The sequence below is a fragment of the Kibdelosporangium philippinense genome, from assembly GCF_021390435.2.
In the GTDB taxonomy this organism is placed as follows: domain Bacteria; phylum Actinomycetota; class Actinomycetes; order Mycobacteriales; family Pseudonocardiaceae; genus Kibdelosporangium; species Kibdelosporangium philippinense.
This window is the reverse complement of record NZ_JAJVCN010000005.1, coordinates 115344-228735: the sequence shown is the minus strand read 5'-3', so window position 1 is coordinate 228735 and position 113392 is coordinate 115344. Positions and strand designations below refer to the sequence as shown.

Genomic DNA, 113392 nt, shown 5'->3' with positions numbered 1-113392 from the left:
CTCGTAGCCGCCAAGTTCGACCGCGAGTGGGAGCATCGTGCTGGAGGAAGCAAAACAGTCCAAGGAGCTCACAGGAGAAACACGCGCTGCTGGTGAAGTGGCGGCACTCCGCCTTCATGGAGATACAGGATCCCGGTAGCAACGTTAGCCTCGTAGGCCCAGGTGACGCGCATTCTGTCGATCGATGAGAATCCCGACGCCGTGCCGATCGATGATGCCAAGGCTGTGATCAAAGATCGGCTCGGGGACCAGACGCATCGGGATGACACCTGATTGCATACCCGCCCGGTCCCTCGTGGGCCGGGTTTCTTACTTTGCGGCAGTGGAATCGTCCCTCACGTGACGGTCGAAATTTCCTGTCGTGGGCTGGCCACCGACTGGTGCGGATACCGCAAGCCGTAGACCGGTCTGCGGCCTCATACTGGCGGAATGGCGAGAACCGTCACAAAGGTTCCGATCACGAGGAACGGGCCGAGTGGCACGTCGCGACGACCGGTTCCGGTGCGTCGAACAGCCCGGAGCGCGATCACTGCGATGGCCGCTGCGAGCCAACCGAGCAGCGTTCCCGTCAGCACGGCGATCCAGCCGATCCAACCGAGGGCGAGGCCAAGGAGGCCACCAAGTCGAAGGTCCCCGCCGCCCAGTTCGCCTGGCCGAAGGAAGTAGATCGCGCCGTAGAACGCGAGCAGCGCGAGCATGCCGGCGAAGGAGCGGATGAGCGGGTACGTGTCGCGGTTGACCGCGGCGGCCATGCCAAAGATCGCGATCAGGACGAGGCCGCCAGGCCAGATCAGCCTGGTAGGGAGTTGGCGGGTGCGCCAGTCGATGGCGGCCAGGGGCACGCTGATCGCCGCGAGCCAGGAGTAGGCGAAGAGTTCTGCCTTGGCCCCGCTGCGCCAGGCTAGGGCTGCGAACAGGAGAGCCGTCACCACTTCCAGGACGGCGGGTGGAGCGACACGCTTCGTCAACGCCGGAAGGGCGACGACCCGCTCGACGAACATCCGTAGGCCACCCCCGATGAGCAGCCCGACGAGTCCCCAACCTGCGATGCTCGCCGCGTTCATGATCAGGAGGGCGCCGGTCCCGGACGGTTCGCGAGCGTAATCAAGTCGCGCATCGCGCACCCCCTGTAGCCGACTAACTACGTCTGTCCGGGTTATCGACGCTACTACGCACTGCGGTTTGGACAGGATGTCATTAGCCCATTTGGGTGAACTTTGGGCGATTTTCGCTGTTGAGACACCTGTGTCCCTCCGCAGGGACGTTGCGGTCCCCTGGGGGGCGGCAGGTAGACGTGAGGTGTACCACAGTAGATCGAAAGGACTACTTCACCGGATCCGAGGGGGTGCATGTGGTCGGAGGCAATGTACACGGCCGTGGCGGGCTGCGTGTAGCGCGACTGGTTCTGGTCGGACTCGCGACGGCGACCGTGGTGGCCTGCAGTTCGAACTCCACTTCGACTCCTGGGGGCACGACTGGGGTTCCTGGTTCCTCGTCGCCGACGAGCGCGCCACCCTCGCCGGTCTCTCCGGCGGACAGCGCGCGGCAACGGGCGACGGCTGCCTATGCCGGGATGTGGCAGGCGATGGTGAAGGCCGGCGAGACCTCGGATTGGCAGTCGCCCGAACTCGCGAAGTACGCGACAGGCGATGCGCTCGGGGTGATCACCCGCAGCCTCTACACGGATCACCTCAACGGTGTGGTGACCAAGGGTGCGCCGTTGATCAACCCTCAGGTGTCCAGTGTGGACCCCCAGGACAACCCAACCACGGTCATGATCTCTGACTGCGGCGACAGCACGAACTCGCTGAAGTACAAGAAGGATGGCCAGTTGCTCAATGACACACCAGGCGGAAAGCGTGCGATCACGGCGGAAGTCAAGAAGCAGCCCGACGGGTCGTGGCGAGTTACCCGCTTCGCGGTGGAGGGGCTGGGCTCATGTTGAAACGTCTAGGAATCGTTGCTGGCCTGACGACGGCCGCGTTGATTACCGCCGCGGCACCGGCACTGGCCGATGACATCTGGGGTTACACCGACTGTAGCCAGTTCCCGAACCCCGGCTGTGAACTCGGTGCGGGCAAGAGCCCCCGGCCCGGCAACGGCAATCAGGGCAACGGAAACAGCAAGCCCGGCACGCCGGGAAACCGCAACCCCGGCACCGGTCAGGCCGATGCCGGCGGCGACAAGATCATCGGTGGGAACACGAACCTGGCGCATTGCGAGTACGTCCGAAGTGACTACCAAGGGCCACCGCCCGGAGGTGTTCAGCCGGCGTCGTACACGGTTCCGCCTCGGTCCGGTGCGGTGACCGCGCAGCCCGCGGTGTACCGGCCGCAGTCGGAGCCGGCGACGGCGCGGTTCGCGGTCGCGGGCCCACGACTGGCGCAGGCGCAACCGCCGTCCGGCGCCTGGTACGTGTACAAGTGCACCGGTCCGGGCGCGGTGGACGCGCTGTATCGGCCTCCGGTCTGGATCGCCGATGGCCAGCAGCCCGGCGGGGTGCCGCTGCCGTCGCCGGCCGAGCTCGCGGCGCAGGCGAAGAACCAGTTGCGGTTGCCGGCGCCGAAGATCCAGGCGAACCCGGTCGGCGACCAGCTGGTGAATCTGCCGACCTGGTTGTGGCTGGACCGCAGTAGCTGGGGTGATGTCTCGGCGACCGCGTCCGTGCCGGGCGTGTCGGTGACCGCGGTGGCCAGGCCGACCTCGGTGACCTGGTCGATGGGTGACGGCCGTTCGGTGACGTGCACCGGCCCCGGCACCGCGTTTCCCGCCGGGGGCGACCCGAAAAGCGCCTCGCCGGACTGTGGCTACACCTACCGCACCTCGTCGGCCGGCCAACGCGCCGAAGCGTTCCCCGTGACGGCCACGGTGCATTGGACGGTGACCTGGTCGGGCGCCGGCCAAAGCGGGGTGTTCCCGAACATGACCACGACTGGCAGTGCGGCGTTCCGCGTCGCGGAGAGCCAGGGCATCGCGACCGGCTAAGCACGCCGCCGCGCCCGGTGCGGGCGGACGGCCACAACGAAACACCGTGTCAGCACAAGGCACGTCGAGAAACCCACAGATCGACGCGTCGCAATGGCGTTATGCCTGAAGGAGGTCGGTGGTGACAACTACCGCAGGTTCGGCCAGCACGGACACGACGACGAAGGACCGAACGTCGCCGAATGCGTGGGCTGGTCGTGACGGCAAGGCTCCTTCACGTCTGAGCGGCGGGGGTCGGCGGCGCAGCGTTCCCTACCTCCTGCTGGGTGTCCTGCTGGTCGTGGTGTGCGCGGCCGGTGGCGTGTTCGCCGGGATGCAGTTGGGCGACAGGCAAAGCGTGCTGGCGCTGGCTCGCCCTGTCGCGGTGGGACAAGTCCTCACCGCGCAGGACCTCAAAGAGGTCAGCATGGCGGCGGACTCCGGAATGGACGTGATGCCGGCGTCATCGGCGTCCACAGTGGTGGGACAGCCGGTCGCGTTCAGCCTGCCCGCGGGTTCGCTGGTGACGCGTTCGGTCCTCGGCGCCCCGCAGGTTCCGGTGCAGGGCAAGGCAATCGCCGCTGTCGGGTTGAAGCCAGGCCAGTTCCCGCCCGACCTGTCGCCGGGAACCACCGTCGCGGTGCTCACCACACCGGGCCAGGGCACGATGACCGGAACGTCGGCTGGGTCCGGGCAGACCTCGTCGTGGACCGCGGTGGTGACCGGCATCGCCACGCGCGAGACCGAGCAGACCACGGTGGTGTCGCTGCAGCTGTCCGAATCGGACGCTCGGGCGTTGGCTTCTGCTCCGGCGGGTCAGCTCAGCCTGGTGGCGATCGCGGGAGGTGGACGCTGATGCTCGTCGCAGTCTGTTCGCTCAAGGGTTCGCCCGGCGTCACCACGTTGGCGACTGCGCTCGGCGCTCGGTGGCCGGGGCAGGAGAACCCGATTGTGGTCGAGGCCGACCCAGCCGGCGGTGACTTGATGGCCCGCTTCCGGCTGCCGGAATCACCGGGTCTGGTCAGCCTGGCCGCCGCGGCACGGGGCCGCGGCGGCACCGACCCGACCCTGCTTGCCCAGCACACGCAGGTCCTGCCTGGTGGCTTGCGGGTGGTGCTCGGGCCGGTTGGTGCCGAGCAGGCCCGCGCCGCGTTGTCGGTGCTGGCTCCGGGCGCGTCGTCGCCGATGCGCCGGGCGGCCGACCAGCCGGGGACCACGGTCATCGTCGACTGCGGCCGGGTGGATCCCGGCTCGCCTGCGTTCCCGATCATCCGCGGCGCGGACGCGATGCTGTTGGTTGCCCGCCCGCACGACGATGAGCTCGCGCACGTCGCGCTCAAGCTGCAGGCCGCCCAGCGGTGGTCGGCGAAGCCGTGCTTCGTGCTCGTCGGCGACGGCTACCCGACCGCCGAGGTCTCTCAGGTCTTGGGGATCCCGGTGATGGGTCGGGTTCCCCGCGACGACAAGGGCGCCGCGGTGTTGTGTGGGCAGGGCAACGGTCGGCACAGCCCGTCGAAATCGGTGCTCGGGCGCGCCGCCGCCAAGATCGCGCTGAACGCCTTCGCGCACTGGCATGCCGCCAACAACGGTGCCACCCGCGCCCCGCACCTGCGGCTGGCGGTGCCCGGTGAGCCGGTCTCGGGCGCGGCCCTGCAACCGCTCGGGCCGCAAACACGAAACGGCACGACGTCATGACCCGGCCCGGACGCGGCGAGCCGCGCCTGACGACCACGTCGAATGGAGCTGGACCACAACCTGGCCCGGCGAACCTGCCCGGCCCAGCGGAGCTTCCGCATCTGCCTGCTGGGGAGACCGCAGTTGTGGATCGGCTGAGGCGGTACCTGCGGGAGCAGCTGTCCACGCAGCTGAGCCAACGCATCCGGGACGACGAAAGCAGCGGCCGTGCCCCGATGGGGACCGTGGCGCGCCGTCAGATGGCCGAGGCGATCCTGCAGGACGCCGCCGAGGCCCATGCCCAGGCCGAGATGAACCAAGCCCACGACCTGGTCAAGCCGGAGGTCGAGCAGCGGGTGATCACGGCCGTGCTCGACGAGGTCTTCGGGCTGGCCGGCCTGGAACCGCTGCTGGCCGACACCGACATCGAGAACATCAACATCAACGGCTACGACCGCGTCTTCGTGCGGTACGCCGACGGCCGCCGACGTCGGCTGCCACCGGTGGTGGCCTCGGACACCGAGCTGATCGAGCTCATCCGCGACCTGGCCACCCGGTCCGGGGTGGAGGAACGCCGTTTCGACCGCGGATCACCGATCGTCAACTTCCAATTGCCGGGCGGCGAACGGGTCTCAGCGGTCATGGCCGTGACCGCACGGCCCTGTGTCTCGATCCGGCGGCACCGCTACACCAAGGTCACCCTGGTCGAGCTGCGGGAGAACGGCACCATCGACCTGGCGCTGGAATCGTTCCTGACCGCGATGGTGCGCGCCCGGCGCAACGCCCTGATCACCGGTGGCACCGCGATCGGCAAGACCACCATGCTGCGCGGGCTGGCCTCGGCCATCCCCGCTTGGGAGCGGCTGATCACCATCGAGGACGTCTTCGAACTCGGCCTCGGCGAGGACGCCGACGCGCACCCGGACGTGATGGCGATGCAGGCCCGAGAACCCAACCTGGAAGGCGTCGGCGAGGTCTCGCTGTCGGAACTGGTGTGGCAATCCCTGCGCCAGAGCCCAGACCGGGTGATCGTCGGCGAGGTCCGCGGCCCCGAGGTCATCCCGCTGACCAACGCGATGTCCATGGGCAACGACGGCTCCATGGGCACCCTGCACTCCTCCAGCAGCCGGGGCGCATTCACCAAGCTCGCCGCCTACGCCGTGCAAGGCCCCGAACGGCTGCCGATGGAAGCGACCAACCTCCTGGTCGCCGCGGGCTTGCACTTCGTGGTGCACCTTGAAAAGCCACGCGACGATCCCAGCAGGCGGGTGGTGTCCTCCATCCGCGAAGTCGTCGGCGCCGACGACCGCCAAATCATCAGCAACGAAGTGTGGCGACCCGGCCCCGACCTGCGCGCCGTGCCGGGCGCCCCATTGCGCACCGACACCCTCGACCTGCTCATCGACGCCGGCTACGACCCCGACCTGGCCGAGCGGCGTGAAGGGTGGTGGCGGCCATGACCACCACCGCCGCCCTGTTCGGCCTGCTCGGCGCGGGCTTGGCCGTCGGTGTGCTGCTCATCGTGGCTGGGCTGCGCGGCCGGCCCGTCCGTTCGGCGGCGCCGTCGCGCCTGGGCACCTGGCTGGCCGCGCACCACGACCGTAAGCAGGTCGGCTGGCTCGTCGTGGCTGTGCTCGCCGGCCTGGCCGTCGGTGCGATCACCGGCTGGGTGGTCGGTGCCGTCCTCACCGTCGTGGCTGTGGTAAGTCTGCCGCGGATCCTCGGCTCGAACGTCGACCACAAGCGCCACCTCGAACGGATCGAGGCGATCGCCGGGTGGACGGAGATGCTGCGCGACACCCTGGTCGCCGCGGCCGGTCTGGAACAGGCCATCCTCGCCACCGCCCCGGCCTGCCCGGAAGCCATCCGGGAGGAGATCACCGAGCTGGCCATCCGGCTGGAACGCGGCGAACGCCTCGCACCCTCGCTGCGCCACCTCGCCGACCAACTGCGCGACCCGACCGCAGACCTGGTGATCTCCGCGCTCGTACTGGCCGCTGAACACCAGGCCCGCCAGTTGGCGGACCTGCTCGGCGAGCTGGCCAGCGAGGCCCGCGAGCAGGCGTCGATGCGGATGCGGGTCGAGGCCGGCCGTGCCCGCACCCGGACCAGCGTGCGGGTCATCGTGATCACCACGCTGTCCTTCGCCGCCGGGCTGGTGCTGCTCAACCGCGGCTACCTCGCCCCGTACGACACCGCGTTCGGCCAGATCATGCTCCTGCTCGTCGGAACGCTGTTCGCAGCAGCTTTTGCTTGGCTGGCAAAGATTGCGCGCCTGCGTGAACCCCAAAGGTTCCTGACCGAGCTGACCACCATCCGGCCGCACGACGCCAATGTCGATGACCTGCTCACCGGAAAGGGGGCGTCGTCATGATCAGCGCGTTGCTGTGGGGCGCCGGGCTCGGCGTCGGATTGTGGGCACTGGTGGTCTACCTGTTCCCGCCACGGCCACCGCTGCGGGCCCTGGTCGAGCGGCTGCACGCGACACCGGCACCGCCACCGATCCTCACCGCCGACTCCGACGGCTGGGCGCTGCGCGTCGGCAAGCCGTTCATCAAGCCACTGGCCGCACTCGGTCTGCCCAACCGCAAGCTCCGCAACGACCTCGCCGTCACCGGCAAGAGCATCGAACACCACCTCGCCGAAAAGGCCACCCTGGCGCTGACCGGGCTGCTGCTGCCGATCCTGATGGAGCTCCTGCTCGTAGTGGCCGATGTCAACCTGGGCTGGGAAGTCCCCGCCGTCGCCAGCCTCATCTTCGCCCTGGGCGGCTTCCTGCTCCCGGACATCAGCGTCCGGCAGGAAGCCGAACGTCGACGCTCCACCTTCCGGCACGCGCTGGCGGCCTACCTCAACCTGATCCGGGTCCTGCTGGCCGGCGGCGCCGGAGTCGACGGTGCCCTGTCCGACGCGGTCGGTATCGGCAAAGGCTGGGCCTTCCAACAGCTGCGCCGCGCGCTGCTCACGGCCAAGGTCACCCGGACTACGCCGTGGTCGACCCTGGGGCAGCTCGGCACCGAACTTGACGTGCACCAACTGTCCGAGCTGGCCGCCTCGGTCAGCCTGGCCGGCACCGAAGGCGCCCGCGTGCGCGCCAGCCTCGCCGCCAAGGCCGCCGCGCTGCGCACCCGCGAACTCACCGACGCCGAAGGCGACGCCCAAGCGGCCACCGAACGCATGAGCCTTCCCGTGGTGATGCTGTTCGGCGGGTTCCTTGTCTTCATCGGGTTTCCGGCACTCGCCCAGGTGTTGGGAGGTCTCTAGTAACTATCCATATCGGACTGTCCTAGTGGGAGAAGCTGATGTTCACCGAAGTCCAGATCCTCCTGGCCCGGTTCCGCGCCGAGTTGGAGCGGCTGCGCCGCGACGAGGGTGGCTACTCGACCGAGGCCGTGGTCGTCACCGCCCTGTTGGCGGCGCTCGCGATCGCCGTGATCGCGATCATCGTCATCAAGGTCACCCAGAAAGCCAACGGTATCAACCTGTAGACCGGTGACTGCCATGCCTCAACAGCCGCGCGAAGACGACGCCGCATCGACGGCGCGCGAGCGTCCACACAAGACGTTCGTGCGTTCTGTGGTGCGCCGGCTGCGGAACGATCAGCGTGGCGCCGGCACGGTCGAACTCGTCATCGCCACGCCCTTGTTGCTCCTGCTGATTCTGCTCATCGCCCAGTTCGCCTTGTACATGCACGCCACCCACATCGCCCAAGCCGCCGCGTCCGAAGCCCTGTCCGCAGCACGCGTCTCCGGTGGCAGCGCCACCGCAGGCAACACCGAAGGGCAGCGCATCCTCGCGCAGCTGGGAAGTGGCCCGCTGCAAGGAAGTGCGGTCAACGTCCAGCGGGGCGCTACCCGAGCGTCGGTCACGATCACGGGAACCGCGACCAGCGTGATCCCCTTCATGACGTTCACCGTCCACGCGGAAGCCGTTGGGCCCGTTGAGAAATTCACCCCGCCGACTGGCACCGGGGCTACACCATGACCGCGACATCTCCGCCTGGCAGGCTCGCCCGCTACGTGCGCGTCCGACTCAGCGTGCTGCGCCGTGACGAAGGTGGTTCCGCCGCGGCAGAGCTCACCCTGCTCACCCCGCTGCTGATCCTGCTGCTGTTGTTCGTGGTGTTGTGCGGCCGGCTGGCCGACACGAAGCTGCGGATCAACGACGTCGCGCACCAGGCCGCTCGCGCCGCCACCCTGGCCCGCACACCGTCGCAGGCCACCGCGAACGCCCAGTCCACCGCCAGCGCCGCACTGGCCTCGGCCGGGATCACCTGCCAGTCGCTCACCGTCTCCACCGACACCCAAGGGCTCAAACCCGGCTCGACGGTCACCGTCACGGTCTCGTGCAGCGTCGGCCTGGGCGACTTGACCATGCTCGGCGTCCCCGGTTCCCGCACGTTCGAATCCAGCTTCTCCTCCCCGGTTGACGTGTGGCGCGGCACCAGCTCGCTCACGCAGGCAGGAGGTGCCGGATGACGCGCACCGGACCGCCGCGACGCCAGGCGCTGCACCGGCTGCGCGAGGACCAGGACGGTCGGGTCACCGCGTTCGTCGTCATCATTGTCACCGCGATCCTGTTGTTCGCCGGCCTCGTGCTCGACGGCGGTCTCGCGCTCGCCGCCAAGGTCCGCGCCCTCGGCGAAGCCCAGGAAGCCGCTCGCGCAGGTGCCCAGGAGATCGACCTGGCCGCGTACCGCGCCGAGGGCACCCTGCGCCTGGTGCCACACCAGGCCAGCGCCGCCGCCCGCAACTATCTTGCCGCCGCGGGCCACACCGGCATCGTGTCCGTCGCCGGCAACACGGTCAACGTGACCGTCATGGTCAGCCAATCGACACAGCTGCTCGGCCTGGTTGGCATCGGCTCGATCACTGTCACCGCTACCGGCCAAGCCCAGCCGCAGCGCGGAATCTCCGGAGCGATCCCATGACAGCCGCCGCTCGAACCCGGTGCGGCGCCAACCATAAAGGAGGCCAGGATGGCCACGCCTGACGAGATCGAACGCCGCGTCGAAGAGAACGACTCCGCCCGCAGCGCGAAACGAGCCGCCGCGTCGAAGCGGGTCGGCGAACTCGCGCAACGCCGGGCCGACATCGCCGATCAACTCGCCGACATCGAGCGAGAACTCGGCGATGTCCTCGCCGAGGCCAGTGACGTGATCGGCACCGACGAACTGGCGAAGTTCACCGACGTCCCGCTGGCCGATCTCAACCAGTGGCTCAACGGCCGGAAGTCCACCCGCACCAAGCGCAAGAAGCCCACGGGTGGCGCTGCTGCCGCGAAGAGCGACACGAGCCGCGGATCACCCCCGGCGAAGACACCGACGGTGCCTGAGCCGGCCACGCCTCGATCTGATGCCGCAGACGCGCCCGCGCGTGTTCCGGCGGAAGTGACCTGACGTCAATTGGCCGTTTCGTGCCGGGCAGGCACGCATCGAGGCCATCAACCCCAGTACCGCCAACGAAGTGAGCGCGCCGTGACCGCACATTCACACCACACTCGCCGGAAGCTGACCCCCAGCACGAGCCGCCACCCCCTGTGGGCGTTGGCTAGCACGCTCCGGTTCGTCGGTCGAGTCCTGCGCGGCCTGCTCGCCGCCGTCGTCCTGCTCGCTCTCGTGGCCGGTCTGCCCTGGGCCCTGGTGCATTTCGTGGGCTGGCCGCTGCCCGACCACGTGCCGAGCTGGGACGAGATCCAGGCGACGCTGCTCAACCCGATGAGCGCGCAGTTCCTGCTCAACAGTTTGGCGGTGCTGTGCTGGATCGTCTGGTTCTTCTTCGCCATCGACGTGCTGCGCTGCACCGTCGACGCGGCGCGCGGGATTACCTGGCCGCAGGTCCGCCCACCCGGCCCGCTCCACGGGCTGGCCGCGGCGTTGATCGGCACCATCGTGCTGACCCTGCTCGGCAACCGGACCCCGTACACCGCGCCAACCCCCAGCACTGCCGCGCTGGCCAGCAATCTCGCGCCGGTCGCCGTGGTCGCGCCGCTGACGCCCGGCCCGGCCGTGCACACGGTGGCCCAGCACGCGGCCGTCACGCACCAGACCACCACAGTGGTGATCGATCGCGCAGCGCCCGCCCCCGCCGGCATGGTCCAGGTCACCGAGGAAGTCCGGCTCCCGCACGACGGGATCTACGACAGCCTGTGGCGGGTCGCCGAACGCATCTACGGCTCCGGCGGCGGCAGCCGCTGGCCCGAGCTGTACCAGCTCAACCGCGGCGTCGAGCAGCCCGACGGCCGGGCGCTGACCAACCCCAACCTGGTGCGCCCCGGCTGGAAGATCACCGCCTACATTCCCGCACCACCCGACACGCCTCCGCCCGACACACCACAGCAGCCGCCGGTCCCACCGCCTCAGCCGCCACCGACGACCACCGCGCCCACCGCGCCGCCGTCGACCCAGCCCGCACCGAACACCACACCGGCCCCGGCCGAGACCGACCAGTCCGGCAAGCAGTCCAGCGACCAGTCCGATCCAGGGTTGGATCTCCTGACTGGCGCGTTCGTGAGCCTCGGTCTGGCCGGAGCGATCACCGCGGCCATGGTGTCGGCCCGGATGTGGCGGCGCCGCCGCTACCGCATCGGCAGCGGCGACCGCGCCGACCTGCACCGCTCGATCGCCCCCGTGGTCCGTGCCCTGCGCACCGCACACGACGACCACGACGACGACCGGCGCTCTGCCGAGGACGTGGAGTTCGTCGACCTCGCGCCTGCTCCGCCACGGATCCACATCACCGCGGCCGGTGACCTCGAACCCGACGACGAACCGACGCCCGTTCCGGCGCGAGTCGGCGTGCGCGGTGGCCGCGAACTCGCGTTGAACCTCGCCAGCACCCGCGGACTCGGCCTGGCCGGTCCCGGAGCCACGCCCGCCGCCCGCGCGCTCCTGCTCCACCTGCTGGCCGAACAGCAGCCAGGCGACGGCATGTGCGTGCTCGTCCCCGCCGACGACCTGCACCTCGTCTTCGACGGCGCCGATGTCGCGAGCCTGCCTTCCACCGTCCGAGTGGTCGAAACCCTCGACGCCGCCCTCAACGAGATGGAGGCGGCGTTGCTCACCCGCACTCGCCACGCCATCGAGGAGACCGGCCCCCCGCCGACCGCCGTCTCGCTCGTGCTGCTCGGCAGCCCGGCGCCGCATGCCGAACGGCGACTGCAAGCCGTCCTCGACAACGGCTCCACCCTGGGACTGGCCGGCATCCTGCTCGGCCAGTGGCGACCCGGCGCGACCGTCCGCGTCCGCCACGACGGCACCGTCAGCGCCACCAGCCCCGGCCTCGGCGACGCGCTGGCCAGTACGCGACTGTTCACCCTGCCCGCCACCGACGCCACCGAGTTGCTCGCCGTGCTCCACGACGCCGAAGGCCCCGCCGACCTGCCGCCACTCGACCACCCGAGCACTGTCGGCGACGAGGAACCTGCGCCTTTCGTGGACCACCGCTCGGACGATCACGACGTCGTGCACCCCTCGTCCGTACCCGAGCAGCCCACGGTCGAGGAGATGACGCGACTCGAAACAACCCGACCGCCCGAACCGGAGGACAGCCAGCAAGCCCCGAGCCTGCAACTGCTCGACGTCCACCCCGCAACGGTCGACACCCCGCCTGCGACCGGGACACCGATCACGGCGGCCGACGTAGCCGAGGACGACAGGTCACCTACGGATGTGGCCGCGAACCCGGACGCTGTCGAGCCGGTCGACGACCCGTCACCGCATTCCCCGGAGCCACCGGATCGCGACGAAGCCGCCAAGGCCATGCCTCAGCGATCATTGGTCCTGCGGGTGCTGGGGCGTGTCGAACTGGTACTGCACCACGACGGCGATGCGCGGGAACTCGGTGGCGCACTGACACCGAAGCACCGCGAGATGCTCGCCTACCTCGCGCTGCATCCCCAGGGCGTGCGCCGCGAGGCCCTCAACGACGCCATCTGGCCCGACAGCCGGCCCCCGCGCCCGTTCAACAGCCTGCACAACGCGCTCTCGCTGCTGCGCCGCGCCCTGGACAACGCCACCGACGGCGCGATCAGCGACCTGATCCTCAACGACGACGGCCGCTACCACCTCGACACCGACCTGGTCACCACGGACTACCAGAGGCTCCAACACGCCCTGCAGACCCCACGATCAGCCGGTGGCGGCGATGCCCTGGCTTCGCTGCGCGAGGCCGTCGAGCTCTACCAGAGCGACCTCGCCGAGGACCTCACCGCGCCGTGGGTCGAACCCTTCCGCGAGTCCATCCGCCGCGACGTCCTCGACGCCATCGGCGTGCTGATCCGCGCCCACGGCGAGACCGACCCAGAAACCATGCTCGTGCTGCTGGAACGTACCCGGAAGCTCGACCGGTACAACGAAGGCGTCTACCGCGACATCATCCGCACCCAGGCCCGCCTGGGCCAGTACGACGCCATCCCACGGACCCTCGCGGTGCTCGCCACCGCCCTGGATGACATCGGTCAGGAACCCAGCGGCGAGACCCGCAATCTCGGCGAGTTCCTCCAACGGCGCGGCAGCACGCGGCGGCCCGCATCGCCGGACAACGCCGCGGCCAGCTAACCGAGCCTGTGGCGACTAGTCGACGAGCTCGTCATCTGGAGACTCGCGATCTGAAGACTCGCGCTTGCCGTCTAGTTGGCGTCGGCGGCGCTTCTTCGCGGCTTGCGCCTTCTGCAAGCGCTCGATCAGGTCGAGGTGTTCTTCCGCCCAGTCGATGAGCGGGCGTGCCCTGCTCAGCAAGTCCTCGGCCGCGGGCGTGAGCGAGTACACCACCGATCGAGGGAACACCGTCTCCACATGCTTCAGGACCAGCCCCGCCGTCTCCAGACGCCGCAGCGTCCGCCCCAAGGTCCTGCCCTGAATGGGGTGGTTCGAGCCCGTCCACGGATCAAACGTACTTGCCGCCTGGATGGCGGCGTGCAGATCCTTGTAATGCAACGGCCCTGCGCTCAACACCACCAAAATATGTGAAATCCAATCCCCGTCCAGCAGGTGTCGGAGATCCCTCGCCCGCTCCAGGTACCTAACGTCCCCCGTTACCATTGATACACTCCATGCTCAATTGGTGAGGGCTCGCCTACACCCCACCCCCGCGGCGTAGACAAGCCTTGACATTCAAAAATGCGAATCGCCTCCTTTCTGGCCAGAGTGCGCATACAATTCGGTCGTCCCCGGTGGTCGCTGCTGATCACCGGGGAGGATCATCAACGTTACGCCGAACGGGGTAGGCGACGCAGCGTATTTCTACTCAGGACGAGCGAGTACAACCACATTGGGTGACACCGTAGTAGATCAACATCACTCACAGTGATCATCTCGTAGTGTCCAGGTGACTTACTCGACGACGGTCCCGTCCAGTTACCTGTTAGAGCGGTAGCCCCCGGAGCCCCCGTAACGCCTGGTCAACCCGCCCGTAAGCCCTACCAATGCTGCGCCCGACTCGGCAGCCGGCAGGCACATGAACAGTCGATCTGAGTGGGGGTCACCTGCCGTTCCTCATGACTCCGTGGTCACCTTGACTACAACGGTCACCACCCCTGGTTCCCCCACTTCCCCGCCGGTGAACCTGACACTCGCCCCCACCTGCTCACTTCCACTGGCCGCGCCCACCCTTGCCCCCCTGTCGTCTCGTCATGATCGACTTTGCTCGAATTCGATGGTTTGTCTCAATTTGAACTCGATCGCCACAAATGCTTGACAAGTGCAATCTTACACACCTCGCAAGACGTCTCATTCCATAAAATATGTCAGATGAATTGCATTCGCCGGAATTAGGTTAGCGAACGATTTGCAATTCTCCAATCTTGGCATTTCGCCGTTCAAACCTTAGAAAACGCAACATACGAGCTGTCCGCTCCGCTGGGCGTCGCCGTGCCGGCCGCTGTCCGCTCCGCTGGGCGTCGCCGTGCCGGCCGCTGTCCGCTCCGCTGGGCGTCGCCGTGCCGGCCGCTGTCCGCTCCGCTGGGCGTCGCCGTGCCGGCCGCTGTGGCTCTTCTATGCCCTCGTTTCGACAGTCCGTGTCGACTCTCCGGCCGATGCCGGCAGCTCTGACCAGCGGATTCATGCCACAAGGTCACGGAACGGTAACGACAGGCCCTCCCGTCTTGAAAAGTGTTGACCTAGGGTGTGTACTTCTACATGTCGACTCCACACCAGGAAGTCAACACATCGAACCGAGAGGGTAAGGACCGGGGCACGGCGTCCCTGCGAGCTCTCCGATTCGGTCAGTACCTCCTTCCGGGTGCACAGAAGACGGTAGTCCCGTAAAGCGCGGGCAGCGGCTTGGGCCGTGCGGACAGCAGCGAAACCGTGCAGAGCAGCGTGAAGAACGACGCGTAGCCAAACGCGCATTTCTAGTCTGGAATGCGTAGTAACTGCGCTTGCAGCTTCGCGACGTAAAGCTCTTGCTATAAAGCGGAGAAGCGCGCATAAATGGCATGCCTGCCACAGGTGTGTCCCCAAGATAAGTCAAATGGTGGTCTAGCACCGAAAAACGTCGCAATGCGTGGGCGTTCGGGGTTGTCTTAGGCGGTTGCCGACATTGGGTTTCTCTGGCTTGAGAGCGTCGCTCTCGCCTGCCCATAGCACGCTAAACCCTCACGGGCATGGTTCCCTGCATTGCGCACTAGACATAACGGCTTATCCCAACAGTGATTAGAGATTCAGGGAATGTGCTATCGAAACGCGCAACCCTCACCACGTGAGTAGTGCCGTATTGCCCGGATACAGGGTGTGTCCCCTTTGCGGAGATCTCACAACGGTGAGGGTTGCGTGTTTCGATACCAGCTCACAACTGGCCTGAATCGCTATCCAGTCAACCACTTTCGCACATGAAACGGAGTACCGCCATGACTATGACTCTGATCGATTGGTCCGCTCGGATTAGCGCTATGGCGGACGCTCTGTCCGTTCCGGACGGCGGTTTTTCTGTCGACCCTAGCGATGGTTCGGACGTCCGTACCGGCTACGCGGTAGCCGTTCATCCGGAACACGAACGCGTTTTCGATGGTCGCGTGACCAGCAACGATCTTCACGAATACATCGCGCAAGCAAAAGACGCTCTGTCGCTGCCTGGTCGCGTTCTCGGCGGCTGGCGCGACCCTGCGACCGGTCGCGTCTACCTGGACGTTTCCGTCGTGACTGCCGACCTGCACGAAGCAATGACCCTCGCGCGGGAAACCGCCCAGCTCGCCATTTTCGACTTTTCCGTCATGGAATCCGTTCCGGTGGCTGTTGCCGCGTGAATCAAGGGGAGTGGAAACCATGAGCGCAGTCATCGTCATGATCAGCGATGGACAAGCTCGGCGTATCGCGTCCGAATGGCACGGCGGTATGTCGTCCGCGCTGTATTCCCTCGCATCATCGGGCGCGATTGATCTTGACCGTGTGCGGGACGAAATCTCGCGCGAACTGTGGCAATTGGACGTCGGAGAAGTGCGGCGCGAATTGCTCGCCCTGGACAAATACGTACGAACGGCCGGCGAACGTTCCACGCAAACGGGATGGTCCCGCTTGTGGGACGACTCGCCCGTGAGCGTGGATCACACCTAAAGGACTGATAGAAAATGCCTGCTCCCAGCGATCACCCATGGTTCCGGGCTCACCCTGTGAGCCACGAAAACATCGTGTGGCACTGGGAACAGGCCACATCCGATGAAATCGCGCAAGGAATGCGCTGGTATGCCGACGCGCATCACGTGGCAACCGTCATCGCCAACGGTGACGCACATCTCGGCGCCGGAATGCTCGCGATTTACTCACCACAACAGGGATGGATCGGCAACGTCCTTAATGCCGCTCGCGTGCTCCGTGAACGCAAAGGAATCGGCGGCCCCGGTTCCGGGATGTTCGCCACGACTGGCCAGAAAAACGCTGCTGACCGGTTGCTCTCCGGTGAACGGTATGAGGACATCCTCAACGGTCCGAAAATCCGCGACTTTGCCCACCTGATCGAATTCGGCGGAGACCAAGATCCGAACGACCCGCGCGTGGTGATCGACCGGCACGCGCTGTCTGTGGCACACGGTCGCGCGCTCACCTCCGACGAATACGACGCGGCGCCGGTCGACGGCTTCCGGCGCAAGGACGGCTCTGTCAGCCGCCGGCACTACGACCACGTGGTGAGCCTGTACCGCCGAGCTGCGGAGCTGATCTCCGATCGCGTGGGTAAGCGGGTTTCGGCGCACCAGGCGCAGGCAGTGACGTGGTTGGTACGGCAACGGCTCAACCAGCAAGCCGAGCAACAGCGCGGCCCTACCCGACTGGACAGGGGACGCAACCGGGCCCGTGCGAATTCTGAGCGCGCGTGGAACGACTTCCGAACCAACCATCTACCCGATCTTGCCAATTGCCCTGGCACAGGTTACCAGTCAGCCGCATAAGCACACGGAACGGGTCAACACAGAAAGGACACCGGCATGTCTGAACTATTCACGCGCGAACAGGTCTCCCGCGCAGTCAACGATGGGGCTGACCTTGTGTCAGACACGCTCTCCATTGGGGAGCTGGAAACCGACCTGATCAACCTGGTCGTGAACGCTGCGCTAGCAAACTGGACAACCCCGATGTCGATTTCGACACCGTGATCGAAGAGAACTTCGACGACGACCCTCGCGGCTGGTGGGACTGGTGAGGATGACGGTTTCCAAACGGAGGTAACAGAATGGCCGAGGTCATGACCGAGGTGGAATTCTTCATCGAGTACGAGATTCGCCCCGATCCGGGAATTCCTGGTCACGGAGTCGAGATCTGGAAGCGAAACAGCGGGTATTTCGGTGCGATTCGCATCGTCAACCAGGACGACTACGTAGCGGAAGTTCCGACCGAACAGGGAATCGGTCGGCGTTCGCTCGGTGTCCGGCGCTCGTTCGATGGCGCGTTCAAGCTGCTACGCGCTCACTTGTCCGCTTGACCGGTCAACGGTCCATACAGGAGAGGGGCAGGCATGCCTAGCTACAGGCTCACAATCGACGCACGGCGTTCTGACTCACTGTCGCACAAGTGGCGCACCTTTTACCGGTACGTACAGGCGGACACGGCACACCAAGCGCGCGGATCGATCGGCAACCGATCGGTGGTCGACCCATCGGACGGCGCGTGGTTCGACGAGTGGACCATCACAGCCACGCGCAAGGTCACGCGCTACGAGGTCGTGACAACAGATAGCCATGCGTGGCACTCGCGCGGCATCACGGGCATCACGGTCTTCTACAGCAAACGGGAGGCCAACAACTACCTCGCGCGCACGCTCACGGGCTGCAAGCCCAATCAAGGCGCGTTCCTGCGCACGGCGAAGTGAATCCAGCGCCATCGGTACAGCACGCGTGATGACTCGCGTGCCGTGCCGTAACCGCTGGGACACAACGAACCGGAGACTCAAATGTGGTACTCGCACGTGTGGAAACAAGACGACACCCTGATCGTGGTCACCACGGAAGGGGCACAGCTTCGCGGCCTCTCTCAGACGGCCGGCCGACTCGCGCGCAAATGGGCACGCGAAAACGGCGCGGAAGTTGTCGAACGCGTGAGCGTGAGCACCAGCGCCACCTACGGCTTCACCGCACAAGTGAAAGCGCGATATCGCATTCGGAGTGTGAGCTAGCGCCATCAGTGCGACACAAAGGATTGAACAGCGCGCAATGGTTGCAACGGTTCTCGTTGTGGATTGTTCGACTCATCCGCGCGCACGCCAGAGAAAAGCATCACCTCGCAAGTAAAGGAGTTCGGTCATGTTTGTGTATGGCGTGTCTTTCAGCGATGTTCAGAGTGTCGTCCGCGACGTGTCCGACTCCCTGTATGACGGGAATCTGACCGTTCGGACCGGAGCGGACCGCAGCAACCGCGCGGGCCCCCGCGCGACGTTCACCCTCCGCACGCTCGACAGCGCGGGTACGGGCGCCAAGGGCAGCGCGTCCTGGTCGGGCAGCGGCACCGGCCCCAAAGGGCGACGACGCACCATTTCCGCCTGCTGGCACGCGCACTACGACGTGTTGGCGGAGCTGTTTGCCCGGTTCCCGCACGCACGGGTCGTGACCGCGATCGCCACCTACACGGCACCGACGTTCCATGACCGTGCTCTGGCGACTGCCTCACTCAATGTCGGTTGCCAGCTCTGGCCGGTCACTGCGCCGGAATGCTGCGAGTGCGACCACTCCGCCTACACCTACCGCGTCGACTCGCCCGACTACATGCCCAGCGTGGACGCCATGCGGCCGAATTCCGACGTCGAGTACTTCCTCGACCAGCTCGACCGCGTTCTCGCCGAGAACACCTCCCGTGACAGCGAGCTCGTGTCATGACCGCGCACCACCCGACCGAATCCGACGCACTGCGCGCGGCTCGTGCGGATGCCGATTCTGAACGCGCACGCGCCGATGCCGCGGAAGGGGTGAGCCGGCTGCAAGCGGCCAGCCTCGCCGAGCTCGCGCGCCTGGCCGCGGAGGTGCGGTGTTTGGTCGCGGATCTCACCGACGACGCGCACAGCTCCCAGCCGATCCCACCGGACCGGCTGCGCCGGTTCACGGCCCAGCTCAACGAGCACGCGGACACCCTGTCCCGCGCGGCGCGGGGCTACGCGAACGCACGGGCGACCGACATGGCCTACCCGAGCATCCATGCCGATCTCGACGCGCACGGATGGACACCCCGCCCGGACCGGGACCTGGACGGCACCTTGCCGCCGATCCCGGTCACGGAACTGCCCGACCGGCGGGGCTACCGGCGCGGCTGGCAGCGTGGCGCGGAGCGGATCACCCTGTGGTTCACCGGGCCCTACGGGCTGGCTTACGCCGATTCGAGCCGATACGGCCGGCTGTGCGAGGCGCGCGAGGTCCGCGCTGTGATCACCTCCCCGCCACACGGTGCCGCAGACCAGGATGAGCCGGCCACCACGCGACCGGCGACGTCCGCGATCGCCTTCGATGCCACCTTCGAGCAGGTGGCCGAGCACATGCGCGCGGCCGGCTGGGGTTCCCCGGCCGAGGTCTACCGCTGCGACGCACGCGGGAAGCGCCGGGCGAACGGCAGCCGGACCTGTGCGGTATGGCGCCGGCCGAGCAATCCCGCCGTCCAGCTCTCCGTCTGGGGACGCCAGGGCGAACCCGCGCAGGTCCGGTACTGGGGAGGACCGGTCGTCGACCTGGCCACCCTGTCCCGGATCACCGAATCCCGCTGAGCCGACACCAGCGGATCACCATCCGGCGCGTCCGAACCGGCCGATTCGGACGCGCTCCCCGCCGGCCGACCGTTCCCTCTGGACGGTCGGCCGGCCCTGTCACCACCCCTCTTTCTCTGCCTGGCCACGACATCAGGAAAGGACACCGGCCATGCCGACCGATCGCACGTACAGCCTGCTGCTGACCCTCGACGACAACCACCACGGTCGCAACACACGTCACCTGGTCGCCACGGTGGTCTCCGTCGACGAACACGGCCACCTGTACTCAGCCAGCGAGTACCGCGCGCCGGAGGAGGCAGCGCTGGCCGACTTCCGTATTACCGCCTTTCTCGACTCCTCCGAGGAACACGCCTGGGGCTTCTCCCACGGCTATCAGCCCTACCTGGTGGACCTCGACCGCGCGGAAACGATCGTCCGCACCCTGCGCAAGATCGCCAAGGGCCTGGACAAGGCCACCACCGAGCAGGGGCACGTGACCGACTTCGCCGACTACCTGTTCCGTGTGGCCAAGATCCTGCGCATCCGCTCCTTCTACCTGCGCAACTCCGACCGCCGCCGCGAGATCACCGGCCAGATGTTTTCCCAGGTCGACGCGACCAGCGTCCAGCACTGGGTCCGCGAACAGGAACAGCAGTACGCCAAGCAACCCGCTCACGCCGGCTGACCCACGCCATCCGGAACACCTCGCCTCACCCCGCCCGTCTACACAGCACTGGAGGCACTCCATGACCACGCTCACGCTCGCCCACACGATCGCCGGCCACCTCGGGCAGGGCTGGCACGCCTACACCGGCAAGGCCGCCGACGGCTCGGAGGCGCATCTGGCCGGCCCGAACGATCAGGTCCTCGACCTGTTCGACGGCACCAGCACCGGCCGCAAGGCCGACCAGGGCCGCCTGATCATCACCGGCTACCTCGGCTTCCTGCGCAACCACGTCCCGACCGGCATGCAGCACGACCACACGATCACCGTCGACGAGGCCAAGCCACCGGACAAGATCGCCCGCGAGATCCGGCGCCGCCTGCTACCGAACTACCAGACTGCCCTGTCCACGGCCTGGGACGCCAAGCACGCCAGCGACGCCACCGCCACCGCCCGCGAACAACTCGCCGCGACCGTGGCCGCGAGCCTCGGCGTGCAGCGCGACACGCCGGACACCGATTTCCACTTAGGCACGGTCGACGCAGGCGTCCACGGACGCGTGTCCGTGCGGCCCGGCACCTCCGACTCCGTGTTCACCATCCACGTCCCGCACGACCGCGTGGCCGAGTTCGCCCGGCTGCTCACCACCTTCGGGCGCCGGCACTGATCACCCTGGCTCGGCCGCCCACCGCGTGGCCGCGCCAAGCCCTGGACACAGGTAACCACCGCCCTTGGCTCACCTCCCCATTCCCGTCCGCCAGCCCCCGGCGGGCGCTCGTGCACGCATCCGTTCAACCACCCGGCCTGAGAGGACCGATACCGCCATGACCACTACCCGCTCAACCGCCGCCATGGCGGACGTTCTGGACTGCGGCCACCCCGCCACCCCGGACACCAGCGGCACCGGGGCGACCGGCTACGCCATCGACCCCGCCACCGGCACCACCAGGTGCTACCCGTGCTCGGACGAACGCGAACGCGAGGCAATGACCCGCGCGAACACGTTCGTCGCCTACGTGTCCACCGACGGCCGGACGCTGACCACCTGGCCCGGTGGGCACCTGGCCACGATCGACCCGGCCGACGCCCACCAGCACAGCCGGCGCATCTACACCCCGTCCGGCGGGCTGTGGACCCGCTACGTCTGGCACGCCACCGACGTCGACGGAGGCCGCTGGGCCGGCGTCAATGGCGGCCCTGGCCTGGTCATCCGCGTGCGCCGGCTGCGCGTGTGCACCTGGCAAACCGAGGTCGGCAACGGCCACAGCTCCCGCTACTGCCACCGCCGCGCCACCCACGCCGGCCGCGGCGGAGCCTTCGACCTCTACTGCCGCACCCACGCCCGCCAGGTCTTCGACCTCTACGGCTGGACCACAACCGCCCTGCCACCCCGCGCGCTCGCACCTGTCACCGCGTGAACCCGCGCCATCTGTCCCGAACCTACCCGATTCGAGGTGAACACCCATGCCTATCGACGACCCCACAACCGCAACCCCCTCCGAGATCGACGAAGAGCTCGCCCGGCTCGACATCGAGCACGCCAACGCCCAGGACGCTCTCGACCGGCTCACCGCTCGCGTCAAGCGCCTGGTGAACGACGGCATGACCGAGTACGCGACCGAGTTGCGGCCTCGGATCGAGCAGGCCCGCCAGACCATCGCCGAGTGCGAGGCAGCAGCGCGCCCCCTCGAATCGGAGTTCGAACGCCGGGGCGGCTGGACCCGCGCCTGGCTGGTCGACAACAGCGGTGGCCATGTACACCGGTCTACCGCCTGCCGCACCTGCTTCCCGTCCACCCGGTTCGCCTGGCTCACCCAGCTCTCCGGGCACGACGAGGCCGAGATCGTCGAGCAGGCCGGCAGGGCTGCGTGCACCGAGTGCTACCCCAGCGCGCCGGTCGACGTCCGCAACCGGCCCAGCCGGATCAAAACCCCCGAGCAACTCGCACGGGAAGCGGAGAAAGCCGAACGCGCGAAGGCCAAAGCCGCGAAAGCGATCACCGCACCGGACGGAACACCCTTGCGCACCAAGGGATACGGGCAGATCGACACCGAGTTCACGGCCCGTCGCTCCTACGCGGACGCCTTGGCCTATGCCCGGTATCTGACCAGGGCAAGCATCGCCCATCACCGAGACACCATCGCCGAGTACCAGGAGGACGCACGGCTCATCCTGGCCGCGCTGGCCGCAAAGCATGGCCGCACCGAGGACGACCTGCGCGCCGAACTGGCGCCCAAGGTCGAAGCCAGGTGGAAGCGCGAATACAAGTAGCGGCGCCAACCATCGCCTGCGCCTGTCCGGCACGCACCTCTTCCCGCGCACCAATTCGCTTTCCACGAAAGGGTCCAACCGATGATTCTGGTCGAAACGCTGGAAGACCTGGTCTACCACTACCTCGAAGATCCCGCCCGGCCCGGCTCGGCCGTCGGCAAGGTCAACGCGCAAGACCTGGTCAGCCACGTCGTGCAGCACCTCGCCGAGCGCGGGGTCGACGTGGGTTTTCAGGACGGCTCGCGCCTGACCGTATCGGGCTGCACGCCCCGGCGGCCGGAGCCCGAGAGGCACCGCCTTCCCTTGGTACTCCAGGAAAACGACGACGGGCACGTCCGCATCTACTGCGACGGCCGCGACTGTGTCTGGTCCTGGCCGCTCTACCAGCACGCGAGCGCGCAGACCAACGGCGACACGATCACCAACGCCGTCGAGCACGCCATCCGGAGACACCGCCACTCCTGACCACTCCGTCAACCCAGCCACGCACATCGACGCGATGCCCTCCCCAGCACTGGAAGCCCACCACGGGGGAGGGCATCGCGCTGCCTGCGCTGACACACGTCGAAGGACCTCGAATTACCATGACTACCAACGACATTCACGACGCACGGCAACTCATCGCCGAGATCAACGTCCCCACGGAACGCCCGCGCTGGGCGTGGTGGGCCCCCGGTGACGCCACCCGCTACCACGTCACGCTGATCAACGCAGCACCCAGCACCACCATGGTCGGCACTGCGCCCGGCGGCACCTTCCGCGCTCTCGTGATCACGATCGACCTCTTCACCTCCCGTCCCATCTCGATTGTGATTCCGCGACCCACTGACGACGAAAACCGCTACACCGCTGAGGAATGGGTCTTCCGGAAGTTCCCCGGTGGCTGGTGGGCCGGCATCCGGCCGCTGCTCGCCGCACTGGGCTGGACCCCGACGACCGACCGCGACACCAGCTACCGCAGCACCGACCACCGCGACATCACCACGGCACAGAGCGACCCAGACGCCGCCCGCTAGCACCAGGCGCCGCAGTTGCCCGGCCACGCGGCCGGACCACCCACCCGCACCCCACGACACACCAGCCCGCGTCCGCGCGGGCTGGCGATGACGGCCGCCCGCCGTCCGAGGAGATCACCATGCACAGCACCGGCAACACCGATCTGCCCTCCGCCGCCGATGCGGCCAACCGTGCAGCCACCTTCGAGCCGATGACGAACGAGGACGAACGGCCGACGATCACCGTCGCCGGGGTCCACGCCGCGCTCTACGTCGACCCGGCCAGCCAGCAGGTCCGAGTTTCGATCGATCTCGACGACACCGAACCGTGGCTACTGCGCAACGACAAGGACCGCACGGTCCCACTGCGCATCTGCGTCCAGGGCGACGTCACGTTCGAGGGCTGACAACCCAACCGCGCAGGCACCTTCCCTCGCTCGCCGCAATCCGCACCGCCCGATGGTGCCGCAGTCCACTTAGGACACAAAATCGCGACATGTTGATGAAGGGGTGACTCATGCACGCCTCAACTACCGAAATGCCGAACCTCGCCGCCTATGACGTCATCCTCGTCAACAGCAGCGGCGGCAAGGACTCACAAGCATTGCTCGACGAAGTCTGCACCCTCGCCGAGGCCGCGGGAGTCCTCGATCGCATCACCGTCCTGCACTGCGCGCTCGGCCACGTCGAATGGCCCGGCAGCAGCGAACTCGCCCGCAAGCAAGCCGAGCACTACGGGGTGCGCTACGAACAACGCCACCGCGAGCAAGGACTGCTCCTCGACCAGGTCCGCCGCCGCGGGCGCTGGCCGTCCGCCTCGGCTCGCTACTGCACATCGGATCAGAAACGAGGCCCTGCAAGGAAACTCATCACGCAACTGGTCACCGAGCTCGGCGATCTGGGCCGTCCGGCCCGCGTGCTGAACTGCATGGGCCTGCGCGCCGAGGAATCGCGGGCACGGCTGAAGAAGGCACGCTTGAGCCGTGACCAGGCCGCCAGCAGCGGCCGGCGCGCGGTCGACACCTGGCTTCCGATCCACGACTGGACCGAAACCCAGGTATGGCAACGCATCCATGCGTCCGGCGTGCCGTACCACCCGGCCTACGACCAAGGCATGACCAGGCTGTCGTGCTCGCTGTGCGTGCTTGCTAGCCGCGCCGATCTGATTCGTGCCGCGCAGCTTCGCCCGGATCTGGCAGCCGAATACGCCGCGGTGGAAGCAGAGATCGGCCACCGTTTCCGCAACGACATGTCCATGTCGGACATCATCACCGCGGCAGCGGCCAGCAGTGCGGTCAGTCCGGAAGGTGCCGGGCACGCCGCTGTGGTCGAGCTCGGACAGGGCCAGCTCTGGTGGCCGCGGTTCGAACGGCAATCCGACCGCTACGGGACCGTCTTCCTGTGCACTGGACCGGACGGCGAGGACTACGTCACTTTCGAGTCCGCTCCCGTTGGCTCGCGCGGCCTGCTCGTCGCCGTCGTGCTGGAAGCCCGACCGTCCGTCCACTGTGGTGACCTCACCCGCGGTCTAGCGCCGACGATCCCGGCGGTCGGGGAGGAGATCACGCTCGGGTCGGGAACCGTGTTCACCGAGGCCGATCCGGACACCGGTCTGCCCACCGCCGTCGGCCTCGTCCCGGACGACGGCCGGGACGAGGACTGGTTGGACCCGCGCGCCCTCTACCGCTGCCACAACCAGACCGTCCGGCTCGAACTCCGCGCTGTCCGTCACGCCGAGTTCCGCAGGTTCGAGGACCCACCGCGCGCTGCCTGACCGCTGCTCGGCGCAGGCACGCGGGTGGCCCCGCTGATCAACCCCAGGGACCTGCGGGACTCGGCCATTCCCATGCGCCTCAACGCGAATCCCAGCTACCAGGAGCTATGTCATGACCGACACATTCGTTCCCTCGATTCCCGCCTGGCTGGCCCATCTGCCCACCGTCGGCGGCCTCGTGGTCCCGTGGATCACACCCCGCGCCACCGACGGCCGGTATCTGTTCGGCACGATCGACCGCGACCGGATGGACCGAGCCTTGTTGCGCCAGTGGTGCGGCGTGTGCGGCCGGCCTCATACCGACCGGCTGGTGCTGCTGATGCGCCTATCCGACCTACCGCGCCGGTGCATCAGCGAACCCGCGCTGCATCCCCAGTGCGCCGCCTACACCATCGCGGCCTGCCCGATGGTCGCCGGGCGGCTCGACCACTACCGCTCTACCCCGCGGCGGCTGGACGCCACGATGGCGTCGGCACCGGATTCAGCGGCCCGCCAAGGGGCGCCCGCCGAGCCGTGGTTCGCGGTATGGCTGGATGGCTACCGGGTCGTCACTGACCACGGCAACCTTGCCGCGTCCTACGTCGACAGGCGGCCCCTGCGGATTCGGCCCATCTCCTGGCGGCTGCCCGGCATCCTCTGACGATCCCGCGAACACGTCCACCAGCGCCGTTCGCTGCCACGGGCGCGTGATCGACCCGCGCTCACACCCCGTGCCATCACACCGAACTGAAGGAGGCACGCATGCGCCACTACAGCCCACCCACCGTCGCACTGGACGACGAGTTCGACATGTACGGCCTCGAACTGGAACTGGGCACCTGGGCCTACGTCCTCGATGACTTCGGCGTCGTCTACGGACCCGGCTGGTACCCGTTCCACCGCGCGCTAACCCGATCCGAGCAGAACCCGTCCGCGCCGCTGCTGAATCGGACCGTGCCGGTCGGCAAGACCAAGCCCACGGGCGTCCGGATCTCGCCGAACGTCGCGGAGTACTCGTGGCGCAACGAGTACGTCCTGCTGGCGCCGATCGATCACCGCGTGCAGGCCCGCACGCGGCTGTTCGTCCGCAAGCAGGGCCTGGGCGCGATGGTCTGCCGCATCACCATCGAGGTCGATCTCCGGGCCGAGCGCGTCACGATCCCCGACCGGTGCCCTGCGGCACTGCGGGAGCAGGCCGAGGTCAAGGGCCAGCGCGTGCTCGACCTTCTCACGGCCGCGCGCCGCGAACGCCGTCGTCGCGCGAAGACGCCGACCGCTGTGCTCGGTCCGTGGGCCCAGGACCAGTCCACAGGACCGTAAGCCGCGACGTGACAGCAACTCACCCAGCAAACCCAAGTACCAGCAAAGGGAGCGATATCGCAACCCTTGCCACCCCTCGAAGGGAGGGACAACCAAACCATGTCCACCGCCGGCTACACCCAGCGGTGGCGCAACGGCACCCACCGCTGGCGCACAGCAGCAGGACCCGCGTTCAAGCCTGACCGCTACGACGTGTCCGAAATGGACAGCAAGACAGCTGAGGAGTTCTGCCTGCGTCATCACTACTCGGCCGCGTGGCCAGCCACCAAGTACCGCTTCGGGCTGTTCGACGTGCACGCGTACGAACCGCAATTGGTGGGCGTTGCCGCCCTGGGCATCCCGATGAGCAACCAGGTCCTCACCAACCCGTTCCCCACCCTGGTGCCCAACGAGGAATCACTGGAACTGTCCCGTTTGGTCTTGCTGGACAGCGTCGCCATGAACGGCGAATCGTGGTTCTGCGCAAGGGTTTTCGCCCGTGCCGCCGAACATGGCGTGCGGGGGCTGGTGAGCTTTGCCGACCCCGTTCCACGCTGGCGCACCGCCGAGGGCCGGACCGAGATGATCAAGCCTGGGCACCTCGGCATCGTGTACCAGGCGCTCAACTTCGACTACCTCGGCCGGTCCACCAGCCGCACCCTCACCGTACTGCCCGATGCGACGGTGCTGACCGCCCGCTCACAGGCGAAAGTCACCGGTGGCGAGCGCGGACGCAACGGCGTCGTGGCCCGCCTCGTCGCGCTCGGCGCAGCACCACCTCGCCCCGACGAGGTCCTCGCGCAGTGGCTCGCCACCGCCTTGCGCGCGATCGGAGCACGTCGCCAACGCCACCCAGGCAACCACCGGTACGCGATCCGCCTCGGCCGCACCCGCGGCGAACGCACCCGCACCACGATCGGCATGGCCACCGGCCCGTACCCGAAGCCGCGCCTCGCCACCGCGTAACCGAGCTCGGCCACGAGGCCGCTCTGCCGACGCGGCACGCCACCCGAAACGCCATCGCAATTCACCGCAAAGGAAAGGGGCTCAGCCATGCCCAAAACAGCCGAGAACTACTCCCCAGTGGACATTCTGCGTGAGGTGACCAGCTTGCTGAAAGGTGTCTTTCAGCAAATCGACTGGGCAGAGGACGAGATTCGCCGAGCCATGAGGCGGCATCCGTCCGAACGCGACCTCCTCTACCACAGCTTTCCCCTTCTCGTAGCCACGCACAAACTCATGGCTACCGAGTTCGTCTACCGGTCGCACTGCCGCGAGCTCCTGGAGCGCCTGGTGAACGACGCGGACACGCGGCCGGGCACCGCAGCCGAGGTGTGCTGCCTGTGCCGCGACATCAGTCTGCGTGCCCCGCTGCGGTCACCCGCTGCGGGCCTGTACTTCCGCATGTGGGCCGCTGCGTTCCCCGGCAAGCCGCTCGACGACGAGAGCCGTCAGCACCATGAAGCGCTGGAAGGGGCGACCATCGACGACCTCGAAGCGATCGCACGACACAAGCTGGCCGTCAAGAACCGCAAGTTCGGCGAGATCACCTGCGACGGTCGCCACGACGGCGACATCGTCCAGTGCAAGTACGCCGGAGCGTGAAAGCAGCCAGCCCTGAAGCGTGCCCGACCAAGCCCTTGCCACGAGTAGCCGGACCCCGCTGATCACCAACGGGGTCCGGCCGCTGGCTTGGTGCTGCCGCCCCTCCGCCACACGAATATCCGTCCGCAGAACAACAACGCACGGAGGACGACATGGAAAGGAGAGCCCCCGAAGCCTCCACTCACGTCGACACCAACCCGATCCACCACACCGAGCTGATGCCGTATGCGTGGTCGTACGGCATGGGAGCAGAGTCAACCACCGGGATCTATCGGATGCTCACCGACCCTAACGCCCGGCCCGACACGATCGCACCCGACTACTCCAACCTCGTCGTCGTCATCGCACAGACCGGGGACGAATGGAGCACCACCGGCAAGCTCGTCGAGCGGCACATCCTCCCGTTGCTCCGCAAGCACAACGTGCGCCTGGTTGAGGTGGCCCGCAAGGGGCCGACCAAAAAGGATGGTGTCGCGGTCCTGCAGGACACGCGCCAGCCGTACCGGCTGCACCTGGAGGGCGCCTACAAGCTCTCACACGAGAACCGGTCAACCGGAACGATGCCCCAGCTCGGTGGCGTCCGGAAATGCAGCCAGAAAGCCAAGGGCTGGCCCCAGGATGCCTGGCGTGCCAAGGAGTTCGGCGACCGCCGATACATCCACGCGATCGGGTTCAACGTCAACGAGTACACCAGAATCACACGGGACTCGGCGTACTCCATGGGCGGCCAGCGCATTCCCACCTACCCGATCTACGAGTGGGGATGGAGCAGGCAGGACTGCATCGACTACCTGTCCCGCGAACTCGGCGTGGTGTGGCCGAAAAGTTGCTGCCGCCATTGTCCTTACGCTGGCTGCCAAGCCGGGTGGCCCGAGCAACTCGCCCGGTTCGCCACGCTACCGGCCGAGGCCGCGCAGCACATCATCGACGAGTATGTGTGCACCGCCTTGAACCCTCGATCGGGGTTGTTCGGTCCTGGCAAGTCGTTGATCAGCCGGTTGCAACGCGACCGCGTGACCGAGCCGGTCAAGCTGGCTGCCGCGCGGATGAAGAGGATGCCGTGGGCGGTCTACCGTGTGCGTCGCTTCTACTCCGCGCCTGCCCACGCGATTCGCTCGGTGGATCGCGTCCTGCTCGGCGGCCACCTGGTGGCCTACGCCGCGCTGGAGGAGATGAGCGACCTCGTCGGCGTGCCGCTGGTGCGCCACGAGCAGATCGCAGGGGCACCGGTACGCGGCGGCGATCGGGACATCCACCGACGCCTGTGGGTGCGCCAACGTCAGGACGAGACGTACCCGGCCATGGAGGAGTTCTACACCGTGGCCCCGGCCCAAGCGTTCGATAAGGCCACGGACCGCTTCGACGACACCTGGGCCGCGCACACCGACACGGTGCTCGCTCGCCTGGAATGCCGCTGCGAGGCCGCGGCTGAGGTGGTGCGGCACGCCCTGACTCGCTCCCGGTTCACCAGCGCGTCCTGACCGGCAGCCCTGGGCTCGGTGCGATCCCGCCTAGCCACCTCGCCCGCAGCCTTCGCTTGCGGCACATCAATTCCCGGCCCGGCACCACGCCTCAGTTACACATTTTTCTTGCTCTGAAAGGGGATACTGCTATGGCTCCGTTCGAATTGCACACCGCACACATCGACGGACTCGTCAACGCTGGCCTCCAGTTCGACATGATCGCCACACGCGACGACGCGACGCTGGCCGGTCAGATGTTGCTCCAGCAGCACCACCGCAGCATCGGGACGCTCCGCGACCACGACGACCCACCGGACTACACGGCGGCCCTGGCTGATCACACATTCCACCCGGTCGCGGTGCTGAGGCTGCTGGACAGCTACGAGTACCAGTCGGATGAAACGGCTGACTGGACCACCAGCTCCGCGTGCACGTGGACGAACCGACTGCGCGACGAAGTCCTGAGCAGGCTTCCCCCCGAGACGAAAGCCAGGGTGCGCTACGGGTCGCTATCCGTCCCGGCCTACCAGCTCCTGCCCGCCTACACCGACACTCCCTGGGCCGTCACGGCGCTGGAGCAGATCCCCGGCATCGAGGACGGCACCATCGAGATCCCCGTGGTCCGCAAAGGACTGCCCGCCGAGATCCTGACCGGGCCAATCCACTGCCCGAACGGCGGGATGTCCTCCCGCGTCCGGCACGTGACCATCCTCGGCCTCGGCCAGGACCGGGAGCTGCCCGCCTTCGCGCGGGTCCGCGAGCCGTCCGACCAGGCGCCGGGGGTGTACCTGCTGTTCGAGCACGGCCGATACGTCGCCCGCCCGGCCGACGCTCCGCCCGGCATGCACTTCGCGGCGTCGGGTGCCTTTGTGCACACCGGGGATTGGCGCTGGCGCGAGCTGATCGGCCACAGCTTGCCGATCCCGTTGCACGACCACCGCACCGATCGCTGACAGCCGCGCCCACCGATACCGGCTCGGCTGTCATCCCTTTCCCACATCGAAGGAGTTGCACCATGCCCCTCACCGACCCTCAGCACGCACGATTGTTACTGCTGTACGCCGCAGAGCCGCCCGCACCCGCGCTGCACGACTTCGTCGCCGCCCACGGGCCCATCGACGCCGTCGAACGCATCCGCGCCGGGACCGCACCGCCCGCAGCCCTAGCCGAGATCACCCGGCCAGATCCGCAACTGGACGACGCCCTCCGCGCGATCGACGCCGAGACCGCCATGCTGGTGACCCCCGAGGACGACGACTGGCCGCTCGGCCGGCTCGCCGGCATGGCCGGCCACGGCCTGGGCACACCGCTGGCGCTGTGGACACGGGGGTCGGCATCCCTCACCGAGCTCACCGGCACCGCCGTCACGGTGACCGGCACCCGGTTCACCACGGGGTACGGCGACACCATTGCCGCAGACCTTGCTTACGACCTCGCCCAGACCGGCGTGACCATCCTGACTGGCGGTGCCCTCGGTATCGACGGAGCAGCGCACCGTGCGGCTCTTGCTGGAGAGGGCCGCACGGTGGTGGTGCTGCCGTGCGGGATCGACCAGACCTACCCGCCGCAACACACCCGTCTATTCGCCCAGGTCGTGGAGCACGGCGGGCTGTTGGTCAGCGAGTACCCGATCGGCGCCCTGGCCGTCCAATCCCGGCTCGCGACGCGCTGCCGACTGCTCGCGGCCCTGAGCGCAGCAACTGTGATCGTCGAGGCCGGACAGCGCAGCAGCGCCTTGGCCACGGCGAAGGCCGCCCGCACGCTTGGCCGGCGGGTCTACGGCGTACCAGGCCCGATCACCGCCGGCACCTCCGCCGGAGTGATCGAGCTGCTCCGCACCGGGCAGGCCACCGTGATCAGCTCCGCGGAACACATCCACTATCAGGAGGGATTGCGGTGAGCAGCCACGACATCTACGCGGCGGCCGTCGCTGGACTCCAACTGCCCGCTGAATGGCAGGTCACCGTGGCGCTGCGACCTCGACGCCGCACCCTCGGCATGGAGGTCGCGCCCGGCGGGACCGTCACGGTCTTGATCCCTTCGCAGGCCGATCCGGACCAGGTTATCCGATTCGTCAGCGGTCACCGGACCTGGATCACCGAGAAGGTCGCCACGGCCGTCCGGCTAGCGCCGGACCACCCGGTCAAGGAGTTCGTCGACGGCGAGACGTTCGATCTGTTCGGCCAGCGCTATCGACTCCGGTTCGTCGACACCCTGCCTGCGGGCGTCGAGCAACTGCCCGCCGTGACGGCTGAGCGGGTCTTGTACGTGAGGCGGCAGCGACCGGAGCGGGTTCGCCGGGCGATCATCGGGCTTTACCGCCAGGAAGGGCTCGCCTGGGCGAGGCGAGAAGGGCGCCAGTATGAGCTGGGCGGCCGGATCGAGCACCTTAGCTACGCCGTGCGCGACCTTGGCCGGCACCGTTGGGGCACCTACGAGGGGCTGCCGAAGCACACGACGACCCTCCACTGGGCCGTGTTCGGGCTGCCGATGCCGCTCGTCGAGTACGTGCTGGCGCACGAGCAGGCCCACGCCACCCGGCCACCAGGTCGCGCTCACGGACCAGCGTGGCAACGGCGGATTGACTCGTGGATGCCCGACTGGCGCCAGCGCAAGACCGAGCTCGCCGAGGCCGGCCGCCACGCCTGGCTCGGCGAATGGAAGCCCAGGTCATGACCGCACGCGGTGATCAGGTTCGTGTCGGACGGCGCCCGCCAGCGACGTCCGACACGAAATCCAGCAGGTGTGGAACAGCGGTGTCGTCGTCCACAGTCTGATACAACAGAGAGCGCCGGTCGGCATGATCGGCACCAGGAAGCGACCCGGAAGGAGGCAGCGGTGGACAAGGACGAGCACTTCAAGCTGCTTCGGGCGAGCAGTGCCAAGGTCGACGGACTCCTGGCTGAACTCCAGAGTATTCGCGATCAAGAGGCTGCGCTGCAGGCCCAGCGGGTCAAGAAGCACGAAGAGCTGAAGCAGGCTCGCGACGAGCGGATGAAGCTCATGACCGCTGCAATCGACGACAAGGTCCCGAAAGCGCAAGTCGCCCGAGCGCTCGGGATGGACCGGACGAACCTCTACAAGCTGCTCGAAGGTAAGGACGACAGCGCCGAAGCGTGAAACCGCATCGGCCCATGGCACGGGCGGGAGGTCGCCTAAACCCGCGAATCGCCAACTGGTGAAGTAGCAGTATTCAAACCCTGCCTTATTCCAACGGTATTGCAGTGGTTGTGCCCAGCAGGCTCGCGACCGGCGGACGAGGCGCGAATCACGGTGAACGCCCCTCGTGGCTCACTCGCGAGACTGCGGAGTTGAAGGTAATGGTGTAGCCGTGTAGCTCGTGTTCTGTTGTCTGGTCAGGTTTCGCGTGTAGTGCCGCGCACGATGCAGGCTGTTCGTCGAACCACGCTTGCAGTTCCGCTGGGAGGAGCGGCTCCTGCGGGTGCATAACGCGTCGTTACTGCGGCGGCAGAGGAGATCGTCATATCATCGGGTGCCGTTCGGTCAGCGGCCTGCGTCGAGAATTGCCTGGGTTGTGCTCGCGCCCCAGGCGTCCCAGTCTTCCGGTGGGCCGGTCTCCAGCCGAGGCGGATCTGTTTCAGTTCGGTGCGGTCGTGGCGGCGGTGTATCGAAAGGCTTGTTGAGCGCGTTGTTCAGATGGTCGCCAGGGGTAATCGACAGCTTGTTGCCCGGGTTGAAACTGGTGTGCAGACCGCCTTTCACACCGTTGAACGCACCGTTCTGGGCACCGTAGACCTCGTCACCGGTCAGTCCGGTGGCGGCGTCTTGGGCGGCGGCTTCCGCCGCACCGGTTGCGGCACCCCAGCCCACATTCGCTGGCGCGTTGACGGCGAACGACGTCGCCGCGCCCTTCCACGAATTGGGCGTGCCGCCGATCTTGGCCAGGCTGCCCAGGCCGCCCATGCCGAAGCCCACCGCGCCACCGACGGCACCGTTGATGGCCGCAGCTCGGATGTGCTGGCCGTCGATTCTGTCCCGCTTGCCTTCCCAGTATTGGATCAGCTGGGCGAAGAACGTCACGCCAACCTGTGCGAGCACGGAGTTCGCGCAATGGGTCACCAGCCGGGTGATGGCCCGCCGGATCCAGGTGAACACCTGCGCCCGGGTCGCCAGTTGACGGGTTGCGGACGTCGCGCTGGTCGTACCGAAGGTGAACCACGCGGCGATGGCGTCGGCCATCAACTCGATCAGCAGGATCACCAGCAGGATAATGATGATCTTGCGGAGCAGGTCGCCTTCGAGCAGCATGGCCTCCAGTGCGTCAGCGAGCGCGAAGCAGACCTGCCGCAGGACGTCCAGTTGGCCCCCGGGCTCGATGAGCGGCGCGATGAACCCGCGGAACGCCTCGTAGGCTGTTCCGGTCAGGCCCCGCTCGACGTGCGCCGCACCCGCCTCGATCTGGGCGATGACGCCGGCCACATGCTCACCGGCGGCTCGCCATTGTGAGGCCATCGCCTGCAGGTCGGCGGCGTTGTATTCGGGCCAGTTGTTGCCCACGACCACGGCGAGCAAGCCCTGTACCGCGTCCGGAACCTCCTGTGCGGCCACGCTTCAGCTACTCAGGCTCGTGGCGATGGTGATCGCGTTCTGCTCGGTCGTCTCGGCATTGCGCCGGATGGCGTCGAGTTTGTCAGCTGTGTCCTCAAGCAACCGGGCCAATGCGCTGACAGCATCCTGCACGCCTTCGGCCGGTCCGAGGTACTGCCCTTCGAACGACTTGCCTAACGGATCCGTGCCCCACGGGGTTCCTGTTGCGCTCGGCATACCGGCCTGGGCAGCCACGGCTGATTCCGCAGCGCCGCGAAACGCGGCAACGGCTTGCGCCAGTTCTCCCGTATCGACTGAGAACTGCCCACTTGGCGACCACGGCGTGGAGCCTCCGGGAACGGCAGCGCCAACGGCCGGTGCTCCAGTCGGCGCGTTGCGGTATCCCCCGGCGGGGCCGTCGATGTCGGGTTTCGGCATGGTGACCAGCCAACCAGGTCAACGACATTGTGGTGTCTGTCCTTAACCGTTCCTTGGCATCGGAAGCGCAGTTCTTAACGCCGCGATGTCAGTGGCCAAGCCACCGTGCAGCCATGAGCGGGGTGCCGGGCTGATTCGGTTTGCCAGAGGACCTTGCCGGTCAACGGCGGCACGTCGCCCAGTCCGGCATCAGGCTGTGCACGGGACGGTAGCGCTGCACGATGTTGAGCTACTCGGCTGGCCCACGTATTAGCCCGACTTTGTTTGTCAGACAGGGTTTCGTGTCCGTGGTATTGCGGCGTGCGGCGAGGTAGGCGGTCCAGTCGGCTTGCGTATGGCGCGTCCATGTGAGGGCGGTGTTGATGTTGATGTCCAGTAGTTGGGCGAGGACTGCGGCGGGAAGTTCCGCGGCCAGCCCGGCGAGGGCGGCGCTGCGGGCACGCCGTAGGTGAACGTGCAGATGGAGGCGGAGACCTCGATAGAGGGCGTCACGTGCGGGCCGCCCGGGAAAGCCACCAGGGAATAGCCATGCGACGCCGCCGGGGTGGCTGCGGCCAACCGGGGAGACGGTCGTGGCTTGATCGCGTTGGGCGAGCACAACTGCGGCAACGGCGGGCGGCAGCCGGAGCCGGTGGCGCCCGTAGTGCACCCAGGCACATTGGTCGGTGTCGATGTGGATGTCGTCGCACCGTAGGAGGGCGACTCGGCTGACCGGCAGACCGTAGAGCAACACCAGTGCCCCGGCCGCCCGCACCGGAGTGGGCAAGGTGTTGTCGTGCAGGCAGCGCCGCAGCTGTTGCCAACGTTCGTCGTCAGTGATCGGTGCCAGTGTGGTGCGCGAGCGTTTCTTCGGGATGGCTACGGCCCCGGCAAGTCGTCGTTGCCGGGCCCAGTGCAGGAATTCCCGCGCGGGGTAGGTGGATTCCGGACGGCCGGTGAGCAGCCACTGGTCGATGTGGTCCTGGCGTATCGAGCCCAGCTCCAGTCCCTGCTCGTCGATCCAGCACAGCAGCCGTAGCGCGGCGCGCAAACGGGATCGAGCCCAATTGTTCGCGCCGGGAGTGAACTGCTTGCTGCGGGCGCGATAGCGGGCGCGGCGCAGCACAGTCCAGGTGGCGTAGGTGCGCAGCAGGTGGGCGCGCGTGGCTGGCTGGTCGGCGAGCAGATTGTCCAGCCAGGGCACGAGCCGTTCCAGGTACTCGTCGCGTTCGGGTAGGACACCGGTGTGTACAAGAGTTTGGCGTAGCCGATGCACCGCGAGCCCCGGTGGGAGGCAGTCGAGCAGGTCGTGGGTGACTGGTACGTCGATGGCGTGGATCCATTCCAGCAGGTGCGCGGCGGGTTGGCCCGGCCGTAGCCACTGCAGGACGGCGTTTGGGGAGTCGACTGTGGCCAGGGCGGTGACGAACGGCTGGAGATCCAGTCGTAGGACGCCGTCGGCGTCGGCGAGCAACTCGTGAATGCGGTCACCGACCTCGCAGCGCAGGCAGCGCCCGATGGTTTGGGCGAAGCCGGACTCGCCGCATCGTGGGCAGGTGTAGTCGCGATCGGACTGTCCGGCGCAGGGACCACAGATCGGTGTGTCTGCGGAGTCAGTGCCGATCAACGGTCGGATCGCACCGCAGCCGGTGCACGTCGCGGGGTGTTTGCGGACCCAGGCATAGCAGGCGGCGCACACGTCGCCAATCGGCCAACGAGTCAGAATCGCCTTGACCCGCTGACAGCGGGCACAGACGCGCCTCGAACGGGGCCAGCAACTCGCGCACGTCGCCTCACCTTGGCGTGCGGAGCAGCGCTTGGTAGGCCGGACTCTTCCGCACGTCGTACAGGTTGCAGATCGTCCGCGATAGCAGCCGGAACACAGGGCAGGCAGCACGTCGGTGCGCCGGGTTTTCAAGGGCCGGATGCGTCCGCATCCGTCACAACGCTGATCGGGTGTGCGGTAACAGCGCTCACAGACTGGGCCATCCGAGGTGCGGGTGGCCGGCACGCGGTCCTCCCCGCACCGGCAACATCGCTCGGGCACGCGCCGCGCCTGGTAGCAGCGTCGGCACATCCCGGCACCGTCGGCGGATCGGGCGACGATCCGCTCGACCTGCCCGCAGGTGCCGCAGGCGCGGTGTGTGGCGTGATCGCGTGCGCGGCATGTTTGGCAGACAGGCCCATCGCTGTCGCGGGTGACGACCGGACGCAATCGCCCGCACCGACTGCACGGCTCGGCGTTCTCGATGTCCACACAAGACGGACAGATGCGCCCACCATCGACCGGCTTCGGTAAACGCCTCGCCGGCCGGTGGCAGCGGCTGCACTCCGGCAACACCGCGCCGGTCCCAGCGTCGGCCAATGCCCGGATGAACCTGCACACCACTGGTGCGACGTCCGGATGTCCAGAGGTCAGTGCGTCGGGATGCTGCTTTAGATGATCGCGCAGCACCGCCATGCCCCGCGCACTCCTCGCCGCCACGCTCACTGCGGCCCGCGCCACGTCTCCACTTGCTATGGGAAGCGCGGTCCGGACGTGGGTAACGATCCACTCGGTCACAACCCCAGTCGCAGTACCAGGTTGAGAGGACAGACGCGGCGCCATGACCAGCTCACGTCCCGTCCGGGCGGCGGATCGTGGTGCGCCGGGCCGTCGGCGCCCGGCGGGTCCCGCGGCCGCTTGCGGTCTTACGAACCTGGTTGGCCGCCGCGGTGATCTCGATCAGGTCATTCGGGGTGACGTCAAGGATGTCGCACAACGCCGCGAGGGTGTCCATCGACAACCGTTGCGGCGGTTGGGTCACCAACCGGTAGACCTGCTCCCTCGACAACTGGATACCACGCTCGGCCAGCAGCGGCACCAGCTCGGAGGTTTGAAACAGGCCCCTCTCCGCCATCTTCGCGCGCAGATGCCATACATAGCTCATGGAGCGCGTCACGTTGTCTCCGTCCATAGCTCCGGGTGGGTTTGCAGGGACTGTTCCAGCAAGCGGTTGCGGAACTCGTCCGACACCGACGTATACAGCGCGGTCGTGCTACCCCAGGCGTGCCCAACCTGTTGCTGCACCATCAAAGCCGGATAACCGAACTCCAGAAGATGCGTGACATAGGAGTGGCGCAGCGCATGCAGGTCGAGTTCCTCCGGCAGCCGGGCATCCAGGCGGGCGTCGCGGAACGCCTCGTTGACCGACCGCATCGATATCCGACTCCGCCGCTCGGTCACCCACAACGCCGGATGCGAGCCCGGGAACAACAGCGGGCGGATCTCCTCGCACCATTCGGTGAGCACGTCGACGATCCAATCCATCTCCGGTACGGTCAACACCGTTCGCCGCTTCGGCGGACTTCCCTTGGATGCCTTGCCATACCGGACCTGCACCGACCCATAGGTGCCATACTGCACGGCACGCGGGTTGCGGCGAAAGTCCACAGTGTCCAGTCGGGCGAGTTCACGGCGGCGCAACCCGTAGGCGTATACTGTCTTCAGGATCGCCGCGTCCCGCCACGCCGCCAACACGCCCTTGCGACCTCGCCGGCGGACGCGTTCGACACGCGCGTCCGCCGCGTCGAACAACGCCTGCACCTCGTCGTAGGTCAGCGCTCGCCGCCCCGGCTGGCCTTCGTAGTCAACCACGTGTGCGACGGTGTTCCACTCATGCGCAATCTGCACTGGAAACTGTCCGAACCGCTGCTCACACTCGGCCAGCCACCCATACCGGGCATCGGCAACGAACTCACAGAACATCCGTAAAGCCCCGTGATACGACCGGATTGTGGACTGCACGGCAGGATGCGCACCCGACATGATGTCCACCGTGAACGCCTCCAACTCGCCCGGTGTCCACTCCCACGGGTACTGGTCGGTGAACCCCGCGAAGCGTCGAACCAGCCGCACCCGCGGAACAATCGTGCCCGCCTCGCTCAGGAACCGACTCTTCTGCTGCCGCGCCCAGCCTTCCAGCATCGCTTCGAACACCGCCGGCGCCGGATCCAAGTAACGCACACCCGAATCGAGTACCAGGTGCGCCGCACCCGGCAGATCAACCTGTCGCACCATCACCCACCTCCAGGTTGTATCGGATACAACATCGTTGCACCCGCTACGGCCGTCGCAGGTCAGCGACACGCCGACGCCCACCGCCAGAGGCGTCAAAATGTCCCGACATGGGACTATTCAACGGTCCCCAACCGTGCGCAATGTTGCATCTAATGCAATAAATCCCGGTTAACTGGCCGGCTCGCTGCGAGGTAGTCATCTCCGTTCCAGCGGTATGGGCTGATCTTGACCGGCTGGCCGAAGGTCGACGCGTGCACCATCTTCCCTGCGCCGATGTACAGGCCCACGTGGTGGACGTTGTTCGGTGTGCCGTAGAAGATCAGGTCACCGGGAAGCAAAGGTTCTCCGGCTGGGACGAGCGGCCCGGCGTTGTATTGGGTTTGCGCGGTTCGGGGTAGGGTGATCCCGGCGGCGCCGTATGCGGCCTTGGTGAGCCCAGAGCAGTCGAATCCGGCGTGACCGCCGTCGGGTCCATTACCGCCCCAGACGTAGGGCAGGCCGAGTTGGCCGCAGGCGTAGTTGATCGCCATGGCGGCGGCTGGGTTGGGTGCCTGGATCGTGGTGCAGGTTCCCGTGCCGACCATCGCGTCGCCGTACTTCTTGGCCTGTGCCAGAACGTCGTTGACGTACCAGTCGGCGTGGTTGTAGGCAAAGATCGCCTTGCGAATGTCTTTCTGCGCACCGGAGTCGCACAGGTAGTGAGCTGCTCCGGGTATGGCATTCTCGGGCCGGTATACATCAGCGCCGATTTCGGGGTGTCGGGCCCGCACATCACGCCACGTCGTGGGCATGAATTGCATCGGACCCATGGCTCCCTCGGTCGGGCCGTGGACGCCGTTGTGGCCGCTGCGGACGCCGGGCAGGGTGCTGCGGCCGTGGTCGGATTCGATCTTGCCGATAGCGGCGAGGATGGACCAGTCCAGGCCGGGGCACGCGGGTGCCGCCGTTTGGTAGAGGTCGAGGTAGTCGGCGGGGATGTCGGCAAGCGCTTGCTGGCTGGGCTGGGTACTGCCGCTGCCGAAGATCGCCGTGACGATGGCTTGGCCGATGCCGCCGATGAGGATGGGAAAGGCGATGATGGCCGCGAGGGCTGCGCTGGCGATCTTCATGGTTCACCTCCGGAAGCGGGTGGTCGGTGGGCGTGGTGGGAGCGGTGCCGGAGCGGCGAGCTCTGCGGGCGCTTGCCGGCTGGTGGTCGAGGTCGACGGCTGCGTCGACGGCTGATTCGTCTGCGCGGTGTCGGTGTGGGGCCAGAGCAGGGCGAGTTCGACGAGCCGGAGTCGGCCGGGCCGTCGCGCGGCTGGGCCGGAGATCGGTAGCCACCGGGCGACGGCGGGGTTGTTCTCGCCGGCCACGCCCGCGACGTCCGCGGCGCTGGTGGCCACCGGCACCCGTGTGGGACGGTCCAGTTGGGACAGTGCGTCGGTCAGTGCGCGGCGCGCGGTGGTTTCGCGCCGGTTGGTGGGCAGCCACACGAGGACGGGTGTGGTGATTCCTGTTGTGGTGGCGAGCTTTTCGTAGCCGGACAGTTTGCTGGCGAGCGTGCCGAGGTCCTCGGTGCCGAAGTCGAATTCGAGGAAGAACTCGATCTCGTGTCCGTCTTCGCGCCAGCGGCCGTAGGCGTCGGGGCGGGCCATGTCGCCGAAGTGCCGGCCGCAGCGCAACTCGGACCACCATGCGGTCAGGCGTCCGCGGGCGCCGGGGCGTTGGCTGAGCGCCACGAGGGTGCTGAAGAAGCCGTTGACGCCCACGGTGTGCGCCAGGCGCAGCGAGTGCGCAATGCCGACCGCGTCCTCGTGACGGTAGCCGAGTTTCTTGGGGTCGAGGCCGTCTTCGTAGGCCAGGGCGACCGCTCCGGCGATGTCGAGCACGTAGTGCATCGGCGCGGTGCCGGAGGTCACGAACGGTTGGAACCGGTCGACGACCCGCCACTTGAACAGATCGAGCAGGCGGTGGTTGGCCGCGCGTGTGGTCGGGAACGCCATCTCGACGAACTGCTGGGTGGTGAACACCTTGTGCTCGTGGAGCATCCGGGCCAGCCACCGGTCCCGCGGGGTGAGTCGCCCGGCGAGCTGGGCGTGGTGCGCCCCGGTGGTGGCTGCCCGTGGTGTGGGGCGTTGGGGCATGTGGCCGCGCAGCGCCCGCTGCGGTGTCGGATTCGTGATCATGATGAGGCACCTCCCAGGTCGCCGGTAGCCAGCAGTGGTGTGGTGAAACAAGGCGCATGCGGGGCCTGCGACGCCGTGTGGCGGCGTGCGTGAGCCCCGCATGCGTTGTGGGGCAACGAAAGTGGTGAGCTAGGCCGCTCGGCGTGGGTCCACAGTGGGCTGCCCGGCTTGGCCCGATGCGTTGTCGGCGTCAGCGACGGGCGGACGGGTGTTGATCCTGGCGGCTTTGCGGATTGCCTTGGCACGTCCGGGAATCGCGGGCGGGAGCTTCTCGGTGACCGCGGTGAACGGCGGCGCCTCCTCGCCGCCCAGGACGAGCCGGGCTGCGACGTGGTAGACGCCGAGGTTGGACAGGTCGTGATCAGACAGCCGCGGCATGGTGTGCCGCGCGAGCCGTTTCGCGTCCTCCGGGCTGGCGTTGAAGAAGATCTTTGACCGGGCGTTGGTGCTGATGCCCTCTTCGAGCTCCTTGGGCAGTTGGCCGAGATACTGGTGCGCCAACGCCATCGACAGCCGATAGCCCCTCGCCTCCGCCAACATGTCTTCCAGCGGGTAGGCGAGATTCAGGAAGTTGTGGCACTCGTCCACATACAGGCCGCAGTCGCGGCGCTGACGCTGGGGGATGCGGGCTCGGCGGGTGGCGGCTTGCCAGGTGCGAGCGACCACGATGGAGCCGACCAGCCGGGCGGTTTCCATGCCCAGCGCGTCACGGGCGATGCGCACCAGGCAGATGCCGCCGGTGTTAAGCACCTCGTCCATATCCACAGTGGAGGTGCCGCCCGCGATCGCGGCGCGGACGAACGGGCGCAGCAGGAAACCGCGGACCTTGTTCATCAGCGGCGCGATAACCTGCGCCCGGCTGGCGTCGGACAGGTCGTCGTACCAGGACCAGAAGCCCTTGAGCACCTCGTCGTCGATCTGGTCGCACGCCCGCTGCCGGAACGCCGGCACCGTGAGCAGCTTCGGCAGGTCGACCAGGGTCGGCGTGCCGGGCATCGCGGTCAGGGTCAGCAACCCTGCGCGCAGGATGTCGTCGGTACGCGGCCCCCACGAGGACGCGTAGATCCGGGAGAAGATCGACACCAGGTTGTCGACCGCACGCGCCTTGTCGGTTCCTTCCAGTGGGTTGAGCACCGGTGGGCGGGCTCGGGAGTCGGCGTCGAACAGCACCACCTTCTCGCCGAGTTCCTCGGGTAGGCGCATGAGGATGTCCGAGACGAGGTCGCCTTTCGGGTCGACCACGACCACGCCACGCCCGGCCTCGGCGTCGGCCAGGATCATCCGCGCCATCAGCTCAGACTTGCCGGACCCGGTGGCGCCGAGGATGTGCAGGTGGTGGCGGGCGTCGGCGACGTGCAACCCGACCGGGCGGGAGTGCCCGGAGTCCGACAGCCCGAGCGGTTTGATCTGCTCGCCGGTCGTGGAGATGCCCGGTGGGGGCGGCACGGCCTTGGCGCCGGCCCGTTGCAGGCCAGGGGTGGACTCGTCGATCGGCAGATGCGCTACTGCCGCCAATTCCGGGATCGAGAGCAGGTCGCCCTTGCCGAGCCGGCGATCGGCCAGCACGGTGACCGGCCCGCGGAGCCGGACCCGGCGGTAGTAGTTGTGCTCGGAGTAGGCCGCGAACGCGCTGGCGATCGCGTGCCCGCGGCCCCGCAGCACCTCCCGCACCGCGTGGACTTCCCCGGATGTCGCGTCGTCGGGGACGGTGGTGGCCACGGCGTAGCGGATGCGGGTTTCGAACTGGTTCGACCGCAGCTTCTCGACCACGGCGCGGTCCTGGGCGGCGTACTCCAGGCTGGTCTGCCGATCCACCTGCGGCGTTCGTCCGTGGCTGGATGGCTTCGGGGTCTTGCCGGGCGTGATGGCGTCGAGCAGCCGGCCGACCAGGTTGACCGAGCCGCCCGCGTGCACGCGCCGGGCCGCGCGGCGGGCCTTGGTGACACGGTGGCCGGCGACCGGGCGGGCAAGGATCTGCACGCAGGCCCGCTCGTGCGGGCCGAGCCCGACCGGTGCGCCGAGCATCGCCCGGATCGGGTCGGCCGGGTGCTCGGTGCGGATCGGCAGCGCCTCCGAGCGCGCCAGCCGCAGCTCGCCGCCGACCGCCTCGATCCGTCGGCCCGCTGGGGCGGTGATCGGGATCGGGGGCTTGGCGGGGGTGGTGCGGGTGTGCGCGCCGGGCCAGGCGGCCTCGATCGCGCGCTCCACCATGCCGGGCGGAACGAGGCCGGGCACCCACAGGCGGATCTGCACGCCGTCGTCGGTGAACGTCAGCTCGAAGGCCAGGTGCGGCTGCCCGCCGAACCGCCGCAGCCACCCTGGCCGCAAGAGTCCGACCAGGTTGGACCACACGGTGACCGCGCCCGTTGGGTCGACCGTGGGCGGTGCCAGCACGGTGACCAGCCGAGCATCCGTGGCCAGGCGCTCGTGGTAGCGGCGGCGCCACCGCCGCCGCGCGATGACGGTCGCGGTGACGACGACTGCGAGCACCGGCCCGACGATCGGGCCCCACGTCAGCGCGAGGTCGCGCAGGTGGGCCAGCACGTTCTGGAACGCGCCGAGCGGGTCACGCAAGTAGTCGCCCACCGGTGAGGCGAGCACGCCCACTGCCGGTTCGGCGTGCGGATGGGCGGCGACGGAAGCAACGGGTACGGCGGTGATCGACAAGGACATTGGGAACCTCCCCACGGAGACGGCGACAGAGGGCATGGGCTGTGCGGAGTTGGGTCAGGCCGCTCGCGGCTGATCGACCTGGCTCGGGGCGCGGTTGGTCGCGGCGGGCTGCTGGGCCGAGGGGGGCGTGTTGTCGACGACCAGGCGCAGATGCCGCCGGTTGGCGCGTTCGGCGTCGACTTCGGCCTGCCACTCCGAAAACCGACGACCGGCCAGCCGCTTCAAGTACGCGGGGATGCGGTTGGCCGGCACCCCGACCAGCGCGCAGATCCCGGCCGACGGACATGTGTTGTTGGTGCGGCCATCGGCCAGTCGGCCGGCCCACGCAGGCAGCGACCAGTTCCACACACCGATCTGCTTCATCTCGCTGTTCTGAGTGAGCAGCCGGGCAGGACGCCGGACGATTCCGAAATCAGGCTGAATTGCCAACATAACTATCCCCTTTAGTGAATTTCGTCGATGGATAGACCTAAGGCGAGTCCGCGAAGCCTTGTCGCTGTCGAAGTGTTCGAGATTCCGATTTCGTGCGAAGTGGACGCGCGTTGTCAGCGCGATCCCGTCACGTCGTGATCGACATATTCGTCGGGTGGCAACGTGATCACGAACTTGAGGCCCCTGGTAGCTCGACGGTGTTCCCAGATCTCGACGACGGCACCAATCGACACCAGGACGACAATGCCGAAATAGACCACAAGGGACTGGAACGGCCAGTGTGCGACAACCGCGATCAGGATGATGAACATTCCCAGGCGAAGCAGGAGCGCCAGTGCGCGTCGACCGGATGATGAATTGCCGTATATTCGTTGAGATCGCATGATTAACTCCTTGAATAGGCGAATTGATACGGTTGCCTTGTTGCGGGTTATCACTTGGTGTCGTTCTATGCGGCGTCGAGTTCGATCTGCGAAGCGCCGTCATCGTCGAACGAGTCCGCGATTCCGGGATCGTCGTCCGCGCCGAGTTCGACGAAGGAGTTCTCAATTCCTGACGAGGTGTCGGAATACTCGGCGAGTTCTGCGGGGTTGGACGTGACCAGGTGGTGCTCGACCGGGGATGCGATGGACTGGAAGGCCACCCGCTGCGTCCCGGTCGACAAGAGGCCCTGTCCCTTATCCGCGGAAAGCAGGAACTGTCGCTCGCCCATGGAGAGATCGAAGGTTCGGGTGATTTCGTCGATCGCCTGCGAGGCTTGCCGCAGCAGGATCTGGGTCGCGGCATTCGCGACCACTGCTTTACCCAGATCCGAACCCAGCACGTCGGCGGTGTCTTGGGTAGCCACGGTGAGCCCGGCCCATTGCTTCCGTGAGGCTTTGGCCATGCGGAACAGGAACTCGGCCCCGGCGGGCTCCTTCATGAGCAGCCAGGCTTCGTCGACGACGACCAGCCGGGGTTTGCGGATGGCCGGGTTGGAGACCTGCCGCCAGACCGCGTCCAGGGTCAGCAGGGTGCCGATGGGCTTGAGTTCGTCGGCGAGATCCCGCAGCGAGAACACCACCAAGTGGCCTTCGGGACGCGTTGACGTGGGGCCGGAGAACAGCCCAGAGAACGCGCCAGTCACGTACGGATGCAGCCGGGCAGCCAGTTCCACTCCGGCGGTGTCACCGGCGTCGGCGAGGACCTCGGCGAGGTCGGCCAACAGCGGCGCCGGGCGGGTCCAGGTCCGCGGATCCGAGGTGATCCCCACGCGCTGATAGGTCGCGGTGATCGCCCGGTCCAGCGCCGCCCGTTCGGTCGCTTCGAGCTCGCTGCCCAGCAGCACCGAGATCACGGTGTGCAGGAACAGCGACCGGCGGATCAGCGCGTCGCGGGGCGCGGTGCGGCGCCCGTCCGGGCGGGTGTGGATCGGCAAGTCCATGGGGTTGAGCCGGACCTGCTCGGCCCCGAGGTGGACATATGTCCCGCCGACCGCGGCGGCCAGGCGGGCGTACTCGTCCTCGGGGTCGATGACGTGGATCTCGATCCCGCGATACAGGCTGCGCAAGAGTTCCAGCTTGACCAGATAGCTCTTGCCCGCTCCAGAGCGGCCCAAGATCACGCTGTTGTGGTTGTCCAGGGCGAACCGGTCATGGTGGACCAAACCCTGGCTGCCGACGTTGAACCCGTAGAGCACGCCGGTTGGCACGCCGACCGATGTCGGATCGGGTGGGGGCAGGTCCGGCGAGGTGAACGGGAATGCGGCGCTCAACGCCGAGGTGTCGAAGGTGCGGCGCATGCCGACCAGGTCCAGGCCCATCGGCAGGCTGGTGATCCAGCCCTGCAGGCTGCGATAGGTGGTGGGTTTGCAGTCCAGTAGCAGCGACGCCGCCAGTGACCGGATCGCGGCGACCTCGTCACCGAGGGCCTCCTCGGTGGGAGCGTGGACCGTTAGGTACAGGCCCATCCGGTACAACTTGCCCTCGCCGCGGGCGACCCGCGCGGACAGGTCGTAGGCGTCCTCGGTGGCCGCCTCAACCTGCGGGTCAATCAGCCGGCCCTTCTCGCTCGTGTGCCGACGGCCGGACTCCAGTTTTGACAGCTGTTTCTTGAGTCGGTTGGCCGCGGTGACCGGGTCGATCGGCTCGATGTGCAGGCTGACGTCGACCCGTCCGGGGTAGGTCAGCAGGGGCTGCAACCAGCCGGGGTGCACCTCGCGGGGGTAGCCGACGACGGCGAAGGAGGCGACCCATTCGCCGCCGACTTCCAGCGCGCGGGGACGCACGGAGATGGCGTCCGGGGTGAACGCGCCGGCCCGCCCGAGCGGCGGCTGCGCGGCCGGGGTCTTCCGGCCGCGGCGCTTGGCCTTGGTTCTCATCGGCGGTACCTCCTCGCGGAGTTGTCGTAGTCGTCGGGGTCCTCGGCGGTGTCGTCGAAGTCGTCGTCCCAGGCGTCCTCGTCCTCCGGGATGGCGGCGGCGGCAAACACGGAGCGGCCGAACGCGGTGTCGTCCCAGCCCTCGTCCGGCGCCGTGGTGATGACCTCGTCCGACCCGGCCAGCCCCGCGCCCGGCGGGATCAGCGAGTCCGGGTTGCACGCTGCGGCGAGCACTGCGGTGGCCTGGCCGGCGTCGAGCGGGGTGACCGTGATCCCGGAGGGGGAGAGCAGCTCGACCGCCTCGCCGAGCCGGCGCACGAGCCGGGCTTCGGCGGCCCGGCGGGTGGCGTCGTCGACCATGCCGGCCTGCTTGGCGGCCTTGCGTTTCGCGGACAGTGCGGCCAACGGCGACGCCCCGCCGAGCCCGTCGGTTGGGCCGTTGGTGAGCAGCGGCTCGCGCAGGATCAGCAGGACCTGGCGGCGCAGCAGGTCGGTGGCGCGGCCGAGCTGGTCGAGGTACTCCGCGTGCTCGCGCGCTGCCTGTTCCAGCGCCGGGTGCGGCAGACCGCCGGCCTGCTCGCGAAGCTCGGCGATCTGCCCGGACAGGTCCAGCCGCTCGGCGCGCACGAGCACCTGCACCGGCGCGGTCAGCGAGTGCAGATACCTCCCGAAGGAGGCGACGAGGGACTCTTGTTCGGCCGGGGTGCGCAGCCCGAAGTTGATCGTGGAGCAGACCGCGACCACGGCGACGCCGTCGCGGCCGAGGTCGATGACGCCGGTGTCGGTGACCGCCTCGGCGGGCAGCCGCAGCGCGGCCGGCGACACCGCCGACGCCGTGGTGCCCGCGCTGTTCTTGCCCTTGACACCGCCCTTGCCGCTGGCGCTCGTGGCTTGGTTGTTCAGCCACTCGGGGGCGGGACGGATGCCTTCCGGCGCGGCCACTCGGTGCTGCGGGCTCAGCCGCTGCCGCAGCGCCGCGAGCACCAGCCGGTCCAGGGTGATGCCGTCGCGCTGGCCGAGCGCGAGGAACGCGGCGGTCACCCCGATCGGGATGGCGACGATGAGGAACGCGGCCAAGGGCACGAGTTCGCTGGTGATCGTGTACGTTCCGTACAGCACGATCCCGGTCACGGCGAGGATGAGCAGCTGACGACCGGTCAGCGGGCCGATCACCCGGTCCTCGCGATCGACGTCGGCGGGGATACGCACTGCATAGGACCCGCTCGTCCGGGTCTCGTGGTAGCTCATTGGTGGTCACCCATCCGTTTCATCCGTTGTGTGGCCGAGAGTTGCCGGTGTTGTTCGAGCGGCGCACGCGGCAAGGGCTGTGGTTCGTGTGCGAGGTCGACGGCAAGCAGCGGGCGACGCTGCGGCAGGAATGGACCGATCGCGGCGTGCCGGCGGCCGATCAGCGGCTCGCAGCCGAAGGGCTGACCGCGTTGCGTGCGGTGATCGACGCGATGACCGCCCACTGTTCGAGCGACCACCGGGTGGGTGAATGATGATCTTGATGGTGCTCGATATCGACAGCGACGGTTCAGCCGAGCCGGGAGTGAGGCGTGGTGACCGCGGCCCAGGGCTGCGAGGCGGTGATGGCCGTCGCGAACATGGTCGAATCGTTGCTGCGCAAGGAAAGCCGCAACAGTCTCGGTGGTGGCGATGAACGGCGCGTCGAAGATCACCACGGAACACCGGGCACGGTCGGCGGTGGTGTACGTGCGGCAGTCGACGGTGATGCAGGTCCGCGAGCACGCCGAGTCGACCGCCCGCCAGTACGGCCTGTCGGGCGTGGCGGTGGAGCTGGGCTGGACGGCCGAACAGGTCATGGTCGTCGACGCCGATCTCGGCGTGTCGGGCCGGTTCGGGTCGGAACGCGACGGGTTCCGCGAGCTGATCTCGCGGGTGTGCCTGGGCGAGGTCGGCGCCATCTTCGGGCTGGAGGTGTCCCGGCTGGCGCGTTCGTCGGCCGAGTTCGCGAGGCTGCTCGAACTCGCGCGCCTGACCGACACGTTGCTCATCGACGGCGACGGAGTCTACGACCTGGGCGACGTCAACGACCGCTTGTTGTTGGGGCTCAAGGGATCGATGTCGGAGGCCTTATGTGGACGTCCACATAAGGCCTCCTATGCGAACCCGTCCGTTATGCCGACCTGGCGGGGGAAGTTGTTTGCTCCCAGCAAAATCTGGCTACCAAGTTCGGCGTAATCAGCGTCCTTGATCAGCGTCTCCTTTTCGCTCAACACCTTGATGGAGAGGAGAAGGTCATGACGACAGTTCCGTGTTGGGCTCGGGTGTGCCTACCGTTAGCTCCTTATGCTGATGGTTACCGGGCTGAGCTGGAGCGATTGGGTTACACGCCGCTGACCGCGGCGGCGCATGTGCGGTTGATGGCGCACCTGAGCCGATGGCTGGCTCGGGAGGGTCTGGAGACGTCGGAGTTGACCCCCGCGACGGTGGATACCTACTTCGTTTACCGCCGCGCGGCCGGCTACGTCAACGAGCGCACCGCACGAGCGCTGCGGCCGCTGGTGGGCTACCTGCAGCATCTGGGGGTGGTTTCAGCGTGGGTCCCTGCGGCCGCGACAACCCCGGTGGAGCAGTTACTGGTCCGCTATCGCGACTACCTCACCACTGAGCGAGGACTGGCCCAAACGACGGTCGCGCTGAATGTGCGCCTGGTACAACCGTTCCTGCTAGAGAGGGCGAACAAGACCGAAGATGACGTTGATCTGGAGCGCTTGACCGCGGGTGAGGTGGCCGCGTTCGTGGTGGTGCAGTGTCGGAAGCGGCCTCGGTCTGCTCAGCGGATCGTGACGGCTCTCCGGTCCCTGCTTACGTTTCTGTATCTGGAAGGTGTCATCGACCAGCCGCTGGCCACAGCCGTGCCTTCGGTAGCGGGCTGGACGCTGAGAGGTCTGCCTCAAGCGCTGGAAGCCGACCAGGTGGTCGCGTTGCTGGCCTCGTGTGATCAGCAGACCTCGACAGGGCGGCGGGATCTGGCGATCCTCACGTTGCTGTTTCGGCTCGGGCTGCGCGCTGGTGAAGTCGCCGCGTTGGGATTAGACGACATCGACTGGCGACTCGGTGAGATCACGGTGTGGGGCAAGGGTAATCGGCGTGATCGGATGCCGCTGCCGGCTGATGTCGGGGAGAAGATCGTCGCCTATCTGCGCAACGGACGCCCTGCCGCTGCCCAGGGCCGGACGGTGTTCGTTCGTGCGCAGGCTCCGTATCGGGCGTTGAGCACCGGCGCTGTCACGACTGCGGTGGCCTCCGCGGGCCGACGGGCTGGTATTGGCGTGGTGCACGCTCATCGGCTGCGGCACTCGGCGGCCACCGCCATGCTGCGTGGAGGTGGCTCGCTGAGCGACATCGGCCAAGCTCTACGACATGTTCGCCCGCTGACCACCGCGATTTACGCGAAGGTTGATACCGAGGCGCTACGGGCACTGGCCCGGCCTTGGCCAGGTGAGGCGGCATGACACAGTCACGTCCCCCGCTGCGCCGCGCGCTCGCGGACTACTTGGATTTGCGTCGCGCTGTGGGTTTCCGCTTGGCCAACGCCGGCCGCTTGCTGGGTCAGTTCGTCGACTACCTCGAACACGACGGCATCGACACCATCACCACCGAGAACGCGTTGGCCTGGGCGACGCTACCCGCTGGGACATCCCTGCATTGGCTGGCGATCCGCGTCAGCGTGGTGCGCGGCTTCGCCGCCTACCTGCACAGCCTTGACCCCTGTGTGGAGGTTCCGCCGGCCGGGGTGATCCACGCCGTGGGGCCCTGCCGGGCTACTCCGTACTTGTATTCCGAGGCTGAGATCCGGTCACTCATCCAGGCCGCGGCCATGCTGCGTCCGCGCCTTCGGGCCGCCACCTACCAAAGCCTGATCAGCCTGCTGGCGATCAGCGGCCTGCGGATCAGTGAAGCGATCGCCCTTGATGACGAGGATCTCGACGTCGAGCACGAATTGCTGATGGTGCGTGACACCAAGTTCGGCAAACACCGCCTGGTTCCCTTGCACCCCAGCGCGATGCGAGCCCTGACCCGCTATCGACAGTGTCGGCAGGAACGGCTGCCACGACCGGCCAGCCCAGCACTGTTGCTCTCCAGCAGGGGGACACGGTTGCTACACAGCAACATCAGCCTTGTCTTCGCCCGCCTGGCCGAGGGGTGCGGGATCACACGCCGCTCAGCGTCCTGCCGGCCACGAATCCACGACCTCCGGCACAGTTTTGCGGTCGCGACCGTGCTGGACTGGTACCGCCAGGGCGCCGACATCCCGGCCATGATGCCCAGGCTGTCGACCTACCTGGGCCACACCGACCCGAAACACACATTTTGGTACCTCTCTGCCGCACCGGAACTGATGGCCCTGGCCGGGCAGCGCCTGGCCGAACACCTGGCAGGTGGCGCATGAGCGGCACTCTGGCCCCGACCCTGCAAGCATTCTTCACCGACCGACTGGCCCGGCAACGCCAGGCCAGCGGCCACACGATCGCCGCCTACCGCGACACCGCCAAGCTATTGCTGATCTTCACCGAGAAACAGACCGGCAAACAACCCTCCACTATGGACATCACCGATCTGGACGCTCCGCTGATCGGCGCGTTCCTGACCCATCTGGAAACCGACCGCGGCAACAGCGTCCGCACCCGCAACGCCCGACTGGCAGCCATCCACTCGCTGTTCCGCTACGCAGCGCTGCACCATCCCGACCAGGCCGCGGTCATCCAGCGGGTCCTGGCAATCCCACCCAAACGGTTCGACCGCACCCTGATCACCTACCTCACCGAGGACGAGATCACCGCGCTGCTGGCCGCCCCGGACCCGAGCAACTGGACCGGACGCCGCGACCACGCCCTGCTCATGCTGGCCTGCCAGACCGGGCTGCGCGCCACCGAACTCACCCGCCTGAGGATCAGTGATCTCCACCTGGGCACCGGCGCGCACGTCAGTTGTCTGGGCAAGGGCAGAAAACAGCGGATTACCCCACTCACCGCTGGCGCCGTCATGGTGCTTCGTGCCTGGCTTGCCGAACGCGCTGGTTTGCCTGCCGACCCGTTGTTTCCGACCCGCCGCGGCGGCCCCATGAGCCGGGATGCCTTGCAGCGCCGGGTTTCCATACATGCAGCCACTGCAGCGCGATCCTGTCCCACCTTGGGTGAGAAGAAGATCTCACCTCACGTCCTGCGGCACTCCGCCGCGATGCGGCTGCTCCACGCCGGTGTTGACATCTCCGTCATCGCGTTGTGGATGGGACACGAAAACACGGCCACCACGCAGGTTTACATCCATGCCGATCTTGCACTCAAGGAGCGGGCGTTGGCCCGAACCGCACCCCGCGACGCACCACCAGGCCGCTACCAACCCCCCGACACCATCCTCGCGTTCCTCAACGGTCTGTGACTATAACGAACTTGGTAGCCAGATTTTGCTGGGAGCAAACAACTTCCCCCGCCAGGTCGGCATAACGGACGGGTTCGCATAGGAGGCCGAGCTCCACCTGCTGGCTGGCCGCCTGCACGGCGCGAAACTGGCTGCCGCACATCGAGGTGAGCTGCGTGCCCAGCTCGCGGTCGGGTTCGTCTACGACCTCGACGGACAGGTGGTGATCGACCCGGATGAGCAGGTCCGCACCGCGGTGGAGGACCTGTTCGCCGAGTTCGCCCGCACCGGCTCGGCCTACGGCGTGGTCAAGGCGTTCGCCGACACCGACCGTCTGTTCCCGCAACGTGCCTACGGCGGGGCATGGGCCGGGCGGCTGAAGTGGGGAAAACTGGGCCACTATCGGGTGTTGCAGGCGCTGAAGAACCCCGCCTACGCCGGTGCCTACACCTACGGGCGCAGCTACGACAAGCGCCGGGTGCAACCGGACGGCACAGTGCGCTCCGCGCGGCGCAAACGCGCCCGCGACGAGTGGACGGTGCTCATCCACGACCATCACGAGGGCTACATCAGCTGGCAGCAGTTCCTGGACAACGAGGCCAAACTCGCCGCGAACCACACCGCCCGCGGTGCTCGCCCGCCACGCGAGGGCAGCGCGTTGTGCCAGGGCATCATCTACTGCGGCGCGTGTGGTGCGCGGATGGGCACCCGGTACGGCAACCGCCACTACGTGTTTTACGTATGCACCAGCGCCAGCGACCAGGCGAGCACCACGGGCTGCCGTTCGGTCGCGGTGGCCACCGTGGACGACGTGGTCGGCCGGTTGCTGCTTGAGGCGGTCACGCCCGAGCAGATCACCGCGGCGTTGGCGGTGGCCGACGAAGTCACCGAACGACACGTCCGCAGCCATCGGGCCGCCGAACTCGCGGTCGAGCGCGCCCGCTACGAGGCCGACCGCGCTGAGCGCGCGTTCAGTCAGGTGGAACCGGAGAACCGTTTGGTGGCACGGAGTCTGGAGTCCCGCTGGGAGGCCAAACTCGCCGCGCTGGCCGAGGCGGAGACGGCGTTGGAGACCGCACGGGCGGCCAAGCCGCCGCTGCCGCCCCGCTCGACGCTGGAGGCGCTGGCGGCGGACCTGCCGCGGTTGTGGGACGACCCCGACACGAGCCCGCGGGATCGCAAGCGACTGCTGCGCACACTCATCGCCGACATCACCCTGCTGCCGATCGAGCAGCGTGGGCAGGTGCGGATCGGGGTGCGGTGGCACACCGGCGCTACCGACGAGATCACGGTCAACCGCAAGGGCCCCGGCCGCACCCCCACCACCGCAGTGGAGATCATCAGCCGCTATGGTGCGGCCAAGACCAGCGCCCAACTCGCCGAGCAGCTCAACGCCGCCGGGCTGACCACCGGCAAGGGGCGTCCGTTCGACACCGCGGCCGTTGCGAGGATCCGGGACACCTACGGCATCCCCGCCCCGCGCACCGCAGCCGTCCAGGACGGCGAGGTCAGCGTCACCCAAGCAGCCAAGCTGCTGGGCGTGTCGACCAAAGCGATCTACTACTGGATCCGCCACGACCTCGTGCCCGTCCGGCGCGTCGAGACCAGCCGACGATGGTGCATCCCCTGGAACGAGGAAACCCAAGCCATCTACCGACAGCAAGCCGCCAAACCCACATCGCGCGGCAAGCGAACAACCCCAACAATCGCAGGAGGTGCAGTATGAAACGACCGTCGGAATCCTTACTGGCTGACTCATTTCCCTTCACCTCCTGGGGCGGGTTTCGGTGCGCGGAACACCGGCGGCGGAACGGACTGCGTGCGCCGGTAGGCATCGCCGATACGTGGCTCGGGCTGCGCTTGCCGGAACACCGGTGCGGCAGGAGCGGACGCCGGCTTGGGTGGCGACGGCGGCTGCGGCGGTTGTGGAGTAGCCGCCTGGAACCGCAGGTGCGGGGGCACCGACGCCACGCGGATCGGGCGGGCTGGCGGCGGAGCGGCGCCGCGTCGACGCGGCCCTCCGGCCGCTTGGAACTGGGGTGCCGATCCGGGCTGCGGCCCTCGCCGTGACGTGGGCGCGGCGGGAGTGGGTGCGGAGCTGAACTCAGGAGGCATGGTCGGTCCCTGGTTTGCCGGGGTGACGGCGGGGTCGTGGGTGGTCTGCTGTGGGGTGGGCTGCAGGAACTGCGGCGCCTGGGAGGGCACGCGGGACTGACGGGCCGCGCGAGTGCGCTCGGCGTCATGGGCCGCCTTGAGCCGCTTGTTGACCATCTCGGGGGTGGGCGCCAGCCTCGGCTGGGCTGGCCACGGCGGATCCGCCGCACCGGCGCTACCGCCACCGCCGCGACCGGTGCTCTTCCCGCCGCCGCGGGCCGCACTGGCTGCGCCGGCCTTGCCGAACGCGCCGGCCTTGCCGGCGACCATGCCGAAGGTCTTCGCCGCGATGTAGGCGCGAGCCAAACCACCGAGGAACGAGCGGCCGGAGCTGACCTTGACTGCCGACAGGAGCCAGAACGGGATCTTGAACAGGATGAAGAACAACGCGATCGCGGCGACCAGGGTGCCCAGCGCGGACAGGGTCGAGCCGAACAGGTGCACACCGCCGGACAGGAAGGTGCGCACCGCAGTGATCAGCACCAGCGCCTGGGCGACCTGGATGGCCAGTACCGCGGTGATGGCCTTCCACCACCAGCGGGCCAGCGGCTCGGTGTGCGGCAGGGCGTGACACATCAGGAACAGCGGCCCGGAGATGATCAGGATCAGGGTGATGACGATCCGGACCACGTAGACGATCAGCAGGCCCAAACCGACCACGACGAGCACCAGGCCGACCAGGATGATGAACAGCCCGCCGGACTGGATGCCCTGCACGGCGTCCTTGAGCGTGTTGCCCAACGAGGGCGGGTTCACCCCGCCGCCGAGCACCCCCAACGTCAGTGCGTTGGCCAGTTGGATGAACTTGTCGGCGAAGAACAGCGACAGAGCCGAGGCCAGGAACGCGACCGGGATCCGCGGGCCGATCTCCTTGATGGAATACCGGGCCTGGATGCTCTCGTGGCTCATCACCACGATGCCGCCGACGAGGACGAACAGGCCGTAGGCGGCGACCACGAGCTCCCACGAGTTGTTCCACAGCTCGCCGATGCCCGGCAGGGAATCGATGGTCGGTGTGGACAGGGCGGTGTGGCCGAGCAGGTCGAGGATCGGCGACAGGGCGGCGTTGACCAGGTCCCGGAACACCGAGTTGATGGCTTTGGCGATGCAGCCGCCGATGTTGGTGATCCCGCAGTCCGGGTCGCCGTTGTTGCCCGTGCCAGGGGGCCGTTGCCCTGTGCTGGGTGGGGGCGTGGTCGGTTGCGGGATGCAGTCCGGCGGACGCGGTTGACCGGGCGGGATGTTCGAGCACGTGCTCGTCGTGGTCGGCGAACTGGTAGCGGTTGGCTGGCCCGGTGTGGTCGACGGGAAGCAGTACGGCAGCGGGTTGCGCTTGCAGGACTCCGGCAGCGGCGTCGTCGGCGGGGTGGGGGCCGGTGCGCAGGGGATCGGACGCGGCTCCGGTCCGGAACACGGGTCGGGTTTCGGCGTGGTCGGCTGCGCCGCCGCGCTGACCGCGAGCGCCGCGAGGAAGAGCACGATCAGGCTCAGCGCCAGCATCCAGCCCAGGCGCCGGTGCCGTGGTCCCTGCCGCCGCGCGGCCCGGTCGGCGCCGGCTCCGGTGACCGGGGAGAGCATCACCCGGTCCCCGTGAGCCAGTCCGGGGGCAGCGGTCTCGGCCGGGCCGCCGGCTGGGCGGTACGGGCGCACCGTGGGCGGGGCGCTGGCGGCGGCCATCGGTCAGGCCCCCACGATCCCTTTGAGGATCTCCACGACCAGCGGCGCCAGGGCCGCGAGGCCGTAGCCCCACCCCGCGCTTTTGAACGCGGTCTTGGCTTTCTCGACCTCGCCGGGGTCGCCGCCGCCCATCACGTAGCGGACCCCGCCGATGGACAGGAACACCGTCGCGAGTCCCGCGAGGATGCCCATGATCCAGTTACGGACGTTGTTCAGCACGGTGGTGACCGAGTCCGCGAGCGCGAGCACCACGACATCGGCGTGGGCTGTGGCCGTCGTTGTCGACGCGGTCAGCACGAGTGCCAGAGCCGCGATCTCGACGACCAACAGCACGCGCCGAGAGCGGCGCGCACGCCTCGCCCCGGACTCGCGGCCAGACGCAGTCATCGGAGCAGTGGACGGTTCGTGGTGGGTGGAGTTCGGCGGTACGCATGGCGTCGCCGAGCGGGCTGAGGACTGTGCTGGGGATTGCGGGCGACCGTCGGAGCGGGTGCGGCGGGGCCGAACCGCGGCGGTCGGGAAACGATCAATCAGGCGCATTGGGGCACCTCCAGAGGTCGGGCGGAACGCGGGTGTCCCCCGCAGCCCTGAACTCCGGATTTCGGGTCCGTTTTGGACACGCGACGCGCAACTTTTTGCGCCGAATCGACCTCGACGGCCGACACGGACAGTGACGAGTGAGTGGTGTCCCGGACTGGTGCGGTCGGCTGCGTCAAGGCCAGAGAGGTGGCGACCTGGTCGGTCAGCGGATCGGTCGGGTCGTCGGCGACGGCGCCGTCACGCAGGTAGGCGGCCAGCCGGAGCTCGGCGCGTTTGCGCGCCTTGTAGACCGCCCACTCGCCGGTCTGATGCCAGGCCGCCCAGTCGGCGACGGGCACCTCTTCCAACCGGGTCGCGCCGATCAGCGCGGCCTCGGTCGGGGTCAGGACTCCGTCCGCCACAGCGCGGGCGAGGACCAGATCCGGATGCCCCCAGGGCGGGTGCGGCGGGGTGGATCGGAAGCCCGGCGCGACCGGAGTCGGACCCGCGAGTGCTTCATCCAGAGCCTGATGGCCGGACCGGTACGCGTCCCATCGCAGCCGGAGCATGATCCGCGGCGGACGCAGGTCGATGGTCGACAACGCGGTCAGGAAGCCGCGCAGCACTTCGGCGTGAACGTCGGCTGGATCGCCGGCAAACCGGTTGGTCAAGGTGGCCGCGACGGAGGTCAGCGCGGGCAGCGCAACCCCGACCGCGGCGACCGTCCAGGTCGCTCCTTCTGTACGGGAGCGCAGCACCAGATGCGCCCACACCGCATCCCGCGTCGCCTGCGGGCACCGGCGCGCCAGCAGCCGGTCGCGAACCTCGTCCAGCGGGATGTACCGGTTGGGCAAACCGGGAAACAGCCTGCCGTTTAGTGACAGCGGATCCGGCCCGGTCACCAGCCAGGTAAAAGTGTCCCGCGCGATATCCATCGAGTTTGGGACAGCGTCGTCATCACTGCGGCGAAAAACAGATTGTGCAGCCATGTCGTGACTCCCACGGCGTCGATGCGAACAACAACGACGCCAGGAAGCCACGGCGGCTACTACGGAAATACTACGTCATTACTAGATCACTACTAGAATGATCTTCACCGGGCTACTACGTCACTACTACGTCCCCTCATGGACCAGCCTTGCCAAGATCCACTTCTGACCTCTTGAGGCAGGGTGCATTGATCGGAATTAGTAGCGGTTGACCTGCTGTTCTAGTAGTGATCTAGTAGTGACGTAGTAGCCCTCCAGGTCCTCATCCGGGGTGCGGCTTCAAGATCAATAGTAGGCCGCGGGAAAATCTTGAAAAATCTGCCGGAGACCGGTCCGAAACCGGCACGGAGAGGCTCTTAGCGCCTGCATAAGACCCAGTTTCTCGCCCTCTTGGAACACGCACTCAGGGGAATTCCATGAGCGCGTGTCGGTAGCCGGGCAAGGTTGGGTCAACGAATTTTCGAAAGCGTGTCCAAAAGCGGGCCGAAAAACGGAGTTCAGGGGTGTCAGAACGCACAGCACCCACCCGTCGGAGGAGACCCGCGATGACTCCAACACACGGCAACGGCTCACCAGGAGACAGCTCCCAGGAACACGGCCCGACCGACCCCTCGACCGTCCCGATCCCGCTCCCGCAGAGGCGGCGAGCAGCGCGTCTGCGCGCCCTGCGCCTCACGCTGCGCCATCCGCGTCCCGCTCGGCCGAGCACCGTCTGGCCGTGCGCTCAGAACGACCTCCGCGAGGGAACCGGACTGCTCGCCAACTGGCTGCTGACCGCGGTCATCAAGATCGTCACCACCTACACCCAGCCCGGCCAACGGGTGCTCCTGCTCGACCCCGCGCCCTACCTCGCACCACCCGCATCGTGGTCGCCAACCGGGAGCCGCAACCAGGCCCGGCCCGGCCCGTACGCCGGACTGCACGAAGCGGGCTGGACGGTGGTCCGACTCGGCCGCGGCGTCCAAACCCAGACCGCCTTCGCACACCCCGACCCGGTCGACGAACCCGCCGCTGACGCGTCGGTCGAGTCCGAGTCCGGACCCCGACCGAGCATCGACGGTCCGACCACCGACCAGCCCGCAGGACCGTCGACACACCACCATCCCGGACCGGACTCGACCACGACCGCCGCCGGTCCGGACCGCTACGACCTCATCATCACCGCGGCCGACCCGCGCACCCTCGACTGGTTCCGACCCGCCGACTGGGCCGGCCTGCTGACCCCGACCGGCACCCTCGCCGTTATCACTCACGGTGACCGTTCCCGTGATCGGCTCACCGACCCCACCGGCTCGCTAGTGCGCGCCGCGCACCGCACCGGACTGCGCTACCTCGATCGCATCGCACTGCTGCGCGTCCCCGTCCGCGACGGCGCGCTCGCAGTCGCGACCCCGGCCCCACACCCCCGACCGCAGGGTCCAACACGACCGCTCGCGACCCCCGCTCGGCACACCCAGGTGCATGACGACCTCTTGGTGTTCACCCGCCAGCCGGCCTTGACCGACGCCGCCGACGGTGAGGAGACCTCCGATGACTGACCGTCCCACGTCGCCCTGGCCGCTCCCCCTGCCGCCGGGGGAGGAGCCGCCGATGCCGCCGCTGTCGGTCTGGCCGACCGGCCAGCGTGACCCGCTCGCGCAACTACGCGACGCCAGCTGTGTGCCCGGCACCGAGACCGACACCGACCGGATCCCGCCCGCCGTCGCCGCCCACGCGATCGCCCTCTACACCCGCCCCGGCGACCTCGTTCTCGACCCCGACTGCGGCGCGGGCACCGCCCTCGTTGAGGCGCTGCGCGCCGGCCGTCACGCGCTCGGACTGACCGCCCGCAGCCGGTGGTGGACCCTCGCTCGCGCCAACGTCACCGCCGCCAAGACCGCGGGCGCCTGGCGCGACGGCTCGGTCCTCGACGCCCGCCCAAAAGTCCTCGCGACCGTCCGGGCCGCGGGGCTGATCGGCCGAGTCGGACTCGTCCTGACCACCCTGCGCACCGCCGACCGCGCGAGCGGTCCGGACCGCGACCCGGTCGAGTCCGCCCTCGTCGACCTCGCCACGACGCTGCTCTACTGCGAGCCGCTGCTGCGCTCCGGCGGGCACGTCGCCGTCATCGCGCGACCTCTCCGGCACCCGGACGGCTCGCTGGTTGACCTGACCACCCCGCTCATCGCCGCCGCCACCGCGGCCGGGCTGGCGCCGGTCGAGCGGTGCATCGCGCTGACCGCCGGCCTGCGCGGCAGCCGACTAGTCACCCGAGCCTCACTCGCCGAACGTCGCGCCGCCGCCCGAGCCCGTGCCGCCGGTGCGCCGACCGCGCTCACCGCGCACCACGAGGTGCTCGTCTTCCAACTCGCCCACGACGCCGAACTCGCCGCCGCGACGGCAGCCGGCGTCCCGTGGCCGACCGAGGACGACGTCATCCGGCCCGCCGTCAACGGCGTCACCTACCCCGGCTGGAGGCGAGCGGCATGACCACCCGCCTGTACTGCCGCGAGTGCGGCTGGCACCCCGAGTTCCGGCGCAAGCGCGCCGCGCTCCGCGCCGCCAGTCGTCACCACTGCACTGGCACACCGGTGGCCGAGACCTGTCGACCGTGGTGGTCCCGCCTGTGGACAACCCTGTGGACAAGCCCATCGGGTACCCCCGCCGTCGACAGCGAAATCGACGCGTACGGCCAGACTCCTGACGACGAACTGGTCGACGCTCGCGGCAACCGCATCCAGTGGGCAGCACTCGCCGCGCACCACGTCGAAACCACTCGCCGCGCCCGTCAGGTGATGGTCGAACTCGTCCGGGCCGGGTACCAGATCGGGCCGCCGCCCTACGGCTACCGAGCCCTGCGCGTCCGCGTCACCGACCCCACCGGGCACAGCAAGCTGCGCGCGGTTCTCGTTCCGGACTGGCAGACCGCAGCGGTCGTCACGCAGATCTTCAGTTGGCGCGCCGATCACGGCCTGACGTTTACCGCGATCGCCGCACGGCTCAACAGCGACCCGCGCCAGTACCCGGCCCCGTCGCCGACCGGGCGGTGGACCGCCAAGGCCGTCCGGCGGATCCTCACCAACGTCAAGTACACCGGGCGTCAGGTCTGGGCCCGCACCGTCGCCGGCCGCCCGGCACCTGTGCAGCAGTGGGTCACCTCGGCACCGAAAGTGCACGAGCCGCTGGTCGACGAGCGCACCTTCCGCCGCGCCCAACCCGGCCCCGGCGAACCCCCGCCCGGCGCCGTGGATCCGACCGATGCCCCGCCGGGGACGGCATGAACACCCGCCGGTGGCCCCTCGCCGCAGCGGTCCTGTTCGCCGGATATGCGGCGACGATCGCCGGGGCGAACTGGGCCTCCACCCTCTGTCCGTCGGTCGCCGTCGCGGGCCTGCAGATTCCCGCCGGAGCGTTCTTCGCCGGACTCGCGTTCACCGTCCGGGACCTCCTGCAGGACGCCGTTGGCACCCGGACAACGCTGCTCGCGATCGCCCTCGGCGCGGCGTTGTCCGGGCTGGTCGCCTCACCGCGCATCGCCCTCGCCAGCGCCGCGGCCTTCGCGGTATCCGAACTGGCTGACCTCGCCGCCTACACCCCACTACGACAGCGGAATCGCCTCGCCGCCGTGGGCCTGTCGAACGCGATCGGGCTGCTCGTCGACAGCCTGCTGTTCCTGCCGCTCGCCTTCGGCTCGCTGACCTACCTGAGCGGCCACATCGCCGGCAAGACCGCCACCACCGTCCTCGCGGTCGCCGTGCTCACGGGCACCCGCGCGCACCGAAGGGCGGTGCCCGCGTGAAGTTCTTCCTCGGCGCTCACCAGCCCATCTGGCTGACCCGCGTCCGCGACATCCCGCTCCTGGTGTCACACCGGCGGCTCGGCCACCGCCGCATCCTGCCCAGGGCCGTCACCGAATGGGCGCTCGACTCCGGCGGGTTCACCGAGTTGCAGCTCCACGGGGGCTGGCACACCGACGAGCACAGCTACGTCCGCGCCGTCCGCCGCTACGCCACCGAGATCGGGAACCTCGTGTGGGCGGCACCCCAGGACTGGATGTGCGAACAGCACATCCTCAAACGGACCGGCTTGACCGTCCGCGAGCACCAACGGCGCACCGTGCGCAACTTCGTCCGCCTTCGCGAACTGGCGCCAGACCTCCCCTTCGTGCCGGTCTTGCAGGGCTGGACCCTCGCGGACTACGAGCGCTGCGCCGACCTCTACGAGCGGGCGGGGATCAGCCTGGCGTCCGAGCCACTCATTGGAATTGGGACAGTGTGCCGACGCCAGCATCGAGCTGATGTGGAACACATCGTGCGGAGCTTCGCGTCCCGCAACCTGCGCCTGCACGGGTTCGGAGTCAAGATCGGCGGCTTGAGTCAGTACGCCGAAGCACTCTCCAGTTCGGACTCAGCGTCATGGAGTAGGCGTGGCCGCTACGTCCCCGGATGCGGTCCGAGCCACCGGACCGAGTCGAACTGTCTGCGCTTCGCCCTGAACTGGTATCGACAGATTCAATCGACGGCTGGCATCGGCCGGAGTGTCCGCGGAAGGTGCCGACCCGAGTCCGTTGGCGAGGGTCGCGTGAAGACCGTCGCCGCGCCGTTCACGCTGTGGGCTCATTGCTCGCCGCGCGGCTCGATGTTGTCCGGATCGTCGGCGAGTGAGACCTCGCGAGGCGTGTCGATCCCGAACAGTTCGTTCGGCGTGCACCGCAGTGTTGTGCACAGCGCCTGCAGCGTCGCCACCTTCACCTGGACCGGCTGCTTCTTCATCAGGTCGGAAACCGCCTGGAGAGACAGTTCGAACCCGGCGCGCTGGATGAGGAGCTCGCGCAGTTCCTTCGCAGCCCAGACGTCGCGGGAGGCCATGACCTTCCGCAACCGCCACTCGATCTGCACCTGCGGCCTTTCCACGCTCGTCGCCCCGGCGGCGCTCCTCGCCGTCGCCAACCGATGCTCAGTGTCCCCGATGCCCTGCGGAAGCTGGCCACAGCGCCTCCCGGCGTGTTCAACAGACAAGCCATCTCAACAAGTACTACTTGCCAGTTCTTTATTACACTTGGTCTACTCAAGTGTTACTTTGATTGAGTGGCAGACCAGCGCGCAGCACGACAGAGAGGAGGTGCCTCGGCACTCATCATGTTCACCGCCATGCCGACGCAACGCCGTTCGCGGTCCGCGTCGGTAGTGATCTTCTGGACTCACGTCGACCGCCCATCTCGCGCTGACGAGGTGATCCAGCACGAGTTCGGCAGGGCTCACGATCCTGCCGAACGGCAAGAGTCCAGCACGGCCACGAGCGCCGGCCCCGCGCAGACGCACTCGGGGAGTAGAGGCCCGTTGGTCGTGACAGCTTCGGCGTTCCCAGCTCATTCAACGCACGTCATGGTGCGTGCCCGCATCGCCGCGCAACCCGCATCGCGCGGACCGGCGAGCGCAGGTGTCCACGGCTGGGAGTGCCCGCTGTGTCGACGGTTTCCTATCGCCGACCAGCACGCCCGCGCCCGTTCTCTGCCGTGCGGGGAACCTCGCGGAGCGAGGCGGGAGGTGCGCCATGCGCCACCCACGAAACACCCCAGAACCACCAGAGCCCGACGACCCGATCCCGCTTCGGCCGCCCGCCGACCCGACCGGCGCTGCCCGACGACGGCGAGCAGCGGACACGAACTGGGAGATCGAACGCGTCGAGACCACACCGATGACGCCCGAGCAATACGAGACCGCCGTGTCCACCCTCGCCACCTTGATCACGCAGTGGCAGCGGGACACCCGACAGCAACCCGACGACCAGGCGGCCTGAGCCCGCCACCGACCGACGATCAATCGCTCAAAGAACCGAAATACCGCGAGGGAGCTGAGCCATGTGGCGATCCGCAACCGCACGACGCACCAAGACGGCCGCGATGAACACAACGGGCGCCGTCCGGGTGTGCGCCTACATCCGATGCGCCACTGACGAGCCTCGGCCACGGTCGATCGACGCCCAGGCCGCCAGCATCCGCGCCTTCATCGCCACCCAGCCGAGCTGGCACCTGATCGAACCCGTCGAGGACGCCGCAGTAGCCAGCACCGCCTGAGCCGACTCGGCCCGAGGCCATCGCGAGCACACACCGAATGCGGTGGGTGCACCCGCCGGCCCCGCCGCCCCCATCCGCAAGCGCGTGAGCGTCGGCCTCGTGCCTCCCCAGAAACCCAGAACGGAACAAGTAAGGAGTTGAGCAATGGCGCGATCCGCAACCGCGCAGCGCACGAAGAAAGCTGCGATGACCACGCTGGGCGAGGACGTGCGGGTCGGCGTCTACGTCCGGCGCTCCACCGACGACGAACATCAGCCCTACTCGATCGAGGCCCAAGACACCCGCCTGGCCGCCTACATCGACTCCCAACCCGGTTGGCGGCTGGTCAAACGGTTTCCCGACGACGCCTCGGGCGCAAGCATCGACAAGCGGCCCGGCCTGGCCAAGGCGATGGCCGCAGCCCGAGCCGGCCTCATCGACGTTCTCCTCGTCTACCGAGTCGATCGATTCAGCCGCAATCTGCGCGACATGGTCACCCTGCTCGATGAACTGGACCAGGTCGGCGTTGTGTTCCGCTCGGCTACCGAGCCGTTCGACACCAGCACACCGATGGGACGGATGCTGGTGCAGATGCTCGGCATGTTCGCCCAGTTCGAACGCGACACCATCATCGACCGGGTCATCGCCGGCATGGAACGCAAGGCAGCCAAGGGAAAATGGAAGGGCGGGCGCCGTCCCTTCGGCTACAACGTCAACAAGGAAACCCACAAGCTCATCCCGCACAAGGACGAACGGGCGATCGTCCGGCTGATCTTCGAGCTGTACACACGCAAGCGTCTCGGCGGCAAGGTCATCGCCCGCGTTCTCAACGAGCGTGGGCACCGGACGACTACCGGCGGCCGGTGGTCGGCCTACCAAGTGCTGCGCGTCCTAGCCAACCGCGTCTACATCGGCGAACTGAGCTTCCGCGACATCATCACCAGCGACTGCCACGACGCCATCGTCGACCTGAACGTCTTCGAAGAGGCCCAACAGATCCTGGAGGCCCGCGGCGAGAACTACAGCCACCGCGCCGCCAACGGATCGGACTACCAACTCACCGGCAAGATGCGCTGCCCCCAGTGCAACAAGGCCATGGTCGGCGCCAACGCCCACGGCAAAACCAAGGTCTACCGCTACTACATCTGCCACAACCGCAACCGCTACGACACCACCAAGTGCGACGCCACCCGCATCAACGCTGACTCCATCGAAACCGCGGTACTCAACGGGCTCAGCAGCTTCTACCGCGACCACTACCAACTCATCGCCGACGCGGTCACCCGCCACCAAGCTCAACACCTGGCGGGAGAGGACAACCAGCGCGCCGAACTCGCCACCGTCGAAGCCGAGCTCACCAAGACCAACCAAGCCATCGACCGCTACCTCAACGCCTTCGAGAACGGCACCCTGGAGGAAGACGACTTGGCCGCACGCCTGGCCACCCTCAAGACAAAGACCAAGCAACTCCGCGCCCGCCGCGACGAACTCGCCGATCAACTCGCCGACGCCCCGCAGCCAGTGCCGAAGGCAGCACTCGTAGAGGTCGCCGACTACATCTCCGAGATCATCGCCAGCGGGACCGATAACCAGCGGAAGGCCCTCATCGAGACCCTGATCGCCGAGATCAAGATCACCGCAGCCGACCGCATCGTACCCATCTTCCGCATCCCCCAACCGCGATCAGAAGAAGCCCCCCTCAACACCACAGAGGCCCTGACCACGTCAAAACCCCTGGTCAGGGCCTCCAAGGAAGGAGTTCGGACAATGACTAATTTGGTGGGCCGGGTGGGGCTCGAACCCACGGCCAAGGGATTATGAGTCCCCTGCTCTGACCAACTGAGCTACCGGCCCTCGGATACAAAGAACCCCAGGTGCGCTGACCTGGGGTTTTGCTCCTCCAGCTGGACTCGAACCAGCAACCCTTCGATTAACAGTCGAATGCTCTGCCAATTGAGCTATGGAGGACTGCTTGGCGCCAGGCTTGGGTTGTTCCTGCCTGACAGTGGGTAACTCTAGCGCATGGGCCCGGGACAGGGCGGCAGGGGGGTCGTTGTTGCGGGAAGATGGACAGACGCAGTCGATGCACGGGAGGCAGTGACGATGAAGGTGTTCCTGGCTGGAGTTGCTGTTGGCTACGTGCTGGGCGCGAAGGCCGGGCGGGAGCGGTACGACCAGATCATGCGGGCGTACCACAGCTTGCTTGAGCATCCGGCGGTGCAGAGCGCGGCCGGGGTGGCGCGCGCGAAGATCGGCGAGAAGCTGGGCCGTAACAACAGCAAGCAGCCGGTCAGCTGACCTGAACGACGGCGAACACCCGCCGGAAAGGGAACCAGGTGCGGCCGTCGGCTCTGCGCGGGTATGCCTCGCGCAGCGCCGGTGCTAGGTCCGCGCGGAACTGGGCCCATTCATCGGCGGACAGCGCCGCTTTGATCGGACGCAGGGCTGTTCCGCTGATCCATTCCAGTACGGGGTCGTCGCCGGTCAGCACTTGTGTGTACGTGCTCTCCCACGTGTCGACCTCGCAGCCGTCGAACAGGTCCGCGTACCCGGTTGGCGTGAGCACGGCGTCCGATGGACGGATGTCCGCCTCGCCTATGCGCGACCGCCACTTGCCTGCGACCAACTCGCGAACGAGCGTGTGCGACGGACCGTCGAAGTTGCCGGGCACCTGCATGGCTATCCACGCGCCTGACGGGAGTTCCTTCGTCCAGCGGCGCAGTATGTCCGGATGTCCTGGTACCCATTGCAAGACCGCATTGGTGACCACGATGTCGGTATCGGGTTGAGGCTTCCACGTGACGACGTCGCCAACGTGAGCATCGATACCCCGCGCACGCGCCGCGTCGACCATCTCGGGTGACGAGTCCAGCGCTTCGACCGTCGCGGATGGCCAGCGGTCAGCGAGGACTGCGGTCAGATTGCCTGGACCGCAGCCTAGGTCGACCAGGCGACGGGGTGTTTCGGCTTGGATGCGGGCGATCAGTTCGTAGAACGGCCGCGCGCGGTGATCGGCGAAGGTCAGGTACTTGTCCGGGTCCCACATGAGCCACCTCCAGCAAACCGTACGTACGTACTTTATTGCTCGGAGTCGGGCTTCATCAAGCTCAGTTTCGCGGCAACCTCCTGGGCCACCCGCCGCACAGCATCCCCGTCGGTCCCCTTGTCCGGACGAACCTGCAGCACAACGCCGTCCTGGCCAGGTATCCGCCGCTGCACGAACCAGCCGCCGCCGCCGGGTAGTTCCTGCCGATGGCGGGACACGATGGACTTCGTCACGCGCGCGTGGATGACGTCCGGCAGTTTGCCACTCTGCACGAACACGAACCGGACCGCTGGCTGGTCCTGCAGGATGACCGCGTCTCCGGCACGGGTGTCCTCGATCGCCTCGATCAGCACCAGGGCACCGCCGCCCCAGGTCGCCTTGCTGATCATGTGCCAGCCGACCCGGCGCGAGCCAGGTAGCCACAGGCCTCGGGACGTGGCCACCATGTGCCCGCCCGACTTCACTTCCGCCGAGGCGAGCACGTATTCGCCGTCGTCGAGGGTGCCTTCGAAGTCGTCAGGCACTTGCCTGCCGGTCAATCGGTTGACGAACCCGCGCAAGCTCACGACAAACTCCCGGCGGCCTGCTCCCCCAACGCTTTGTGGTACTGCTCCATGGCCACCAGGTCGCCGAACAGCTGCCGGTACTCATCGGCGTTCTCCAGCGGGCTCAGCCGCTGCAACCGGGACTTGATGTCCGCGATCTGCCGCGCCACCAGGCTCTTGTTCAACGCCGCGATCAGGCTGTCCACGTAGCGCATGTCCGGCTCGTGGTGCCGCATCGCCTCCACGGACAACTCGCTGACCAGCGACTGGACCACCTGGTGCGCGCAGTTCTTGCTGACCGCGTCGAACAACGCGGGCCCGGCAAGCCCGCACGAGGCTCCGCCCGCGGCGTGCAACGCCTTGTGCAACTCGGCGTACGCGGGGTCGGTGAAGGCTTCCCCCGGCAGGCTGTCGAAGTGCGGTCCGGCCAGGTGCGGCACCTGCAAGGCCGCTTTGAGCGCCTCGCGCTGCAGGTGCAACTCGGGATCGTTGGGTTTGGGCCGCTGCGGGCCGTCTACCTCGATCGCCAACGCACCCTGGTTCTGGTCGACGGGCGCGGCTTTCCGCGCGGGCGCGACCTTGCCGTTGGCGGTTTCCCTGACCCGGCGTACGACGGTCTGGATGTCGTCCCAGCCGATCCACCCGGCCAGCTGCCGTGCGTACTCGTCCCGCAGGGAGAAGTCCTTGATCTGGGCGACCATGGGCACGGTCCGACGCAACGCCTGCACCCGTCCTTCGGCCGCGTCCAGGTCGTGATCGGCCAGCTCGGCGCGCAGCCAGAACTCGATCAGCCGCTGCCGGCGGGCGACCAGGTCACGGACCGCGGTGTCGCCCTTGTTCTGGCGCAGCTCGCACGGGTCCATGCCGTCCGGCGCGACCGCGATGAACGTCTGCGAGGCGAACCGCTGGTCCTCGTCGAACGCCTTCATCGCGGCCTTCTTGCCCGCTTCGTCGCCGTCGAAGGTGTAGATCACCTCGCCGCGGAAGAACTTGTCGTCCATCAGCAGCCGCCGCAGCACCGAGATGTGATCGAGGCCGAACGCCGTGCCACAGGACGCGACCGCAGTCGGCACGCCCGACAGGTGCATGGCCATCACGTCGGTGTAGCCCTCGACCACAACGACCTGGTGACGCTTGGAAATCTCGCGTTTGGCCAGGTCAAGACCGAACAGCACCTGTGACTTGTGGTAGATCGGCGAGTCGCGGGTGTTGAGGTATTTCGCCTGGATCTGATCGTCGTCGTAGATCCGCCGGGCGCCGAAGCCGACCACGTCTCCGCTGAGGTCCTTGATCGGCCACAACAGCCTGCGGTGGAACTGGTCGATCGGACCGCGCCTGCCCGGCTTGGACAGCCCGGCCTTCTCCAGTTCGGTCAGCTCGAAACCCCGGCTGAGCAGGTACTTCGTCAACGTGTCCCAGCCAGCGGGGGCATACCCGCAGCCGAACGTCGCCGCCGCGGCCTGGTCGAAGCCGCGTTCGGCGAGGAACTCGCGCGCGGGTTTGGCCTCCGGGCTACGCAACTGCTCGGCATAGAACTCGGCAGCCGCGCGATGGGCGTCGATCAGCCTGGTACGAGTGCCACGGTCGCGCTGGACGCTCGCGCCGCCGCCCTCGTAGGTCAGCTTGATCCCCACGCGTTCGGCCAGCCGCTCGACGGCCTCGACGAAGCTCAAATGATCGATCTTGCACAGGAAGGCGATGACATCGCCGCCCTCACCACAGCCGAAGCAGTGGAATGTGCCATGTGTCGCGCGCACGTTGAACGACGGCGTCTTCTCGTCGTGGAACGGGCACAGGCCTTTGGCCGCTCCCCCACCGACCTGACGCAACGCCACATACTCGCCGATTACATCGTCGATCCTGTTGCGCTCACGCACGAGGGCGATGTCGCTCTCCCGGATCCGTCCTGCCACACGGTCCATGTTAGGCCTGGCGCCTACGATGCGAGTGTGACGGTCAGCCTGGACACCCTCGCCGAGGAGTTCGCGGAGTACCGGACGCACCTTCTCGGTGTCGCGTACCGGCTCACAAGCACCCTCGCCGACGCGGAGGACGCGGTGCAGGAGGCCTGGATTCGACTGTCCACTGTGGACCGATCGGAGATCGGAGACCTCAAGGCATGGCTGACCACCGTCGTCAGCCGGATCTGCCTCGACCGGCTGCGCTCGGCCGCCGTCCGGCGCGAGCGATACACCGGGTCCTGGCTGCCAGAACCCCTGGTGACGCCACTCAGCGGGGCACCGAGCGAAGACCCGCTGGACACGATCGTGCGCGACGACGGCGTACGAATGGCGGCCTTGGTCGTCCTGGACAAGATGACCCCGGAGCAGCGCGTGGCGTTCGTGCTGCACGACGCCTTCGACGTCCCGTTCAACGAAATCGCCGACACCCTCGGAGTCTCGGCCGCAACCGCCCGCCAATACGCCTCACGAGGCCGCAAAGCGGCCGCGGACGCCAATCCCCCGCCCAGGGCCTCACTGGACGAACAGCGGGACGTTCTCGAACGCTTCATAGCCGCGCTGTCCAGCGGTGACCTGGCCGCGGTCGTCGAATTGCTGCACCCGGACGTGGCACTGATCGGCGACGCGGACGGCAAGGCCCGCACCGCGCGCAACGTCATCCACGGCGCGGACAAGGTGGCGCGGTTCCTGCTCGGCCTGATGGCGCGCTACAACCTGCCGCCGAACGTCACGATCGGGGAGCCTGTCCTTGTCAACGGCGATCTGGGCATCGTGCTGCCGGACCGCCCCGGCGACGCGGAGCACCTCGAGATGACCCGCAGGGTGTCCTCGTTCGCCATCCGGGACGGGAAAGTGGTCGGCTTCTACGACGTCGCGAACCCGGAGAAACTCACCAGGATCACTGTGTGAGCGGTACCCGGCAGGCATCGCCGGACGAAAAGCCCTGTTCGGTGATGCCAAGGCCGCTGTTGAAGCGGGCACGCATGTTCTCGAGCGTGATCTGATAGGTGAGCTCGATCACGCCTTTCTCGCCGAACGCCGCCACCAAATCGGCGACCTGCCCGTCGGTCACTTGCACCGGTGTCGCGGTCAACGCGTCGGCATACGCGATGGCAAGCCGCTCCTCGTGGGCGAACTTGGGCGAGGTGGCGTAGTTGTCGATCTCCTTGAGCCGATCGATGTCCAGACCGTCCAGCCGCTGGAGCATGGTGCCGAAGTCAATGCACCATTCACAGCCAAGCCGGACCGCGGCTCGGTAAACAGCCAGCTCACGCACGGCCTTCGGGACGACTTTGCTCGACCGCTCAGCCAGCAGCTCGTGTACGGCGTACGTGTAGAACAGGCCGCCGTGATGCCTGGTGACGGCCAGTGGCTCCATCAGCACGCCATACCGCTTGGCCGCCATGCGGTAGATCAACCGGCCGAAAAGGCCCGCTTTCTTCGGTGCCACACCAACGATCCGAGTCATTGCCTCGCTCCTCTCGTCATGGTCACCGATCAGACGAGACAGCCATCAAGTGTGTGACAGGACAGCCTCTCCGGTTTTGAGGGCCCAGCCCGTTCAGGCGTCTCCGTCCACCTCCTCGAACGCTTTGCCGCCGTGCCGCCCCGCACCAGCGGCGAACCGCGCGGCACCGGCCAGCGCGCCGTCGGCGAGGGAGATAAGCCCGTGCTCAAGCTCCTGGGCGATCGCGGCATCCTCGTCCAGGCCCCACTGGCCAAGCACCGACAACCGGTCCTGACGCATGCATGTCTGTGGCAGCTGCGCCAGTTCAGCCGCCAGCGCCTCCGCGGCCGCACGCTCTTCACCCACGGGCACGATCCGGTTGGCCAAACCGATGTCCAGTGCTTCCTGCGCCCCCACCGCGCGCCCGGTGAGGATCATGTCCATGGCCCGGCTTTGCCCGATCAGACGCGGCAACCGGACCGTGCCACCGTCGATGAGCGGCACACCCCAGCGTCGGCAGAACACGCCGAACACCGCGTCCTCCGCGGCCACCCGCAGGTCGCACCAGGTGGCCAGTTCAAGGCCGCCTGCCACGGCGTAACCGGCCACCGCCGCGATCACCGGTTTGCCCAGCCGCATCCGGGTAGGGCCCATCGGTCCGTCGCCGTCACGTTCGACGCGGTTGCTTTTGTCCGTACCGATGGCCTTCAGGTCGGCACCGGCGCAGAAAGTCCCGCCTTCGCCCCACAGCACTGCCACGGCGGCGTCTTCGGCCGCGTCGAACTGGCGGAACGCGTCCGCAAGCGCATGTGCGGTCGCCCCATCGACCGCGTTGCGTGCTTCCGACCGCGACAGTACGACCGTCCACACCGGACCTGACCGCTCGACTCGCACAGGTGACATCGCGTCAGCCTATGACGAGCGCGCCCGTCAGTCCTTCTTGGCAGGGTCGTTGACCCGCGCCGAGAAGTACACGACGCCGCTGTCCTTGTGCCGCACCAGCAACAAGAACGGACGGTCGACGGTGACCTCGACCGGCTTGGACATGTCGAGCGACAACGCCCGCATCATCACCGCGGTCGCCGCAGCGCCCTCAAGTCCCTGCTCGTCGAGCTTCAGCACCGACTCGTGGATCACCGCCTGGATCGCCAACGGGTCGTCACTGACGCCGCTGAAGTCCGCGTCGTCGGTGAACGCCGTCCGAACCCCGAGCTGGTTCAGCGCATCGGTCAGTTCAGCGGACAGCTTCAGCCGCAGCTTCGGCATCCGAAGGCTGACCTTCTGACGCTTTGGCTTGTCCAGCAACGTCTTCAGTGTCGTCGCGTCGATGCTCGGCAACCGCGCGCCGTCTGGCAGCAGCACGACCGCCTCGACCCCGCCGATCGCGGGCAACGCCACCACTTGCCAGCCGGAAGCCTTGGCATAGCCCAGGTTCTCACTGAGCCACATGGTCGGCACCTGCACCACGCCACCCGGGGCGTGGAACGGGCGCGACTCGGTGGCCGCATCCTCGAACTTGTGCCGCCAAGCGACCTTCAGGTACAGCGCGTTGACCAATGCGGCAACGGTGTCGTTCTTGATCACCCCTTCCGGCAGTAGTTCCGGGATCAGATCTCTGGTCGTCTTGGCCACGTCGGAGTTGATCTGGTTCCGCGCACCCTCCGGGTCGTCCCGGAACGGCGCCGTCCTGACCGAACCGCTCGGCATGTCCCGCAACGCCGCCGCGAACGTCTGTTTGATGCTGATGCGTCGGTCTGCCCAGAGCGTGTTGGCCACCTCAAGCACGGGTGGTTGCTGGTCACCGTGCGGCTCCGCCAGCCGTTCGGCCTTGTCCAGCAACCGGATCAGGTCCTCGACCTCGGCGGATTTGTCGCCGAGCAGCAGCGAGACCAGTTCGTCCTTCGTGGTGCCCGCCGCGCCACGAGTGACCAACGCCAGAGCGCTGGCGACCGAGAACGGCGACCAGACGGTGTTGGCGGCCGGATCACGGGCGATGACGTCCTGCAACGCGACTGTGAAATCCAGGTACGCCTGGACGTCCGCCGATTGCCGGCTCACCTACGCGGGTCCTTCACTGTGATCGTTTGCCCCTCCTGTGGGTCTGGTTTCACGCCCGCAGCGGACTGCGGACCGGTTGGTTTCGGTCGGCGCGGCTCGCGCACTCCGGCCGAACCGCCTGCCTCGCCAGGTCGTCCCGGCCCAGCACCGGCAGGCACCCGACGCCTCAGCAAACGCCGGACAAGCGAGCGAATCGCGCGTGTCAGTGGGTTGGCCATACCCCGAGTGTGCCACCGGTCACAGCCGGGGGCAGTTCACCTCGAGCGAACGAAGGCCTCGTGCCAGGCCACAGCCTGCGCGTCGGTCAAGGACGCGACCTGGTCGATCAGCACCCGGAACCGTTGCGTGTCATCACCCGCGTCTCGCCACGCGGGCTGGAACGCCGGTTCCAGCACCTCCGGTGCTCGCTCCCCCAAAGCCGTGAGCAACTCCGTCAGAAGCTGCCGCTGTCTGTCCTGCATCCCCAGCCGCGCCGGGTCACTCATCACATAGCGCAACGCCACCGACTTCAGCAGCGCGACCTCGACAGCCGCCTGCCGTGGCACCACCAAGTCCGCGCTGTACCTGGTCAGTTGCCCGTCGCCGTGCACTCGTCTCGTCTCGCCGACCGCCGCGGCCGCGAACCGCCCCACCAGTTCGCTGGTCAGCCGCTTCAACGCGACCTGAGCACCGATCGACCCATCGTACCCGACCGCTGCCGCCACCGCGGGCAGGTCCAACAGGTGCGCCGCCCCGGCCTCCAACTCCGAGAACGGCTCAGCCGAGAAATGTTTGGCCGCCAACTCGGCGACAGCCGCCCGTTCCTCCGCGTCGGTCAGCACCCCAAGCGAGATCCGGCCAGCCCTGATGCCGTCCTCAACGTCGTGCACCGAGTACGCCACGTCATCCGACCAGTCCATGACCTGGGCCTCGAGGCAGCACCGCCGCTCCGGCGCGCCTTCACGGATCCAGTCGAACACCGCCCGGTCGTCCTCGTACACGCCGAACTTGCGCGTGCCTGCCGTGCGTGGCCACGGATACTTCACCGACGCGTCCAGCACCGCCCTGGTCAGGTTCAGCCCGGCATCCCCAGCCTTGTGCTCGAGCCTGGTCAAGATCCGTAATGTCTGTGCGTTGCCTTCGAAACCGCCGTAGCCAGCCGCGGCCGTGTCCAGCGCCGATTCCCCGTTGTGGCCGAACGGCGGGTGACCGATGTCGTGCGCCAGTCCGGCGGTGTCCACGATGTCGGGATCGCAGCCCAGCTCTTCCGCGATCTCCCTGCCGATCTGGGCGACCTCGAGCGAATGCGTCAGCCGTGTCCGGGGAACCCCGTAGACCTCGGTGCCCTCACCTGGCCCGACGACCTGGGTTTTGCCCGCTAGCCGACGTAACGCCGCCGAATGCAGCACTCTGGCGCGATCTCTCGCGTACGGGCTTCGCCGTGGCGGCGACGAACCTGGCAGCCCACCTCCTTTTGTTGGCTCGTCAAGCAGACGAGCCGCGTCGTGTTTCGTGTACTCGCCAGGGGTGCCGCTCATTAGAGATCAACACCGATGTCGTCGGCAGGCGCGTTGAACACGCGGTAGTACAGCAGCGCCGCCGTCTCTCTGAGGATGTACTTGATCTGGATTTCCCTTGTCTGCACGATCGGACCGCGATGAGTCGGTGACGTCCATGCCGACAGACCGGCGTCATGGGCCATCGTGCGGGCACGCAATGAGTGCCACGGGTCGCTGACGATCACCGCGGTACGCCAGCCACGGTCCAGCGCGGTCTTCGCCACCGCGTTGATCGTGCCCAAAGTGTCGCTGCCCTCGCCGACAACGATCACCCTGTCGCTTGGCACACCATGCGACGTCAACCACCGCAGGCCTGCCTCCGCCTCGGTATAACGGTCGCCCGTCCGTCTGCCGCCGCCGGTGATGATGTATCCGGCAACGCCTCGGTCGAACAGGTTCTTCGCGTGCTGCAGACGGGCTTCCAGGATCGGCGATGGACGGCCGGCGTACTGCGCCGCTCCGAGTACGACAACCGCGTCTGCCTTGGTCCGGTCGTCCTGCCTGGCCTGCTGCCACACATGGAAACCCGTGCCGCCGAGGATCAAGGCGAGCATCAGCACGAAGCCGATCAGGCCTTGCCTGATCCACTTCTTGATGCCGGTTTTCCGGGTTTCGATGTTCACTGACGCATCATCGCAGACGGGTCTGACAGTTTTTGTTTCGCGCTGGTCCGGCCGTGATTTTCTATAGCCAGCCGCGTTCCTCGGCCAGCCGGGCCGCTTCGGCCCTCGTGCGCGCGCCGGTCTTGCCGATCGCCGCGGACAGGTGATTGCGGACGGTGCCTTCGGACAGATGCAGTGACTTGGCGATATCGGCGATCGTGCCGCCATCACTCGACTCCGCCAGCACGTCACGTTCACGCGCGGTCAACGGACTGGTCCCAGTGGCAAGGGATTCCGCCGCCAGCGACGGATCCACGACACGCAGTCCAGCGTGCACTCGTCGGACGGCGTCCACCAACTGTTCCGGCGGCGCGTCCTTCACCACGAAACCCGCGGCGCCAGCGGCCAACGCGCGGCTGAGGTACCCGGGCCTGCCAAAAGTCGTGCACATGACCACCTTGCAGCTCGGCATTTCCACCCGAAGTTCAGCCGCGGCGGCAAGTCCGTCCTTGCCTGGCATCTGGACGTCGAGCAACGCGACGTCGGGACGGGTCTGGCGGGCGGCGGGCAGCACATCGTCACCCGTGCCGACCTCGGCGACGATCTCGATGTCCGGCTCGAGGCCGAGCATCGCGGCCAGCGCGCCGCGGACGAGGGTCTGGTCATCGGCAAGCAAAACCTTGATCACGTAGCCACTTCCGCCCGCACTACGAACCCGCCTTCTCCGCGAGGTGTCGCGGTCAGCCTGCCATCCACCTTGGCAAGGCGTTCACGCAGCCCGGCAAGTCCGTTGCCACCATTGCTGTCCACAGTAGAGGATCCGGAACCGTTGTCGGTGACCTCGATCCACGACGGACCCAACCGGATCTCACACTTGTCCGCCCCACTGTGCCTGATCACGTTGGTCACCGCTTCCCTGACCACGTAACCGAATGTCTCCTGCAGCTCGCCGGGGACGTCGTCGACGGCTTGCGGCAGGTCGGCGTCGATGCCTGCGGCCAGCAGGGTCGCTTTGGCGTTGGCGATCTCCGCGGGCAGCGACATCTTGCGGTAGCCCGAGACCGTCGCCCTGATCTCGGTCAAGGCCTGCCGGGACAGCCGTTCGACGTCGTGCACCTCGATCAACGCCCGGTCGACATCCGCCGAACTTTCCAGGATCCGCCGCGCGAGCCCGGCCTTGAGCGTGATCGTTGTGAGGCTGTGCCCGAGGACATCGTGCAGGTCGCGGGCGACCCGAGCGCGTTCCTCGGCGACCGCCAGTGTCCTGATCTCGTCCCTGGCGAGCTCCAGTTCGTCCGATTTACGGGCGAAACCACGGGTCGCGAAGATCGCCACGGTCAACACCAGCATCACCACACCAGCGTCGAAATCCGGCTGCCCGGCCTCGGCCGCGGTCGCGATCAGCATCGACGCGGTGCCCACCAAGCCATAGGCCAGCCCGATCCCAGCTGGCAACAAGATCAACGCGACGACAATGGCGAAGGTCAGATACGTCAGATCGCTGGCTTGCATCAAGATCGCCATCGCCACCGGAAAAACCGTGGCGATGGCGACATATAGGACGCGAACCGGCGGTGACGAGCACGGGCCGGACCACAGCGCGGCGATGTACGTCGCGGCATACAGCACGACGATCACGAGCACCGCTGCGCTGACCCATCCGGGGTAGGTGCCGCTGAAGGCGTCGACGACGGCCCGGATCAGGAAGAACAGGAACGCAGCAGGGAACAGCGCCAGCGCGATCGGCCGGCGCTTGGGTTTCCACTGTGGTTCTGGCCACTCCCACAGATTGCTCACGATGTCACGGTACGGGGCCGTCAATTGCGTGCACTGTCCAATCGATAGCGGCGTACGACCAGAGCGCCGAGCACAACCGTCCAAGCCGCGAGAACGAGCACGCAGGTAAGGAGGTTCTCACCCGATCCGATGGCCGTGTTGCCGACCTGGCTCATCCAATAAGTGGGCAGGACCTTCGCGATGCCGCTGAACACCGCGGGCAGCGCGGTCAACGGCACCCACAGACCGCCGAACATCGCCAGGACCATCATCAACACGCCGGTGATCGACTGCATACTGTCGGCGGTGCCATATTGGCCGAGGAGCAAACCCAGCAGTGCGAACGGGATCGCCGCCAGCCAGATCCCGATCGTGACCTGGGCCCATTGGCCTGGGTCCAGCCTGACGCCCTCACCAAAGGCACCGACCAACGGGACGAGGATGATCGCGGGCAGCGCGACCACCATGCCGACAATTCCCTTCGCGGTCAGGTAACCGCCCCCTGACAACGGCGTCAGGCGTAACTGCCGCTGCCAGCCCGCGTCTCGTTCCACGGCGACTCTGGCTCCGGCGAACAGTGCCGCCGCGAACGTGCCCCATGTCGTCATGCCGATCATGAGGCCAGCCAGCTTTCCCGTGTCGCCGTCGCCTTCGACACTGGCCAGGAACACGAACATCAGTAGTGGCAGTGCGACTGTGAAAACAAGGAACTTGCCTGCACGCAGTGCTCGTTTGATCTCCAGGCTCAGGTATCCGGTGCTCATCGGGCCGCCTCCTGCGCGGTCAGGGTGAGGAATGCTTCTTCGAGGCCGGCCGCGCTGATCTCGATGTCGTGGACGGCTGGATAGTCCAGCAGGGCACGTACCGCGGCGTCAGAATCCGTACAGGTCAACTGGATGCGATCGGCACGCCGCTCAGCCGCGATGACGCCTGGCAGATTTTCCGGTCGCTCCACAGGGACTTCGGGCAGTACTGCGTTGATCGAGCGGCCCGATGCCATTTCGCGGACCTTGGCAACGCTGCCGTCGGCGACGATTTTCCCTGCCCGCATGAGGATTACGCGGTCGACGAACTCTTCGGCTTCGTCCATGTAGTGCGTGGCGAACAGAACCGTTCGGCCGGTCGCGGTGAATTCACGCATCGATGCCCAGAATTCCCTGCGGCCACCGACATCCATGGCCGCTGTCGGTTCGTCGAGAACCAGCAGGTCAGGGTTGACGACCAGCGCGACGGCGAACCGGACACGCTGCCGCTGGTCGCCGGAAAGCTTGGTGCAGCGTCGATCCGCCAATTCCTCGATGCCAGCTCGACGCAACGCTTCGGCGACCGTCACCGGCTTGCGATGCAATGAGGCGATCATGGCAACCGTTTCGCCGACCGTCGCGTCGTCGAGCAGTGTGCCGTTCTGCAGCATGGCGCCGATCGTGCCGTTGACCACCGCGGCATGTGGCTCGTCACCGAAAACCCGGACTTCCCCGTCGTCCGGCTCGGCCAGTCCGATGATCATGTCGACGGTGGTGGATTTGCCCGCGCCATTGGGCCCGAGCAGGGCAACCACCTCACCGGGGACGATCATCAGGTCGATTCCGTCGACGGCACGAAATTCGCCGTAGGACTTGGTCAATCCCGCGATGTCGATCGCGGCTCCGCGCTCTCTCATGGTGTCCACGATCGCGCGTTCCAGGGCCTGACCTGCAGGCCTCCCGTCACGAATCACCCCATGACATCTGTCCTGCCCCCACTACCACAACCAACCAACAATCCGACCCCCATAAAGATCATCAACCCCGACCTATCCACAAGCGACAGTTATCCACAGCCCCGCTCCCACCCTCTTCCCCTAAACCGCCCGAATCGCGAAAGTGGAGGCATGCGAAACCGACACCCGATCGACCTCGAAGCACTGTCCACATTGTTCCCGCACCGAATAGCAAGTGCGGCAGACCTCATAGACCTAGGTCTGACGGGAACCACCGTGAAGCGAAGATGCTCGCCCGGCGGCCCGTGGCAGCGTCTTTTACCGGGCATCCTGTTGCTGGACAGCACTGCTCCAACCCGGGAGCAGCTGGTGCAGGCAGCACTGCGGTACGCAGGCAGAGATGCCATCGTCACCGGTGCGGACGCACTCGCACTGCACGGTGCCCGCACTGCCATTCCTGGTGGACGTATCCATCTTCTGATGCCCTGTAAGCGTTTCGTTCGCAGCAGCGCGAGCGTGCTCGTGGAGCGTACAGCGAGTCCGCCGCGTCCTGTGCTTCGGAATGGATTGTTGACGGCCCCGCTCGCCCGGGCTGCCGTCGACACGGCTCGGCGGATCGACAACCGGGCGTTGGTGGCTGCTTTGTTCGCGGAAATGGTGTTCCACAAGGGTATCCGGCTCGACGAGTTGAACACCGAGGTGGTTATGGGCAAACGGCGTGGCAGCACGCTGTGTCAGGAGGTGTTGCACGACATCGGTGAACGCATCCGTGCGGGTGTCGCGTCTTCAGCGCGTGACCTCGTCCTACGTGCCGGGCTACCCCCGCCACAGTGGAACGTGCCCGTCGACGATGCCCGAGGCAATCCGTTGGGCACCGTAACGGGCGCATGGGATGACGCGAAGCTGGCGTGGGATGTGCACGCCTTCGACTTCGATCCCGCTCCAGCAAGCTATCCGACCGCCCTGAAACGAGGTTCCCGGCTGGCCGCTACCGGCCTCCTCGTTCTGCACACGCCCGCCGCCCAGCTCCGCTCTGATCCGGAAGGAGTGATCGCCGATCTGACCGCCATCTTCGCCCAGGCACACGCCGAATCCTGTCCGAGCTCTTGACCGTCTGCCGCGCACAAGCCCCGCGTGGCCGGGTTGATGCCCCCAGCTATCCGGTCACGCGGATCCAATTCCTGTTACCTAGCCGAAAGGAGATGCCCTTGCCGTTATGACACCGAGCGCAGACTGTCCACTTAGGTCGCCCGCAACGGCCTTCCCCAACTGTGGACGACGCTTCCCCGCAACTCGCGAAGTGCGCTCCGCTCGTGCTGTCGACCGGACCTCAGCTCACCGTTTCACCCGGCCGACAGCACTGCGAGCCACCAAAATCCCACAGGCCACGCCACTTGCCCGACCGACCGTCACCTCGTCGAGCTTCTCTGCGTGGCAGCCGGGAAACCACGACAAGCCCAGCCCCTGAGCGAAGCACCACGAACCAGCTCACCCCTCCGGGCTGGGCGTCCCCTCACTCAACCGAAAGGAGCACCGCGAACCCTTGAACACAGGAACTCCGGCATCCGCGTACGCCTTGTCGATCAACGGCTTCGCGCCGTACGGGTCCCGCGCCAACTTGCTCTTGGGACCACTCGGGCGAATCGTAGGTCGGCCAGCGGCCCGTGCCGCCGCCGAACTCCAGAGGCCGGATATCTCCGCGACAACTCTTCGTTCGCCTGGATCCGCGCGATCACCTTCTCGTGGCCTCCACGCCTGAATACGTTCGATGTGCCGACTGGCATGAAACGTTGACGAACGGTAGGGGTGCGGCGATTCGGGAGGCCACGGTCCAGCCCGAAATTGCCCTCTCGACAGCGACATCTTGCCTATCAGCCGGGAGCGGTCCGATAGACAGCTTGCCGAAGGCCAACGGCGGGAAGCGCCTGCAGCCGTTCAAGACAACGTCCGGCACCGCCCAGAACAGAATCAGGTTCCGCTTGCTGGGCTTCGGCACCAGCTTTGGGACCACCACATCGAAGACTGCACACAGCTGACCTTTGCCCGACCCGGGCATGGCCGGGTCGCCTGGCCGCGGCCGAACATCCAGCCCGTGTGACCAAGAAACCGCTACATGGAAAGGAATCACAGAGACCGTGATAACGATGGAACCACCCGACGACATCAACGCCGAGCTCAATGCCACGCAGCCACAGCAGCCCGAGGGCGGTGGCGCACCGGCAGAGGATTCGGTCGCCGCTCCGGATACCCAGCAAGAGCCCGTCCCGAAGAGCTGACGACTGTACTACCAGGACAGTTGTCACCTGTCCTGTCTCGATCATTCCCGCGGCCGCGGTAGGTGGAGCCAACTGGCCGATGGGATTCGAGGGTGACAGTCCGGCGAGCAGCGCGGCGGCGCGCCTTCCGGACTTCCCCCGCACCCCCTCGTGAGTGCTCGTGTGCTGGCTGGGCACTCACGAGGGGGGCACAACAAACCGAGTCCTCCAATGCCTGTCAGCAGCCAGGCAGTTGGGCGGCCAGGTAGGCCTCGAGCTTGTCGATCGAGACCCGCTCCTGGGTCATGCTGTCCCGTTCCCGGACGGTCACGGCTTGGTCGTTGAGGGAGTCGAAGTCGACCGTGACACAGAAAGGAGTACCGATCTCGTCCTGGCGACGGTAGCGACGGCCGATCGCGCCGGCGTCGTCGAAGTCCGTGTTCCAGTTGCGGCGCAACGCCGAGGCGACATCACGTGCCTTTGGCGAGAGGTCCGCGTTACGAGAAAGGGGAAGCACAGCGACCTTCACCGGCGCGAGCCTGCGGTCGAGCCGCAGCACAGCCCGCTTGTCCACGCCGCCTTTGGCGTTGGGTGCCTCGTCCTCGTGATAGGCGTCCAGCATGAACGCCATCATCGAGCGGCCGACACCGGCGGCCGGTTCGATCACGTAGGGGCGGTAGCGGGAGTCCGTGGTCTGGTCGAAGTACGACAGGTCCACACCGGAGTGATTGGAGTGTGTCGTCAGGTCGAAATCGGTGCGGTTGGCGATGCCTTCCAGCTCGCCCCACTCACCGCTGGCGAGGCCGAAGCGGTATTCGATGTCCACTGTCCTCTTGGAGTAGTGCGATAGCTTCTCCTGAGGGTGTTCGAAGACACGGAGGTTGTCCGGGTTGATGCCCAGATCCACATACCAGCCCATGCGTTCGTCGATCCACGTCTGGTGCCACTGCTCGTCGGTGCCGGGCTCAACGAAGAACTCCATCTCCATCTGCTCGAACTCGCGAGTCCGGAAGATGAAGTTTCCTGGCGTGATCTCGTTGCGGAACGACTTACCCATCTGGCCGATGCCGAACGGCGGCTTGCGACGGGAGGTGGTCTGCACGTTGAGGTAGTTGACGAAGATGCCCTGTGCGGTCTCCGGCCGCAGGTAGGCCATGCCCTCGGCGGACTCGACCGGGCCGAGGAAGGTCTTGAGCATCATGTTGAACGCGCGTGGCTCGGTGTACTGGCCACGGGTGCCGCAGTTGGGGCACGGCACGTCGGACAGGTCGCCCTCGTCGGTTGGCTTGCCCGACCGCTGCTGGTACTCCTCGGCCAACTGGTCGGCGCGGAAGCGCTTGTGGCAGCTCAGGCACTCCACGAGCGGGTCGGTGAAGACCTTCTCGTGGCCGGAGGCGACCCAGACCTCACGGGGCAGGATCACCGAGGAGTCGATACCGACGACGTCCTCGCGGCCCTGCACCACGGCCTTCCACCACTGGCGCTTGATGTTCTCTTTGAGCTCGACACCCAGCGGACCGTAGTCCCAAGCCGACTTCGTACCGCCGTAGATCTCCCCGGACGGGTAGACGAAGCCACGGCGCTTGCAAAGGCTGACGATGGTATCTATCCGATCGGCGGGCACGAACACTCCATACAGGTACACGGGGAAAAGCTCGGGGAGTGCCCAGGGTAGCCGCCTGTCACCGGCCACCACGAGGGGATTCCCCTATCACCCCATTGGCTTGATCGTCACGGATCCGAGTTGTGATGCACGGATACGAATAAGACCATTCAGCAGAAAGGATACCGCCGAAGGGACCAATTCATGACCACGGTCGTTCACCACCAGGCCGAAGCTCACCGTCACACCCACGGCCCCGGTTGTGGGCACGAGGCCATCGTGCACGCCGACCACGTCGACTACCTGCATGACGGCCACGTACACCGGGAACACGTGACCGACAGCGGAGTGCACTACGACGAGTGCAGCACCTGCACGTGTCCGCACTGCTCAGACTCCTGCGCGGTGTGTTCGTGCTCGGACTGCAGCTGCCCGACCTGCAACCACGCCGCCTGTTCGTGCGCCTCGTGCGCGGACTCGTGCGCCAACTGCAATTGCTCGGACTGCACCTGCCCCACCTGCGAACACGCAGCGTGAACACCCCAGCCCGACTCTGAGCACGCCGGGCATTCCAGCGCGGAGAGGGAAACCCCTCGCCACACCTCACCGACAACCTGGCGTAATCAGGCCCCGCTCGCCTGGCTCAACAGCCAAGAGCCCGACACAGGAGCGGGATGGGCGGCGATCCAGCCAAAGCCGCTCGGCCTGCCAACCGAAGGTCTCACACTGCCGAGGAAACCTTCGCCCAATCGTGGAAGCTCCTCGAAGGCCACGGGCGAGATTACCCGCGTGGCGTTGCTGGGCCACTGGCGTCGCGGGGGCCTGCGATGGCTGCGTCGGCGGCGACCACGCTGACCTGTTGTTCAGCCTTGCCGTCGGTGGCGGTTGCGAAGATCTCGTATGCCGCTGCGTCGCCTCGGGACAGGAAGGGGATGACGTGCTCTCGGACGTCGAAGGGGGACATCGCACGGCGGTAGGCGACCACCGAGGTGAATTCCACGGTCATCGCCCATTTCTCTGGTTCGTCCGCGGATCGGCCGATCACCGCGCGGACGCAGCCCGGCTGGGCGGTCAGCAGCTCCGTCGCCCGGCTGGCTTGGGCCGAGAATTCTGCTGAGTCCGCGTCAGGGACCGTGAAATCGCAGACCAACAGCACGCGTTTGCGCCTTTCTGCACGACACTACGATGCGACCACACGGTATCGCCGAGCCGAGGAGGCCCGCCGTGCGAGGCAGCAGAAGGAACATGCGGGCGCCGCTCATCTCCGGGGATGGGCCGTTGGCGCGGGTGCGGCCGATCGCCGTGTTCATCGTGGTCATCGGGGTGTTCACGGCAGGTGTGCTGATCAGCGGGCTGGTCGGGGCGGGTTTGCTCGCGTTGCTCGCTGTCGGTGTCGGTGTGCTGCTGGCGACCACTTGGTCCGTGTTGCGGCCGAATGAGCGGATGCTGCGGGTGCTTGTTCTGGGCATTCTCGTCGTGGTTGCCATCCTCCAGTTGCGTTGAATACGACTACCGAATTCATTAGCGACTAGACTTAGGTCGCCAGGGCGAACCTAGCGAGTGAGGTGGCTGATGCTCGAAGAGTCGGCGACAGATGTGAGCGTTGATCCCGCCACCAGCGAGCATTCGCCGGGGCGGCTGTCGACGGAGCCTGCTCCTGCCCGATCCGCGACCACGTTGACCGCGGCTGGTGATCTGCTGCGGGCGCTTGCCGCGCCGGTGCGGATCTCGATCGTGCTGCAGCTGCGGGAATCCGACCGTTGCGTGCACGAACTGGTCGATGCTCTCGGCGTGGCACAGCCTCTGATCAGCCAGCATCTGCGGGTGCTGAAGTCGGCGGGCGTCGTGTACGGCGAGCGGCATGGCCGTGAGGTGGTGTACCGGCTGGTTGATGAGCATCTCTCGCATATCGTGGTGGACGCGGTCACGCATGTGGAGGAGGCTCACGCTTGATGACGATCAACCGCTCGCCGGCGACGGCGGCTCGGCGCTCGACCAAGCAGCGCGCCGCGGTCGCGGAGTTGCTCAACGACCTCGACGACTTCCGGTCGGCGCAGGACCTGCACGAAGAGCTGCGCAAACGCGGCGAGGGCATTGGTCTGACCACCGTCTACCGGACGTTGCAGTCGTTGGCGGACGCGGGCGAGGTTGACGTTCTACGCACCGACAGCGGCGAGGCCATTTATCGCCGTTGTTCCAGTCACCACCACCATCACCTGGTGTGCCGGGTGTGCGGGCGGACTGTCGAGGTCGAGGGTCCGGCTGTGGAGAAGTGGGCTGACCGGGTTGCCGAGGAGAACGGGTTCTCCGAGGTCAGCCACACCGTCGAGATCTTCGGTACCTGCGCGAGCTGCACCAAACCCAACTAGGCGGCTCACCTGGCGATGCCCGGACGCCATGGCGCCGAATTGAGGACGCGGCTGGGCTTCGCCCTCAACTGAGGCTTCCAGCGTGGTCAACCCGCCCGGCGACGACATCTCGTCGCCGGGCGGGTTGCTCAGTACTCGTACGGGTCCGGCGGCTCTGGGATCGACTGGATGTCCGTCAGCGTCACCGTCGGCACGTGCCGGGATTCCTTCGTGGACGAACCCGGCTGATACCGCACAACCGCCTGCACCCACGTGTCACTGACGAACCCCTTCGCTTCGGGGTTGTCGAGTTTCACCTTCACCGGGTACGCGTCGGCCGCGCAGCAGCCGATGGCCAGGCGGGCCAGGTAGGTGGAGTTCTCGTTGTGGACGATGAATCCGGTCAACCGAACGTTGCGGTCGTTCAACGAGCCGGATTTGTCCCATGCCGCGCGTTCGACGAAGTCCATTACGCGCTGGTCGATCGGGTCACCCGCGGGCAGCGCCGGGAAGCTGAATTCATCGCTGGAGGACGGCGGGGGCGGGGTTCGGCCTGCCGCGCGGTTCACGGCGTCCTCGCCAAGCGCCGGTGGCGCCAGGAAGACCGCGAGGACGGGCAGGATCAGCAGCCACGTGCTGTGTGACTGGAACCCGCCGTGGCTGTGGCCATGGTCGGGGACTTCGGCCACGACCTGCTCCGGTCGCCGTGCCGCGATGATGTCGCGGGTGATCGACACGAAGGCGAGAATCACCATCACGCCGCCTGCCGCGATCAGCCAGGCCTGCTGTCCCGGCTTGACGTAGCGCAGGTACGTGCCGTTCAAGGCGATCTTCAGCAACGCGCCGCCGAGCAGCACGAGCAGGATGTTCTGCGTTTCACGCTTCACCGCACACCCCCGAGCACCAGAAGTCCCGCCGCCACTCCGCAGACAATCGCCACAAGGAATGTCATCGGGGCGAACCGGAACGCGAACTTCTTGCCGAACGTGCCCGCTTGCAAGGCGATCAGCTTCACGTCCACCGCCGGGCCGACGACGAGGAACACCAGTCGCGGCAACAGCGGCAGCATCGACAGTGACGCGGCCACGAAGGCGTCGGCTTCACTGCAGATCGCGAGGATCACCGCGAGCAGCGCCATCACGATGACGCCGAGGATGATCTGGCCGCTGAGGCTCTCCAGCCACGAGGCGGGCACCGCCACGCTGAGCACTGCCGCCGTCAGGCCGCCGATCACCAGGAATCCGCCGGAGTCCACCAGGTCGTGCCTGGCCGTCTCGACGAACCTGAGCCACTTGGATTTTCCGTCATCGTCGGGCAGGCGCCGCAATGCCCGCTCGGCCATCCACTCAAGCTTGCCGAAGCGTGCCCACAGCCAACCCATCGCGATCGCGGTCGCCAGCGATCCGAGGAACCGCGCGAGCACCATCTCCGGGCTGCCTGGGAACGCCACCGCAGTGGCGACCAGGACGATCGGGTTGACCGCAGGCGCGGCGAGCAGGAACGCAAGCGCGACCGACGGGGCCACGCCTTGCTGGATCAGTCGCCGCGACACGGGCACAGACGCGCATTCGCAACCTGGCAGCGCGACTCCGGCGACACCGGCGACTGGCACCGCCAGGGATTCCTTTTTCGGCAGTACTTTGCGCAGCACACTCGCGGGGACGAAGGCGGCGATCGCGCCACTGATGAGCACGCCAAGCACCAGGAACGGGATCGCTTGCGCGCATACCGCGACGAACTTCGTCGCTCCGGTGCGGATCTCCTCGGAGCTGAGCAGGCTCGCCAGCGAGTCCTGGAACACCACCGCGACCACAAGCAGGACGCAGAGGATCTCCAGTGACCCGATCGGCAGCCGCCGCCGGGGTTTGTGCTCGTGATGCGGTTGCGTGCCTTCGTCGGCCGCGACTGTTGTCACCGTTGCGATCCCGCCACTAGGTCAGCCCTGAACTGGGACGCGCCGGACACGACCAGCATGAACAACGTGCCCAACGCGTTGACGTCAAGACCCTCCGCAGGAAACGTGTAGCGCAGGGTCACGTCGATGCCTTGATCAGTGTGCACGACCGCGGGTGTACCGAACAGAGCCTCTCCGCCACGGTCCGCGACCGACGCGCTGATCTCCGGCGAGTCCGGCAGGTCCCATGCCACGACGCACTGGACGCTCAGCACGTTGAGCCCTTCGGCCAACTGCATCGCCTGCACGGCACACGGCACGTCACCGTGCCGGAAGGTCAGCGTGCCGTCGTCGTCGACGAAAATGTCGTGGTAGAGCTCCAGCGCTGCCTTCGCGTTGCTCAGCAGTGCGGCCGTTCGCGCGGCTTCGCTGGTCACGTCGTCTCCTTGGCAGCGGCGGCATCGATGGCGCCACCGAACCGACGGTCGCGGTTGGCGAAGGCCTCGCACGCGCGCCACAGGTCACGGCGGTCGAAGTCGGGCCACAGGATGTCCTGGAAGACCATCTCGGCGTACGCGGACTGCCAGAGCATGAAGTTCGACGTGCGCTGCTCCCCCGAGGGCCGGATGAACAGGTCCACGTCCGGCATTTCGGGCTGGTACATGTACTTGGCGATGGTCCGCTCGTCGATCCGGTCGGGGTTGAGCTTGCCCTCGGCGACGAGTTTGGCGATCTGCTTGGTGGCGTCGGCGATCTCCGCGCGGCCGCCGTAGTTGACGCACATGGTCAGGTTGAGCACATCGTTGTCCTTGGTGCGCTCGTCGGCGATCTTGAGCTCGTTGACCACGCTGCGCCACAACTTGGGCAGCCTGCCTGCCCAGCGGACGTGCACACCCAGTGCGTCGAGTTCGTCGACCCGGCGGTGGATGACGTCACGGTTGAAGTTCATCAGGAAGCGGACCTCGTCGGGGCTGCGCTTCCAGTTCTCGGTGGAGAAGGCGTAGACCGACAGCCACTTCACGCCGATCTCGATACAGCCTTTGACCACGTCGAGCACGACTTCCTCGCCGCGCTTGTGGCCTTCGGTACGCGGCAGGCCACGCTGGTTTGCCCAGCGCCCATTGCCGTCCATGACGACGGCGACGTGCGCGGGGACCTGGTCGAGCACGGGCGGCTTGGCGCCGGACGGGTGCGGGTCCGGCTGGCGAAACTCGGGCCGCTCGCGATCACGGCGTCGGCGAAGCAACGAAACTGCTCCTTAAAGATGCGAACACGGGCACCAACAAGGTACTCACCCATAGCCACCCGCCGGACGGACCGGTCGGGCAGACCGGGCCGGCCGTGATGGCGGGATCTCGCCGCCAACAAATGCCCGGTGAAGATATCGCCATTCGTGCATCGATCAGGGCTCTTGCTCCCAGGATCGGACCGGATTGCCGAGCCACCGGCTTCGACCGGGCAGGTCTTCGCCGCGCATCACGAGCGACACCGGGCCGACGGTGGTCGCGGTGCCGACCGTCGACCCTGGCAGGGCGATACTGTTCGGGCCGAGGGTGGCTCCGCCGGCGATCCGGACGTGGTCCAGGCGCATCAGCCGGTCGTGGAACAGGTGCGTCTGCAGTACGCAGCCTCGGTTCACCGATGCACCGGCGTCCACGTGCACGAGGTCGCTCTCGGGGAGCCAGTGCGTCTCTATCCACACGCCTCGGCCGATCCTGGCGCCGAGGCTGCGTAGCCAGGTGTTCAGCCATGGTGTGCCTGGGGAGCTGCGTACGAACCATTGCACGGCGAGCAGTTCCACGAAGCAGTCGAACAACTCGTTGCGCCACACGAACGAGCTCCAGAGCGGGTGTTGTCCGGGCCGGAATCGGCCGACGAGCAGCCATTTGGCCACAGTGGTCACCGCGCAGGCGAGCACGCCGACGAAAGCGAGCACCACACCGCTGACCGCCAGGGTCATACCTAGGCCGAGGTCGAAGTCGATTTCGTCGAGCACGGCCAGCGCCATCGCTCCCAGCAAAGCGCTGAGCACGATGGGCACCACGCGGCACGATTCGACGGCCGCGCGGGCGAGTATGAGGCGGCGTGGGGGTTCGAATGTGCGCGCTGTATCGCCGGTTTCTGCAACTCTGGGCAACTCGATTGCTGGGCGTCCTAGCCAGGATGAGCCTGGGCATGCGACGTCCGGTGCGGAGGAGAGCACGCCGACCAACGCGCGGTCAGGGACGGTACGGCCTGGGCCGAGGATGCCTGAGTTACCAAGGAAAGCGCGTTCGCCGACCTGTACATGGCCGAGGCGCAGCCAGCCTCCGTGGGATTCGAATGGCGCCAGTAGGCCGTCGTCGGCGAGGAAACTGCCGTCGTTGACCCGGGTCAGGCGGGGCAATGTGACCACTGTGGAGGCTTCTACGTTACGGCCGATGTGTGCGCCGAGCGCGCGCAACCAGGTTGGGGTGGCGAGGCTGGCATACAACGGGAACAGGTTGACGCGGGAGCTACGGACGAGCCTGTCTGTGAGCCACACGCACCAGGCCACGCGTCCTCGCGCTGGGTACATACCATCGGCGATGCCCAACCCGGCGAGTCGCACCAACAACACGACAACTGAGGCATACATGAGCACAGCGCCCACAGTCGCAATTGGAACGACAAGCAGCAGGTGTGTCACGGCCGCGCTCAACGTGTCGTCGTCTTGGATCACGTAGTAAGCAAGCAGCATCCACGGAATGGACATCATTACGGGCAATGCTGCGAGGCCGATCAGCGACGCCGTGTACACGAGGTTCCATCGGCGAGCACGGTCGCTTCGTGGCGCTGGCCAGTCCTCCCCTGCCACGCCGACGTCGTGCAAGGGCGTCCCGGCGTAGCGGCGACCGGCTGGCACTGTTGTGGTGACGCACGAGCCCGGCAGGATCTCCGCGCCGTCGCCGATTCGTGCTCCCGGCAGCCACCGTGCTGCGGGCGCCGATACGTGCGTCCGCGCCGATATGGATGGCGCCTACGTGCAATACGTCGCCGTCGAGCCACCAGCCTGCGAGGTCGACTTCGGGTTCTACTGTGCTGCGGTCACCGAAGACGGCTAGCCCGGTTACCGGCGGCATCGAGTGCAGGATGACGCCCTCGCCGACCGTGCTGCCAAGGACTCGGGCGTACCTAGACGCCCAATGGGTTCCGGTGAAGCCGGACATGCCGAAGGTGACCGCGATCCGTTCGAGTGTCCACAACCGCAGGTGCACGCGGCCGCCGCGCGGATGTTCGCCCGGGGTGATGCCACGGCGCAGTAGACGGGTCCCGGCGTAAACGATGCCAAGGCGGCCGATGGGGCTCACCAGCGCGATCCAGATGCCGAGCACGATCCACCACGATGTCTCCGGCGCCCACGGGTCCGGGTCCACCAGGTCGATCAGGTCGTTGAGGATCATCAGCGCGAGCACCCATTTCACGCCGGTCACGGTGAACAGCACGAACTGCACGGCCGCCTGCACCATCCCGGCGTGCCGCGGGGTTGGCAGGACCGTGCGTTCCGCGGGCTCGTCCACGTGCAGGCTGTCGAGCCACGCGGCCATCTCGGGCAAATCCGGGCGCTGGTACACATCGGGCACCGAGACTGTGGGGAAACGCTTGCGTACCAAGGAAACCAGGCGGGCCGCGGCCAGGCTGCCACCACCGAGGGCGAAGAAATGGTCGCTGCGCCCGGCCTGGACACCCAGCACGAGAGCCCACTGCGAACCGAGCCATTCCTCGGTCGGCGTCTGGAACGGCTCAACAGCCGTATTCAGTGGCCATGGGAGCGCGCCGCGATCGACCTTGCCGGAGGTTTTCATGGGCAGCGCAGGCAATTCGACCAGGCGTGGCACCAAACCCGCAGGCAACTGACGGGTCAGGATCTCGCGGGCGTACGCCTCGTCGAACGTGTCGGTTGGCACGACGTAGCCAACAAGCACCGGTGCGCCGGTCGCGGTCTTGTGCACGGCACACGCAGCAGCTGAAACGCTGGGCAGTGCGGACAATGCCGCCAGGATGCCAAGGTAAAGGTCGCAGGTTCCGGAGGGAATGCGGATACCGACGCGGTCCCCCACTGTCACTCCAGCTGCCGCCAACCGGTCCACAAGCACGTGCACCTGGTCGGATAGTTCACGGTAGGTCAGGCAAACGTTCTCGTCCGCCAGGGCCGGAGCATCCGGAAAAGCCAGGGTCGTCGCCGTAAGAATGTCGACCAGCGTTCGCCCGTTCATTACTACCCCTTTAAAAACCTCACCTGTGGAAATCCCACTGATAAAGACGAACGGGCGCGCGGGAAGTTGCGTCAGTGAGATTTACGCTCGACCAGGGGAAGGGAACGCAACTGGCGTTCAAGGTGCCATTGCAGGTGGGCGGCGACAAGGCCGCTGGCCTCACGACGGGCCGACGATGTCGACTGGTCCGCGGTGTCCCACACGCCGTGCATGAGGGCGTCCATCAGCACAAACGTGTCCTGAGCCGGGCTGGCGGAACCAGGTGGACGACACACGGGACACACCGCGCCGCCCGCGGGCACGCTGAACGACTGATGCGGGCCAGGTGTGCCGCATTTCGCGCATTCGAACACCGCTGGCGCCCAGCCCGCGAAGGCCATCGCGCGCATCAGGAAGGCGTCGAGCAGCAGCGACGGGTCACGCTCGCCAGCCGACAGAGCCCGTAAGCAGCCCGCGACCAGCATGTAGAGCCGCATCACGGGCTCGCCTTCTTCGGCCGAGAGGCGCTCCGCTGTCTCAAGGACCGCACACCCCGCTGTGTAGCGCTGGTAGTCGTCGACCAGGCGTGGCGCGAAGGCGTCGATCGTCTCGACCTGGGTGATCACGTCGAGGGTTCGCCCGGTGTAGCACTGCACGTCGACATGGCAGAACGGTTCGAGGCGTGCGCCGAACCGCGAGCTTGTCCGGCGGATGCCTTTGGCCACCGCGCGCAGCTTCCCGTGCCGACGGGTGATCAGCGTGATGATCCGGTCGGCTTCACCGAGCTTCTGCACCCGCAGCACAACGCCGGTGTCGCGGTACAGGGTCACTCGCCGATTATCGCACCTAGGTCGGCGATCACGATGGTGCCCGCCACCCGGTCATGTCCGCCTCGATGCGTCCGTTCGTCGAACAACGCGGTCAGCGCGGGCATCACACTCAGCGGCAGCGCAAGAAGACCGCGGGCGAACGCGCGCAGAAATCCTGGCGGGGCGCCGGTGTCGACACGGACGATCTTGATCCGCGCCATCCGCTTGCCCGGCGTCGTCCCGTTCCGCGCGGCCGACAACGTGTCGTAGACGACCATTCCGAGCAGGGCAATCAAGATCACGGTCCCTGTGTCGTCCGGCAGCACGAAGCCGAGCACGACGTAGATCGGGACCACCAGGATCAGGAAATCGGCAAGGCGCGCGACGATCCGGCCGCCGAGCGTGGCTAACGGAACCTCGCCGTCACCGACCTCCGCCGTCCGCACGTCCTTGCGGTGCCTGCCGAGCATCAGAAACCCAGCCGCCGCAACTGTTTCGGGTCACGCTGCCAGTCCTTGGCGACCTTCACGTGCAGGTCAAGGTACACCTTGGCGCCGAGCAGCGCCTCGATCTGGGTTCGCGCGGCCGTGCCGACCTTCTTGAGCCGCTCGCCCTTGTGCCCCAGGATGATGCCCTTCTGGCTCGGGCGCTCCACGAACAGCTCCGCGTACACGTCGATCAGGTCGTCGCGGCCTTCACGGAACTTCATCTCCTCGACCACCACGGCGATCGAGTGCGGCAGCTCGTCGCGCACGCCCTCCAGCGCGGCCTCGCGGACGAGTTCGGCGACCAGGGTCACCTCGGGCTCGTCGGTCAGCTCGCCCTCGGGGTACAGCGGCGGGCCGTCCGGCAGCTTCGCCACCAGCACGTCGCTGAGCTGCTCGACCTGGAAACCGTTCACAGCCGACACCGGGATGAACTCGGCGAACTCCATCAGGGACTGCGCGGCCACCAGCTGTTCGGCGATCTGGGCCGGCGTCGTGAGGTCGGTCTTGGTAATCACGCCGATCACCGGCGTCCGCTTGGACACCTTCGCCAGCTGCTGTGCGATGAACCGGTCACCCGGCCCGATCTTCTGGTCGGCTGGCAGGCAGAAGCCGATGACGTCCACTTCGGACCACGTCGACATGACGATGTCGTTGAGCCGCTGGCCGAGCAGGGTGCGGGGCCGGTGCAGGCCGGGTGTGTCCACAATGACCAGCTGGGCGTCCGGCCGGTGCACGATGCCACGGATGGCGTGCCTCGTGGTCTGCGGCTTGCTCGACGTGATCGCGACCTTGGTACCGACCAGCGCGTTGGTCAGTGTGGACTTGCCCGCGTTCGGGCGACCCACGAAGCACGCGAAACCTGACCGGTGGCCGTCGGGAATGTTCACCGGCCCATTGTCGCTTACGGCAGCTCACCCTTGGCATTGGCACGCAAGACGGGCGCCGTGGGCGTCATATCGTGCACGGCCGCGAGCGACTCGGCGTCCACCGAGTCCGCGTCCGTCACGACGGCGGCCGCCTCGAGACCGTCTGCGCCACTGGCTACGGCGGCCGCAACAGCAGCCTGCAGGGCCGTGAGCTTCAACGACGGCAGCGCGACCGTGCACGCGGAGTACGTCCGGCCCATGGTGTCGCGCACTGCCGCGCCTTCGGCCGCGCCTGTCCGAGCCCGCGCCGACCGCGCCAGCGTGATGATCTTGCTGTCCTCCGGGTCGAGCTCAGCCACGCTCGCCGCTCCCTTCCTTCACCGGTACCTCGTCAAGCGACTTGGCCGCACGGCAGACCACGACGGTCGTGATGCGCATCCGGCCACGATTGTCCTTACCGCCCTCTGCCCGCATCCGCAGCCCCGCGACCTCGGCTTCGGCGCCGGGCAGCGGCACGCGGCCGAGGCTTTGCGCCAGCAGGCCGCCGACGGTCTCCACGTCAAGGTCGTCGAACTCCGCGCCGAACAACTCGCCGAGGTCTTCGACGGGCAACCGCGCGCTGACGCGTACGGCGCCGTCTTCGAGGTGCTCGATCGGCGGGCGGTCGTCGGTGTCCGATTCGTCGGTGATCTCGCCGACGATCTCCTCGATGATGTCCTCGATGGTCAGCAGGCCCGCGGTGCCGCCGTATTCGTCGACCGCGATCGCCATGTGGTTACGCGACAGCTGCATCTCTTTGAGCAGGTCGTCAAGGCGTTTGGTGTCCGGGACGAACTCGGCTGACCGCATCAGGTCCTGCACCGGGCGCGCCGAGTCGCCTTCCAAGCCGCCCTGCACCAGGTCTTTGAGGTTCACCACGCCGACGATGTCGTCGACGCTCTCGCCGATCACCGGCAGCCGCGTGAACCCGGTGCGCAGCGACAGCGCAAGCGCTTGCCTCACGGATTTGGCCTGCTCGATCCAGATGATCTCGGTACGAGGCACCATGACCTCACGCGCGATAGTCGCCCGCAGCTCGAAGACCGAGTGGATCATCTCCCGCTCGTCCTCGTCGACCACGCCGCGTTCCTGCGCCAGGTCAACCAGTTCCCGAAGCTCCACTTCGGACGAGAACGGGCCCTCGCGGAAGCCACGGCCCGGCGTGATCGCGTTACCGATGACGATGAGCAGGCGACTCAACGGCCCGAGCACCAAACCAAGCGCGCGGACAGGCGCGGCAGCCACGAGGCCGACCGCGTACGGGTGCTGACGGCCAAGAGTCCTCGGTCCGACGCCGACCAACACGTACGACACGACAACCATGCCGACACCGGCGATCAGGACAGCCAAGCCGTCCGGCTGAATCAAGTTCAGGCACGCCACCGTGAACAGCACTGTGGCCACGAGCTCGCACGTCAACCGCAGCAGCAACAACAGGTTCACGTGCCGGGGCCGGTCGGCCACGACGTACAGCAGCTGTTTCGCCCCAGCCCGGCCAGCCCTGGCCAGGCCTTCCACGCGCGCCCGTGACACCGCGCTCAACGCCGCGTCGGCCGCGGCGAACAGTCCCGCGAACAGCACCAGCAACACCGCGACTACCAGCAAGGTGGCGGAGTTCGACGTCACCGCGGGGCCTCGATTCAGTTATTGGGGCGTTTGGGCTCGTCCAGTCCCACCGCACCGAGCACCTTGTCGTCGGCGGAACGCTGGACTGCCAGCCGTCTTGCCTCGGCCCTCGCCACCCGGAAGTCCGCGAGGATCCGGTTCTGCAGCGAGAACATCTCGCGTTCCTCAGCGGGCTCGGCGTGGTCGTAGCCGAGCAGGTGCAGGCAGCCGTGCACGGTCAGCAGGTGCAGCTCGTCCAGCAGGCTGTGGCCGGCTTTGCGGGCCTGGTCCTTGGCGAACGCCGGGCACAGCACGATGTCGCCCAGCAGCGCCGGGCCCGCCTCGGAGGCGTCCGGGCGGCGCACCGAGTCCAGCTCGTCCTGCGGGAACGCCATCACGTCGGTCGGACCGGGCAGTTCCATCCAGCGCTCGTGCAGGTCGGCCATGACGTCGAGGTCGACGAGCATGATCGACAGCTCGGCGAGCCTGCTGACGCCCATCCGGTCAAGGGCGAACCGGGCGGCGGCGACGATCGTCGCGTCGTCGACCGCCACACCGGATTCGTTTGCGATTTCGATACTCACGTGTGCTTAACCCTCATCGACCACGGCGGTGGTCACTCCCGGTGCGTGGCTTGCGGATCTCGGTCTCGTCCTCGGTCGCCTGCCAGCGCTCGTACGCGTCCACGATGTCCGCGACCAGCTTGTGCCGGACGACGTCCGCACTGGTCAGGATGGAGAAGTGGACATCTTCGACGCCGTCGAGGATCTCCCGGACGACCTTGAGGCCGGAACGCTGCCCACCCGGCAGGTCGACCTGGGTGACGTCACCGGTGACCACGATCTTGGACGAGAACCCCAGCCTGGTCAGGAACATCTTCATCTGTTCCGGCGTGGTGTTCTGCGCCTCGTCGAGGATGATGAACGCGTCGTTGAGCGTGCGGCCACGCATGTACGCCAGCGGGGCGACCTCGATCGTGCCCGCCTGGGTCAGCCGAGGGATCGACTCGGGGTCGACCATGTCGTGCAGCGCGTCGTACAGCGGACGCAGGTACGGGTCGATCTTCTCGTAGAGCGTGCCGGGCAGGTAGCCAAGCCGCTCACCCGCCTCGACCGCAGGCCGGGTCAGGATGATCCGGTTGACCTGCTTGGCTTGCAACGCCTGCACGGCCTTCGCCATCGCCAAGTACGTCTTGCCGGTACCGGCCGGGCCGATGCCGAACACGACGGTGTGCTTGTCGATCGCGTCGACGTAGTGCTTCTGGTTCAGCGTCTTCGGCCGGATGGTGCGGCCACGCCGGGACAGGATGTCCAGGCTGAGCACCTCGGCAGGAGATTCGGCTGTGCCTGCCGAAAGCATCGCGACGCTGCGCCGGACGGCGTCCGCGGTCAGCGGCTGCCCGCTGCCCGCGAGGGTGGCCAGTTCGGCGAAGACCCGCTCAGCGAACGCCACGTCGGCCGGTGTGCCCGACAACGTGACCTCGTTGCCGCGGACATGCACGTCCGCGGTAACGAGTTCCTCGACGACACGGAGATTCTCATCGCGCGAGCCGAGCAGCGACAACAGCGCCGATTCGGGCACGGAGAACCTGGATTGCGCCGCATGACCGGTCTGGTCTGACGAGAGGGTGGACTGCGACTGGTCCACCGAGCCGTTCTTCCCGTTGAGGGGATTCTCGGATGATCGGGCGGCTCCACCCGGTGCGGTACCGGCCACGAGGCCTCTGGCCTGCTTTCTGCGCTGACGCGCCCTGCTAGTCGTTCGAAGCTGTCACCACGATGCTAGCCGGACGCGCCGACAAGTCGCAGCGAATACCTGCTCACGGGGCCCCGAAGTGACCCAACTGTTCACCACCGAGCAGGTGCATGTGGACATGGAAAACGGTCTGGCCAGCGTCCCGCCCGGTGTTGAACACGAGCCGGTAGCCAGGCTCGGCGAGCCCCTCCTGCTCGGCGATCTCCCCCGCGGCCAGCGTGATGTCGGTAAGCAGCTCGGGCTGTCCCTTGGCCAGATCGACCGCGTCGGTGAAGTGCACCCTCGGGACGATGAGGATGTGTGTCCTCGCCTGTGGATGAAGATCCCGGAAGGCGAACGTGGTAGCGGTCTCATGAACGACGGTAGAAGGCAATTCGCCAGCGATGATGCGGCAGAACAGACACGCGGGGTTCATGCGCGAAGACTAATAGCCCGAGAAAACCCCACCAAGCCCGCATCGAGTGGGCACCAGCATTGCGGTCCACCCCTTCCAACCAAATGTGAAGGAATTGCACATCTCACCCACCGTCCACTGCACTGGACGGACAAGAGATGCAAGCAGAGCCCCTGATCAAAGCGAAAAGCGGCAAGCCCCGGAACGGAAGGTAACCGACCGCTGAACCACGCCAGCCCAAGCAAACTGCGCCCCAGCGGCAGAAGGGTCAGCGAAAGCACCGAGCGCCACAGCACCACAGACAGAAGACCCAGCCGAAGCAAAGTGCCCCACGCCGAACGGCGGCCGAGCCCAAGCGAAACCCCCACCCCTGAAAGATGAGAGAGCCCTCAAGCAAAGTAACCGGCGCTGGGTCAGAGCCAACCGCACCGTGGGGGGCTTGGGGGGCTCGGCCCCCCAAAATAATCGGCGAAGCTGAAAGCCCAGACGCAGCGGGCAAACAACAAGGAACGCGAAGCGTGACGAAGTTGGACGCTCCGCTGCGGCTGGGCATACGCCCGCCGCAGCGGAGCTCCGCCGGACCGAGGGGGGAGGTGTCCGGCGGCTTAAGTGGCGCCCTTTCGAGCGCCAAGTCACAAGGCCTCGGCCTTTGAGGCAGAGCGTAGACCGTCCATCACCAAGTGCGCCACCAGGTCGAGAAAATTGATCTTTCCCGATGGACGGCAACCTCGTCCAGTGTACGCGCGTCCAGTGCCTTGGAGTGTTCGCTCCATATTTCCTACCTATCGGAAGGATGCCTCCCTGTGCCCATGACTGCTGGGGGTGTCGTGGCGTGTTTCGCCCTTGCGGCGAGCTTGGCCACGTCGGTCGCGTTACCTGTCTCCGCTGCCCAAGAGGCATCGTTGACCTGGTCGGACTGTGGTGACGGGTTCGAGTGTTCGTCGGTCTCGGTACCGGTGGACTATGACAATCCGTCTGGTTCTCGTATCGATCTCGCGGTCATCAAACTGCCCGCGGGTGACTCCGCGAAGCGGATCGGGACGTTGTTCGTCAACTTCGGCGGGCCGGGTGCCAGTGGCCTGCAACGGCTTCGTGAACGGGCCAAGTGGCCATGGTTGTTCTCCGACGAGTTGAGGTCTCGCTTCGACATCGTCTCGTGGGATCCGCGCGGGATCGCCAACAGCGCGGCGGTCCGGTGTTTCGACACACTTGCCGAGCAGCAGGAGTTTTTCGCCGAGTTCCCGGAGATGCCGGTCGATCTTGCCGGTGAGGCGCCGTTCTACGAGAAGTCCAAGGAGCTCGCGTATCGCTGCGAGCAGCAGGCTGGACCGGTCCTCAAGCATGTCTCGACCGCGAACACCGCGCGGGACTTGGACATGCTCCGGCGCGCGGTCGGCGAGGAGAAGATCTCGTATCACGGCATCTCGTACGGCACGCATCTCGGCGCGATCTACGCCAATCTGTTTCCGAACAGGATCAGGGCGATGGTGTTCGACGGGTCGATGGCCTTCGCCGGCAACGCGGTCGGCCGCGGTGACTCCGGGTTCAAGGTTCCGTTGGACACCAGGCAGGACGTGTCCCGTGGGGTGGCCGAGACGCACGAGCAGTTCCTGAAGCTCTGCGCCGAGTCAGGCCCCAAGTGTGCTTTCTCTGGGGGTGATCTGAAGGCGAAGTACGCGGCGATCGCGGAGCGCGCCAAGCTGGGGCCGATCACCATCGAAGGCGACGAGGGCCCGGAGACCTGGACGTGGTCCGGAATCTCGAACATGGCGTGGGATTACGCGTCCGTCAGCGCCTGGCCCGATCTCGCCAAGCTGTACCAGCGTTTGTACGACGCGCGCGACACGGCAGCCCGGAAATCAGGCGAGCCGTACACGAGCAACCGGAGTGAGGCGTTCAACGCGATCCAGTGCTCGGACAGCAACTTCCCTACCGACACTGCGATTTACAGCACGTACGCGATGTCAGAGGACCAGCGAATCCCGTACTTCGGGCGGCTTTCCGTGTTCGACATGATGAGCTGCGCGTTCTGGTCGGCGAAGGACACCGATCGGTACACCGGTCCGTGGAACCGCCGTACCTCGGCGGAAATCTTGGTGCTGAACAACCGGTACGACCCGTCGACGCCGCTGCACGGCGCGATCGACGGCGCCAAGGATCTGGCCAGGGCAAGGATTTTCGTGACCGAGGGCTACGGCCACTCGACCATGCTTGCCCCGAGCACCTGCACCGAGCAGGTCAAGCGGGAGTACCTGATCGCAGGGAAGTTCCCTGCGGCAGGCAAGGTCTGCAAGCTCGACGCCAACCCGTTTGGCTAAGACCAGCGCGCGGTGAGCGCGCCGATGGCGCCTAGTGCCACGGCCGCTGCCGTTGAGGCGCGCAGGACGCTCGGCCCGAGCCGGACAGCCTGCGCGCCCACGCTTTCCAGCACAGCGATCTCTTCCTCGCTGACGCCGCCTTCAGGTCCGACGACCACCACGATGTCTCCTTGCTGTGGCAGGGAGATCTCCGTGAGCTGGTGCTTGGCCGAGCCTTCGAGGACTAGCCCTGCGGCGCCATCCATGAGTTTCGCCAGGCCCTTGGTGTCGACGGGATCGTGCACCTCGGGAACCCATGGGCGACGGGCTTGTTTCGCGGCTTCGCGAACCGTGTTCCGCCAGCGCGCCAAGGCTTTCTCGCCGCGCGGCCCATCTTCCCATTTGGCGACGCATCGCGACGCGCGCCACGGCACGATCGCGTCGGCGCCTGCTTCGGTCGCCAGTTCCACCGCCAACTCGCCTCGATCGCCCTTGACCAATGCCTGCGCGATGACGACTCGCGGTTGCGGTGCGGGCACGTCGGATCGTCCGATCACCCGCAGCCGCAACGAGTCCTTGCCGGCCGGGCTGTCGACGACACATGTCGCCAGCCCGCCGGCACCATCGGACACTGTCAGGTTTTCGCCTGGGCGCAAGCGTTTCACCGTTGCCGCGTGACGGCCTTCCGGTCCGTCGAGGACGAACTCCTCCCCTTTCGGGAGCGTGTCAACGAGGAAAAGCGGTGGAGTGGTACTCATCGAGTGCGGTGTGACCTCATCCGCGAGAAGAAGCCGCCGCCCTTGCCGTTGGTGGTGGCCAGGCCGCCTTCGTCCTCGCCGCGCAGGGTCGCCAGTTCACGCAACAACTCCTGCTGACGGGCGTCCAGTCGCGTCGGCACCTCGACGTCCACGTGCACATGCAGGTCGCCGCGACCGTCGACCCGGCCGGACTGACGCAGCTTCGGCATGCCACGGCCGCTCATCACGAGTTCCATGCCGTGCTGCGTGCCGGGCTCAAGCTCCAACTCCTCGACACCATCGAGGGTTTCCAACGGGAGCACGGCACCAAGCGCGGCCGTTGTCATCGGGACGCGCAACGTGCAATGCAGATCCGCGCCGGACCGCTCGAAGGTCGAGTGCGGCTGCTCCTCCACCTCGACGTACAGGTCGCCAGCGGGACCACCGCCGGGACCGACCTCGCCCTGGCCGGACAACCGCACGCGCATACCGTCCGCGACGCCCGGCGGAACCTTGGCCACGATTGTGCGACGCGAACGGACACGGCCGTCGCCAGCACACTGGCGGCACGGGTCTGGGATGACCTCACCGAGGCCACGGCACACCGGGCATGGCCGTGCGGTGACGACCTGACCCAGGAACGAACGCTGCACGGCCTGGATCTCGCCGCGCCCGCCACAAGTCTCACAAACCTCGGGCGACGTGCCCTCGGCACAACCCGAACCACGGCACAGCTCGCACAGGATGGCCGTGTCGACGGTCAGTTCGCGGCTGACGCCCGTGAGGCACTCCTCCAGGGTCAGTCGCATCCGGATCAGAGCGTCCGCGCCGGGTTGTACGCGGCTGCGCGGTCCGCGCGTGCTGGCGCCCCCGGCCGCACCGAAGAACGCGTCCATGATGTCGCCGAGTCCGAACCCGGCGAACGGGTCACGCATGCCGCCCGCGCCGCCACCGCCGTTGTCCAGCGGGTCGCCGCCCATGTCGACGATCTTGCGCTTCTGTGGGTCGGACAGCACCTCGTAGGCGGCCGTCACCTCTTTGAACTTGTGCTGCGCCTCTTCGTCCGGATTGACGTCCGGGTGCAGCTCACGCGCGAGCTTGCGGTACGCGCGCTTGATCTCGTCGGCACCGGCATTGCGCTGAACGCCCAGGATGCCGTAGTAGTCCCTGGCCACCTTCGTCATGTCCTCCTGCCGCAGTGCGGTCCGCGGTTACGCACCGCACCCGGCTCTGCCGTGTTGATGATCATCGAGCTGTCAGAATCTCCCCGACGTAATTGGCAACCGCGCGCACCGCCGCGATAGTTCCCGGGTAGTCCATCCGCGTCGGGCCGACGACTCCCATTCCACCAAGTAGTTCGGTTCCGCCGTAGCCGATCGAGACAACGGACGTGCTGCGCATCTCCGCGGCTTCGTTCTCGCCACCGATGTGCACTGTCAGTGTGCCCGCGTCCCGCGCCGAGGCGAGCAGCTTGAGGATGACCACCTGTTCCTCGAGCGCTTCGAGCACCTGGCGCAGTGAACCGGGGAAGTCCGCGACGTTTCGGGTCAGGTTGGCCGTGCCACCGAGGACCAGCCGCTCCTCCGGGTGCTCGACCAGCGACTCGACCAGCACCGAGCCGACCCGGATCATCACGTCCCGCAGGTCGTTGGGCGCGGACTCGACCAGCTCGGCGACCTTGACCGCGGCGTCGGTCAGCCGCTGCCCCGCCAGCCCCGCGTTGATCATCGAGCGCATCCGGGCGAGCGAGTCCTCGCTCAGCACGTCGCCGAGGTCGACCATCCGCTGGTCGACGCGGCCGGTGTCGGTGATCATCACCAGCATCACCCGTGCCGGGGTGATCAGGACGAGTTCGATGTGCCGGACCGTCGAGCGGGTCAGCGTCGGGTACTGCACGACGGCGACCTGCCTGGTCAGCTGTGCCAGCATCCGGACGCTGCGGCGCAGCACGTCGTCGAGGTCGACCGCGCCTTCGAGGAACATGCCGATCGCCCGGCGCTCAGGCACGGACAACGGCTTGACCTCGGAGAGCCGGTCGACGAACAGGCGGTAGCCCTTGTCCGTCGGGATGCGGCCCGCGCTGGTGTGCGGCTGCATGATGTAGCCGTCTTCCTCCAGCGAGGCCATGTCGTTGCGGACCGTCGCACTGGAAACGCCCAGGTTGTGCCGGTCGACGATGGCTTTCGACGCCACCGGCTCGTGGTTGGACACGTAGTCGGCGACGATCGCGCGCAGCACTTCAAAACGACGTTCGTCGGCGTTCACCACAGCCCTCCCCACTCGACACTTGCCTCTGGCCACCTCAAGTTTACGGAGCGGCTGGGCCGGATTGCGCCACCAGTTGGTGTCGAGTGCATGGCTGCCTGGTCAAGGCCGGTCCGCGGGCGGCGACACGCCACTCGCCCGGGTCCCGGACGGTGACCGGATCCCGTGCGAAAATCAAGTGCATGGGCTTGGAAACCTGGCGGATCTCAAGCAGGAGGGTGTTGTGACGGGCAACGATCCGGCGCACGTCGAGCGGCTCGCGGCCTTGCTCCGGCCGGTTGACCTGCTCGACTTCGTGCTGTGCATCCGAAGGTGGCTGCAAGAAGCACACACCGAGGCCGCCGAGCTGCAGCCGTTACGCAAGAACTACCGGGGCGAGTGGGGCAACAACGTCAGCTTCGGCACCGATCGCCACCAGTACCTGCTCCAGCAGGCGCACACGTTGCACAGCGACATCCCCGAGCTGGAGGCCGACGCCGCGTTCCAATCCGTCTTGCTCAAGGTGGGCAGGGCAGGCGTCTACCAGTTCAACGCGCCCAAAGGCCCGCACGGCTCGCTCGGCGAGGTGAGCGATCTACGCCGCGAGCTGCTCACGTCGACCGATGACATGTCACTGTTCGGCAGACCCTATGCGTGGCTCAGCGGGCGGGAGCCACTGTTACTGCCGTGGTCCGGCACGGAGACCGACGGTCTCACCGGCAGCTGGGCTGGTCAGGGCACCCTCCAGGACGACAACCACATCTCCTGGGCGTGGCTGGTCGACCTCGAACAGCTTGCCGAGGGCAGTGGCGGCAAATCCACGCCACTCGCGCTGGTCAGCCCTCTCGGGCCGACCCTGTTCGACGAGTCACCACCGGCCATCCCGATGCGGCCACGAACAGAGCAGCGGCGCGGGTCGGCTGGGTGACTGACCGCCCGCATGCCAACACTCTCCGTACTGGTCCACGATGTGGGTGGCCCAGTCATGATCACCTGGCCACCATCCCGATGGGAGTTCGACCGTGCATCCGGATGCCTCCGCAGCCGCGCGGGCATTCGCGCCTGCCCGGCTGACGATGGCACGGGAACTCGCCGGGTGGCTCAAGCGGGATCTGGCCGAGGCAATCGATCGCACGGCGGCCGCGATTTCCCAGTACGAACTTGGCCAGTCCCGCCCGAGTGCCGAGACACTGTCCCGGTGCGCGGACGCCCTCGCCGTGCCGGTCTCGTTCTTCACGGTCGGCCGTCCACAGTTGCATCTCGACACAGCGCAGGCGCATTTCCGGTCCCTGCGCGCGACGACCGCGACCCAGCGCCAGCAAGCGCTCGCACACGTCGAATTACTCTGGGAAGTTGTCGAACAACTGGACCGTGTCATCGAATTGCCGCCGCTGGACGTGGGGATTCCGATGGGCATCCCGCACGGCGATCCGGCCACGACCGCGCGCATGGTCCGCAAGGCCTGGAGCATCTACTCAGGACCGACCGCGCATCTGGTGCGCAATCTCGAAGCACGCGGCGTCGTCACCACGCGAATTCCCGCATTGGACTGCGACACCATCGACGCGTTCTCGTCCGCGTTGCACGGTAGGCCGATCATCGCGTTGACGTACAAGGGAAATCCGATGCGTCAGCGGTTCTCGGTCGCGCACGAACTCGGGCATCTGTTGCTGCATCCCGAGCCAGTTCCCGGAAGTGTGCAGAACGAGCGGGAAGCCAACGCGTTCGCCGCCGAATTCCTTATGCCTGCCAACGAAATCTCCGACCAGCTGCCGACGCCGGTCGACGTCGCCGCGCTCAAGCAGCTCGCGGACAACTACGGCGTCTCGACGGCCGCATTGATCTATCGCGGCAAAGACCTGGGCGTTTACAGCGAATCCACGCTTCGGCGGGTGCTGGCGACGCTGACCAAGCTTGGCTGGCGGACGCACGAACCGGTCAATTCCGGCTATCCGGGAGAGCAGCCGGAGCTGCTCCGGCTGGCTATCGAACTGGCCGGTGCAAACGATCTCACGATGCCGGCGCTGGCCCTGCGGCTCCACATTGGATTGCCGCGACTTCGCGCCCTGGTAGGACTTTCCGACGTTCGGCCGAAGCTCCGGCTGATCCACGGCGCCGGTTGATCATCGGTCAATTCGTTCACCGATCTCGCTTACTCAACGCTGTTTCGACGACCACCCGAATGGACCAGTGGTCTAAACCTTCCCCGAGTTTGGAAAGTTTGTTAACGTTTAGCCCCGATCATCGGTTCAATGTTCCATTGATCGGTACATTGGAGGACCCCTGTGGACGTCAGGTACTCGACCAATCCGGCGGAGGCCCGCGGCTACGACACCGCGCAACTGCGCCAGCATTACCTGGTCGAGGACGTCTTCGTGCCAGGCGAACTGCGCCTGACCTACAGCCACGACGACCGGGTGGTGCTCGGTGGCGCCGTTCCCGGCACCGAGCCGTTACGCCTGGAATCGGACGACACCCTGCGCACGGACCACTTCTGCGAACGTCGCGAGCTGGCGGCTTTCTGCGTCGACGGACGTGGAGCGGTGGTTTGCGACGGTACCGCGTACGAGCTCGAACGGGGAGACCTCGCATATATCGGGCGTGGCACCAGGGAAGTGAGCTTCACGAGCGCTGATCCTGCTGCCCCAGGCCGGTTTTACCTCGCCTCGGCGCCCGCGCACCAGGATCTGCCGACCACGCTGGTGCATGCGAAAGATGTCACACCCGTGGAACTGGGCGCCGCCAACACATCGAATGAGCGGACGATTCGGCGGTATATCGACGGAACACTGGTCGAGAGCTGCCAACTGATGATGGGCTGGACACAGTTAGCGCCCGGAAGTGTCTGGAACACAATGCCCGCGCACACCCATCTGCGGCGCACCGAGTGCTACTTCTACTTCGATCTCGACCAGGACGCGCGGCTGGTGCACCTGCTCGGTGAACCAGACGAGACGCGGCACCTGATCGTGCGCAACGAACAGGCAGTCATCTCGCCGAGTTGGTCGATCCATTCGGGCGCGGCGACCGGCAGCTACTCGTTCATCTGGTTCATGGCCGGTGAGAACTACCGGTTCGACGACATGGACCACGTCGCCATGACGGACCTGCGATGAGTTACCTCGACAAGCTTTTCTCGCTGGAAGGCCGGACCGCGCTGGTGACCGGGGCCCGTACCGGCATCGGGCGCGCGATCGCGGTCGCGTTGGCTGGCGCGGGCGCGGACGTGGTCCTGCTCGGCCACGGCGGTGACTTCAAACCGGTGTGCGAGGAAATCGAGGCGCACGGCCGTAACGCGGCAGTGGCCACTGTGGACCTCGGGCAGCCGCAGGAGGTTGCCGCCAAAGCACAGGAAATCCTTGCCGAGCACCAGATCGACATCCTGGTCAACAACGCGGGGATCATCCGGCGCTCCGACGCCGTCGAACATTCCTATGAGGACTGGCGTGCGGTGCTGTCGGTGAACCTCGACTCGGTGTTCGAACTGACCAAGACGGTGGGCGCGCCGATGCTGCAGCGCCAGTCCGGCAAGGTCATCACCATCGCTTCCCTGCTCAGCTTCCAAGGAGGGATCAGGGTGGCCGCGTACACCGCGAGCAAACACGCGGTTGCGGGGCTGACAAAGACGCTGGCCAACGAATGGGCAGCGAACAATGTCCAAGTCAACGCGATAGCCCCCGGCTACGTGGCGACGGACAACACCGAGGCGCTGCGGGCCGACCCGCGGCGCTCTGCGGAAATCGTGGGTCGCGTCCCGATGGGCCGGTGGGGATCTCCGGACGATCTTGGCGGCGCCGCGGTATTTCTGGCCGGTTCGGCCTCGGACTACGTAACTGGACACGTATTGGCGGTGGATGGTGGCTGGCTCGCTCGCTGAGAACCTGTATCGGGATGTCGTCCCGATCAGCCAAGCACAGGTCAACGGGACCCATACGAATGGGACACCCAAGGAGGCCCCAAAGGATGTAACCGTGGCCCCGAACGGAAACGGAAAGAAGAGCCATACCGGCACTCTTGAGCGCGGTCTCGCCGTACTCGAACACGTCGGGCTCCGGCAGGAGATCTCCACGAACGCGATCGCGACACAGCTCGGCCTGTCGCGCAGTGCGATCTACCGGATCGTGCACACGCTCAAGGAACTGGAGTACCTGGAGGCCGACCACGTCACCGGCCGCGTCCGGCTCGGCGCTCGGCTTGTCGAGCTTGGCGTGCAAGCGATGTCGTCGACCGACTTGCACAAGGCCGCGCCGCAGTTCCTCGCCGGATTAGCGGCTCGCAGCGGCGAGACGATCTTCCTGGCTGTGCCGGACGGCGACGCGATGGTGTACGTCGGCAAGGACCGCGGCGCCAACGCGGTCACATTGCACTGCCAACTGGGCACAAGGCGGCCGCAGCACGCGTCTTCCCTCGGCAAGGCATGGCTTTCGGCGCTGGCACCGGCCGAGCGGGTCGACCGGGTGACCCGGATGCGGCTGGATCGCTTGACCCCCAACACAATCGTTGAGCGCTCGCACCTGCTCGAGGAGCTCGACCGGATCAGCAAGCGTGGCTGGGCCGTCGACAACATCGAGAACGAGCCCGACGTCGGCTGTGTCGCCGCGCCGATCCGTGACCGCACCGGTCAGCCGATCGCGGCGATGAGCATCGCCGGTCCCGCGGGACGTGTCCTGATGCGCACGGACGAGCTTGGCCCGATGGTGGCGGACGCGGCCAGCACCTTGTCCCGGCGTCTGGGCTATTTGCCGTAACCGACGCGGAACCTGTCTTTGAAGCGCCGCCACACACTTTGAAGACCTTCTGTGACGAAGGGGGTCCTGACGTGCTCCAGGATTATCAGCCTGCTGGTCCGCTGTGGCTGTCGGCGCTCGTCGCCGCGCTGCCGATCATCGTGTTGCTCGTAACCCTGGGAGTGTTGCGCCGCTCGGCGCACCTGTCGGCTGCCCTCGCGCTGGCCACGGCACTCCTCGTCGCGATCGTCGTGTATCCGATGCCCATTGGCCTCGCGGCCAACGCGGCGCTGATGGGCATCGCGTTCGGCGTGTGGAACGTCATCTGGATCGCGTTCCACGCCGTGTATTTCCACAATGTCACTGTCGCGACTGGACGGTTCGACACCGTCAAGTCGGTGCTGGCCGGGTTCAGCCCGGACCGGCGGTTGCAGGCATTGCTGATCGCGTTCGCGTTCGGCGCGCTGCTTGAAGGGATCGCGGGCGGGGGCGCGCCGGTCGCGATCACCGGCGCGATGATGTTCGCGCTGGGTTTCCCGCCCGTGAAAGCGATTGTGCTGGCGTTGCTGGCCAACACCGCGCCGGTGGCGTTCGGCGGCCTTGGCAACCCGTTGATCATTCTCGGCCGGTTGACCGGGCCGATGCTCGGGATGTCGGCCGACGAAGCCAGCCACCTGTTCTCGGCCATGGTCGGCAGGCAGCTGCCGTTGCTCGCGTTGATCATCCCGGGCTTCCTGGTCGTGGTGCTCGCGGGCTGGAAGAAGATGACCCAGGTCATGCCAGCCGTGCTGACCGCCGGGTTGTCGTTCGCGGTCGTGCAGTTCCTGGTGTCCAACTACATCAGCCCAAGCCTGGTCGACGTGCTCGCCGCGTTGGCCGCGATGGTCGCGCTGTGGGTGCTCACCCGGTTCTGGCAGCCGAAGGAACTGTGGGGCTTCGACGGCGAGACCGTCGCGGCCAAGGCCGATGGCGTCGGCACGCAGACCCGCAGGCGTGGCGCGCTTTACGGCTGGGCGCCGTACATCATCCTGATCGCGGTGATCCTGCTGTCACGGATCGGCACCATCTTCAAGGGCCTGCCGTCCTGGTTGGACCTGACGAAGCTGTTGCAGAGCCCCAACATCGTGTTCACCTGGCCGGGTCTGCACAACCAGGTGATACAGACGCCGCCGATCACCGCGAAGAACACGCCGTATCCGGCATCGTTCACGATCGACTGGCTGTATTCGGCCGGCAGTATGGCCCTGATCTCCGCGATCATCGCCGGTCTGACGATGGGCGCGGGCGTGAAAAAACTCGCGCAGGTCTATCTGGCCACGATCGTGCAGATGCGCTGGGCACTCGCCACCATCATGATGATCCTGGGCATCGCGTTCGTGATGAACTATTCGGGCGCGACCCAAACCCTCGGCCTCGCACTGGCGACAACCGGTGTGCTGTTCCCGTTGTTCTCCGCGTACATCGGCTGGCTAGGCGTGTTCCTGACCGGCTCGGACGCGTCAACCAACAGCCTGTTCGGCCCGATGCAGGTGATCTCCGCGCAGCAGCTAGGCGTCGACCCGACGCTCGCGGGCGCGACCAACACCTCGGGTGGCGTAATGGGAAAGATGATCTCGCCCCAGAACCTGTCAATCGGCGCGACCGCGATCAACAAGACGGGCGAAGAATCGACCCTACTGCGCCAAACATTCCTCTGGTCCCTGGCACTGACCGCGGTGGTCGGCGTCATTTCCTTGCTGCAGGCGGAAGTCCTAACCTGGATGATCCCAACTCGATAGCCAGAAAGTGCAAGAGGAGACGGATGGCATACCCAACTGCCCGTACAGGTAGCGGGTCACCCCACTTTGCGTGAACGTCGGGCGGCTTACCTACCTTGGTTGAGGGTTAGGCGGCACACCCACCTTGACCGAGAGGTCGGGCCGCACACCCACCTTGACCGAGAGGTCGGGCCGCACACCCACCTTGGTCGAGCGGTCGGGCGGCACACGGACCTTGGTCGAGGGTTGGGTGGTTTGCCCACCTTGGTTGCGGGGTTGGGCGGTTTACCTCACGTTGATCGAGGGGATGAAGGGTTGGGCCTGGAATGTGCGGCGTGCACCCGGTAGCACAATGACGTATCGCCGTGAGCGAAGCGAACAGGCGGGAAGTCAGCGACGGGTGCCCGCGCGTGTCTGCCGCTCCGGCATGGCGTGTTGAACCCGCGAGCGGCGCACGGCGGCGAGCAACCAGGCCGAAAGCGAGTCGAGCAGTTTGACTCGCCGTGCCGGTGGGGCGGACACGCGGAAAATCACCCCAACCAACCCGGCTGGACCGCGAAGCCAGCGAAGGGGCCGGGCCTGTCGGTCACGCCAGGCCGTAAAGAGTCGGGGCTTGCACCCGCGAGGTATCTCGCATTGCACCGCCCTGGCGCGTGTCCACCGTTCCGTCACGGTGTGTCAAACTGCTCGACTCGCTTCCAGCGCGGTTGCTTCTCCCCGTGCGCCGCTCGCGTGTTCAACACACCATGACGGAGCCGGTGGACACGCGACGGGTAACGTCGGCAGTGTGAAGCCGCGCCTACTCCTTTCGGTCGTCGCCGCGATCGCGCTGGTCATCGCGGGTGCGGCGGCTATCGTGCTCTACGCGAATCAGCCGCCGCGGCGGACCGCTGAGAGCTATTACGAGCGGCCGACTCGCCCGGCGAACGTGCCGCCGCCGTGCGAGGACGTCATTGAGATCACGTTCGCCACGGACGCGTTGATGAACAAGGCCGCGCCCGAGCTTGAGGCCGATATCAGCTTCTACAACCCGCATTTCGTCACACAGGCTCAGAACTACGAGCGGCTCAAGCTGGCTTTCGCCAACCAGCCGGATGTTCTCAAAGCCATCCGGCCGGAGTCCGTGCCCGCGTCGGTGACGCTGTGGGTGTCCAACTCCGGCCGTGGCCCCAGCGTGATGGCTCAATTGAGACAAAGCTACGGGCCCACCAATGTGGTGGACCCGTGTGCAGTGCCGGGGAAATCCAGTACCCGGCCGGTACCGACTACTACTCGGTGATCATCAGGCAGTGACCTCGATGCGGCGCGGCTTGACCGCGTCCTTCTTGCCGACCGTGACGGTCAGTACGCCGTCGGCCAGCTTGGCCTCGACCTTCTCGGCGTCGAGGTTGCGCGGCAGAGACAAGCGGTAGGAGAACTTGCCGGTGCGGCGAGTGCGGTGCCGGAACAGGCCCTTCTCCTCGCGCTCCTTGAGCTCACCCGTGATCGACAGGTCGGTCCCGTTCAGGTCGACCGTGACGTCCTCACGCTGAACGCCGGGCACGTCGAGCTCGACCACATAGCCGGTCTCCGTCTCGGTCACGTCCGCGAGCGGTGACCACGTCTGGTTGTTGTACCGGCTGAGCTGCGAGAACAGGTTCTCGAACTCCCGGAAGGGGTCGAACCGGTCGACCGAGTTCAAAGTACGAACAGCAGGCAGCGCCATAACCCTCAAACCTCCATCACACCCTTCGGCCGCCCTGGCCGAACACTCCTTCCAACGGGGTTGAGTCGAGGATTGTTCCCAAAGTTGAGCTTTAGTCGCGCAACTTTGTCCCGGCGGCGAGGACCGTACAGAGTGGGTCGGCTGGATCGCGCCGCATCAGCAGCGGGACCGGCCGGTTTTGGCTGGCCAGGACCTCGATGAAGTCCACCTGCCGATCAACGCGCCAGCCGAGCGGCGTCATCCAGTCCGCGGGCAAACCGGGCCCGGCCCGGCAGTTGTCGATGAAGACGAGCGCGAGGGTCCGCTCGTCCTCGTCGACGAACGGCACGTCCGCCATGACGGGCAGGCGCCGCAGGACCTCGATGATCAGGCCGCTGCCCGCGGCGCTCAACGAACTGATGCCCGAGACCAGCTTGCCCGCGTCGGCCGCGCCGAGGTACATCACCAACCCCTCGGCGAGCCAGACACTGCGCTCCCGCGGGTCGAACCCGGCGGCGAGCAATGCGCCTTGCCAGTCGTCGCGCAGGTCGATAGCCACTGGCACGCGTTCGCACCGCGGCTTGTCGTCCGCGAGCACGGCCGCCTTGAAATCGAGTACGGCTGGCGTGTCGACTTCGTAGACGACGGTTCCGGGTGGCAGATCCAGCCGGTAGGCCCGGGTGTCCAGCCCGGCGCCAAGGAGCACGATCTGCCTGGTTCCCCCGTCGATGAAACGCATGAGGTTCTCGTCGAAGAACGGCGTCCGGCTGCCGAAGAACGTGTACAGGCCTTCCCAGACAGGCGTGATCTGACCCGGGTCTGCTGGGCCGAGCCGGACGGTGTCCACACCGGCGGTGGCCGCGACGAACCGCTCGGCGAGTGGATCAGTGAACAGCGGGTCGCTCCGGTCGGCTTCCCTAGCCCGCGAAACCGCCCCGACCAGCGCGGTGAATCCGACCCCGGCGGGCAATTCGTGAGATCCCATACCAAATCCCCGATTTCGTTACGGTGTTATCACACACCGCAACTGTGCCCCTGATGCCGTATGTCTGCCAGCACCTGGCGCAAATCGCCGGTAGCATCCGGCGTCCGCCACGCGACGAAGAAGTCCGGCCGCACCAGGACAGCGCCCGATTCGGTCACGCCGTACGCCTTGGCCCAGTCACTGCCTTCCAGCACGTGAGCGGTCAATCCGAGCTCCTCAGCCCGTGCGGCCCACTCCGGCGAGCCAGTCAGTACCACGAATCCGCAGCCGAACAGCTCGATCGTCGAAGACCCGTCCGGCAACACAACATGCGGCGCGCGCGAGCCGGGCCGACCGGTCGGCTCGGGCTCAAGCAGTTCGCCCTGGTCGCCGGGTTCGAGCAGGACCGCGTCGCTGATCTGCCGATAGCCGAAGAAAAGCATTGAGATCGGGTCGGCCATCGGTGTGAGCGTGCCGTCGTCCAGATGCGGCGCCATCCGCTCGACATAGAACGTGTACTGCTGCTGCGCGATGTACTCCGAATACGGCCGCCGCTCAGGGGTGTGGCTGTCCAGAAGTCCTTGTCCCGCTTCGCCTTTGACCACCATGGCGAGCTTCCAGGCCAGGTAGAAACCGTCCATCACCGCGGTGTTCCCGCCGAAGGCTCCGGTCGGCGGCATCACCCGGACCGCGTCGCCGACCAGGTGGACCCGGCCAGAACCAAAGGTGTCCGCCACCCAGTGCTTGGTGTCCGAGCTGCTGCCCACCTCCAGCAGCCGCACGGCCAGGTCCGGAATGCCCGCGGCGGTCCGGATCATCTCGATCCACCGCTGGTCCGAGTATTCCCCCAGCCCAACGCTCAGCGAATAACGACCCGGCTCGTCGGTGCTCACCATCGCGCCGCCGCCACCTGGCAAGTCGGGATTCTGCAAGTACAGCAACGCGTTGCGCGGCACCACCGACGACAGGTCGGCCTCGAAGATCGCACCGACCCCGGTACCGAGCACGCCCCGGCCGGTCACGCCGATGCCCAGCGCCTGACGGATCGGACTGCGGTGGCCGTCGGCGCCGACCATGTACTCAACCCCAACGGTTTGCTCTTCACCCGTGTTCAGGTCACGCAGTACTGCCGTGACCCCGTGCTCGTCCTGGGTGAACTCGACCAACTCGGTCGAGAACCGGATGGTGGCGCCGAGTTCACGAGCCCGGTCGGCCAGGATCGGTTCGAGCCGTTCCTGGCTGGTGTTGGCCCAGCCCGCTGACGAGAAATCGGACAGGTCGGGGCCCATGCTGTCGACCAGGATCTCGTTGAACACCGGCCCGGCCGCCGCCTGCGCGACCACGATCCGGAACTCGAATTCCGGCGGTGAGGCGTCGATGACCTGCTGATCGACACCCGCCAGCCGCAGCACTTCCATGGTCTGCGGGAACTGCCCGCGCGCCTTCGGATGCAACGACGTCGTCGCGTGCCGCTCGACAACCAGCGACTCCACGCCGTGCAGTCCAAGGAACATCGCCGTGGACAGCCCGGACAGCCCTGCTCCAACCACCAGAACCCGCATAACTCCTCCTTGGTCGAACGACGTTCGTCGTAACGAACATTGTTCTAACGACGAACAGCGTTCGTGTCAAGTAGAGTGCTCGCGTGGAACTACCGGAGCCGCCGTGGCGCACGGGTGCGCGCAAGCCCGTCCGACAGCCGCTGACCCGCGACAAGATCGTGGACACGGCGCTGGGCCTGCTGGAGAAGGAGGGCCTGGACGCGCTGTCGATGCGCCGGGTCGCCCAGGCGCTCAACACCGGCCCGGCCTCGCTGTACGCGCACGTGCGCAACCGGGACGAGCTGTGTGAGCTGATGTTCGACCGCGTCCTCGGCGAGGTCGACGTGCCGCAGGCAGATCCCGACCACTGGCGGGAGCAGTTGAAGCAGCTGTGTTTCGGTCAGGTCAAGGCGATGACCGCGTACCCAGGGATCGCCTCGGTCGTGATGAACGCGATGATCCCGTTGGGCCCCAACGCTTTGCGTCACGGCGAGGGAATGCTGGCGATCCTGCGCGCCGGAGGCCTGTCAGAAAAGCAGGCGGCGTGGGCATTCGACGCGCTTGGCTTGTACTGCAAGGCTTACGCGGTCGAAGTCACCTCGTGGCGCGACGGTTCCGGCGAGGAGCTGGCTGAACGCGGCCGTCAGATGGCGGAGTACATGCAGTCGCTACCGCCCGGCACCTTGCCGAACCTGATTGCCATCGGGCCGTTGTTCTCCGCCCAGACCGCGCACGAACGTTTCGAATTCGCGATCGACACGTTCATCGCCGGACTAAGGCAGCAGACGCCGGACGATCGCGTCGGCCAGTAGCCGTCCTTCATCCGTCAGCACGGCACGTCCCGAGTCGAACGCTGCCTGGCTGAGCAGCCCGTCGGCGACCGCGGCCTTCGCCTCGGCAACGCCGGGTTCGTCGAGGACAGCCAACGAAAGCCCGTCAACCAGACGGATTTCCAGCAACACCCGCTCCACCCTGCGGTCCTCTTCGGACAGAATCTCGCGGGCGGCCGCGGGCGAGCGACCTTCGGCCAAAGTGGACGCATACCGAGCCGGATGCTTCACGTTCCACCACCGCACACCGCCGACGTGGCTGTGCGCACCTGGACCCGCGCCCCACCAGTTACCGCCGCGCCAGTAATTGAGATTGTGCTGGCACCGGGCGCCGACGGACGCGGCCCAGTTCGACACCTCGTACCACTTGAACCCGCTGGTCGACAGGACCGAGTCGACCTGCTCGTACCGT

The 113392-nt window shown here is 67.0% G+C and carries 123 protein-coding genes, 2 tRNA genes and 2 pseudogenes (2 of these 127 only partly in view); 68 read left to right on the top strand and 59 right to left on the bottom strand.

All coding sequences use genetic code 11. The features are described from left to right. Both LWC34_RS54290 and LWC34_RS54285 read right to left on the bottom strand, forming a co-directional pair. A protein-coding gene (locus LWC34_RS54290) for a hypothetical protein (protein ID WP_233734498.1) crosses the window boundary here: on the bottom strand, positions 1–36 show its start. 447 nt of this gene lie to the left of the window's left edge; 36 of the gene's 483 nt are visible here — the first part of the coding sequence; the start codon lies at positions 34–36; the stop codon falls past the left edge of the window. 380 nt (positions 37–416) lie between these two features. Continuing rightward, positions 417–1064, bottom strand: coding sequence for a prepilin peptidase (locus LWC34_RS54285; RefSeq protein WP_233734497.1), 648 nt, complete (start codon positions 1062–1064; stop codon positions 417–419). A 287-nt stretch (positions 1065–1351) separates the two neighbouring features. Between LWC34_RS54285 and LWC34_RS54280 the strand changes: the two genes are divergently transcribed. The 13 genes from LWC34_RS54280 (at position 1352) to LWC34_RS54220 (ending at position 13195) form a co-directional block, all read left to right on the top strand. Further along, on the top strand, positions 1352–1945 hold the full coding sequence (locus tag LWC34_RS54280; protein ID WP_233734496.1) for a hypothetical protein: 594 nt from the start codon (positions 1352–1354) through the stop codon (positions 1943–1945). After that, positions 1939–2985, top strand: a complete 1047-nt coding sequence (locus tag LWC34_RS54275) for a hypothetical protein (RefSeq protein ID WP_233734495.1) — start codon at positions 1939–1941, stop codon at positions 2983–2985. Before LWC34_RS54280 ends, LWC34_RS54275 begins: the two co-directional genes overlap by 7 nt. A gap of 121 nt (positions 2986–3106) precedes the next feature. Further along, positions 3107–3820 (top strand): SAF domain-containing protein, encoded by a 714-nt coding sequence (locus tag LWC34_RS54270; RefSeq protein ID WP_233734494.1) that lies wholly within the window; start codon positions 3107–3109, stop codon positions 3818–3820. Continuing rightward, entirely contained in the window at positions 3820–4659 is an 840-nt protein-coding gene (locus LWC34_RS54265) for a CpaE/TadZ family protein (RefSeq protein WP_233734493.1), read from the top strand. The genes LWC34_RS54270 and LWC34_RS54265 overlap by 1 nt, the downstream gene beginning before the upstream one ends. Next, positions 4656–6098 carry a TadA family conjugal transfer-associated ATPase gene (locus LWC34_RS54260; protein WP_233734492.1) on the top strand — a complete coding sequence of 481 codons (1443 nt, stop codon included), beginning with the start codon at positions 4656–4658 and terminating at the stop codon, positions 6096–6098. The genes LWC34_RS54265 and LWC34_RS54260 overlap by 4 nt, the downstream gene beginning before the upstream one ends. Next, complete coding sequence (locus tag LWC34_RS54255; RefSeq protein WP_233734490.1) at positions 6095–7012, top strand: type II secretion system F family protein; 918 nt, start codon at positions 6095–6097, stop codon at positions 7010–7012. Before LWC34_RS54260 ends, LWC34_RS54255 begins: the two co-directional genes overlap by 4 nt. Further along, positions 7009–7902 (top strand): type II secretion system F family protein, encoded by an 894-nt coding sequence (locus LWC34_RS54250; protein ID WP_233734488.1) that lies wholly within the window; start codon positions 7009–7011, stop codon positions 7900–7902. Before LWC34_RS54255 ends, LWC34_RS54250 begins: the two co-directional genes overlap by 4 nt. A gap of 38 nt (positions 7903–7940) precedes the next feature. Next, positions 7941–8126: a hypothetical protein gene (locus LWC34_RS54245; protein WP_233734486.1), complete on the top strand. Its 186-nt coding sequence runs from the start codon at positions 7941–7943 to the stop codon at positions 8124–8126. Positions 8127–8139: 13 nt separating this feature from the next. After that, positions 8140–8622 (top strand): TadE/TadG family type IV pilus assembly protein, encoded by a 483-nt coding sequence (locus LWC34_RS54240; RefSeq protein ID WP_233735016.1) that lies wholly within the window; start codon positions 8140–8142, stop codon positions 8620–8622. Then, positions 8619–9116, top strand: coding sequence for a TadE/TadG family type IV pilus assembly protein (locus LWC34_RS54235; RefSeq protein ID WP_233734484.1), 498 nt, complete (start codon positions 8619–8621; stop codon positions 9114–9116). The genes LWC34_RS54240 and LWC34_RS54235 overlap by 4 nt, the downstream gene beginning before the upstream one ends. Beyond that, on the top strand, positions 9113–9568 hold the full coding sequence (locus tag LWC34_RS54230; RefSeq protein WP_233734482.1) for a TadE/TadG family type IV pilus assembly protein: 456 nt from the start codon (positions 9113–9115) through the stop codon (positions 9566–9568). Before LWC34_RS54235 ends, LWC34_RS54230 begins: the two co-directional genes overlap by 4 nt. Before the next feature lie 48 nt (positions 9569–9616). After that, positions 9617–10036: a hypothetical protein gene (locus tag LWC34_RS54225; RefSeq protein ID WP_233734480.1), complete on the top strand. Its 420-nt coding sequence runs from the start codon at positions 9617–9619 to the stop codon at positions 10034–10036. Between the two features lie 147 nt (positions 10037–10183). Further along, a complete protein-coding gene (locus tag LWC34_RS54220) occupies positions 10184–13195 on the top strand; it encodes an AfsR/SARP family transcriptional regulator (protein ID WP_233734478.1) in 3012 nt (1003 codons plus the stop codon). A gap of 15 nt (positions 13196–13210) precedes the next feature. Here LWC34_RS54220 and LWC34_RS54215 read toward each other — a convergent pair whose 3' ends face one another. Further along, positions 13211–13591 carry a winged helix-turn-helix transcriptional regulator gene (locus LWC34_RS54215; RefSeq protein WP_233734477.1) on the bottom strand — a complete coding sequence of 127 codons (381 nt, stop codon included), beginning with the start codon at positions 13589–13591 and terminating at the stop codon, positions 13211–13213. A 1934-nt stretch (positions 13592–15525) separates the two neighbouring features. Here LWC34_RS54215 and LWC34_RS54210 point away from each other — a divergent pair. From LWC34_RS54210 to LWC34_RS54090, 25 genes are all read left to right on the top strand, one after another. Beyond that, complete coding sequence (locus tag LWC34_RS54210) at positions 15526–15879, top strand: hypothetical protein (protein WP_233734475.1); 354 nt, start codon at positions 15526–15528, stop codon at positions 15877–15879. A 19-nt stretch (positions 15880–15898) separates the two neighbouring features. Further along, the gene (locus LWC34_RS54205) at positions 15899–16186 is read left to right on the top strand and encodes a hypothetical protein (protein ID WP_233734473.1); all 288 of its coding nucleotides are present in this window, start codon (positions 15899–15901) and stop codon (positions 16184–16186) included. Between the two features lie 56 nt (positions 16187–16242). After that, complete coding sequence (locus LWC34_RS54200) at positions 16243–17016, top strand: DUF7178 family protein (RefSeq protein ID WP_233734471.1); 774 nt, start codon at positions 16243–16245, stop codon at positions 17014–17016. Between the two features lie 36 nt (positions 17017–17052). Beyond that, positions 17053–17220 carry a hypothetical protein gene (locus tag LWC34_RS54195; protein WP_233734470.1) on the top strand — a complete coding sequence of 56 codons (168 nt, stop codon included), beginning with the start codon at positions 17053–17055 and terminating at the stop codon, positions 17218–17220. Positions 17221–17297: 77 nt separating this feature from the next. Further along, positions 17298–17546 (top strand): hypothetical protein, encoded by a 249-nt coding sequence (locus LWC34_RS54190; RefSeq protein WP_233734469.1) that lies wholly within the window; start codon positions 17298–17300, stop codon positions 17544–17546. Positions 17547–17579: 33 nt separating this feature from the next. Continuing rightward, a complete protein-coding gene (locus LWC34_RS54185; RefSeq protein WP_233734468.1) occupies positions 17580–17933 on the top strand; it encodes a hypothetical protein in 354 nt (117 codons plus the stop codon). A 430-nt stretch (positions 17934–18363) separates the two neighbouring features. Next, the gene (locus LWC34_RS54180) at positions 18364–18933 is read left to right on the top strand and encodes a hypothetical protein (RefSeq protein WP_233734467.1); all 570 of its coding nucleotides are present in this window, start codon (positions 18364–18366) and stop codon (positions 18931–18933) included. Next, entirely contained in the window at positions 18930–19808 is an 879-nt protein-coding gene (locus LWC34_RS54175) for a hypothetical protein (protein WP_233734466.1), read from the top strand. The genes LWC34_RS54180 and LWC34_RS54175 overlap by 4 nt, the downstream gene beginning before the upstream one ends. A 151-nt stretch (positions 19809–19959) precedes the next feature. After that, entirely contained in the window at positions 19960–20475 is a 516-nt protein-coding gene (locus LWC34_RS54170; RefSeq protein ID WP_233734465.1) for a hypothetical protein, read from the top strand. 61 nt (positions 20476–20536) lie between these two features. Further along, positions 20537–21121: a hypothetical protein gene (locus LWC34_RS54165; RefSeq protein WP_233734464.1), complete on the top strand. Its 585-nt coding sequence runs from the start codon at positions 20537–20539 to the stop codon at positions 21119–21121. A gap of 157 nt (positions 21122–21278) precedes the next feature. Further along, positions 21279–21872, top strand: coding sequence for a hypothetical protein (locus LWC34_RS54160; RefSeq protein WP_233734463.1), 594 nt, complete (start codon positions 21279–21281; stop codon positions 21870–21872). Positions 21873–21918: 46 nt separating this feature from the next. Continuing rightward, positions 21919–22725, top strand: a complete 807-nt coding sequence (locus LWC34_RS54155) for a hypothetical protein (RefSeq protein ID WP_233734462.1) — start codon at positions 21919–21921, stop codon at positions 22723–22725. Between the two features lie 81 nt (positions 22726–22806). After that, entirely contained in the window at positions 22807–23190 is a 384-nt protein-coding gene (locus LWC34_RS54150) for a hypothetical protein (RefSeq protein ID WP_233734461.1), read from the top strand. A gap of 119 nt (positions 23191–23309) precedes the next feature. Then, positions 23310–23741, top strand: coding sequence for a hypothetical protein (locus tag LWC34_RS54145; protein ID WP_233734459.1), 432 nt, complete (start codon positions 23310–23312; stop codon positions 23739–23741). 119 nt (positions 23742–23860) lie between these two features. After that, positions 23861–24127: a hypothetical protein gene (locus LWC34_RS54140; protein ID WP_233734458.1), complete on the top strand. Its 267-nt coding sequence runs from the start codon at positions 23861–23863 to the stop codon at positions 24125–24127. A gap of 110 nt (positions 24128–24237) precedes the next feature. Next, a complete protein-coding gene (locus LWC34_RS54135; protein ID WP_233734457.1) occupies positions 24238–25494 on the top strand; it encodes a phosphoadenosine phosphosulfate reductase domain-containing protein in 1257 nt (418 codons plus the stop codon). A gap of 112 nt (positions 25495–25606) precedes the next feature. Then, positions 25607–26134, top strand: a complete 528-nt coding sequence (locus LWC34_RS54130) for a hypothetical protein (protein ID WP_233734456.1) — start codon at positions 25607–25609, stop codon at positions 26132–26134. A 101-nt stretch (positions 26135–26235) separates the two neighbouring features. Then, the gene (locus LWC34_RS54125; RefSeq protein ID WP_233734455.1) at positions 26236–26793 is read left to right on the top strand and encodes a hypothetical protein; all 558 of its coding nucleotides are present in this window, start codon (positions 26236–26238) and stop codon (positions 26791–26793) included. A gap of 99 nt (positions 26794–26892) precedes the next feature. Beyond that, entirely contained in the window at positions 26893–27738 is an 846-nt protein-coding gene (locus LWC34_RS54120) for a Mom family adenine methylcarbamoylation protein (protein WP_233734454.1), read from the top strand. An 87-nt stretch (positions 27739–27825) separates the two neighbouring features. Beyond that, positions 27826–28377: a hypothetical protein gene (locus LWC34_RS54115; protein WP_233734453.1), complete on the top strand. Its 552-nt coding sequence runs from the start codon at positions 27826–27828 to the stop codon at positions 28375–28377. Positions 28378–28529: 152 nt separating this feature from the next. After that, positions 28530–29858 (top strand): hypothetical protein, encoded by a 1329-nt coding sequence (locus LWC34_RS54110; RefSeq protein ID WP_233734452.1) that lies wholly within the window; start codon positions 28530–28532, stop codon positions 29856–29858. A gap of 131 nt (positions 29859–29989) precedes the next feature. Beyond that, complete coding sequence (locus tag LWC34_RS54105; RefSeq protein ID WP_233734451.1) at positions 29990–30793, top strand: DUF8317 domain-containing protein; 804 nt, start codon at positions 29990–29992, stop codon at positions 30791–30793. Positions 30794–30855: 62 nt separating this feature from the next. Next, entirely contained in the window at positions 30856–31740 is an 885-nt protein-coding gene (gene dprA / locus LWC34_RS54100) for a DNA-processing protein DprA (protein WP_233734450.1), read from the top strand. Continuing rightward, positions 31737–32516: a M48 family metallopeptidase gene (locus tag LWC34_RS54095; protein WP_233734448.1), complete on the top strand. Its 780-nt coding sequence runs from the start codon at positions 31737–31739 to the stop codon at positions 32514–32516. The genes dprA and LWC34_RS54095 overlap by 4 nt, the downstream gene beginning before the upstream one ends. A 162-nt stretch (positions 32517–32678) precedes the next feature. Then, positions 32679–32960, top strand: a complete 282-nt coding sequence (locus LWC34_RS54090) for a hypothetical protein (RefSeq protein ID WP_233734446.1) — start codon at positions 32679–32681, stop codon at positions 32958–32960. Positions 32961–33344: 384 nt separating this feature from the next. On the opposite strand, the gene LWC34_RS54085 is transcribed toward LWC34_RS54090, so the two are convergent. The 12 genes from LWC34_RS54085 to LWC34_RS54030 form a co-directional block, all read right to left on the bottom strand. Then, positions 33345–34409: a WXG100-like domain-containing protein gene (locus tag LWC34_RS54085; RefSeq protein ID WP_233731536.1), complete on the bottom strand. Its 1065-nt coding sequence runs from the start codon at positions 34407–34409 to the stop codon at positions 33345–33347. 3 nt (positions 34410–34412) lie between these two features. Continuing rightward, on the bottom strand, positions 34413–34826 hold the full coding sequence (locus LWC34_RS54080) for a hypothetical protein (protein ID WP_233731535.1): 414 nt from the start codon (positions 34824–34826) through the stop codon (positions 34413–34415). Positions 34827–35055: 229 nt separating this feature from the next. Further along, entirely contained in the window at positions 35056–36432 is a 1377-nt protein-coding gene (locus tag LWC34_RS54075; protein ID WP_233731534.1) for a hypothetical protein, read from the bottom strand. Between the two features lie 988 nt (positions 36433–37420). Then, a complete protein-coding gene (locus tag LWC34_RS54070) occupies positions 37421–37747 on the bottom strand; it encodes a helix-turn-helix domain-containing protein (protein WP_233731533.1) in 327 nt (108 codons plus the stop codon). Next, complete coding sequence (locus LWC34_RS54065) at positions 37744–38862, bottom strand: tyrosine-type recombinase/integrase (protein ID WP_233731532.1); 1119 nt, start codon at positions 38860–38862, stop codon at positions 37744–37746. Before LWC34_RS54065 ends, LWC34_RS54070 begins: the two co-directional genes overlap by 4 nt. Before the next feature lie 152 nt (positions 38863–39014). Then, complete coding sequence (locus LWC34_RS54060; RefSeq protein WP_233734444.1) at positions 39015–39974, bottom strand: C40 family peptidase; 960 nt, start codon at positions 39972–39974, stop codon at positions 39015–39017. A 3-nt stretch (positions 39975–39977) separates the two neighbouring features. Next, a complete protein-coding gene (locus LWC34_RS54055) occupies positions 39978–41033 on the bottom strand; it encodes a replication-relaxation family protein (RefSeq protein ID WP_233734443.1) in 1056 nt (351 codons plus the stop codon). 129 nt (positions 41034–41162) lie between these two features. Beyond that, complete coding sequence (locus LWC34_RS54050; RefSeq protein WP_233734442.1) at positions 41163–43706, bottom strand: helicase HerA domain-containing protein; 2544 nt, start codon at positions 43704–43706, stop codon at positions 41163–41165. A 54-nt stretch (positions 43707–43760) separates the two neighbouring features. Beyond that, complete coding sequence (locus tag LWC34_RS54045; protein WP_233734441.1) at positions 43761–44138, bottom strand: GP88 family protein; 378 nt, start codon at positions 44136–44138, stop codon at positions 43761–43763. Positions 44139–44251: 113 nt separating this feature from the next. After that, complete coding sequence (locus LWC34_RS54040) at positions 44252–44521, bottom strand: hypothetical protein (protein WP_233734440.1); 270 nt, start codon at positions 44519–44521, stop codon at positions 44252–44254. 65 nt (positions 44522–44586) lie between these two features. Then, positions 44587–46497, bottom strand: coding sequence for a VirB4 family type IV secretion system protein (locus LWC34_RS54035; protein WP_233734439.1), 1911 nt, complete (start codon positions 46495–46497; stop codon positions 44587–44589). Next, positions 46494–47744, bottom strand: a complete 1251-nt coding sequence (locus tag LWC34_RS54030; protein WP_233734438.1) for a PrgI family protein — start codon at positions 47742–47744, stop codon at positions 46494–46496. The genes LWC34_RS54035 and LWC34_RS54030 overlap by 4 nt, the downstream gene beginning before the upstream one ends. A 2-nt stretch (positions 47745–47746) precedes the next feature. On the opposite strand from LWC34_RS54030, the gene LWC34_RS54025 reads away from it, so the two are divergent. The 6 genes from LWC34_RS54025 (at position 47747) to LWC34_RS54000 (ending at position 53610) form a co-directional block, all read left to right on the top strand. Next, a complete protein-coding gene (locus LWC34_RS54025; RefSeq protein WP_308200239.1) occupies positions 47747–47998 on the top strand; it encodes a DUF5372 family protein in 252 nt (83 codons plus the stop codon). Positions 47999–48155: 157 nt separating this feature from the next. Then, complete coding sequence (locus tag LWC34_RS54020) at positions 48156–48701, top strand: recombinase family protein (protein WP_233735014.1); 546 nt, start codon at positions 48156–48158, stop codon at positions 48699–48701. Positions 48702–48760: 59 nt separating this feature from the next. Beyond that, positions 48761–49978: a tyrosine-type recombinase/integrase gene (locus LWC34_RS54015; protein ID WP_233724686.1), complete on the top strand. Its 1218-nt coding sequence runs from the start codon at positions 48761–48763 to the stop codon at positions 49976–49978. Beyond that, positions 49975–50916, top strand: coding sequence for a tyrosine-type recombinase/integrase (locus LWC34_RS54010; protein ID WP_233724685.1), 942 nt, complete (start codon positions 49975–49977; stop codon positions 50914–50916). Before LWC34_RS54015 ends, LWC34_RS54010 begins: the two co-directional genes overlap by 4 nt. Beyond that, positions 50913–51905: a tyrosine-type recombinase/integrase gene (locus LWC34_RS54005; protein ID WP_233724684.1), complete on the top strand. Its 993-nt coding sequence runs from the start codon at positions 50913–50915 to the stop codon at positions 51903–51905. The genes LWC34_RS54010 and LWC34_RS54005 overlap by 4 nt, the downstream gene beginning before the upstream one ends. A 202-nt stretch (positions 51906–52107) precedes the next feature. Beyond that, entirely contained in the window at positions 52108–53610 is a 1503-nt protein-coding gene (locus LWC34_RS54000; protein WP_233731407.1) for a recombinase family protein, read from the top strand. 29 nt (positions 53611–53639) lie between these two features. On the opposite strand, the gene LWC34_RS53995 is transcribed toward LWC34_RS54000, so the two are convergent. The 3 genes from LWC34_RS53995 to LWC34_RS53985 form a co-directional block, all read right to left on the bottom strand. Beyond that, positions 53640–55715, bottom strand: a complete 2076-nt coding sequence (locus LWC34_RS53995) for a TrbL/VirB6 family protein (RefSeq protein ID WP_233734436.1) — start codon at positions 55713–55715, stop codon at positions 53640–53642. A 3-nt stretch (positions 55716–55718) separates the two neighbouring features. After that, positions 55719–56102 carry a pilin gene (locus LWC34_RS53990; protein ID WP_233734434.1) on the bottom strand — a complete coding sequence of 128 codons (384 nt, stop codon included), beginning with the start codon at positions 56100–56102 and terminating at the stop codon, positions 55719–55721. A gap of 143 nt (positions 56103–56245) precedes the next feature. Beyond that, on the bottom strand, positions 56246–57223 hold the full coding sequence (locus LWC34_RS53985; protein ID WP_233734433.1) for a serine/threonine-protein kinase: 978 nt from the start codon (positions 57221–57223) through the stop codon (positions 56246–56248). A 545-nt stretch (positions 57224–57768) separates the two neighbouring features. Between LWC34_RS53985 and LWC34_RS53980 the strand changes: the two genes are divergently transcribed. The 5 genes and pseudogenes from LWC34_RS53980 to LWC34_RS59380 all read left to right on the top strand — a co-directional run. Beyond that, the gene (locus LWC34_RS53980; protein WP_233734432.1) at positions 57769–58761 is read left to right on the top strand and encodes a hypothetical protein; all 993 of its coding nucleotides are present in this window, start codon (positions 57769–57771) and stop codon (positions 58759–58761) included. Continuing rightward, complete coding sequence (locus tag LWC34_RS53975) at positions 58739–59692, top strand: DNA methyltransferase (protein WP_233734431.1); 954 nt, start codon at positions 58739–58741, stop codon at positions 59690–59692. The genes LWC34_RS53980 and LWC34_RS53975 overlap by 23 nt, the downstream gene beginning before the upstream one ends. Then, entirely contained in the window at positions 59689–60483 is a 795-nt protein-coding gene (locus LWC34_RS53970; protein ID WP_233734430.1) for a recombinase family protein, read from the top strand. The genes LWC34_RS53975 and LWC34_RS53970 overlap by 4 nt, the downstream gene beginning before the upstream one ends. Then, positions 60480–61001 (top strand): VUT family protein, encoded by a 522-nt coding sequence (locus LWC34_RS53965; RefSeq protein WP_233734429.1) that lies wholly within the window; start codon positions 60480–60482, stop codon positions 60999–61001. The genes LWC34_RS53970 and LWC34_RS53965 overlap by 4 nt, the downstream gene beginning before the upstream one ends. Further along, positions 60998–61663 (top strand): annotated as a pseudogene (locus LWC34_RS59380) (deazapurine DNA modification protein DpdA family protein); the annotation flags it as partial. The gene LWC34_RS53965 and the pseudogene LWC34_RS59380, both read left to right, overlap by 4 nt. A 155-nt stretch (positions 61664–61818) precedes the next feature. Here the strand turns inward: LWC34_RS59380 and LWC34_RS53955 are convergent. Continuing rightward, positions 61819–62115, bottom strand: a complete 297-nt coding sequence (locus LWC34_RS53955; protein ID WP_233734427.1) for a helix-turn-helix domain-containing protein — start codon at positions 62113–62115, stop codon at positions 61819–61821. Between the two features lie 640 nt (positions 62116–62755). On the opposite strand from LWC34_RS53955, the gene LWC34_RS53950 reads away from it, so the two are divergent. The 3 genes from LWC34_RS53950 to LWC34_RS53940 all read left to right on the top strand — a co-directional run bounded on the left by LWC34_RS53950 (position 62756) and on the right by LWC34_RS53940 (position 65078). Next, positions 62756–63001 carry a hypothetical protein gene (locus tag LWC34_RS53950; protein WP_233734426.1) on the top strand — a complete coding sequence of 82 codons (246 nt, stop codon included), beginning with the start codon at positions 62756–62758 and terminating at the stop codon, positions 62999–63001. A gap of 61 nt (positions 63002–63062) precedes the next feature. Continuing rightward, the gene (locus LWC34_RS53945) at positions 63063–63278 is read left to right on the top strand and encodes a hypothetical protein (RefSeq protein ID WP_233734425.1); all 216 of its coding nucleotides are present in this window, start codon (positions 63063–63065) and stop codon (positions 63276–63278) included. A 144-nt stretch (positions 63279–63422) separates the two neighbouring features. After that, positions 63423–65078: a recombinase family protein gene (locus LWC34_RS53940; protein WP_308200332.1), complete on the top strand. Its 1656-nt coding sequence runs from the start codon at positions 63423–63425 to the stop codon at positions 65076–65078. Here the strand turns inward: LWC34_RS53940 and LWC34_RS53935 are convergent. Together LWC34_RS53935 and LWC34_RS53930 are read right to left on the bottom strand one after the other, a co-directional pair. After that, positions 65035–65111 (bottom strand) — tRNA-Ile (locus tag LWC34_RS53935). The two genes, LWC34_RS53940 and LWC34_RS53935, sit on opposite strands and share 44 nt — an antisense overlap. A gap of 41 nt (positions 65112–65152) precedes the next feature. After that, positions 65153–65225, bottom strand: a tRNA-Asn gene (locus LWC34_RS53930). A 135-nt stretch (positions 65226–65360) separates the two neighbouring features. On the opposite strand from LWC34_RS53930, the gene LWC34_RS53925 reads away from it, so the two are divergent. Further along, entirely contained in the window at positions 65361–65555 is a 195-nt protein-coding gene (locus LWC34_RS53925; RefSeq protein ID WP_233734424.1) for a hypothetical protein, read from the top strand. Here the strand turns inward: LWC34_RS53925 and LWC34_RS53920 are convergent. The 3 genes from LWC34_RS53920 to dnaG are packed head-to-tail and all read right to left on the bottom strand — an operon-like array spanning position 65548 to position 68761. Next, entirely contained in the window at positions 65548–66303 is a 756-nt protein-coding gene (locus LWC34_RS53920; protein WP_233734422.1) for a trans-aconitate 2-methyltransferase, read from the bottom strand. The two genes, LWC34_RS53925 and LWC34_RS53920, sit on opposite strands and share 8 nt — an antisense overlap. A 32-nt stretch (positions 66304–66335) precedes the next feature. Continuing rightward, positions 66336–66869: a hypothetical protein gene (locus LWC34_RS53915; protein WP_308200307.1), complete on the bottom strand. Its 534-nt coding sequence runs from the start codon at positions 66867–66869 to the stop codon at positions 66336–66338. Further along, positions 66866–68761: a DNA primase gene (dnaG, locus tag LWC34_RS53910; RefSeq protein ID WP_233734420.1), complete on the bottom strand. Its 1896-nt coding sequence runs from the start codon at positions 68759–68761 to the stop codon at positions 66866–66868. Before dnaG ends, LWC34_RS53915 begins: the two co-directional genes overlap by 4 nt. A gap of 36 nt (positions 68762–68797) precedes the next feature. On the opposite strand from dnaG, the gene LWC34_RS53905 reads away from it, so the two are divergent. Beyond that, entirely contained in the window at positions 68798–69718 is a 921-nt protein-coding gene (locus LWC34_RS53905; protein ID WP_233734419.1) for a sigma-70 family RNA polymerase sigma factor, read from the top strand. Here the strand turns inward: LWC34_RS53905 and LWC34_RS53900 are convergent. The 9 genes from LWC34_RS53900 to LWC34_RS53860 form a co-directional block, all read right to left on the bottom strand. Next, positions 69708–70277 (bottom strand): carboxymuconolactone decarboxylase family protein, encoded by a 570-nt coding sequence (locus LWC34_RS53900; protein WP_233734418.1) that lies wholly within the window; start codon positions 70275–70277, stop codon positions 69708–69710. The two genes, LWC34_RS53905 and LWC34_RS53900, sit on opposite strands and share 11 nt — an antisense overlap. Positions 70278–70370: 93 nt before the next feature. Further along, entirely contained in the window at positions 70371–71159 is a 789-nt protein-coding gene (locus LWC34_RS53895) for a crotonase/enoyl-CoA hydratase family protein (protein WP_233734417.1), read from the bottom strand. A gap of 27 nt (positions 71160–71186) precedes the next feature. Continuing rightward, complete coding sequence (locus LWC34_RS53890; protein WP_233734416.1) at positions 71187–72314, bottom strand: serpin family protein; 1128 nt, start codon at positions 72312–72314, stop codon at positions 71187–71189. Between the two features lie 254 nt (positions 72315–72568). Beyond that, on the bottom strand, positions 72569–73831 hold the full coding sequence (locus tag LWC34_RS53885; RefSeq protein WP_233734415.1) for a deoxyguanosinetriphosphate triphosphohydrolase: 1263 nt from the start codon (positions 73829–73831) through the stop codon (positions 72569–72571). After that, positions 73831–74406 carry a YdcF family protein gene (locus tag LWC34_RS53880; protein ID WP_233735008.1) on the bottom strand — a complete coding sequence of 192 codons (576 nt, stop codon included), beginning with the start codon at positions 74404–74406 and terminating at the stop codon, positions 73831–73833. Before LWC34_RS53880 ends, LWC34_RS53885 begins: the two co-directional genes overlap by 1 nt. Before the next feature lie 130 nt (positions 74407–74536). Then, a complete protein-coding gene (locus LWC34_RS53875) occupies positions 74537–75142 on the bottom strand; it encodes a response regulator transcription factor (RefSeq protein ID WP_233734414.1) in 606 nt (201 codons plus the stop codon). After that, positions 75139–76251, bottom strand: coding sequence for a sensor histidine kinase (locus tag LWC34_RS53870; RefSeq protein ID WP_233734413.1), 1113 nt, complete (start codon positions 76249–76251; stop codon positions 75139–75141). Before LWC34_RS53870 ends, LWC34_RS53875 begins: the two co-directional genes overlap by 4 nt. 20 nt (positions 76252–76271) lie before the next feature. Continuing rightward, on the bottom strand, positions 76272–76994 hold the full coding sequence (locus LWC34_RS53865) for an ABC transporter permease (RefSeq protein ID WP_233734412.1): 723 nt from the start codon (positions 76992–76994) through the stop codon (positions 76272–76274). Beyond that, complete coding sequence (locus LWC34_RS53860) at positions 76991–77890, bottom strand: ABC transporter ATP-binding protein (RefSeq protein ID WP_233734411.1); 900 nt, start codon at positions 77888–77890, stop codon at positions 76991–76993. Before LWC34_RS53860 ends, LWC34_RS53865 begins: the two co-directional genes overlap by 4 nt. Positions 77891–78100: 210 nt before the next feature. Between LWC34_RS53860 and LWC34_RS53855 the strand changes: the two genes are divergently transcribed. Both LWC34_RS53855 and LWC34_RS57810 read left to right on the top strand, forming a co-directional pair. After that, positions 78101–79039: a hypothetical protein gene (locus LWC34_RS53855; RefSeq protein ID WP_233734409.1), complete on the top strand. Its 939-nt coding sequence runs from the start codon at positions 78101–78103 to the stop codon at positions 79037–79039. Between the two features lie 1034 nt (positions 79040–80073). After that, positions 80074–80205: a hypothetical protein gene (locus tag LWC34_RS57810; RefSeq protein WP_284051992.1), complete on the top strand. Its 132-nt coding sequence runs from the start codon at positions 80074–80076 to the stop codon at positions 80203–80205. 217 nt (positions 80206–80422) lie between these two features. Here LWC34_RS57810 and LWC34_RS53850 read toward each other — a convergent pair whose 3' ends face one another. From LWC34_RS53850 to LWC34_RS53835, 4 genes are all read right to left on the bottom strand, one after another. Beyond that, complete coding sequence (locus tag LWC34_RS53850; RefSeq protein WP_233734407.1) at positions 80423–81808, bottom strand: glycine--tRNA ligase; 1386 nt, start codon at positions 81806–81808, stop codon at positions 80423–80425. An 87-nt stretch (positions 81809–81895) separates the two neighbouring features. Next, the gene (locus LWC34_RS53845; RefSeq protein ID WP_233734405.1) at positions 81896–82096 is read right to left on the bottom strand and encodes a hypothetical protein; all 201 of its coding nucleotides are present in this window, start codon (positions 82094–82096) and stop codon (positions 81896–81898) included. Between the two features lie 44 nt (positions 82097–82140). Then, positions 82141–82296 (bottom strand): hypothetical protein, encoded by a 156-nt coding sequence (locus LWC34_RS53840; protein WP_233734403.1) that lies wholly within the window; start codon positions 82294–82296, stop codon positions 82141–82143. A gap of 272 nt (positions 82297–82568) precedes the next feature. Continuing rightward, positions 82569–82943 (bottom strand): antibiotic biosynthesis monooxygenase family protein, encoded by a 375-nt coding sequence (locus tag LWC34_RS53835; RefSeq protein ID WP_233734401.1) that lies wholly within the window; start codon positions 82941–82943, stop codon positions 82569–82571. 68 nt (positions 82944–83011) lie between these two features. Here LWC34_RS53835 and LWC34_RS53830 point away from each other — a divergent pair, with 68 nt between their 5' ends. From LWC34_RS53830 to LWC34_RS53820, 3 genes are all read left to right on the top strand, one after another. Beyond that, entirely contained in the window at positions 83012–83290 is a 279-nt protein-coding gene (locus LWC34_RS53830; protein WP_233734400.1) for a hypothetical protein, read from the top strand. Between the two features lie 69 nt (positions 83291–83359). Beyond that, positions 83360–83740 (top strand): ArsR/SmtB family transcription factor, encoded by a 381-nt coding sequence (locus LWC34_RS53825; protein ID WP_233734399.1) that lies wholly within the window; start codon positions 83360–83362, stop codon positions 83738–83740. After that, the gene (locus LWC34_RS53820; RefSeq protein WP_233734398.1) at positions 83740–84156 is read left to right on the top strand and encodes a Fur family transcriptional regulator; all 417 of its coding nucleotides are present in this window, start codon (positions 83740–83742) and stop codon (positions 84154–84156) included. The genes LWC34_RS53825 and LWC34_RS53820 overlap by 1 nt, the downstream gene beginning before the upstream one ends. Positions 84157–84284: 128 nt before the next feature. Here LWC34_RS53820 and LWC34_RS53815 read toward each other — a convergent pair whose 3' ends face one another. From LWC34_RS53815 to LWC34_RS53750, 14 genes and pseudogenes are all read right to left on the bottom strand, one after another. Next, complete coding sequence (locus LWC34_RS53815) at positions 84285–85022, bottom strand: TIGR03943 family putative permease subunit (RefSeq protein WP_233734397.1); 738 nt, start codon at positions 85020–85022, stop codon at positions 84285–84287. After that, positions 85019–86050 carry a permease gene (locus tag LWC34_RS53810; RefSeq protein ID WP_233734396.1) on the bottom strand — a complete coding sequence of 344 codons (1032 nt, stop codon included), beginning with the start codon at positions 86048–86050 and terminating at the stop codon, positions 85019–85021. Before LWC34_RS53810 ends, LWC34_RS53815 begins: the two co-directional genes overlap by 4 nt. Then, on the bottom strand, positions 86047–86466 hold the full coding sequence (locus LWC34_RS53805) for a hypothetical protein (RefSeq protein WP_233734395.1): 420 nt from the start codon (positions 86464–86466) through the stop codon (positions 86047–86049). The genes LWC34_RS53810 and LWC34_RS53805 overlap by 4 nt, the downstream gene beginning before the upstream one ends. Further along, entirely contained in the window at positions 86463–87275 is an 813-nt protein-coding gene (locus LWC34_RS53800) for an isoprenyl transferase (protein ID WP_233734394.1), read from the bottom strand. The genes LWC34_RS53805 and LWC34_RS53800 overlap by 4 nt, the downstream gene beginning before the upstream one ends. Positions 87276–87431: 156 nt before the next feature. Beyond that, positions 87432–88913 carry a Pls/PosA family non-ribosomal peptide synthetase gene (locus tag LWC34_RS53795; protein ID WP_233734393.1) on the bottom strand — a complete coding sequence of 494 codons (1482 nt, stop codon included), beginning with the start codon at positions 88911–88913 and terminating at the stop codon, positions 87432–87434. Positions 88914–89592: 679 nt separating this feature from the next. Next, positions 89593–89853, bottom strand: a pseudogene (locus tag LWC34_RS53790) (phosphopantetheine-binding protein); the annotation flags it as partial. A 482-nt stretch (positions 89854–90335) separates the two neighbouring features. Beyond that, the gene (gene recO / locus LWC34_RS53785; protein ID WP_233734392.1) at positions 90336–91073 is read right to left on the bottom strand and encodes a DNA repair protein RecO; all 738 of its coding nucleotides are present in this window, start codon (positions 91071–91073) and stop codon (positions 90336–90338) included. Then, positions 91070–91522, bottom strand: coding sequence for an RDD family protein (locus LWC34_RS53780; protein ID WP_233734391.1), 453 nt, complete (start codon positions 91520–91522; stop codon positions 91070–91072). The genes recO and LWC34_RS53780 overlap by 4 nt, the downstream gene beginning before the upstream one ends. Continuing rightward, positions 91522–92421, bottom strand: coding sequence for a GTPase Era (gene era, locus LWC34_RS53775; protein ID WP_233735006.1), 900 nt, complete (start codon positions 92419–92421; stop codon positions 91522–91524). Before era ends, LWC34_RS53780 begins: the two co-directional genes overlap by 1 nt. A 20-nt stretch (positions 92422–92441) precedes the next feature. Beyond that, positions 92442–92765 carry a cytidine deaminase-like protein gene (locus tag LWC34_RS53770; protein ID WP_233734389.1) on the bottom strand — a complete coding sequence of 108 codons (324 nt, stop codon included), beginning with the start codon at positions 92763–92765 and terminating at the stop codon, positions 92442–92444. Beyond that, positions 92758–94071, bottom strand: a complete 1314-nt coding sequence (locus LWC34_RS53765) for a hemolysin family protein (protein ID WP_233734387.1) — start codon at positions 94069–94071, stop codon at positions 92758–92760. Before LWC34_RS53765 ends, LWC34_RS53770 begins: the two co-directional genes overlap by 8 nt. 14 nt (positions 94072–94085) lie before the next feature. Beyond that, positions 94086–94634 carry an rRNA maturation RNase YbeY gene (ybeY, locus tag LWC34_RS53760; RefSeq protein ID WP_233734385.1) on the bottom strand — a complete coding sequence of 183 codons (549 nt, stop codon included), beginning with the start codon at positions 94632–94634 and terminating at the stop codon, positions 94086–94088. Positions 94635–94647: 13 nt separating this feature from the next. Then, a complete protein-coding gene (locus LWC34_RS53755) occupies positions 94648–95697 on the bottom strand; it encodes a PhoH family protein (protein WP_233734384.1) in 1050 nt (349 codons plus the stop codon). A gap of 172 nt (positions 95698–95869) precedes the next feature. After that, positions 95870–96220 carry a histidine triad nucleotide-binding protein gene (locus tag LWC34_RS53750; RefSeq protein ID WP_233734382.1) on the bottom strand — a complete coding sequence of 117 codons (351 nt, stop codon included), beginning with the start codon at positions 96218–96220 and terminating at the stop codon, positions 95870–95872. A gap of 788 nt (positions 96221–97008) precedes the next feature. Here LWC34_RS53750 and LWC34_RS53745 point away from each other — a divergent pair. Next, a complete protein-coding gene (locus LWC34_RS53745; protein ID WP_233734380.1) occupies positions 97009–98517 on the top strand; it encodes an alpha/beta fold hydrolase in 1509 nt (502 codons plus the stop codon). On the opposite strand, the gene LWC34_RS53740 is transcribed toward LWC34_RS53745, so the two are convergent. The 3 genes from LWC34_RS53740 to hrcA all read right to left on the bottom strand — a co-directional run bounded on the left by LWC34_RS53740 (position 98514) and on the right by hrcA (position 101501). Beyond that, on the bottom strand, positions 98514–99254 hold the full coding sequence (locus LWC34_RS53740; RefSeq protein ID WP_233734379.1) for a 16S rRNA (uracil(1498)-N(3))-methyltransferase: 741 nt from the start codon (positions 99252–99254) through the stop codon (positions 98514–98516). The two genes, LWC34_RS53745 and LWC34_RS53740, sit on opposite strands and share 4 nt — an antisense overlap. Then, positions 99251–100408 carry a molecular chaperone DnaJ gene (gene dnaJ / locus LWC34_RS53735; protein ID WP_308200331.1) on the bottom strand — a complete coding sequence of 386 codons (1158 nt, stop codon included), beginning with the start codon at positions 100406–100408 and terminating at the stop codon, positions 99251–99253. The genes LWC34_RS53740 and dnaJ overlap by 4 nt, the downstream gene beginning before the upstream one ends. A gap of 70 nt (positions 100409–100478) precedes the next feature. Continuing rightward, positions 100479–101501 (bottom strand): heat-inducible transcriptional repressor HrcA, encoded by a 1023-nt coding sequence (gene hrcA, locus LWC34_RS53730; protein WP_233734377.1) that lies wholly within the window; start codon positions 101499–101501, stop codon positions 100479–100481. 220 nt (positions 101502–101721) lie between these two features. On the opposite strand from hrcA, the gene LWC34_RS53725 reads away from it, so the two are divergent. From LWC34_RS53725 to LWC34_RS53700, 6 genes are all read left to right on the top strand, one after another. Further along, positions 101722–102405 (top strand): hypothetical protein, encoded by a 684-nt coding sequence (locus LWC34_RS53725; protein ID WP_233734376.1) that lies wholly within the window; start codon positions 101722–101724, stop codon positions 102403–102405. Between the two features lie 94 nt (positions 102406–102499). Further along, entirely contained in the window at positions 102500–103600 is a 1101-nt protein-coding gene (locus tag LWC34_RS53720; protein WP_233734375.1) for a helix-turn-helix domain-containing protein, read from the top strand. Between the two features lie 162 nt (positions 103601–103762). Beyond that, a complete protein-coding gene (gene kduI / locus LWC34_RS53715; protein WP_233734374.1) occupies positions 103763–104593 on the top strand; it encodes a 5-dehydro-4-deoxy-D-glucuronate isomerase in 831 nt (276 codons plus the stop codon). After that, entirely contained in the window at positions 104590–105354 is a 765-nt protein-coding gene (kduD, locus tag LWC34_RS53710) for a 2-dehydro-3-deoxy-D-gluconate 5-dehydrogenase KduD (protein WP_233734373.1), read from the top strand. Before kduI ends, kduD begins: the two co-directional genes overlap by 4 nt. A gap of 94 nt (positions 105355–105448) precedes the next feature. After that, positions 105449–106225, top strand: coding sequence for an IclR family transcriptional regulator (locus LWC34_RS53705; protein ID WP_233734372.1), 777 nt, complete (start codon positions 105449–105451; stop codon positions 106223–106225). A 71-nt stretch (positions 106226–106296) separates the two neighbouring features. After that, positions 106297–107982, top strand: coding sequence for an L-lactate permease (locus LWC34_RS53700; protein WP_233734370.1), 1686 nt, complete (start codon positions 106297–106299; stop codon positions 107980–107982). Between the two features lie 369 nt (positions 107983–108351). Here the strand turns inward: LWC34_RS53700 and LWC34_RS57805 are convergent, their stop codons facing one another. After that, positions 108352–108483: a hypothetical protein gene (locus tag LWC34_RS57805; RefSeq protein ID WP_284051991.1), complete on the bottom strand. Its 132-nt coding sequence runs from the start codon at positions 108481–108483 to the stop codon at positions 108352–108354. A gap of 265 nt (positions 108484–108748) precedes the next feature. Here LWC34_RS57805 and LWC34_RS53695 point away from each other — a divergent pair, with 265 nt between their 5' ends. Further along, positions 108749–109240 (top strand): hypothetical protein, encoded by a 492-nt coding sequence (locus tag LWC34_RS53695; protein WP_233734368.1) that lies wholly within the window; start codon positions 108749–108751, stop codon positions 109238–109240. A gap of 3 nt (positions 109241–109243) precedes the next feature. Here LWC34_RS53695 and LWC34_RS53690 read toward each other — a convergent pair whose 3' ends face one another. From LWC34_RS53690 to LWC34_RS53680, 3 genes are all read right to left on the bottom strand, one after another. Continuing rightward, positions 109244–109666 carry an Hsp20/alpha crystallin family protein gene (locus LWC34_RS53690; RefSeq protein WP_233734367.1) on the bottom strand — a complete coding sequence of 141 codons (423 nt, stop codon included), beginning with the start codon at positions 109664–109666 and terminating at the stop codon, positions 109244–109246. A 91-nt stretch (positions 109667–109757) separates the two neighbouring features. Beyond that, on the bottom strand, positions 109758–110630 hold the full coding sequence (locus LWC34_RS53685) for an SAM-dependent methyltransferase (RefSeq protein WP_233734366.1): 873 nt from the start codon (positions 110628–110630) through the stop codon (positions 109758–109760). A gap of 29 nt (positions 110631–110659) precedes the next feature. Next, positions 110660–112171: an FAD-dependent monooxygenase gene (locus LWC34_RS53680; protein ID WP_233734365.1), complete on the bottom strand. Its 1512-nt coding sequence runs from the start codon at positions 112169–112171 to the stop codon at positions 110660–110662. Between the two features lie 83 nt (positions 112172–112254). Here LWC34_RS53680 and LWC34_RS53675 point away from each other — a divergent pair, with 83 nt between their 5' ends. Then, positions 112255–112962 carry a TetR/AcrR family transcriptional regulator gene (locus tag LWC34_RS53675; RefSeq protein ID WP_233734364.1) on the top strand — a complete coding sequence of 236 codons (708 nt, stop codon included), beginning with the start codon at positions 112255–112257 and terminating at the stop codon, positions 112960–112962. Here the strand turns inward: LWC34_RS53675 and hemW are convergent. After that, a protein-coding gene (gene hemW, locus LWC34_RS53670; RefSeq protein ID WP_233734363.1) for a radical SAM family heme chaperone HemW crosses the window boundary here: on the bottom strand, positions 112924–113392 show its final stretch. It continues 749 nt past the right edge of the window; only the last 469 of its 1218 coding nucleotides appear in the window; the start codon falls outside the window, past its right edge — the gene reads right to left on this strand; its stop codon occupies positions 112924–112926. The two genes, LWC34_RS53675 and hemW, sit on opposite strands and share 39 nt — an antisense overlap.

Bases quoted from the DNA above. Each gene is read 5' to 3' on its own strand.
- LWC34_RS54285 (WP_233734497.1), bottom strand. From the start codon at position 1,064: ATGAACGCGGCGAGCATCGCAGGTTGGGGACTCGTCGGGCTGCTCATC.
- LWC34_RS54275 (WP_233734495.1), top strand. From the start codon at position 1,939: ATGTTGAAACGTCTAGGAATCGTTGCTGGCCTGACGACGGCCGCGTTG.
- LWC34_RS54265 (WP_233734493.1), top strand. From the start codon at position 3,820: ATGCTCGTCGCAGTCTGTTCGCTCAAGGGTTCGCCCGGCGTCACCACG.
- LWC34_RS54260 (WP_233734492.1), top strand. From the start codon at position 4,656: ATGACCCGGCCCGGACGCGGCGAGCCGCGCCTGACGACCACGTCGAAT.
- LWC34_RS54255 (WP_233734490.1), top strand. From the start codon at position 6,095: ATGACCACCACCGCCGCCCTGTTCGGCCTGCTCGGCGCGGGCTTGGCC.
- LWC34_RS54250 (WP_233734488.1), top strand. From the start codon at position 7,009: ATGATCAGCGCGTTGCTGTGGGGCGCCGGGCTCGGCGTCGGATTGTGG.
- LWC34_RS54245 (WP_233734486.1), top strand. From the start codon at position 7,941: ATGTTCACCGAAGTCCAGATCCTCCTGGCCCGGTTCCGCGCCGAGTTG.
- LWC34_RS54240 (WP_233735016.1), top strand. From the start codon at position 8,140: ATGCCTCAACAGCCGCGCGAAGACGACGCCGCATCGACGGCGCGCGAG.
- LWC34_RS54235 (WP_233734484.1), top strand. From the start codon at position 8,619: ATGACCGCGACATCTCCGCCTGGCAGGCTCGCCCGCTACGTGCGCGTC.
- LWC34_RS54230 (WP_233734482.1), top strand. From the start codon at position 9,113: ATGACGCGCACCGGACCGCCGCGACGCCAGGCGCTGCACCGGCTGCGC.
- LWC34_RS54225 (WP_233734480.1), top strand. From the start codon at position 9,617: ATGGCCACGCCTGACGAGATCGAACGCCGCGTCGAAGAGAACGACTCC.
- LWC34_RS54210 (WP_233734475.1), top strand. From the start codon at position 15,526: ATGGCGGACGCTCTGTCCGTTCCGGACGGCGGTTTTTCTGTCGACCCT.
- LWC34_RS54205 (WP_233734473.1), top strand. From the start codon at position 15,899: ATGAGCGCAGTCATCGTCATGATCAGCGATGGACAAGCTCGGCGTATC.
- LWC34_RS54195 (WP_233734470.1), top strand. From the start codon at position 17,053: ATGTCTGAACTATTCACGCGCGAACAGGTCTCCCGCGCAGTCAACGAT.
- LWC34_RS54190 (WP_233734469.1), top strand. From the start codon at position 17,298: ATGGCCGAGGTCATGACCGAGGTGGAATTCTTCATCGAGTACGAGATT.
- LWC34_RS54185 (WP_233734468.1), top strand. From the start codon at position 17,580: ATGCCTAGCTACAGGCTCACAATCGACGCACGGCGTTCTGACTCACTG.
- LWC34_RS54180 (WP_233734467.1), top strand. From the start codon at position 18,364: ATGTTTGTGTATGGCGTGTCTTTCAGCGATGTTCAGAGTGTCGTCCGC.
- LWC34_RS54175 (WP_233734466.1), top strand. From the start codon at position 18,930: ATGACCGCGCACCACCCGACCGAATCCGACGCACTGCGCGCGGCTCGT.
- LWC34_RS54170 (WP_233734465.1), top strand. From the start codon at position 19,960: ATGCCGACCGATCGCACGTACAGCCTGCTGCTGACCCTCGACGACAAC.
- LWC34_RS54165 (WP_233734464.1), top strand. From the start codon at position 20,537: ATGACCACGCTCACGCTCGCCCACACGATCGCCGGCCACCTCGGGCAG.
- LWC34_RS54160 (WP_233734463.1), top strand. From the start codon at position 21,279: ATGACCACTACCCGCTCAACCGCCGCCATGGCGGACGTTCTGGACTGC.
- LWC34_RS54155 (WP_233734462.1), top strand. From the start codon at position 21,919: ATGCCTATCGACGACCCCACAACCGCAACCCCCTCCGAGATCGACGAA.
- LWC34_RS54150 (WP_233734461.1), top strand. From the start codon at position 22,807: ATGATTCTGGTCGAAACGCTGGAAGACCTGGTCTACCACTACCTCGAA.
- LWC34_RS54145 (WP_233734459.1), top strand. From the start codon at position 23,310: ATGACTACCAACGACATTCACGACGCACGGCAACTCATCGCCGAGATC.
- LWC34_RS54140 (WP_233734458.1), top strand. From the start codon at position 23,861: ATGCACAGCACCGGCAACACCGATCTGCCCTCCGCCGCCGATGCGGCC.
- LWC34_RS54135 (WP_233734457.1), top strand. From the start codon at position 24,238: ATGCACGCCTCAACTACCGAAATGCCGAACCTCGCCGCCTATGACGTC.
- LWC34_RS54130 (WP_233734456.1), top strand. From the start codon at position 25,607: ATGACCGACACATTCGTTCCCTCGATTCCCGCCTGGCTGGCCCATCTG.
- LWC34_RS54125 (WP_233734455.1), top strand. From the start codon at position 26,236: ATGCGCCACTACAGCCCACCCACCGTCGCACTGGACGACGAGTTCGAC.
- LWC34_RS54120 (WP_233734454.1), top strand. From the start codon at position 26,893: ATGTCCACCGCCGGCTACACCCAGCGGTGGCGCAACGGCACCCACCGC.
- LWC34_RS54115 (WP_233734453.1), top strand. From the start codon at position 27,826: ATGCCCAAAACAGCCGAGAACTACTCCCCAGTGGACATTCTGCGTGAG.
- LWC34_RS54110 (WP_233734452.1), top strand. From the start codon at position 28,530: ATGGAAAGGAGAGCCCCCGAAGCCTCCACTCACGTCGACACCAACCCG.
- LWC34_RS54105 (WP_233734451.1), top strand. From the start codon at position 29,990: ATGGCTCCGTTCGAATTGCACACCGCACACATCGACGGACTCGTCAAC.
- dprA (WP_233734450.1), top strand. From the start codon at position 30,856: ATGCCCCTCACCGACCCTCAGCACGCACGATTGTTACTGCTGTACGCC.
- LWC34_RS54080 (WP_233731535.1), bottom strand. From the start codon at position 34,826: ATGCCGAAACCCGACATCGACGGCCCCGCCGGGGGATACCGCAACGCG.
- LWC34_RS54060 (WP_233734444.1), bottom strand. From the start codon at position 39,974: ATGAAGATCGCCAGCGCAGCCCTCGCGGCCATCATCGCCTTTCCCATC.
- LWC34_RS54055 (WP_233734443.1), bottom strand. From the start codon at position 41,033: ATGATCACGAATCCGACACCGCAGCGGGCGCTGCGCGGCCACATGCCC.
- LWC34_RS54050 (WP_233734442.1), bottom strand. From the start codon at position 43,706: ATGTCCTTGTCGATCACCGCCGTACCCGTTGCTTCCGTCGCCGCCCAT.
- LWC34_RS54045 (WP_233734441.1), bottom strand. From the start codon at position 44,138: ATGTTGGCAATTCAGCCTGATTTCGGAATCGTCCGGCGTCCTGCCCGG.
- LWC34_RS54040 (WP_233734440.1), bottom strand. From the start codon at position 44,521: ATGCGATCTCAACGAATATACGGCAATTCATCATCCGGTCGACGCGCA.
- LWC34_RS54035 (WP_233734439.1), bottom strand. From the start codon at position 46,497: ATGAGAACCAAGGCCAAGCGCCGCGGCCGGAAGACCCCGGCCGCGCAG.
- LWC34_RS54030 (WP_233734438.1), bottom strand. From the start codon at position 47,744: ATGAGCTACCACGAGACCCGGACGAGCGGGTCCTATGCAGTGCGTATC.
- LWC34_RS54020 (WP_233735014.1), top strand. From the start codon at position 48,156: ATGAACGGCGCGTCGAAGATCACCACGGAACACCGGGCACGGTCGGCG.
- LWC34_RS54015 (WP_233724686.1), top strand. From the start codon at position 48,761: ATGACGACAGTTCCGTGTTGGGCTCGGGTGTGCCTACCGTTAGCTCCT.
- LWC34_RS54010 (WP_233724685.1), top strand. From the start codon at position 49,975: ATGACACAGTCACGTCCCCCGCTGCGCCGCGCGCTCGCGGACTACTTG.
- LWC34_RS54005 (WP_233724684.1), top strand. From the start codon at position 50,913: ATGAGCGGCACTCTGGCCCCGACCCTGCAAGCATTCTTCACCGACCGA.
- LWC34_RS53995 (WP_233734436.1), bottom strand. From the start codon at position 55,715: ATGGCCGCCGCCAGCGCCCCGCCCACGGTGCGCCCGTACCGCCCAGCC.
- LWC34_RS53990 (WP_233734434.1), bottom strand. From the start codon at position 56,102: ATGACTGCGTCTGGCCGCGAGTCCGGGGCGAGGCGTGCGCGCCGCTCT.
- LWC34_RS53985 (WP_233734433.1), bottom strand. From the start codon at position 57,223: ATGGCTGCACAATCTGTTTTTCGCCGCAGTGATGACGACGCTGTCCCA.
- LWC34_RS53980 (WP_233734432.1), top strand. From the start codon at position 57,769: ATGACTCCAACACACGGCAACGGCTCACCAGGAGACAGCTCCCAGGAA.
- LWC34_RS53970 (WP_233734430.1), top strand. From the start codon at position 59,689: ATGACCACCCGCCTGTACTGCCGCGAGTGCGGCTGGCACCCCGAGTTC.
- LWC34_RS53965 (WP_233734429.1), top strand. From the start codon at position 60,480: ATGAACACCCGCCGGTGGCCCCTCGCCGCAGCGGTCCTGTTCGCCGGA.
- LWC34_RS53950 (WP_233734426.1), top strand. From the start codon at position 62,756: ATGCGCCACCCACGAAACACCCCAGAACCACCAGAGCCCGACGACCCG.
- LWC34_RS53945 (WP_233734425.1), top strand. From the start codon at position 63,063: ATGTGGCGATCCGCAACCGCACGACGCACCAAGACGGCCGCGATGAAC.
- LWC34_RS53940 (WP_308200332.1), top strand. From the start codon at position 63,423: ATGGCGCGATCCGCAACCGCGCAGCGCACGAAGAAAGCTGCGATGACC.
- LWC34_RS53925 (WP_233734424.1), top strand. From the start codon at position 65,361: ATGAAGGTGTTCCTGGCTGGAGTTGCTGTTGGCTACGTGCTGGGCGCG.
- LWC34_RS53920 (WP_233734422.1), bottom strand. From the start codon at position 66,303: ATGTGGGACCCGGACAAGTACCTGACCTTCGCCGATCACCGCGCGCGG.
- LWC34_RS53900 (WP_233734418.1), bottom strand. From the start codon at position 70,277: ATGACTCGGATCGTTGGTGTGGCACCGAAGAAAGCGGGCCTTTTCGGC.
- LWC34_RS53895 (WP_233734417.1), bottom strand. From the start codon at position 71,159: ATGTCACCTGTGCGAGTCGAGCGGTCAGGTCCGGTGTGGACGGTCGTA.
- LWC34_RS53885 (WP_233734415.1), bottom strand. From the start codon at position 73,831: ATGAGCGGCACCCCTGGCGAGTACACGAAACACGACGCGGCTCGTCTG.
- LWC34_RS53880 (WP_233735008.1), bottom strand. From the start codon at position 74,406: ATGCTCGCCTTGATCCTCGGCGGCACGGGTTTCCATGTGTGGCAGCAG.
- LWC34_RS53865 (WP_233734412.1), bottom strand. From the start codon at position 76,994: ATGAGCACCGGATACCTGAGCCTGGAGATCAAACGAGCACTGCGTGCA.
- LWC34_RS53860 (WP_233734411.1), bottom strand. From the start codon at position 77,890: ATGAGAGAGCGCGGAGCCGCGATCGACATCGCGGGATTGACCAAGTCC.
- LWC34_RS53855 (WP_233734409.1), top strand. From the start codon at position 78,101: ATGCGAAACCGACACCCGATCGACCTCGAAGCACTGTCCACATTGTTC.
- LWC34_RS57810 (WP_284051992.1), top strand. From the start codon at position 80,074: ATGGAACCACCCGACGACATCAACGCCGAGCTCAATGCCACGCAGCCA.
- LWC34_RS53845 (WP_233734405.1), bottom strand. From the start codon at position 82,096: ATGCAGGTAGTCGACGTGGTCGGCGTGCACGATGGCCTCGTGCCCACA.
- LWC34_RS53825 (WP_233734399.1), top strand. From the start codon at position 83,360: ATGCTCGAAGAGTCGGCGACAGATGTGAGCGTTGATCCCGCCACCAGC.
- LWC34_RS53820 (WP_233734398.1), top strand. From the start codon at position 83,740: ATGACGATCAACCGCTCGCCGGCGACGGCGGCTCGGCGCTCGACCAAG.
- LWC34_RS53780 (WP_233734391.1), bottom strand. From the start codon at position 91,522: ATGCTCGGCAGGCACCGCAAGGACGTGCGGACGGCGGAGGTCGGTGAC.
- LWC34_RS53750 (WP_233734382.1), bottom strand. From the start codon at position 96,220: ATGAACCCCGCGTGTCTGTTCTGCCGCATCATCGCTGGCGAATTGCCT.
- LWC34_RS53745 (WP_233734380.1), top strand. From the start codon at position 97,009: ATGACTGCTGGGGGTGTCGTGGCGTGTTTCGCCCTTGCGGCGAGCTTG.
- LWC34_RS53740 (WP_233734379.1), bottom strand. From the start codon at position 99,254: ATGAGTACCACTCCACCGCTTTTCCTCGTTGACACGCTCCCGAAAGGG.
- kduD (WP_233734373.1), top strand. From the start codon at position 104,590: ATGAGTTACCTCGACAAGCTTTTCTCGCTGGAAGGCCGGACCGCGCTG.
- LWC34_RS53690 (WP_233734367.1), bottom strand. From the start codon at position 109,666: ATGGCGCTGCCTGCTGTTCGTACTTTGAACTCGGTCGACCGGTTCGAC.
- LWC34_RS53685 (WP_233734366.1), bottom strand. From the start codon at position 110,630: ATGGGATCTCACGAATTGCCCGCCGGGGTCGGATTCACCGCGCTGGTC.
- LWC34_RS53680 (WP_233734365.1), bottom strand. From the start codon at position 112,171: ATGCGGGTTCTGGTGGTTGGAGCAGGGCTGTCCGGGCTGTCCACGGCG.